General features: G+C 44.7%; 107 protein-coding genes and 1 tRNA gene. 60 read left to right on the forward strand and 48 right to left on the reverse strand.

Going from position 1 to position 110,695, the window contains the following annotated elements; all coding sequences use genetic code 11:
* The 5 genes from Q0230_RS17210 to Q0230_RS17225 all read left to right on the forward strand — a co-directional run.
* A partial coding sequence (locus Q0230_RS17210; RefSeq protein WP_298612128.1) for a cytochrome c occupies window positions 1-472 on the forward strand: 472 nt, incomplete at its 5' end.
* Window positions 472-1,191, forward strand: a complete 720-nt coding sequence (locus Q0230_RS17215; protein ID WP_298612131.1) for a hypothetical protein — start codon at window positions 472-474, stop codon at window positions 1,189-1,191. The genes Q0230_RS17210 and Q0230_RS17215, both read left to right, overlap by 1 nt.
* 60 nt (window positions 1,192-1,251) lie before the next feature.
* Window positions 1,252-1,329, forward strand: a complete 78-nt coding sequence (gene pqqA, locus Q0230_RS19700) for a pyrroloquinoline quinone precursor peptide PqqA (protein ID WP_366936788.1) — start codon at window positions 1,252-1,254, stop codon at window positions 1,327-1,329.
* A gap of 57 nt (window positions 1,330-1,386) precedes the next feature.
* Complete coding sequence (locus Q0230_RS17220) at window positions 1,387-2,322, forward strand: DUF2380 domain-containing protein (RefSeq protein WP_298612134.1); 936 nt, start codon at window positions 1,387-1,389, stop codon at window positions 2,320-2,322.
* 36 nt (window positions 2,323-2,358) lie between these two features.
* On the forward strand, window positions 2,359-2,772 hold the full coding sequence (locus Q0230_RS17225; RefSeq protein WP_298612136.1) for a hypothetical protein: 414 nt from the start codon (window positions 2,359-2,361) through the stop codon (window positions 2,770-2,772).
* A gap of 70 nt (window positions 2,773-2,842) precedes the next feature.
* On the opposite strand, the gene Q0230_RS17230 is transcribed toward Q0230_RS17225, so the two are convergent.
* The 4 genes from Q0230_RS17230 to Q0230_RS17245 form a co-directional block, all read right to left on the reverse strand.
* Window positions 2,843-4,318, reverse strand: coding sequence for an amino acid permease (locus Q0230_RS17230; protein ID WP_298612139.1), 1,476 nt, complete (start codon window positions 4,316-4,318; stop codon window positions 2,843-2,845).
* Between the two features lie 150 nt (window positions 4,319-4,468).
* Window positions 4,469-5,179, reverse strand: a complete 711-nt coding sequence (mtgA, locus tag Q0230_RS17235; RefSeq protein ID WP_298612143.1) for a monofunctional biosynthetic peptidoglycan transglycosylase — start codon at window positions 5,177-5,179, stop codon at window positions 4,469-4,471.
* Window positions 5,180-5,268: 89 nt separating this feature from the next.
* Window positions 5,269-6,471 carry a type II toxin-antitoxin system HipA family toxin gene (locus Q0230_RS17240; protein ID WP_298612146.1) on the reverse strand — a complete coding sequence of 401 codons (1,203 nt, stop codon included), beginning with the start codon at window positions 6,469-6,471 and terminating at the stop codon, window positions 5,269-5,271.
* Complete coding sequence (locus tag Q0230_RS17245) at window positions 6,458-6,703, reverse strand: helix-turn-helix domain-containing protein (protein ID WP_298612149.1); 246 nt, start codon at window positions 6,701-6,703, stop codon at window positions 6,458-6,460. Before Q0230_RS17245 ends, Q0230_RS17240 begins: the two co-directional genes overlap by 14 nt.
* Window positions 6,704-7,515: 812 nt before the next feature.
* Between Q0230_RS17245 and Q0230_RS17250 the strand changes: the two genes are divergently transcribed.
* Window positions 7,516-7,893, forward strand: a complete 378-nt coding sequence (locus Q0230_RS17250) for a hypothetical protein (protein WP_298612152.1) — start codon at window positions 7,516-7,518, stop codon at window positions 7,891-7,893.
* A gap of 160 nt (window positions 7,894-8,053) precedes the next feature.
* Here Q0230_RS17250 and Q0230_RS17255 read toward each other — a convergent pair whose 3' ends face one another.
* Window positions 8,054-8,371: a hypothetical protein gene (locus Q0230_RS17255; RefSeq protein ID WP_298612155.1), complete on the reverse strand. Its 318-nt coding sequence runs from the start codon at window positions 8,369-8,371 to the stop codon at window positions 8,054-8,056.
* An 85-nt stretch (window positions 8,372-8,456) separates the two neighbouring features.
* Here Q0230_RS17255 and Q0230_RS17260 point away from each other — a divergent pair, with 85 nt between their 5' ends.
* From Q0230_RS17260 to Q0230_RS17280, 5 genes are read left to right on the forward strand one after another with little or no spacing between them, the layout of a single operon-like run.
* Window positions 8,457-9,380 carry an ABC transporter ATP-binding protein gene (locus Q0230_RS17260; RefSeq protein ID WP_298612158.1) on the forward strand — a complete coding sequence of 308 codons (924 nt, stop codon included), beginning with the start codon at window positions 8,457-8,459 and terminating at the stop codon, window positions 9,378-9,380.
* Complete coding sequence (locus Q0230_RS17265) at window positions 9,377-10,150, forward strand: ABC transporter permease (protein ID WP_298612161.1); 774 nt, start codon at window positions 9,377-9,379, stop codon at window positions 10,148-10,150. Before Q0230_RS17260 ends, Q0230_RS17265 begins: the two co-directional genes overlap by 4 nt.
* A gap of 51 nt (window positions 10,151-10,201) precedes the next feature.
* Window positions 10,202-10,783: an HlyD family secretion protein gene (locus Q0230_RS17270; RefSeq protein WP_298612164.1), complete on the forward strand. Its 582-nt coding sequence runs from the start codon at window positions 10,202-10,204 to the stop codon at window positions 10,781-10,783.
* A 2-nt stretch (window positions 10,784-10,785) separates the two neighbouring features.
* The gene (locus tag Q0230_RS17275) at window positions 10,786-11,736 is read left to right on the forward strand and encodes an ABC transporter ATP-binding protein (RefSeq protein WP_298612167.1); all 951 of its coding nucleotides are present in this window, start codon (window positions 10,786-10,788) and stop codon (window positions 11,734-11,736) included.
* The gene (locus Q0230_RS17280; RefSeq protein WP_298612170.1) at window positions 11,733-12,857 is read left to right on the forward strand and encodes an ABC transporter permease; all 1,125 of its coding nucleotides are present in this window, start codon (window positions 11,733-11,735) and stop codon (window positions 12,855-12,857) included. The genes Q0230_RS17275 and Q0230_RS17280 overlap by 4 nt, the downstream gene beginning before the upstream one ends.
* A gap of 270 nt (window positions 12,858-13,127) precedes the next feature.
* Here Q0230_RS17280 and kdsB read toward each other — a convergent pair whose 3' ends face one another.
* The 7 genes from kdsB to hemB all read right to left on the reverse strand — a co-directional run bounded on the left by kdsB (window position 13,128) and on the right by hemB (window position 19,082).
* Window positions 13,128-13,880: a 3-deoxy-manno-octulosonate cytidylyltransferase gene (gene kdsB, locus Q0230_RS17285; protein WP_298612172.1), complete on the reverse strand. Its 753-nt coding sequence runs from the start codon at window positions 13,878-13,880 to the stop codon at window positions 13,128-13,130.
* Window positions 13,877-14,068: a Trm112 family protein gene (locus tag Q0230_RS17290; RefSeq protein WP_298612175.1), complete on the reverse strand. Its 192-nt coding sequence runs from the start codon at window positions 14,066-14,068 to the stop codon at window positions 13,877-13,879. The genes kdsB and Q0230_RS17290 overlap by 4 nt, the downstream gene beginning before the upstream one ends.
* A complete protein-coding gene (gene lpxK, locus Q0230_RS17295; protein WP_298612178.1) occupies window positions 14,061-15,005 on the reverse strand; it encodes a tetraacyldisaccharide 4'-kinase in 945 nt (314 codons plus the stop codon). Before lpxK ends, Q0230_RS17290 begins: the two co-directional genes overlap by 8 nt.
* A 59-nt stretch (window positions 15,006-15,064) precedes the next feature.
* Window positions 15,065-16,825 carry a lipid A export permease/ATP-binding protein MsbA gene (gene msbA / locus Q0230_RS17300; protein ID WP_298612181.1) on the reverse strand — a complete coding sequence of 587 codons (1,761 nt, stop codon included), beginning with the start codon at window positions 16,823-16,825 and terminating at the stop codon, window positions 15,065-15,067.
* 5 nt (window positions 16,826-16,830) lie between these two features.
* Window positions 16,831-17,259: a biopolymer transporter ExbD gene (locus Q0230_RS17305; protein ID WP_298612184.1), complete on the reverse strand. Its 429-nt coding sequence runs from the start codon at window positions 17,257-17,259 to the stop codon at window positions 16,831-16,833.
* 2 nt (window positions 17,260-17,261) lie between these two features.
* Complete coding sequence (locus Q0230_RS17310) at window positions 17,262-17,969, reverse strand: MotA/TolQ/ExbB proton channel family protein (RefSeq protein ID WP_298612187.1); 708 nt, start codon at window positions 17,967-17,969, stop codon at window positions 17,262-17,264.
* A 93-nt stretch (window positions 17,970-18,062) separates the two neighbouring features.
* A complete protein-coding gene (hemB, locus tag Q0230_RS17315; protein WP_298612191.1) occupies window positions 18,063-19,082 on the reverse strand; it encodes a porphobilinogen synthase in 1,020 nt (339 codons plus the stop codon).
* A 264-nt stretch (window positions 19,083-19,346) separates the two neighbouring features.
* Between hemB and Q0230_RS17320 the strand changes: the two genes are divergently transcribed.
* The 7 genes from Q0230_RS17320 to Q0230_RS17350 all read left to right on the forward strand — a co-directional run bounded on the left by Q0230_RS17320 (window position 19,347) and on the right by Q0230_RS17350 (window position 25,925).
* Window positions 19,347-19,961, forward strand: a complete 615-nt coding sequence (locus tag Q0230_RS17320) for a hypothetical protein (protein ID WP_298612195.1) — start codon at window positions 19,347-19,349, stop codon at window positions 19,959-19,961.
* A 179-nt stretch (window positions 19,962-20,140) separates the two neighbouring features.
* Window positions 20,141-20,863 (forward strand): hypothetical protein, encoded by a 723-nt coding sequence (locus tag Q0230_RS17325; protein WP_298612198.1) that lies wholly within the window; start codon window positions 20,141-20,143, stop codon window positions 20,861-20,863.
* Between the two features lie 13 nt (window positions 20,864-20,876).
* Window positions 20,877-21,434, forward strand: a complete 558-nt coding sequence (locus tag Q0230_RS17330; RefSeq protein ID WP_298612202.1) for a hypothetical protein — start codon at window positions 20,877-20,879, stop codon at window positions 21,432-21,434.
* Between the two features lie 133 nt (window positions 21,435-21,567).
* A complete protein-coding gene (locus Q0230_RS17335; protein ID WP_298612206.1) occupies window positions 21,568-23,043 on the forward strand; it encodes an FAD-linked oxidase C-terminal domain-containing protein in 1,476 nt (491 codons plus the stop codon).
* Window positions 23,043-24,122, forward strand: a complete 1,080-nt coding sequence (gene glcE / locus Q0230_RS17340) for a glycolate oxidase subunit GlcE (protein ID WP_298612209.1) — start codon at window positions 23,043-23,045, stop codon at window positions 24,120-24,122. The genes Q0230_RS17335 and glcE overlap by 1 nt, the downstream gene beginning before the upstream one ends.
* An 11-nt stretch (window positions 24,123-24,133) precedes the next feature.
* The gene (glcF, locus tag Q0230_RS17345) at window positions 24,134-25,369 is read left to right on the forward strand and encodes a glycolate oxidase subunit GlcF (RefSeq protein WP_298612212.1); all 1,236 of its coding nucleotides are present in this window, start codon (window positions 24,134-24,136) and stop codon (window positions 25,367-25,369) included.
* 91 nt (window positions 25,370-25,460) lie between these two features.
* Window positions 25,461-25,925, forward strand: coding sequence for a DUF4112 domain-containing protein (locus Q0230_RS17350; protein ID WP_298612215.1), 465 nt, complete (start codon window positions 25,461-25,463; stop codon window positions 25,923-25,925).
* 63 nt (window positions 25,926-25,988) lie between these two features.
* Here the strand turns inward: Q0230_RS17350 and Q0230_RS17355 are convergent, their stop codons facing one another.
* Window positions 25,989-27,419, reverse strand: coding sequence for a PLP-dependent aminotransferase family protein (locus Q0230_RS17355; protein ID WP_298612218.1), 1,431 nt, complete (start codon window positions 27,417-27,419; stop codon window positions 25,989-25,991).
* 89 nt (window positions 27,420-27,508) lie between these two features.
* On the opposite strand from Q0230_RS17355, the gene Q0230_RS17360 reads away from it, so the two are divergent.
* Window positions 27,509-28,171 (forward strand): pyridoxamine 5'-phosphate oxidase family protein, encoded by a 663-nt coding sequence (locus Q0230_RS17360; protein ID WP_298612222.1) that lies wholly within the window; start codon window positions 27,509-27,511, stop codon window positions 28,169-28,171.
* Window positions 28,172-28,202: 31 nt separating this feature from the next.
* On the opposite strand, the gene Q0230_RS17365 is transcribed toward Q0230_RS17360, so the two are convergent.
* The 6 genes from Q0230_RS17365 to Q0230_RS17390 all read right to left on the reverse strand — a co-directional run bounded on the left by Q0230_RS17365 (window position 28,203) and on the right by Q0230_RS17390 (window position 34,896).
* Entirely contained in the window at window positions 28,203-28,685 is a 483-nt protein-coding gene (locus tag Q0230_RS17365; RefSeq protein ID WP_298612225.1) for a cupin domain-containing protein, read from the reverse strand.
* Window positions 28,678-29,259, reverse strand: a complete 582-nt coding sequence (locus Q0230_RS17370) for a sigma-70 family RNA polymerase sigma factor (RefSeq protein ID WP_298612227.1) — start codon at window positions 29,257-29,259, stop codon at window positions 28,678-28,680. Before Q0230_RS17370 ends, Q0230_RS17365 begins: the two co-directional genes overlap by 8 nt.
* 95 nt (window positions 29,260-29,354) lie before the next feature.
* Entirely contained in the window at window positions 29,355-30,482 is a 1,128-nt protein-coding gene (locus tag Q0230_RS17375; protein WP_298612230.1) for a HupE/UreJ family protein, read from the reverse strand.
* On the reverse strand, window positions 30,479-31,693 hold the full coding sequence (locus Q0230_RS17380) for a tetratricopeptide repeat protein (protein WP_298612233.1): 1,215 nt from the start codon (window positions 31,691-31,693) through the stop codon (window positions 30,479-30,481). Before Q0230_RS17380 ends, Q0230_RS17375 begins: the two co-directional genes overlap by 4 nt.
* A gap of 43 nt (window positions 31,694-31,736) precedes the next feature.
* On the reverse strand, window positions 31,737-33,206 hold the full coding sequence (locus Q0230_RS17385; protein WP_298612236.1) for a DUF4331 domain-containing protein: 1,470 nt from the start codon (window positions 33,204-33,206) through the stop codon (window positions 31,737-31,739).
* Between the two features lie 184 nt (window positions 33,207-33,390).
* Entirely contained in the window at window positions 33,391-34,896 is a 1,506-nt protein-coding gene (locus Q0230_RS17390) for a SpoVR family protein (RefSeq protein ID WP_298612239.1), read from the reverse strand.
* Between the two features lie 264 nt (window positions 34,897-35,160).
* On the opposite strand from Q0230_RS17390, the gene Q0230_RS17395 reads away from it, so the two are divergent.
* A complete protein-coding gene (locus tag Q0230_RS17395; RefSeq protein ID WP_298612242.1) occupies window positions 35,161-36,960 on the forward strand; it encodes a M4 family metallopeptidase in 1,800 nt (599 codons plus the stop codon).
* A gap of 74 nt (window positions 36,961-37,034) precedes the next feature.
* Here Q0230_RS17395 and Q0230_RS17400 read toward each other — a convergent pair whose 3' ends face one another.
* The 4 genes from Q0230_RS17400 to Q0230_RS17415 form a co-directional block, all read right to left on the reverse strand.
* The gene (locus Q0230_RS17400; RefSeq protein WP_298612245.1) at window positions 37,035-37,859 is read right to left on the reverse strand and encodes a class I SAM-dependent methyltransferase; all 825 of its coding nucleotides are present in this window, start codon (window positions 37,857-37,859) and stop codon (window positions 37,035-37,037) included.
* Window positions 37,860-38,015: 156 nt separating this feature from the next.
* Complete coding sequence (locus Q0230_RS17405) at window positions 38,016-39,296, reverse strand: YeaH/YhbH family protein (protein WP_298612248.1); 1,281 nt, start codon at window positions 39,294-39,296, stop codon at window positions 38,016-38,018.
* A 24-nt stretch (window positions 39,297-39,320) separates the two neighbouring features.
* Window positions 39,321-41,243: a PrkA family serine protein kinase gene (locus Q0230_RS17410; protein WP_298612250.1), complete on the reverse strand. Its 1,923-nt coding sequence runs from the start codon at window positions 41,241-41,243 to the stop codon at window positions 39,321-39,323.
* Between the two features lie 375 nt (window positions 41,244-41,618).
* Entirely contained in the window at window positions 41,619-43,997 is a 2,379-nt protein-coding gene (locus Q0230_RS17415; RefSeq protein WP_298612253.1) for a DNA internalization-related competence protein ComEC/Rec2, read from the reverse strand.
* A 52-nt stretch (window positions 43,998-44,049) separates the two neighbouring features.
* Here Q0230_RS17415 and Q0230_RS17420 point away from each other — a divergent pair, with 52 nt between their 5' ends.
* Window positions 44,050-44,652 carry a DUF2062 domain-containing protein gene (locus tag Q0230_RS17420; RefSeq protein ID WP_298612256.1) on the forward strand — a complete coding sequence of 201 codons (603 nt, stop codon included), beginning with the start codon at window positions 44,050-44,052 and terminating at the stop codon, window positions 44,650-44,652.
* A 23-nt stretch (window positions 44,653-44,675) separates the two neighbouring features.
* Here Q0230_RS17420 and lolD read toward each other — a convergent pair whose 3' ends face one another.
* Genes lolD through Q0230_RS17435 form a run of 3 tightly spaced genes read right to left on the reverse strand, consistent with a single transcriptional unit; the run spans window position 44,676 to window position 47,878 of the window.
* Window positions 44,676-45,371 (reverse strand): lipoprotein-releasing ABC transporter ATP-binding protein LolD, encoded by a 696-nt coding sequence (gene lolD, locus Q0230_RS17425; RefSeq protein WP_298612259.1) that lies wholly within the window; start codon window positions 45,369-45,371, stop codon window positions 44,676-44,678.
* Complete coding sequence (locus Q0230_RS17430; protein ID WP_298612262.1) at window positions 45,364-46,638, reverse strand: lipoprotein-releasing ABC transporter permease subunit; 1,275 nt, start codon at window positions 46,636-46,638, stop codon at window positions 45,364-45,366. The genes lolD and Q0230_RS17430 overlap by 8 nt, the downstream gene beginning before the upstream one ends.
* A complete protein-coding gene (locus tag Q0230_RS17435) occupies window positions 46,631-47,878 on the reverse strand; it encodes a lipoprotein-releasing ABC transporter permease subunit (protein ID WP_298612266.1) in 1,248 nt (415 codons plus the stop codon). The genes Q0230_RS17430 and Q0230_RS17435 overlap by 8 nt, the downstream gene beginning before the upstream one ends.
* An 83-nt stretch (window positions 47,879-47,961) precedes the next feature.
* Here Q0230_RS17435 and Q0230_RS17440 point away from each other — a divergent pair, with 83 nt between their 5' ends.
* Window positions 47,962-48,276: a hypothetical protein gene (locus Q0230_RS17440; RefSeq protein ID WP_298612269.1), complete on the forward strand. Its 315-nt coding sequence runs from the start codon at window positions 47,962-47,964 to the stop codon at window positions 48,274-48,276.
* A gap of 70 nt (window positions 48,277-48,346) precedes the next feature.
* On the opposite strand, the gene Q0230_RS17445 is transcribed toward Q0230_RS17440, so the two are convergent.
* Window positions 48,347-51,010 carry an SdrD B-like domain-containing protein gene (locus Q0230_RS17445; protein ID WP_298612272.1) on the reverse strand — a complete coding sequence of 888 codons (2,664 nt, stop codon included), beginning with the start codon at window positions 51,008-51,010 and terminating at the stop codon, window positions 48,347-48,349.
* 344 nt (window positions 51,011-51,354) lie between these two features.
* On the opposite strand from Q0230_RS17445, the gene Q0230_RS17450 reads away from it, so the two are divergent.
* Entirely contained in the window at window positions 51,355-52,971 is a 1,617-nt protein-coding gene (locus tag Q0230_RS17450) for a hypothetical protein (RefSeq protein ID WP_298612275.1), read from the forward strand.
* 26 nt (window positions 52,972-52,997) lie between these two features.
* Here Q0230_RS17450 and Q0230_RS17455 read toward each other — a convergent pair whose 3' ends face one another.
* Window positions 52,998-53,954, reverse strand: a complete 957-nt coding sequence (locus tag Q0230_RS17455; RefSeq protein ID WP_298612278.1) for an acetylxylan esterase — start codon at window positions 53,952-53,954, stop codon at window positions 52,998-53,000.
* 176 nt (window positions 53,955-54,130) lie between these two features.
* A complete protein-coding gene (locus Q0230_RS17460; protein WP_298612281.1) occupies window positions 54,131-54,622 on the reverse strand; it encodes an Rrf2 family transcriptional regulator in 492 nt (163 codons plus the stop codon).
* A 130-nt stretch (window positions 54,623-54,752) separates the two neighbouring features.
* On the opposite strand from Q0230_RS17460, the gene nhaR reads away from it, so the two are divergent.
* Both nhaR and Q0230_RS17470 read left to right on the forward strand, forming a co-directional pair.
* Window positions 54,753-55,643 (forward strand): transcriptional activator NhaR, encoded by an 891-nt coding sequence (gene nhaR / locus Q0230_RS17465; RefSeq protein WP_298612284.1) that lies wholly within the window; start codon window positions 54,753-54,755, stop codon window positions 55,641-55,643.
* A 12-nt stretch (window positions 55,644-55,655) separates the two neighbouring features.
* The gene (locus Q0230_RS17470; RefSeq protein ID WP_298612287.1) at window positions 55,656-56,021 is read left to right on the forward strand and encodes a YkgJ family cysteine cluster protein; all 366 of its coding nucleotides are present in this window, start codon (window positions 55,656-55,658) and stop codon (window positions 56,019-56,021) included.
* Window positions 56,022-56,485: 464 nt separating this feature from the next.
* Here Q0230_RS17470 and Q0230_RS17475 read toward each other — a convergent pair whose 3' ends face one another.
* A complete protein-coding gene (locus tag Q0230_RS17475) occupies window positions 56,486-57,298 on the reverse strand; it encodes a peptidoglycan DD-metalloendopeptidase family protein (RefSeq protein ID WP_298612290.1) in 813 nt (270 codons plus the stop codon).
* 34 nt (window positions 57,299-57,332) lie between these two features.
* Between Q0230_RS17475 and Q0230_RS17480 the strand changes: the two genes are divergently transcribed.
* Window positions 57,333-58,502 (forward strand): pyridoxal phosphate-dependent aminotransferase, encoded by a 1,170-nt coding sequence (locus tag Q0230_RS17480; protein ID WP_298612293.1) that lies wholly within the window; start codon window positions 57,333-57,335, stop codon window positions 58,500-58,502.
* On the opposite strand, the gene Q0230_RS17485 is transcribed toward Q0230_RS17480, so the two are convergent.
* The gene (locus Q0230_RS17485) at window positions 58,499-59,815 is read right to left on the reverse strand and encodes a hypothetical protein (protein ID WP_298612296.1); all 1,317 of its coding nucleotides are present in this window, start codon (window positions 59,813-59,815) and stop codon (window positions 58,499-58,501) included. The genes Q0230_RS17480 and Q0230_RS17485 overlap by 4 nt on opposite strands.
* A 379-nt stretch (window positions 59,816-60,194) precedes the next feature.
* On the opposite strand from Q0230_RS17485, the gene Q0230_RS17490 reads away from it, so the two are divergent.
* The 9 genes from Q0230_RS17490 (at window position 60,195) to purN (ending at window position 68,950) form a co-directional block, all read left to right on the forward strand.
* Window positions 60,195-60,536, forward strand: a complete 342-nt coding sequence (locus Q0230_RS17490; protein WP_298612299.1) for a hypothetical protein — start codon at window positions 60,195-60,197, stop codon at window positions 60,534-60,536.
* Between the two features lie 169 nt (window positions 60,537-60,705).
* Window positions 60,706-62,823, forward strand: a complete 2,118-nt coding sequence (locus Q0230_RS17495) for a TonB-dependent hemoglobin/transferrin/lactoferrin family receptor (RefSeq protein WP_298612302.1) — start codon at window positions 60,706-60,708, stop codon at window positions 62,821-62,823.
* A 19-nt stretch (window positions 62,824-62,842) separates the two neighbouring features.
* Window positions 62,843-63,397, forward strand: coding sequence for a HugZ family protein (locus Q0230_RS17500; protein WP_298612305.1), 555 nt, complete (start codon window positions 62,843-62,845; stop codon window positions 63,395-63,397).
* A 31-nt stretch (window positions 63,398-63,428) separates the two neighbouring features.
* Window positions 63,429-64,289: a hemin ABC transporter substrate-binding protein gene (locus Q0230_RS17505; RefSeq protein ID WP_298612308.1), complete on the forward strand. Its 861-nt coding sequence runs from the start codon at window positions 63,429-63,431 to the stop codon at window positions 64,287-64,289.
* A 6-nt stretch (window positions 64,290-64,295) separates the two neighbouring features.
* Window positions 64,296-65,339: an iron ABC transporter permease gene (locus Q0230_RS17510; RefSeq protein WP_298612311.1), complete on the forward strand. Its 1,044-nt coding sequence runs from the start codon at window positions 64,296-64,298 to the stop codon at window positions 65,337-65,339.
* On the forward strand, window positions 65,339-66,160 hold the full coding sequence (locus Q0230_RS17515) for a heme ABC transporter ATP-binding protein (protein ID WP_298612313.1): 822 nt from the start codon (window positions 65,339-65,341) through the stop codon (window positions 66,158-66,160). The genes Q0230_RS17510 and Q0230_RS17515 overlap by 1 nt, the downstream gene beginning before the upstream one ends.
* 8 nt (window positions 66,161-66,168) lie before the next feature.
* Complete coding sequence (locus tag Q0230_RS17520) at window positions 66,169-67,191, forward strand: ChuX/HutX family heme-like substrate-binding protein (protein ID WP_298612316.1); 1,023 nt, start codon at window positions 66,169-66,171, stop codon at window positions 67,189-67,191.
* Between the two features lie 75 nt (window positions 67,192-67,266).
* Entirely contained in the window at window positions 67,267-68,307 is a 1,041-nt protein-coding gene (gene purM / locus Q0230_RS17525) for a phosphoribosylformylglycinamidine cyclo-ligase (RefSeq protein ID WP_298612319.1), read from the forward strand.
* Window positions 68,297-68,950: a phosphoribosylglycinamide formyltransferase gene (gene purN / locus Q0230_RS17530; RefSeq protein WP_298612322.1), complete on the forward strand. Its 654-nt coding sequence runs from the start codon at window positions 68,297-68,299 to the stop codon at window positions 68,948-68,950. The genes purM and purN overlap by 11 nt, the downstream gene beginning before the upstream one ends.
* A gap of 14 nt (window positions 68,951-68,964) precedes the next feature.
* On the opposite strand, the gene Q0230_RS17535 is transcribed toward purN, so the two are convergent.
* Window positions 68,965-69,432: a MarR family transcriptional regulator gene (locus Q0230_RS17535; protein ID WP_298612325.1), complete on the reverse strand. Its 468-nt coding sequence runs from the start codon at window positions 69,430-69,432 to the stop codon at window positions 68,965-68,967.
* Window positions 69,433-69,537: 105 nt separating this feature from the next.
* Between Q0230_RS17535 and Q0230_RS17540 the strand changes: the two genes are divergently transcribed.
* From Q0230_RS17540 to Q0230_RS17560, 5 genes are all read left to right on the forward strand, one after another.
* Entirely contained in the window at window positions 69,538-70,500 is a 963-nt protein-coding gene (locus Q0230_RS17540) for an MBL fold metallo-hydrolase (protein WP_298612328.1), read from the forward strand.
* 75 nt (window positions 70,501-70,575) lie between these two features.
* Window positions 70,576-72,243 carry an FAD-dependent oxidoreductase gene (locus Q0230_RS17545; protein ID WP_298612331.1) on the forward strand — a complete coding sequence of 556 codons (1,668 nt, stop codon included), beginning with the start codon at window positions 70,576-70,578 and terminating at the stop codon, window positions 72,241-72,243.
* Window positions 72,240-72,446, forward strand: a complete 207-nt coding sequence (locus Q0230_RS17550) for a DUF2783 domain-containing protein (RefSeq protein WP_298612334.1) — start codon at window positions 72,240-72,242, stop codon at window positions 72,444-72,446. The genes Q0230_RS17545 and Q0230_RS17550 overlap by 4 nt, the downstream gene beginning before the upstream one ends.
* Complete coding sequence (gene hmgA / locus Q0230_RS17555; RefSeq protein WP_298612337.1) at window positions 72,439-73,749, forward strand: homogentisate 1,2-dioxygenase; 1,311 nt, start codon at window positions 72,439-72,441, stop codon at window positions 73,747-73,749. Before Q0230_RS17550 ends, hmgA begins: the two co-directional genes overlap by 8 nt.
* A complete protein-coding gene (locus Q0230_RS17560) occupies window positions 73,746-74,759 on the forward strand; it encodes a fumarylacetoacetate hydrolase family protein (protein WP_298612340.1) in 1,014 nt (337 codons plus the stop codon). The genes hmgA and Q0230_RS17560 overlap by 4 nt, the downstream gene beginning before the upstream one ends.
* A 37-nt stretch (window positions 74,760-74,796) precedes the next feature.
* On the opposite strand, the gene Q0230_RS17565 is transcribed toward Q0230_RS17560, so the two are convergent.
* Window positions 74,797-75,771: a PaaX family transcriptional regulator C-terminal domain-containing protein gene (locus Q0230_RS17565; protein WP_298612343.1), complete on the reverse strand. Its 975-nt coding sequence runs from the start codon at window positions 75,769-75,771 to the stop codon at window positions 74,797-74,799.
* Window positions 75,772-75,774: 3 nt separating this feature from the next.
* Window positions 75,775-76,386: a phenylacetic acid degradation protein PaaY gene (locus Q0230_RS17570; protein ID WP_298612346.1), complete on the reverse strand. Its 612-nt coding sequence runs from the start codon at window positions 76,384-76,386 to the stop codon at window positions 75,775-75,777.
* Between the two features lie 168 nt (window positions 76,387-76,554).
* Between Q0230_RS17570 and paaZ the strand changes: the two genes are divergently transcribed.
* Genes paaZ through paaK form a run of 12 tightly spaced genes read left to right on the forward strand, consistent with a single transcriptional unit; the run spans window position 76,555 to window position 87,805 of the window.
* On the forward strand, window positions 76,555-78,597 hold the full coding sequence (paaZ, locus tag Q0230_RS17575; protein ID WP_298612349.1) for a phenylacetic acid degradation bifunctional protein PaaZ: 2,043 nt from the start codon (window positions 76,555-76,557) through the stop codon (window positions 78,595-78,597).
* Window positions 78,594-79,541, forward strand: a complete 948-nt coding sequence (gene paaA, locus Q0230_RS17580; RefSeq protein ID WP_367274149.1) for a 1,2-phenylacetyl-CoA epoxidase subunit PaaA — start codon at window positions 78,594-78,596, stop codon at window positions 79,539-79,541. Before paaZ ends, paaA begins: the two co-directional genes overlap by 4 nt.
* A gap of 12 nt (window positions 79,542-79,553) precedes the next feature.
* A complete protein-coding gene (paaB, locus tag Q0230_RS17585; RefSeq protein ID WP_298612353.1) occupies window positions 79,554-79,841 on the forward strand; it encodes a 1,2-phenylacetyl-CoA epoxidase subunit PaaB in 288 nt (95 codons plus the stop codon).
* Between the two features lie 7 nt (window positions 79,842-79,848).
* Window positions 79,849-80,616, forward strand: coding sequence for a 1,2-phenylacetyl-CoA epoxidase subunit PaaC (paaC, locus tag Q0230_RS17590; RefSeq protein WP_298612356.1), 768 nt, complete (start codon window positions 79,849-79,851; stop codon window positions 80,614-80,616).
* A 2-nt stretch (window positions 80,617-80,618) separates the two neighbouring features.
* Window positions 80,619-81,167, forward strand: coding sequence for a 1,2-phenylacetyl-CoA epoxidase subunit PaaD (gene paaD, locus Q0230_RS17595; RefSeq protein WP_298612359.1), 549 nt, complete (start codon window positions 80,619-80,621; stop codon window positions 81,165-81,167).
* Between the two features lie 11 nt (window positions 81,168-81,178).
* Entirely contained in the window at window positions 81,179-82,276 is a 1,098-nt protein-coding gene (paaE, locus tag Q0230_RS17600; protein ID WP_298612362.1) for a 1,2-phenylacetyl-CoA epoxidase subunit PaaE, read from the forward strand.
* A gap of 48 nt (window positions 82,277-82,324) precedes the next feature.
* On the forward strand, window positions 82,325-83,350 hold the full coding sequence (locus Q0230_RS17605; RefSeq protein ID WP_298612365.1) for a TRAP transporter substrate-binding protein: 1,026 nt from the start codon (window positions 82,325-82,327) through the stop codon (window positions 83,348-83,350).
* Window position 83,351: 1 nt separating this feature from the next.
* Window positions 83,352-83,894, forward strand: a complete 543-nt coding sequence (locus tag Q0230_RS17610; RefSeq protein ID WP_298612368.1) for a TRAP transporter small permease — start codon at window positions 83,352-83,354, stop codon at window positions 83,892-83,894.
* Window positions 83,895-83,898: 4 nt separating this feature from the next.
* Window positions 83,899-85,200 (forward strand): TRAP transporter large permease, encoded by a 1,302-nt coding sequence (locus Q0230_RS17615; RefSeq protein ID WP_298612371.1) that lies wholly within the window; start codon window positions 83,899-83,901, stop codon window positions 85,198-85,200.
* 51 nt (window positions 85,201-85,251) lie between these two features.
* Window positions 85,252-86,028 (forward strand): 2-(1,2-epoxy-1,2-dihydrophenyl)acetyl-CoA isomerase PaaG, encoded by a 777-nt coding sequence (gene paaG / locus Q0230_RS17620; RefSeq protein ID WP_298612374.1) that lies wholly within the window; start codon window positions 85,252-85,254, stop codon window positions 86,026-86,028.
* A 1-nt stretch (window position 86,029) separates the two neighbouring features.
* Window positions 86,030-86,461: a hydroxyphenylacetyl-CoA thioesterase PaaI gene (paaI, locus tag Q0230_RS17625; RefSeq protein ID WP_298612377.1), complete on the forward strand. Its 432-nt coding sequence runs from the start codon at window positions 86,030-86,032 to the stop codon at window positions 86,459-86,461.
* A gap of 30 nt (window positions 86,462-86,491) precedes the next feature.
* Window positions 86,492-87,805, forward strand: a complete 1,314-nt coding sequence (paaK, locus tag Q0230_RS17630) for a phenylacetate--CoA ligase PaaK (RefSeq protein WP_298612380.1) — start codon at window positions 86,492-86,494, stop codon at window positions 87,803-87,805.
* 59 nt (window positions 87,806-87,864) lie between these two features.
* On the opposite strand, the gene Q0230_RS17635 is transcribed toward paaK, so the two are convergent.
* The 5 genes from Q0230_RS17635 to Q0230_RS17655 form a co-directional block, all read right to left on the reverse strand.
* The gene (locus Q0230_RS17635; protein WP_298612383.1) at window positions 87,865-88,461 is read right to left on the reverse strand and encodes a hypothetical protein; all 597 of its coding nucleotides are present in this window, start codon (window positions 88,459-88,461) and stop codon (window positions 87,865-87,867) included.
* A gap of 216 nt (window positions 88,462-88,677) precedes the next feature.
* Complete coding sequence (locus Q0230_RS17640) at window positions 88,678-88,848, reverse strand: hypothetical protein (RefSeq protein ID WP_298612386.1); 171 nt, start codon at window positions 88,846-88,848, stop codon at window positions 88,678-88,680.
* A 150-nt stretch (window positions 88,849-88,998) separates the two neighbouring features.
* Window positions 88,999-89,838, reverse strand: a complete 840-nt coding sequence (locus Q0230_RS17645) for a 2OG-Fe(II) oxygenase family protein (protein ID WP_298612389.1) — start codon at window positions 89,836-89,838, stop codon at window positions 88,999-89,001.
* The gene (locus tag Q0230_RS17650; RefSeq protein ID WP_298612392.1) at window positions 89,835-90,806 is read right to left on the reverse strand and encodes a nucleoside hydrolase; all 972 of its coding nucleotides are present in this window, start codon (window positions 90,804-90,806) and stop codon (window positions 89,835-89,837) included. Before Q0230_RS17650 ends, Q0230_RS17645 begins: the two co-directional genes overlap by 4 nt.
* 15 nt (window positions 90,807-90,821) lie before the next feature.
* Entirely contained in the window at window positions 90,822-91,715 is an 894-nt protein-coding gene (locus tag Q0230_RS17655) for a ribokinase (RefSeq protein WP_298612395.1), read from the reverse strand.
* Window positions 91,716-91,809: 94 nt separating this feature from the next.
* On the opposite strand from Q0230_RS17655, the gene Q0230_RS17660 reads away from it, so the two are divergent.
* The 4 genes from Q0230_RS17660 (at window position 91,810) to Q0230_RS17675 (ending at window position 95,020) form a co-directional block, all read left to right on the forward strand.
* A complete protein-coding gene (locus Q0230_RS17660) occupies window positions 91,810-92,307 on the forward strand; it encodes a hypothetical protein (RefSeq protein WP_298612398.1) in 498 nt (165 codons plus the stop codon).
* A gap of 108 nt (window positions 92,308-92,415) precedes the next feature.
* Window positions 92,416-92,913 (forward strand): DUF4405 domain-containing protein, encoded by a 498-nt coding sequence (locus Q0230_RS17665; protein ID WP_298612445.1) that lies wholly within the window; start codon window positions 92,416-92,418, stop codon window positions 92,911-92,913.
* Window positions 92,914-92,924: 11 nt separating this feature from the next.
* The gene (locus tag Q0230_RS17670; protein ID WP_298612401.1) at window positions 92,925-93,611 is read left to right on the forward strand and encodes a response regulator transcription factor; all 687 of its coding nucleotides are present in this window, start codon (window positions 92,925-92,927) and stop codon (window positions 93,609-93,611) included.
* A gap of 5 nt (window positions 93,612-93,616) precedes the next feature.
* Window positions 93,617-95,020: an ATP-binding protein gene (locus Q0230_RS17675; RefSeq protein WP_298612404.1), complete on the forward strand. Its 1,404-nt coding sequence runs from the start codon at window positions 93,617-93,619 to the stop codon at window positions 95,018-95,020.
* Here Q0230_RS17675 and ilvY read toward each other — a convergent pair.
* On the reverse strand, window positions 95,017-95,922 hold the full coding sequence (ilvY, locus tag Q0230_RS17680) for an HTH-type transcriptional activator IlvY (protein WP_298612407.1): 906 nt from the start codon (window positions 95,920-95,922) through the stop codon (window positions 95,017-95,019). The two genes, Q0230_RS17675 and ilvY, sit on opposite strands and share 4 nt — an antisense overlap.
* 121 nt (window positions 95,923-96,043) lie before the next feature.
* On the opposite strand from ilvY, the gene ilvC reads away from it, so the two are divergent.
* Window positions 96,044-97,522 (forward strand): ketol-acid reductoisomerase, encoded by a 1,479-nt coding sequence (ilvC, locus tag Q0230_RS17685; RefSeq protein ID WP_298612411.1) that lies wholly within the window; start codon window positions 96,044-96,046, stop codon window positions 97,520-97,522.
* A gap of 65 nt (window positions 97,523-97,587) precedes the next feature.
* Here ilvC and Q0230_RS17690 read toward each other — a convergent pair whose 3' ends face one another.
* From Q0230_RS17690 to ampD, 6 genes are all read right to left on the reverse strand, one after another.
* Entirely contained in the window at window positions 97,588-98,247 is a 660-nt protein-coding gene (locus Q0230_RS17690; RefSeq protein WP_298612415.1) for a riboflavin synthase, read from the reverse strand.
* 10 nt (window positions 98,248-98,257) lie between these two features.
* Entirely contained in the window at window positions 98,258-99,364 is a 1,107-nt protein-coding gene (gene ribD / locus Q0230_RS17695) for a bifunctional diaminohydroxyphosphoribosylaminopyrimidine deaminase/5-amino-6-(5-phosphoribosylamino)uracil reductase RibD (RefSeq protein WP_298612418.1), read from the reverse strand.
* 8 nt (window positions 99,365-99,372) lie between these two features.
* A complete protein-coding gene (gene nrdR / locus Q0230_RS17700; protein WP_298612421.1) occupies window positions 99,373-99,864 on the reverse strand; it encodes a transcriptional regulator NrdR in 492 nt (163 codons plus the stop codon).
* 1 nt (window position 99,865) lies between these two features.
* Window positions 99,866-101,119 carry a serine hydroxymethyltransferase gene (gene glyA, locus Q0230_RS17705; protein WP_298612424.1) on the reverse strand — a complete coding sequence of 418 codons (1,254 nt, stop codon included), beginning with the start codon at window positions 101,117-101,119 and terminating at the stop codon, window positions 99,866-99,868.
* Window positions 101,120-101,267: 148 nt separating this feature from the next.
* Complete coding sequence (locus Q0230_RS17710) at window positions 101,268-101,825, reverse strand: META domain-containing protein (protein WP_298612427.1); 558 nt, start codon at window positions 101,823-101,825, stop codon at window positions 101,268-101,270.
* A 150-nt stretch (window positions 101,826-101,975) separates the two neighbouring features.
* Window positions 101,976-102,554 (reverse strand): 1,6-anhydro-N-acetylmuramyl-L-alanine amidase AmpD, encoded by a 579-nt coding sequence (gene ampD, locus Q0230_RS17715; RefSeq protein ID WP_298612429.1) that lies wholly within the window; start codon window positions 102,552-102,554, stop codon window positions 101,976-101,978.
* 366 nt (window positions 102,555-102,920) lie between these two features.
* Between ampD and Q0230_RS17720 the strand changes: the two genes are divergently transcribed.
* From Q0230_RS17720 to Q0230_RS17730, 3 genes are all read left to right on the forward strand, one after another.
* Window positions 102,921-103,106, forward strand: coding sequence for a hypothetical protein (locus Q0230_RS17720; RefSeq protein WP_298612431.1), 186 nt, complete (start codon window positions 102,921-102,923; stop codon window positions 103,104-103,106).
* A 186-nt stretch (window positions 103,107-103,292) separates the two neighbouring features.
* Window positions 103,293-103,985, forward strand: a complete 693-nt coding sequence (locus tag Q0230_RS17725) for a response regulator transcription factor (protein ID WP_298612433.1) — start codon at window positions 103,293-103,295, stop codon at window positions 103,983-103,985.
* Window positions 103,985-105,457, forward strand: coding sequence for an ATP-binding protein (locus tag Q0230_RS17730; RefSeq protein ID WP_298612437.1), 1,473 nt, complete (start codon window positions 103,985-103,987; stop codon window positions 105,455-105,457). The genes Q0230_RS17725 and Q0230_RS17730 overlap by 1 nt, the downstream gene beginning before the upstream one ends.
* Window positions 105,458-105,522: 65 nt before the next feature.
* On the opposite strand, the gene Q0230_RS17735 is transcribed toward Q0230_RS17730, so the two are convergent.
* Together Q0230_RS17735 and Q0230_RS17740 are read right to left on the reverse strand one after the other, a co-directional pair.
* Window positions 105,523-110,373: an alpha-2-macroglobulin gene (locus tag Q0230_RS17735; RefSeq protein ID WP_298612442.1), complete on the reverse strand. Its 4,851-nt coding sequence runs from the start codon at window positions 110,371-110,373 to the stop codon at window positions 105,523-105,525.
* A 161-nt stretch (window positions 110,374-110,534) separates the two neighbouring features.
* Window positions 110,535-110,610, reverse strand: a tRNA-Glu gene (locus tag Q0230_RS17740).
* Window positions 110,611-110,695: the final 85 nt, after the last annotated feature.

Below are 110,695 nucleotides of genomic sequence, written 5' to 3' on the forward strand. Positions count from 1 at the left end.
ACCTGCACCTGCACCTGCACCTGCACCTGCACCTGCACCTGCACCTGCACCTGCAGCGCAGACTACAACGGCTCCAGCTGCTATACCAGCTCCAACTGTAGCAGCCCCTACCCAAGTAGTAGTTACAGCTGCAGACGGCAAGCCTTATGAGGGGCATATCAAATGTGAAGGGAGTAATTGTAAGATTGATGCCTTCTTAACTAAAGGTTTCCGTACCTTCGGCCAATGCCAAGTCTGTCATGGGATTGATGGCGGCGGCAGTACCATCGCTCCTAGCTTACTTCTCAGACTACAGCAACTTGATCATGCTACTTTTATAAATCGCGTTACCAATGGCTATAAAGGCCAAATTGGAGTGATGCCTACTTGGAAAGATAATCCGAATATTATGAATAATATTGAGAACCTCTATGCCTATCTGAAAGCACGTTCAGACAATGTTATTCCAGCAGGTAATCTGGAGCGGTTCTAATGAAATTAGCTTACCACGCTAGGAAATCATTTAAATTTAAGACCGTGGGTTTACAACTGTTTGCCTGTGCTGCATTGGTATTGTCTTCGCCTCTCCAAGCTGACAATACCAATGCCAGCACAGATTCTGGTAGGTTTTCGCCTGCTAATACTTTGCTCTTTGCCACTAATCACATGCAAACCGTAAAGCCAGAGCAAACCCTTGTTTATGATGTCCAACAATCTGGCAGCATGGTAGAAGCGCTTAAAGATACCGTGACTATGAAATTAGCCACTAAAGATGCGACTCATAAAGAAACTGCCATCGAGTTTATGACTGGTGAGCATAACCGTTGGGTGCCTCCCTTTACTAACCCCGAAGGAAATCCGGTTTTAATGCTATTTTTGCAAAATGATATTCACGATATGGAACGCATTAATGGTGGGCAATGGCGGCATTTTCAGAAATACATCAAGTTTGCACTCGAAAATTCTGATGTGAGCGAGACTAGTTTTAGTTATGCAGGTAAAACCCTACAAGGTAAAAAAGTCAGTATTCAGCCTTATCTAAATGACCCAGAGAAAGGCAAATTTAATAATCAAGCTTTTGCGAACAAGCAATATGAATTCATTGTCTCTGCCGAAGTACCAGGAGGAATTTATAAGATCGTTACCGATGTGCCCAGCTCTAGCGAAGATCAACCGATCGCGCATAAAGAATTGTTGCTGCGTGCACCCTAAGAAGCAGCGATAAACTGGCCTAACTAGGTCGTACTTGAAACTTAACGAGGAGTTATTCGTATGAAGAAGTGGACTAAACCCAGCTATAAAGACATGCGCTATGGCTTTGAAATTAATCTATATATTCTAAATCGTTGATCTAAGTCGCCTCCCCTGTACATTGACCGTTTACAGGGGAGTTCAAAGGAGGCCAGCATGCTTACCCCTTTAGGCCTAAAAAACTGGCTATTTTATTTCTTGTGTGTCTTTTATTTTTTTCAGGCCGCAAATCTCCAAGCGAATCCAACAAACCCAGCTAAACTTTTAGTTCTCGATTTTGAGCTACATGATTTTACCCAGCTACCAGCCCCCGCTGCAGAACTAACACGCACTCAAACCGCTCAAGGCATTTTAGCTGCGGCCTTACAAACTGCTGGTTATGCTTTAGTAGCTATAGATAAGAATCTACAAAATCAGGCTAATCAAGGTTTTGGTTATTTAGTCAGCCACCCAGATAAAGCCGCCGAACTTGGTAAAACTCTACAAGCCGATTATGTCTTAGTCGGGCGTGTACAAAAACCTAGCTATTTATTTGCTTATTTGATGGTGCAAGTAGTTGAAGTTAAAACTGGTAAACAACTCGCTGAATTCAGCCGCGAAGCCAAAGGCGAAGCAATAGAAGCAACCCGCCGTGCTTTACTCCAAATCGCCGCTGACATTCCCACAGCTTTGCCCACTGCTAAGGCCAGTACTAGTCCAAGTGAGGCTTTAAGCTTTAGTGCTCCAATTTATCAGAAAAATACCTCCAAAGATTTTGATACAGTTATTGATGATTTATTGTTTGCTATTAGCCAACACAATTTCCGTTTAACCGAACAATCCACTATTGGGCAAGCGATTGCTGAGCGTGAAACAAAAAGCTTTCCTAAAATAACGGTACTGCATTTTTGTAATCTCACTTATGCGCAAGCTTTACTGGAGAAAAATATTGCCTCTCCTTTACATATGCCATGTCGAATTAGTGTGCGCCAAGTGAATAATCAAGTGGTGATTGAAACCCTACTACTACCGAATAACGCTGCGGAACAAGCTTTTATAGATGAAATTAATCAAATCTTGCAGGAAATTGTAAATACTGGAGCAGCAGCCTAGTTCTTTTCCTGCCTCATCCCAACAAGGAGTAAGCTAATGCCATTCAGTGCTCACAAAATCCAAACAATTACTAGCCGCTTATTGGGTGCTTTAGTGTTAACTTATTGTGCAGTCGGCAATTCACTCGCCGATACCACACCGCCACCAAATGATTATCCAACCCAAGCACGGGTAGAATATGTATTTGGCTGTATGAATAAATATGGGGGTGAGAATTATGATCATATGTACGGCTGTGTCTGTGCTATCGACAAAATCGCTGAGAAAATCCCTTATGCTAATTTTGTCGCTACCAGCACTTTGGCTGTGATGAGTAAAACCTCCGGAGAACGTGCTGCTGCCTTTCGGGATGCGGGGGGTGGACGTGCTGCGATTAAAGCTTTTGAGACTTTTCTTGCGGATAGTGAAGCAAATTGTGGCTTGAAGAAGAAAAAGAAGGTGGCTAGTTAAGGAAGATTATCTAAACGGGTTTAATAAGCAATTAGGGCAGAACAATCTGCCCCAATTCACTTCGTCCTTGTTAGCGCATCGTCTTGTTTAAGCTAGGTGGCCCTTGGAAGCTATTACGCACACCTAAGCCCCACCATAAAGCTAATAAAACCAACCCCAAGGCCACAATCAGATACAACACTTTATCATTCGGCGGTTGTACACCCACCCAAACCAAGACTAAGCCACCCAGCGTAGCAAGCACGGCAATCACTTTAGATAAAGCCCCTAAATTGAACGGGCCTTTATGTGTCCAAGTGCGACCCTCTGCCCATATCCCTGCTGCGGTTGGCATAATGTAGGATATATATAACAACACCGCACAACCTGTGGCTAAGACTAAGAAAGCATCGCCATACAAAGTAGCAATAATCGCCGCAACTGCTGCTGTCCAGATAGCATTCACTGGAGTTTTATGTGTGTCATGTACTTGCTTTAAACTATTGGAGAACGGCAAGCCACCGTCACGGGCAAAGGCATACGTCATCCGCGAAGCTGAGGTTACACAAGCTAGACCACATAAATAATTACAGACTAAAATGCCCGTTGCCAAGACTAGTTTCAACCAAGGTGGAACTGAACCTAATAAGGCATCAAGGAAGCCTAAACCTTGCTTTACTCCGTCGGTAAGATTAGGCATCACTAAGATAAAAGTACAAACCATGATATAGCCAAATAAAGCTGACCAGAACACAGCATTCATAATACCTTTAGGTACATTAGCGGCAGCATTTTTCGTTTCTTCGGCAGTATGCGCGGAAGCATCAAAACCAGTAATTGTGTAAATGGTCAATAGCAAACCCAATAAAAAGACCACGATCACTGAATCATGCTGCGGCCATGCACTGCCTTCCATGCCTGTAAAATTAGTTAAGGTAAATAAGCGACCAAAATCCAAAGGAACCGGAGAGAAAATTAATAAACTGATAATCAAAGAGATGGCTACCACAAAGATTAAATAACCTGATAAATCCGTCAAACGTGTGGTTAAGCGAATGCCTAAATGATTGAGTAAAGCTTGAGACAGCGTCACTCCAGCGATAAATAAAGTCTGATGCCAAAACCCAAAGCTACTGGTATCTACTCCAAGCGCAGGTAGGAACAAGGATTTAAAGAAAGGATCATAGACACCGAAATTGACCGAAGCTGTAACAAAGACCAGGCCCAGTAAGTTAAACCAAGCAGCTGTCCAACCAAAGCCTTTACCGCCTAGAATTGAACCCCAGTGATATAAGCCACCTGCAGTCGGATAAGCTGAGGCAATTTGCGCCATCCCTGCAGCAACTAAGCCTGCAAAACAAGCACCCACTAGCCAACCCAGACCGATACTTGCACCTCCACCTGCACCTAAAGCTGAAGGAAAGGCACTAATACCGCCCGCTAAAATACAGATAATTGAAAATGAAATCGCGAAATTTGAGAACGCACTCATGCGCCGAGACAGCTCTTGCTTATAACCAATACTGGCTAACAGCTTGGCATCATCATCCAACCTTTCCTCACTCATACGGATCTCCTAAGCTACTGTGGCAGTTTCATTCTAGACTCATCGCACCGATAAATCCGCAAATAAACTGGGCAAATTCCTAAATAAACTTAGTAAAAGTATGAAAAATTTGGTTTATTTGCAGCTGAGCTTTAGATCGAAGGAGGCAGTTTACAGACGCTCTAAATACGCCACCCCACCCAATTGACGCATTTGCCGTAAGATAAAACGTTGGCGCTTTTGAATATAACGTGAAGGCTTAACCACGCTATACACTTCAGGAAGTGGTAAGACGGCCGCTAATAAGGCTGCATCTGACTCTGAGAGCTTCGCTACAGGCTTTTTGAATAAGAAATCGCTGGCGGCACCCACGCCATAATCCGCATCACTGAACTGAGCAATATTTAAATACACTTCGAGAATGCGTTCTTTACTCCAGAGGGTTTCGATTAAGATCGCTAAGCCCCATTCCATTCCTTTACGTACATAGCTACGTCCACCCCAGAGAAATAGATTTTTCGCTACCTGTTGAGTAATCGTGCTACCACCACCGCTGGATTCACCTTCTAAAGCAGCTTGAATCGCCCGCTCAGTTGCACCTCGGTCAATTCCCCAATGTTCAGGAAAACGTTGATCTTCTGCCGCCACCGCAGCGAGCGCCACTTGGGGCGGAATGTCATCCATACTCACCCAGTGATGATGAACTGTCGGAATAGAATCGTCGAACCAAGAGGCTAGCGATTGTTGCAACATAAAGGATGAAGTCGGCACAGGTACGACGCGAAAAATTAGCAGCAGCAAGACCACTAGCAGAAACAATAAAAGTGGAATCCGCCAAAGCCAATGCAGATAAGTTAATTTAAAGCGTGGTAATGCCAACAAAGCCGAGGTTTATCCTAGAAAAATGGACACTCTAACCAATTCACTGTGTGGGGACAATAGGCGCTTTTACCAAATGCTGTGTCACCACACTACAACAAAGGTGTCTTCAATAATAAAGCCATTTGCTCAGCGAAGGGAGCAAAACCCTGATGCTGAGTAGTAAAGTTTGATAATAAGCCGAATTGAGTTTCAATCGCTGACTCTACTTCTGAGTCGATTTGCTCAATCATTTTTAGACTCAAGCCACAATGTTGGCGACCAAACTGGTGCAATATTTTACGCTTAGGCCAGCGCTTAGAACCTGATAATAACAGAGCCATAGAATCTTTTGGTAAGTAAGGCACTGTACTAACAATATCAAATATTGGTGCCAACTTACGTTCGGCTTGAGGCAAAGTTCCAGTCTGATAATCGGCTAGTGAAGAATACAAAACTCCATAATTTTTTAAATGTGCATCGCCATTGCGTACTCGTACATTCAAATAGGTGAGCTTATAAAAATCAGCTAAGGCTTGAGCGTGTTGATGAGGAGAAATGAACTGGCGAATAGTATGGGTACACGCTTCTAAAGAGCTATCATATTTGGCTCGGGTAGGTTTGCCCTGTAACACACAAAAATCTTCAAACCCTAATGCCATACCTTCAGACGTTAAATCAAATCGCTCCGTTATCAGCAGTTGGGCATTATCACTCAAGTAGAAATTAGAGACCTCCAAACCTGCTGCACGTGCAATGCTTAAGCAGACATATTCATTGCAAGCTAAATGGGGATAATCCTCTGCCCAGGTTTTCACAATATAATGTCTCAAAGGCAGAGTGAAATGCTGTTGCAAGGGCATGAGTACTTTAGGTTGTACCCCAGCAACCCCTGAATGAGTCGCATAACGCACGAGTAATTGCGCAAATAAATCTTCGTCCGTGCTGCTCACTAATTGATTTAAGGTGAGCGGCTGGTCCGTTAGAAAAGCCAAGGACTGACCCGCCACACTATAAGCTAAACGTCCAATTTGGTGACGGCCTAATAAAGCCAATAAACTTAAATCATCACTACCATAGTGCTTCGCCGTCATTTGCTCCAAAGCCCAACGCAAAGCGCCTTCGGGTAAATTCATTTGAAAAATGGGATGTAACTCAGGGTATTGATAACTGGCTACCCGCAAAGGCATGGTGAGTGATAGTGCATCGTTTGTGCGAGCCTGATAACTAAATGTATGCTGGTTAGCTTCTTTTTGTAACTGGCCGATAAATGCGGGCGTATCAGTGTGCTCTAAATAGACATCAATATCCGCCATACACACCTCGCAACTCATCCAAGGTTGGCAAACTTTTATCCCGACAACATAACTCTTTACCTAATACATTAAGCACCATTTCTACCTTACGAATGCCTAAGTCGGAGTAGTCATTACGCTCTAAAGCTCCAATGGTGGTACGGTCTAAACCACATAAGTCGGCTAACTGCTGCTGAGTTAAACCTTGAGTACGGCGAGCTTGGCGAATAGTTTGGCTTAGTGCTGCTAACATGACGAATATAGCTATCAAAATTTAGATTTTTAGTGAAATTGATGAATATATACATCATTGTCGCTCTTTGCAAATACGCCAAAGCATATCATTCAGCCTAGATAGATGTTCAAGCAACACAACATTTACAATAGCGGTTGCCTCAAGAGACTAGAGCTTCACACCTCGCTACTCTATATCTAGGTGCTTAAATTATTTTCTCATTGAATCGATTAACGACTATTTTTTATTTTAAACTCAACGCTGCTTCAAATAACCGTTGGTCGGCTGTATAATCTTGACTAAACCCTAAGCATCGACGAAAAATCACATGAAATGTAGCACCTTATCCTACAACACTAATTCCGTAGCTTTCCTATACAGAATTTTCCTGTATAACTCGTTCTACATAGTTTCTATCTAATAAACTGTTAGAGTAAAATTGCTCCTCAAACTACAATCTATTGGATTAAAGATATATGAGACTAAATCAATCTTTTATAGAAGACATAAATAATACACTTGAGGATTCAATATTCACATTAAATGATTTCAAGTTATCTTATCCAGGTAGCGGGCCAAATTATATCAAGATACTATTTGCACATATTCCATAATATGAACTTTATTTATACGAAACAACAGAGAAATGAGAGCGTACAGTATCAGAAACTTTTAATTTTGGTAACAAAGTAACTCATCATGAAAAGATAGAAAAATCATGTATAAGAATGACTCCAGGTCGCTACAAATTAATAGACACAATAGAAATAAATGAATTCGACGAATTATTACCACATATTAAAAATTGATGTCATTTTATAAAAAACGACTTGCGGGCAAAATCTCCAAAATATGATCCATTAGAAGAATTAAGGAAAAAATTTGAAGAAGAAATAGAAAATATCATAAATGACCCAAATGGATATTTCAATAATGATGAGATACTGAAAATAAATGAAAAATTTGAAGCCTTATATAACAAGATAGAAGAACTAAAAGAAGAATACTCCCTTACCAAAGAACAATTAAAACAAGTTAGAGAAGAGCTTGCGGAATTTAAAGAGAGTGCAAAATCTTACCCCAAAGGAATGTGGGCTAAAATCACAAACAATAAATTAACCAGTACTCTAGGTACTCTATTAAATTCAAAAGAAGGTCGAGAGTTATTATTTGATCAAGTTAAAAAACTACTAGAACAATTAACTTAAGCAACATTTAATTCTAACGAGTATTCGTTCGACGACGGACGCAGTGACAGCCCATGTCTTCGTCCAACCTACTCCCTACCGCGCTCGTCATGTTGGACGTTCAGGCTGTAGAACAACCTCTGTACCCTTTTTTCTAATTTGAAAATTTACTTAAATCCACTCACTGCCCCGGCACAACCCGCGTCTCCACCCGACAATTCCCCGCAATTGCACAAGCCTGTGTTGCCGAAAAGGTTTGTAAGTGCTGATCAACTTGATTGGCATGATTCTGAACTATCTGCATGGTTTGCATTTGTATTTGCTGCTGTAACTGCAACTGCTGCAAAGTCAAGGCTTGCTGCATTTGCTGCTCAAGTTGAGCTTGTTGCGCCGAACTTAGCGTGTTTGCAGAGGTAGCCACCTGTTTTTTCAGCTCACAAGCCTGTAACCCCCAGCACATGACTACTACTAATAATAAGGTTTTTAGATAAGAATACATGCCTTAACTCCTTAGCTTTGCTGAAGATTTCTCAGCCGTGTGGGGATCATGCTAATATCCGCGCTCTCGCAACTGGGGAAAGTCCATGACAGCGGCTCTAGCGATCACTGATTTACGTAAAACTTATGATAATGGCTTTACAGCGCTCAAAGGGATTAACTTGAGCGTACAACAAGGCGACTTCTATGCACTCTTAGGCGCGAATGGCGCAGGCAAATCCACGACAATTGGTATTATCAGCTCCTTAGTCAATAAAACTTCAGGCAGCGTGAGGATCTTTGGTTATGACCTCGATACGCAGCGCGAACTGGCTAAATCCCAAATTGGCTTAGTCCCACAAGAATTCAATTTCAATGTGTTTGAACCAGTCGGGGAAATTCTGATTAATCAAGGCGGCTATTATGGAATTGAACGTGCTATTGCTGCTGAACGTGCCGAAAAACTCTTAAAGCAGCTTGGCCTTTGGGAAAAGCGTAAAGAGCAAGCGCGGACTTTATCTGGTGGGATGAAGCGCCGCCTGATGATCGCCCGTGCTTTAGTCCATGAGCCACGCTTACTCATTTTAGACGAACCCACCGCAGGCGTAGATATTGAAATTCGCCGCTCCATGTGGGAATTCCTCACCGACCTGAATGAGTCAGGAATTACCATTATTCTCACCACTCACTATCTAGAAGAAGCCGAAAGCTTATGTCGAAATATTGGCATTATTGACCAAGGCCAATTAATCGAAAACACTAGTATGAAAACCTTGTTGAGCCGCTTAGATACGGAAACTTATGTCTTCGATTTAGTCGAACCTATCGAACAGATTGAAGATAAAGGAGCTTGTCATTTTGAATTACGCGACCCAACCACACTCGAAGTGTCTTACCACAAAGAAGATTTTTCTTTGAATCAAATTTTTGCCTTCCTCAATCAGAAAGGCTTACAAGTCTTAAGTATGCGCAATAAAACCAATCGCCTCGAACAACTATTCATTGATTTAGTCGAGGGGAATAAAGCATGAATGCTCAACAAAAATGGACAGCTTATTACACGATTCTAATCCGTGAAGTCTTACGCTTTTCACGGATTTGGATACAGACCATTCTGCCGCCAGTGATCACCACCGCTTTATACTTCATTATCTTCGGTAACTTAATTGGCCCCGCGATTGGTGAAATGCACGGCTTCACTTATATGGAGTTTATTGTCCCCGGTCTGATTATGATGGCGGTGATTACCAACTCGTATGCGAATGTGGTGTCCTCTTTTTATGGGAGTAAATTCCAAGGCAATATTGCAGAAATGCTAGTGTCGCCGGTGCCGAATTGGATTATTTTAGCGGGCTTTGTCAGCGGTGGGATTGCCCGTGGGATGGCTGTGGGTGCTGCAGTGACAATGGTGTCTTTAATCTTTAGTAAGCTGTATATCGAACATCTATTTGTAATGTTCACCATTGGCTTATTGACCTCCACCCTATTCTCCCTAGCGGGTTTAATTAATGGGGTTTACGCGAAAAGTTTCGATGATATTTCTATCGTGCCAACTTTCGTGCTCACGCCTTTAACTTATCTCGGTGGTGTTTTCTATTCGATCACGATGCTACCGGAGATTTGGCAAAAGATTTCCCTGCTCAATCCTGTGCTATATATGGTCAATGGCTTCCGGTATGGCGTGTTAGGTATTGCGGATATTCCGATTTGGATTAGCTATTTGATTATTTTAGGTTTTATTGCGCTATTAGCTAGCTTCAGTATGTATCTACTCAATCGCGGAATTGGGATTAGAACTTAAGCATCTTTAGGTGCAGCATGAATAGTTTCGAGCAGTCATGAGGGGTCAACGATGTGGGATAGTATCTGCTCTTTACTTCTAAGCCTCAGTGTTCAACTCTCCGCCTGCCAAGCCGATACCCCCCCAAGCTTAAATGGCTATATTGAAACTGAAGTTTTACGCATAGCTGCCACCACTAGCGGGCGTATTGATCAAATGTATGTGAATACGGGGGATCAAGTCGCTAAAGATCAGCCCTTATTTGCCTTGGACTCTGAAGCAATTCGTTCCCCCAAAGCAGCTCAGGTAGAAAATCGTTATTATCAAGCGGAAGAGTGGGTGAATGCAGGCACGCCTGTCTTAAGTTTAGTCGCTGCCGATCAATATAAAATTCGCTTTTTCCTACCCGAAACAGCACTCGGTAGCATAAAAGTAGGTGATCCTCTCCGCTATCAATGCGATGGCTGCTCTAGTACACAGCAAGCCACGATTCGCTTTATAGCCAACTCAGCGGAATACACGCCCCCTGTGCTGTATACCAAAGAACAGCGCGCTAAATTGGTTTATCTAGTCGAAGCAAGTCCCATAGACCCCAGCCATTTGCATGCGGGACAGCCTGTGAGTATTTGGCTCAATCCTCCAACGACTCAGTAGCCATGAGCAGCTCCAGCGAATACGCGATTGAAGTTGCAAACCTCACCAAGCGCTTTGGGGATAAAGTGGTGGTTGATCAATTATCTATGCAGGTGCGCAAGGGTGAAATTTATGGCTTTCTAGGGCCGAATGGTTCTGGCAAAACCACCTCGATTCGCATGATGTGCGGACTATTAACCCCGGATGGCGGAATGGGGCAAACTTTAGGTTTGGATATTTTCTCGCAAGCTGCGCAAATTAAACGCGAAGTGGGTTATATGACTCAACGCTTTGGTTTATATAGCGATTTAACTATCCGTGAGAATTTGGATTTTGTGGCGCGTGTTTATGCCATGAACCAACGCAAGCAGCGCGTGAATACTGCTTTAGAGCGCTTAGGTTTGGTTGCAAGGCAAAAGCAATTAGCGGGTAGTTTATCGGGAGGTTGGAAACAACGCCTAGCTTTGGCAGCCGCACTTTTACATCAACCCCAATTACTCTTATTAGACGAGCCTACTGCCGGGGTTGACCCGCAAGCACGCCGAGATTTCTGGGAACAAATTCATCAATTAGCGGCTGATGGCATTACTATTCTAGTCTCCACCCACTATATGGACGAGGCGGAGCGTTGCCATCGCTTAAGTTATATTGCTTATGGGCGCTTACTGGCAACTGGCACCCCACAAGAATTAATCGAGCAGAGTGGCTTACATACTTGGACCGTATCAGGGGCTGCTATGGCTGAGTTAAGTAAGCAATTAGTCGCACTAGCTGCAGTCGATATGCATACTCAATTTGGCAATACGCTGCATATTAGCGGTAAAGATCCGTTGGCTTTAGCTCAAGCCTTACAGCCCTTTCAGATTGCCAACCCAAGTTATCAATGGTCAGAAAGTCAGCCTACGTTAGAAGATGTGTTTATTTACCTTATGCAACAAGCCACTGATAATTTTCAGCCAGCAGGTAAAACATGAGTTGGCGGCGCTTATGGGCGATGATGCTAAAGGAGTTCATTCAATTAAGCCGCGACCGTCTGACTTTCGCCATGATGGTCGGAATTCCCATCATGCAATTACTCATGTTTGGCTATGCAATTAATACGGATCCCAAGCACCTCACTACAGTTTTAGTCGTTTATGATCAAGGCAGTTTAACGCGTAGTCTGGTGCAAGCCCTACAAAACTCCGGCTATTTTCAAGTAGTCAATAATGACGCAAATGCGCAAGTCGCCACTGACATGCTCGCTCAAGGCGAGGCGCAATTTGTTTTGACCATTCCAGCGAATTTTGAACGGGATCTCATTCGCGGCAATTACCCAAGCTTACTGTTAGAAGCGGATGCGGCTGACCCTGCTGCGACCGGCAATGCGATTGCTAGCCTCCAACAACTAGCTGAGTCGGCTTTACGCCATGATTTAACCGGAGCTTTAAGCTATTTAGCGCCCCCAGCGAATAGCTTTGAATTAAGGATTCATCGCTTATACAACCCCGAAGGGATTACTCAATACAATATTGTGCCGGGCTTGATGGGCGTGATTCTTACTATGACCATGATTATGATGACTGCTTTAGGCATTACGCGCGAAGTCGAGCAAGGTACGATGGAAAATCTCCTAGCCACTCCGATCAAACCGCTAGAAGTAATGATCGGTAAAATCGCGCCCTATATTTTGATCGGCTATGTACAAGTTGCCGTAATTTTACTGATGGCACGGATTTTATTTAATGTGCCTTTTGTGGGTAGCCTAAGCTTGCTTCTATTTAGCGTGATGGTGTTTATTTTCGCCAATTTAACTATCGGCATTACCATTTCAAGCACGGTACGCAATCAAACCCAAGCAATGCAAATGAGCTTCTTCTTTTTGCTACCATCCATTTTACTCTCTGGCTTTATGTTCCCCTTTCGAGGGATGCCGCGCTGGGCGCAAATCATTGGCGAGATGTTGCCAAATACGCATTTTCTGCGTTTAGTGCGTGGCATTATGCTCAAAGGCAACGGTTGGCATGAGGCATGGCCACATTTACTGCCGCTAAGTATTTTTATCTTCGTCGTGATGTTGATCGGGATAAAAAAATTTAGACGAACTTTAGACTAAGCGACTAACCAAATAAGACCTGCCATGATCACTAGGACAGCTAGAATCAGAATATAAACTAGCATCCGGGCGCTAGCTAAGGGTTCGAAAACGGATTCTGGATATTTGTGCATGATAGCCTCCTCTCGCTTGCTGGCTATACTGAATTTTTTTAGTTCTTATTGAGGAGAGGTTTTACCCTAATGCTCCTTCTCCTTGTTAACCAGTATAGACCTAAGCCAATTAGAATCTCTAAATGGCTGATAAGAGGCTAATCAGCTGGCTTTTCGATCACAGCAATGATTCCACTAAGCGTAAATCCGCCTCCGTATCCACCCCAGGCCCCGGAATCTTTTCCGCTAAATCCACATGAATTCGATAGCCATAATATAAAGCGCGGAGTTGCTCTAATTTCTCTAATTGCTCTAATGAGCAAGGCTCTAAACCTGCAAAGGCTTTCAAGAATTCAGCTCGATACGCATACATTCCGACATGACGCAGTGCATATTGCGAGACTGAATAACTCCCAGCTTTCGCGGCATCACGCTGAAAAGGAATTTGTGCACGACTAAAATAAAGTGCTAAGCCATTCATATCTTTGACCACTTTGACAATATTCGTGTCTGCTAATTCATGCTCGGTTTGCAAGGGTGTGGCTAAAGTAGCCATCATCGCTTCCGGGTGGGTTTGCAGATTATTCGCTAGCTGATAAAGATTTTCGACTGGTGTCAAAGGCTCATCGCCTTGTAAATTCACCACCACTTGATCATCCGCCCAGCCATAGATTTGCACAACCTCCGCTAAGCGATCACTGCCGGTTTCATGCGCGGTTGAAGTCATGCATACCGTTGCACCGAAGCTCTCACAGACCTCTTGAATACGTTGATCATCCGTCGCCACTACAATAGTCGCGAAGGCTGCTTGCGCTTGAATAGCGCGCTCATACACATGCTGAACCAGCGGCTTACCTTTCAATAAGCGTAAGGCTTTCGCTGGCAAGCGGGTTGAACCATAACGCGTAGGGATGACTAAAACCGGCTTCATTCGGCTAAGCTCTCTACTTCTTCTTGAGTCAGTTCGCGTGCTTCTTCTTCGAGCATCACCGGCGTACCATTTTTGATCGGATAAGCTAAACGCGCTGCCTTAGAAATCAACTCTTGCGCATCCTTATCATAAATCAATTTACCCTTAGTCACTGGGCAAACCAGAATATCTAACAATTTCCTATCCACGATGTGTTAACTCCTTAAGGCGTTGTACTAAGCGTTCGGCAAATACTGCCTCTAACTCCGCTGCAATCGGCAAATACCAAGCGTTCTTAATAGTTTCTGCTGGAAAATTTCGACATTTTACCGCATCTTTCTCTGTCATCAGTATTGGTAAATCATCCCGAAACTTAAGGTCTTCAGCAGTAAAAGCATGATGATCAGGAAAAACATGCTCGATTAAATTTAAACCCGCTGATTTTAAATGACTAAAGAACCGTGCTGGATTACCAATCCCTGTAACTGCATTTACACTTTGCCCTTGAAATAAACTCAAAGCGCATTGTTCTTCTCCCACTAAAGACTGTAAGTTTTCACCACGGATATGCATGGAATATTCGCCCTGTTCTGCTATTCCATTGGTAACTACAAAATCACAGTCTTGTAAGCGTTCTGGTTTCTCGCGTAGTGGGCCTGCAGGCAGGCAATAACCATTACCAAAGCGCCGTGCTCCATCGATCACAGCAATCTCTAGGTCACGTTTCATACGATAATGCTGCAAGCCATCGTCAGAAATCACTAGATTGCAATTAGTGCGCGTGAGTAAGTGCACAATCGCTGCATTACGATCTCGCCCAATCACTACAGGGACTGCAGTACGTTGAGCAATTAATAAAGGCTCATCGCCTACTTCACTCGCAGTCTTTTTCACATGCACAAATTTGACACCCACCTGCTTGCCACCAAAGCCACGACTCACTACCCCTGGCCGATAGCCTGCTGCACGCAATTGCTCAACTAGCCAAATCACTAGCGGAGTTTTACCCGTACCGCCTACCGTAATATTTCCAACCACAATAATAGGTACGGAAAAAGGCTGTTGCTCCAAGCTCAATTTAGTGCGGCGCTGCTTAGCGAGATAGCAGAATAGATAACTCAAGGGGCTTAAAATTGTGCGAGCCATAGGTCGGTTCTCATACCAAACCGACTCAAACCAAGCACTTACATGCTGCTTAGCAGCCCTCATATCGATGCTGGCTCAGAAAACTGCATCGCATGTAAGCGTGCATATTGCCCATTTAAAGCGAGTAATTGTGTATGCGTGCCAGATTCAATAATTTCGCCCTCATGCATGACTAAAATGCAATCGGCATTTTCAATCGTAGATAAGCGATGCGCAATCATGAAAGTGGTGCGGCCTTGCAAAAGATGCTCTAAACCGGCTTTGATATGCCGTTCAGATTCTGTGTCTAAGGCAGAGGTGGCTTCATCTAAAATCAAAATGGGAGCTTCGGATAAAATCGCCCGAGCAATGGCTAAGCGCTGGCGTTGCCCGCCGGAAAGCAAGACGCCATTATCGCCAATGACTGTATCCAAGCCCTGCGGCAATTGCTCAATAAACTCTAAAGCATGTGCGGCTTCTGCGGCTGCCCGAATCTTTGCTAAGGGCGCTGCTTGCATTTCACCATAAGCAATATTGTTTCGGATCGTGTCATTGAAAAGCACAATATCCTGCCCAACATAAGCGATTTGCCGCCGTAAATCTTGTAACCGCAGGTCTGGCAAAGGAATACCATCTAATTCAATTTGTCCAGTTTGATAATCGTAAAAGCGTACTAATAAATTCACTAGCGTCGTTTTACCACTACCTGAGCGCCCTACTAAAGCAATTTTTTGCCCCGGATTAACCGTGAATGAGATATTTTTTAAGACAGTTTTAGTTGTATTGGGATAAATAAAGCCAACATTTTTAAATTCAACTTTACCCTCGCAGCGCGCTAAACTCCGTGTACCTGTATCTACTTCTGCTGGTTCATCTAACAGCTGGAAAATACTTTCCCCAGCTGCAATTCCCCGCTGCAATTGTCCATTTAATTGAGTGAGATTACGTAAAGGGGTCAATAGCATAATCATCGCCAAAATAAAGGACATGAAAATACCGGGCGATAAAGTTTCTAGGGTAGATTCACGGGTAGCAATATAGACAATCGCCGCTAAAGCCACTGCGACTAGAAATTGCACTAAAGGCGTTGATAATAACTCGGTCAATAAACGCTTCATTTCAAGCTGCATATTATGTTCATTCGCTTGTTTAAAGCGCTGCGATTCATACTGCTCGCCATTGAAAATCCGTACGACTTTATAGCCCTGTACTAACTCATTACTAATTTGAGTGACCTCACCCATTGAATTTTGTACCTGCTGACTTAAACGCCGTAAGCGTTTAGTGGCATATAAAATTACGAGAGTAATCACTGGCAAAATAATCAATAAACCTAAACTCAGTTGCCAACTGCGATAAAACATCAAGGCTAATAGGCCAATAATGGTCGCTGTTTCTTGAATTAATACCGTAATCCCACGGGTTGCTGCTGTGGTGAGTTGATCGGTATAAAAGGTCAAATGAGAAAGTAAACTGCCAGCACTATGCCGCTGAAAATAAGGTACTGGCAGGCGTAATAGATGATTAAATACATCGCCGCGAATCTGTTGCACTACACTGCGCCCGACTAGCCCCATGAAATACCCTGAGACAAACATCGCCACACCGCGTAAGAGGAAAATCCCCATAATCCCTAACGGTAGCCAAGCAATCACGTCAGGATCACGTTGCAAGATCGCTTTATCTAACAAAGGCCCCATGATGGAGGCAAATAGGGGTTGAGTGATGGCACTAATCAGTAAGCCAAGAATCGCAAAAGAAAGATAAGGCCAGTAGCGTAGGGAATAGTTGGCCAAGCGTCGATAGACGTGTAAACCAGCAATTCGTGGGATTGATGACATGCGGGCTACTTCTGCCGCTCAGCTTGGGTAGTCGCCATCGAGAAATTAGTTAAACCTAAGCGCCCAGCGATATCCATCGCGGTGACAACAGCCTGATAATTGGCATTTGCATCCGCAGAAATTACTAAAGCAGGTGTGCCTTGCGCAGTATTTAAGACTTCAGTCATCGCTTGGAATAAGGTTTCAGGTTGGGTATTCAACACTTCCCGCCCATTTACATAATAGCGCCCCTGACTGTCAATCAATAACTCGATTTTATTCTGCAGATTTTGTGTTTCGGGATTTTTGCTTGCTGTAGGTAAGGCAATTTTTAAAGCAGAATTATGATTAAACGTCGTTGTCACCATAAAGAAAATCAGCAACAAAAACACCACATCGACCATTGAGGTCAAGTCAATATCTACATTACTGGTTTCACGTGTGCGAAACTTCATAGTTACCCTCCACTTGCCATACGCTGGCGGGCAGCTGCAATCGCTGCAGCAGCTTTTTCATTGGCCGTTGGTTGATTACTCGCAACAGTCGCGGTTGGGCGACGGTTATTCGTTTGATTGACAATTTCAATCAGCTTAACTGCCTCTTGCTCCATACTGATCACATAATTATCGACTTTAGCTTTCAAAAGGCGGTGAAAAATCACTGCAGTTAACGCTACCATTAAACCGGCTGCCGTTGTAATTAAGGCCACTGAAATCCCCTCTGCAACCGCAGCTGGATTGCCTGCACCTGCTTTAGAAATTTGGCTAAAGGAACTGATCATCCCAAACACTGTGCCTAATAAACCCATTAATGGCGAGATCGACCCAATGGTAGCCAGTGCGGGTAAATAACGCTCCAAACGATGCACCGCATGCCGCCCGGCTTCTTCAACATTTTCTTTCATCAAATGGCGCGGCAGACTACTGCTAGCTAAGCCAGTCGCCAACACACTCCCGACCACTGAGCTTGAACTTAAATTATTAATGGCATTCGAAGATACTTGCCCAGTTTCGGCTAATTTACGCGCCATTTCGACATCAGCAACGGGCATTACTTTACTGCGGCGTAAGGCCCAAAAACGTTCAAAGATAATAGCCAGCGCTACAATAGAAGCGAGAATGATCGGAATCATCATCACACCGCCAGCTATAATTATTTCTAACATGGGTTAAGCCTCGTTTACTTTTTATCAATTAGCCTAAGCATTTTACTTGCCCATTTTCCCGACAAACGGTGAAACCTTCGCTGAATACTTGATTTAGCGATTTAAGGCAGCGTCCTGCAGCCACTGCGCCACATCTTTGGCAAAGTAGCTAAGGATACCATCCGCCCCCGCGCGCTTCATCCCCAATAAAGCCTCTAATACGCAGGCTTTTTCATCAATCCAGCCATTCATGCCTGCTGCTTTGAGCATCGCATATTCACCACTAACCTGATAAACATAAGTTGGTGCTTTGAATTGATCCTTTATGCGGCGCACAATATCTAAATAAGGCATACCCGGCTTGACCATCACCATATCTGCACCCTCTTGCAGATCAAGGGCAATTTCCCATAAAGCCTCATCGCTATTCGCGGGGTCCATTTGGTAGCTGTATTTATTGCCTTTTCCCAAATTGCCCGCAGAGCCCACCGCATCCCGAAAAGGACCATAGAAACTGGACGCATATTTCGCCGAATACGCCATAATGCGCGTATGAATATGCCCTTCGCGCTCTAAAGCTTGGCGCATTACCCCAATCCGCCCATCCATCATATCGGAAGGCGCAACAATATCCGCACCCGCTGCGGCATGGGATAAAGCTTGCTTGACCAAGACCTCGACCGTTTCATCATTGACGATATAGCCTTCGGCATTCATTAAGCCATCTTGACCATGCGAAGTGAACGGATCTAAAGCGACATCGGTCATTACACCCAACTCCGGCACGGCTTCTTTCAAAGCACGTACTGCACGTTGCGCTAAACCATTGGGGTTATAAGCTTCTTCTGCTTTTTCCGATTTGGCTTCTTGCGGTGTAACCGGAAACAAGGCCATTAAAGGAATACCTAATTTGGCAACTTGCTCCGCTTCTTGCACCAGCAAATCAATACTCTTGCGCTCCACCCCCGGCATCGAAGCCACGCTCTCCCGCCGATTACGGCCCTCCAACACAAACACTGGGTAAATCAGATCATCCGTCGTCAACCGATGCTCACGCATTAAACGCCGTGAAAACTCCGCCCGACGCATGCGGCGCATACGGGTTAAAGGAAACATACCGGGGAAATCAGCCATGAGTCAGCCCTGAACTAAGAAAAGATGGAGGCTTATTTTGCCTAAAACTATGCAAGCTGACTAGGACTTGCTTGTAGCTAAGATCGCAACCGGTTTAGTCTGACTCAATAGTCAGTAAAAAAATAAACTCTTGCATACTTTCAAATTAATAATTTTATATTCTATTTTTCACCATGCACTATTTACCGCCCATCCTCGATAATTGCCCTGCTTAATCGCAAAAATTACTATAAAAACTCAACCAACAATAAACAGGCTCTCAATATGACTCCATTTGATGATGATTTTAATAATCAAGATTACAATCTAGGAAATAATAATTTTGAAAATCATATATTTAGCCACCAAGACATTGACACTCTATCTGAGTCTATTGAAACCGAACCACAAGTTGCTGAAGCCACTGATCCACTAGTAAGACGTGTCACTAACTCCTATCAAATTTTAGCAGCAGCGGTGATTCGCGCTAATCAATGCAAAACAGACTTAGAAGCAAGAATTAATCAAGCACAACAGCAAATCGATCAATATCAACAGCAACTAACTCAAATTTCTGAACAACTCATTGAGGATCAAGTAGAAACTCTGCCTCAAAATGAACAATTGGTCGTACAACAACTTGATACTATGAATGGCTGCATCCGTGGAAAACATTATAATAATTTAATGAATCGCCTCAATGAGCTTCCAAGAGCTGATTATTCAAATCTACCAACGATTATTGACTCGATGCGTGCCGAGCTTGACTTAATTGAAATTCGTGCTCAAAAAATCAAGATTTTGGAAGGTTTAAGAGAAGCTTATAGGAATCATCAGTATTTTCAAAATTACTATCAACAAGCTGATGCAGAGTTTAGAAGGCTGTTTAATCAATACTAGCACTCTATCAAGCACAACTTTTATTAACCTAATATAGTTAGCTAATCGCTAATCTTTAAAAGTTACTAAAAAAGTCCCTTGAACTTTTAAGCATAGCCTTAGAAGTTCTCTAAACCAATAACTACAGAGCTAGAACCCCAAGCCTTTATGTCTAGCTAACTAGGTCATTGAGTGTGAATATGATGCAGTACCAAACACATGCCGACTTCATGCCTTCATTACGGAATTTTTATCTTAAAAATGGCAATTATCGTAAAGCGGCTAATAAAGTTTTAGCCGCTTGGGCAAAAAGTCAAAATCAAGAATTTTTCTCAGAAACACAGGTATTCCAAGGCTTTAACATGACTCATCATGGTGAGAACAGACTACCACATTGTTTTAAATATGACTTACATGATGCTAGTCGTTTAGTCACTCAACAATATAACAATTGCTGTACCTTTTTGTTTGTGGGAACCCATGAGGAAACTGAAGAGTGGCTAAATAAAAATAATGGCCTGATAGAGGCACTACATACATCGACGGCTCAACCCGTCCTAAGACCTATTATCGCCTCATCTACCCAGTATACAAAAACCCATTTACAGCAACTTAGAATGAATATTAGTAACTTTAAAGTGGATATAGCTCAGTATGAAGCTTATTTTAAAGATACCGATATAAACCTTAGGAACTATGACGATACCGCTAGAAAAATGCTGGTTAGTCAATTCCATACCAACAATACCATTGCTTTTAAAAACCAATTAAATTCGATTAAACAGCTTACCAAAGGCAAAAACACGCAGAAAGCTATTGAGCAAGCAGAAAGTTTGGAGTTGTTTACTGACTTCATAAAAGTAAAGCTCAGATACATTGCTACTTTACAAGAATACTTAGAAGTTTCCAAAAACTTACACTAACTAAGGAATCCCTATGGCTAACACCAACGCTATTCAACTAGCTATTGAAAAACTACTTAAAGACTCAGCAGCTAATAGAGAAAATATCGAAAGAGGCAAAACTACTAGCTCCAATTTGCGTAATGAAATTCAAATCGCAAGCCTCGAACTTGAACGGGATACCTTCAGTTTACATGCTAGCGAATCTGAAAATCTTACCCGGAGTAGAACAACCGTCAGTGAGGATGATTGTAATTTTTTAAAAGCCTCCATTGATAAGATTGGCAAATACGTTAAAGATAATCAAACTGACCAAGCTCTAGCCCTCAGTGAACAACTTGAGCAGAATGTCACGTTGTTACGTAAGCGCCTCCAGTATATTGCTGAACTAGAACAGCTTTTAAAGGAATATGAGCAAGAAAAACAAATTCGCAGCAAATTAAAAGCCGTGGCTGAGGCTTTAGGTTTATCTGTACAGGCAGAAGAACCAGCGAGTGAAAATCCATCCCCTCAAGAAAGTCAGCCATTAATTGCTTCTGTCTTAGATACCTACCCCCCCGATGAGCCTGCTTTTAATCCGACCTTTCACTAAGGTATCAGTATAGCTTGCTCTTAGCTCTCAAGCGGGCAGTGATTAGCTATTCAAGCTAATCACTGTCTGAGAACTTTGCCTCCACCCCAATCCACGCTAAAGTAAGCAGCCACCATCTCTACTAGAGAGCACTATGTCAGCATCCCATTTCAATCCAGACCGCGAACAGCTGATTGCTGCCCTACAAGCCATTCGCCCTCAGCCTCTCATCTTGACCAAACCCGAAGAGCTTAAGCCCTACGAATGCGATGGCTTAAGTGCCTATCGACAAGTACCCCTCGTGGTAGTTTTGCCAGACAAGGTTGAGCAAGTGCAAGCGATTCTGAAAATTTGTCATGCGCAAAAAGTGCCGGTGGTAGCGCGGGGTGCAGGTACGGGTTTATCTGGTGGAGCTTTGCCGCATGAACAAGGCGTTTTATTGAGTTTGGCGAAATTCACTCAGATTCTGGAGATTAATCCTGAACGTCGCAGCGCCACCGTGCAACCCGGAGTACGTAATCTAGCGATTACTCAAGCGGTGGATCATTTAGGGCTTTACTATGCGCCCGATCCTTCCTCACAAATCGCTTGCACGATTGGCGGGAATGTGGCGGAAAATTCTGGGGGCGTACACTGCTTAAAATACGGCTTAACGGTGCACAATATTCTGCAAATTAAACTGGTCACGATTGAAGGTGAGCTGCTCACGATAGGTAGTCACAGCCTCGATTCGCCCGGTTATGATCTATTAGCCTTACTGACTGGCTCGGAAGGTATGCTTGGCGTGATTGTTGAAGTCACGGTTAAATTGCTGCCTAAGCCTGAGCGTGTGCAAGTCTTGCTAGCGGCTTTTGATGATGTGATTAAAGCGGGGGCTGCGGTCGGGGCAATTATTTCTGCAGGGATTATTCCAGCCGGTTTAGAAATGATGGATGGCCCTGCAATTCAAGCCGCTGAGGATTTTGCGCATGCAGGTTATCCAACTGATGCAGCCGCGATTCTGCTCTGTGAACTGGATGGAACGAATGCCGAAGTCTCTGAGCAACTTATGCGTGTCCACGATATTTTGCTCCAAAGTGCTGCGACTGAAGTGCGCACGGCCAAAGATGCTGAAGAACGCGCTACTTTGTGGAAAGGGCGCAAATCGGCTTTCCCCGCTGTGGGGCGCATTTCGCCGGATTATTACTGCATGGATGGCACAATTCCCCGCAAACATTTGCCGCAAGTGCTGCAGTCCATTAATCAATTTTCCGAAGAGTTTGGTTTGGCGGTAGCGAATGTCTTCCATGCGGGTGATGGCAATTTGCATCCTTTGATTCTGTTTGACGCGAATCAGCCGGGAGAACTCGAACGCGCTGAAGCCTTTGGTGGTAAAATTTTAGAGCTGTGTGTTCAAGTAGGTGGCACGATCACGGGCGAGCATGGTGTCGGGATGGAAAAGATTAATCAAATGTGTGCACAGTTTAATAGCTTAGAACTCAGCCAATTTCATGCGGTAAAAGCCGCGTTTGATCCTGCAGGTTTACTCAACCCCTGCAAAGCCGTACCGACTTTGCAGCGTTGTGCTGAATTTGGTGCAATGCATGTGCATCAGGGACAACTTCCCCACGCTGATTTAGAGCGTTTCTGATGAATACGAGAGATCTTAGCCAAACCCTACAAGCACAAGTCCTAGCAGCCTATGCACAAGGCACCGCTTTACAGATTCACGGTGGCAATAGCAAAGCTTGGTATGGTAATTCTACACAAGGCGAAATCTTATCAGTGGCCGAACATAGCGGGATTTTAAATTACGAACCGAGCGAATTAGTCATTACTGCACGTGCAGGCACTCCCTTAAGTGAATTAGAAGCTACTTTAGCGGCTGAAAACCAGTGTTTAGCCTTTGAGCCACCGCATTTTGCTGCAACCGCTACCCTCGGCGGAACAATCGCTTGCAACTTTTCTGGTTCGGCTCGACCCTATTTGGGCGCTGCACGCGATTTTGTTTTAGGCTGCAAGCTCATTAATGGCAAAGGTGAAATTCTTAAGTTTGGCGGCCAAGTCATGAAAAATGTTGCGGGCTATGATGTCTCACGCTTAATGGCCGGTGCTTTGGGAACTTTGGGGGTGCTATTGGAAATTTCTGTGCGGGTATTACCCAAGCCTGAAACAACACTCAGTTTAGTCAAAACCTTAAGTGCCAAAGATATGTTACAACAAGCCAATGCTTATGCACGCTTACCTTTACCGCTAAGTGCTTGTGCTTATATAGACGGACAAGCTTATCTACGCTTAGCAGGGAGCGAAGGTTCAGTCAAACAAGCTGCGAAACTAATGGGCGGTGAACCTTTGCCGGAACATGAAAACTTCTGGTTCAAGTTGCGTGAACAGCAATTCGCTTTTTTCCAAACCGAGAAGACTCTCTGGCGTTTATCCTTACCGGCAGATACCGATGTGTTAGCAGAACTAGAGGGTGAGCCAATTTATGACTGGGGAGGCTCTCTACGTTGGCTAGTCAGTGATTTAGACGCAACATTGATTCGTGAAGCAGTGACTAAAGCTGGGGGACATGCGACTTTATTTCGGCGTTCTGCTAAACAAACACAAACGACTGTTACCAGTTTCCAGGCATTAAGCCCTGAGCTAATGCATTATCATCGCCAGCTTAAACAAGCCTTTGACCCGAAAGGTATTTTCAATCCGAATCGCTTGTATATTGGGCTTTAAAAGGGACTACGATGCAAACTAAGTTAAGCGAGCACTATAAGCATAGTGCGCAAGGCCAAGAAGCCGAAGCGATTTTACGGGCTTGTGTGCATTGTGGCTTTTGTACAGCGACTTGCCCGACGTATCAGCTTCTAGGGGATGAATTAGATGGACCACGCGGGCGGATTTATCAGATTAAACAAGTCCTTGAAGGTGCTGCAGCGACATCGACTATTCGCACCCATTTAGATCGTTGTTTAACTTGTCGGTCTTGTGAAACCACCTGCCCTTCGGGCGTGCGTTATGGACGTTTAGTAGACATTGGGCGGGAACTTGTCGAGGAACAGACTGAGCGCCCTTGGTTAGAACAAATTCAACGCAAAGCTTTACGCAGCATCCTCCCTTACCCACAACGCTTTCGTTTATTGCTCGCCTTAGGTTATTTAGTTAAACCGGTGCTACCCACCAATTTAGCGAAGAAACTCCCTGCTCAACAAGGTAAACGTTATCAATGGTCAGCGAAAACTCAGCCGCGTAAAGTGCTCGCTTTTGATGGTTGCGTGCAAACGGTGCTTACACCCTCCACTCATGCCGCCGCCGCCCGTGTTTTGGAAAAGCTAGGCATTGAATTAGTCAGGGTACCGCAAGCGGGTTGTTGTGGTGCAGTCAGCCAACATTTAGCCGCACCGGAAGAAGCCTTGAACTTTATGCGTCGCAATATTGATGCGTGGTGGCCTGCGATTGAAGCCGGTGCTGAAGCGATTATGTTTAGCGCCAGTGGTTGTGGCGTAATGCTGAAAGACTATGTACAGCTACTCAAGCACGATACGGCCTATGCCGCTAAAGCTGAGCGTGTTTCTGCTTTGGCAAAGGATTTAAGCGAACTACTTGTTGAGGCTGAGTTTGGCTCGACGCAGATTCCAGCACATTTAAAAAAGATAGCTTTTCACAGTCCTTGTACTTTGCAGCATGGCTTGAAACTCAATGGCGTGGTTGAAAGTATTTTGCAAAAAGCAGGGTTTGAACTAACACCTGTTGCCAATGCGCATTTATGTTGTGGCTCAGCAGGCACTTACTCAATTTTACAGCCAGAGCTTTCCCAGCAATTATTAGCGAATAAACTGGATCATTTACAGGCTCATCAACCCCAAATCATTGCTACTGCCAATATTGGTTGCCAAATGCATTTAGCGAGTGAGGCTAAGATTCCTGTTGTGCATTGGATTGAACTCCTCGACCAAGCCTTGGCTGATCCTATCTTTAACTAAAACTGCACTAAAATTAGGCCGAGGTCTTTTTTTTCTAAACAACCGCCCTTATCTTCTCCCTCAAGACAGACTGGCTTAGAAGGAAATTTGCATGAGTAATACTAATGAGCTGCTCAGTAAAAAGTTGGATAAATTAGCTTGGCTACTCGACAACTCGATTAAAATTCCGGGAACTTCTTGGAAAATCGGCTTGGATGGCCTATTAGGTTTGATTCCAGGTATAGGTGATTTAGCTGCTGGCAGCTTATCGACTTATATTCTTTATCAAGCTGTTAAACTGAAAGTGCCTAAAGCCATTCTTGCCCGTATGACTTTGAATATTCTGCTTGAAAGTGTGATTGGCGTCATTCCAGTACTGGGTGACTTATTCGACTTTATATTCAAAGCCAACCAACGTAATGTCGACTTAATGCGCCAATATGTGCTTAACCCTAAAGAGACCACTCAGCGCAGTACCTTAGCTGTAGTGGGGGTAATAGTAGCCTTATTCTTAGTAATGGGCTTGATGGTCTGGGGAATGTTTGCGCTGGTCGCTGCGGTTATTCATGCGCTTTAATAAGCTCTGCTTGAACTAAGAAAGACCTGCTTTAGTAGGTCTTTCGGCTAGTCAATTTCATTCTTAGCGATTAGAGCTAATCACTGTGACGAGCTTATTTAAACAAAACTCGAGTTCAGCTTCAGGTACAAAAGCATGCCCCAAGACTAGTTTAGCTTTGCAATGAGTTTTGTCTAACTTAAAACTACTGTAGACAGCACCGCCTAATCCAGCTGCTTTCAATTTACGCTGCAATTCAGTTGTATTTATTTCTTTTCGCAATTCTACTAATAAATTCATACCACTTTGCGAGGGCATAATCTCCAACAAGTCTTGTGCATATTGCTGTAAATACTCAGTACATCGTTTGCGCCGCTCATTATAAATTGCCCGAGTCCGCGCTAAATGTTGCCCTAGGTAGCCATATTGGATAAATAAAGCGAGTTGCTGCTGAATACTATAAGTGGGCTGTAAACCTAAAGTATTAATAGCAGCACAAATGTCCACCCCAATAGCCTTAGGCACGACCATCCAACCTAAGCGTAGATCGGGCAACATCAATTTGCTCATCGTACCAATGTGGATGACTTGCTCCGCATGTGGGTGCGTGAGTAACGAAGGTGTGGGATGTTGTTGATAGCTGTATTCAGCAGCATAATCATCTTCAATCAACCAAGTATGCTGGCGCTGACTATATTGCAACCAAGCCTCGCGGCGCTGCATACTCATAACAGAACCTGTGGGGTATTGCGCGTTTGGCGTCAACACTGCTAGTTTCGCTTTAAGACCCTCAGGCACTAAAGCCCCTTCGGCATCTAAACTTGTGTAATGCAATTTTAAACCTGCTTGACGTAAAGCTCCCTCTGCCCCTGCCCAACCTGGCTGCTCGACTATGCCAAGATCACCTGTTTCAGTGAGTAAGCTGGCTAATAAGCTTAAAGCCCCTTGAGAACCTGTGGTGATGAGTAAGCAATTCAAATCATCAAGTTGAATACCACGATATTGAGCAAGAAAATTCCGCAAACTGAGCTTTAGCGCTTTTAGGCCACCTGCACGTTGATAAATCCCTTGGGTTTGCTGCCAAGCCTCGCGACTCAAACTTAGCCATTGTTGATGCGGAAAAAGACTTAAATCAGGTAAGCCTGGGGTTAAAGGCAAAGCTGGCTCTTGAATAATATACTGGCGCGCTTGAGCGATGGTTTGACCACGAGTGGATAAAGACAGGGCACGTTTGCTAGTTTTCACTAAACTGGGTGCTACTTGCTGATAGCAGACCTGAGTTCCTCCCTTGCCAAAACCTGCCACTAAGCCATCAATGCGTAACATTTCATAAGCCTCTACAATCACTCCACGCGATAGTTTTAAGTTGTCAGCTAATTCACGGCTAGCCGGTAAACGCTCACCGTAAGCTATTTCACCGCGTATAATTTGCTGATGTAATTGCCCATACAGTTGGCGGGCTAAAGGTACGGACTGTTCACGATCAAGACAGAGCTGAGCAATTTTAAGTGGCATTTATGGTCTATTGAGAGCTGATTTATGGCTCTTTTCATTAAACCATAAAGTCATCTAGGCTAGCTGGAAATTTTCATTTGGAGCAAGATATGGCAAGAACTCGCGATCAAGCGCCCAGTAAACGCGCAACCGTCAAACAGACAGCAGCTAGAGCAGATTATGAAGCAGCGACTTTATACAAGATTATTGATGAAGCTTTAGTGGGCACTGTTTCTATTGCAGTTGATGGCCAACCCTTTGCTTTGCCCATGATGGTCGCACGCATTGATAATCATATTTATCTACATGGCTCACGCACTTCACGCATTATCAAACATCTGACGGCCGGCCATGAAGCTTGTGTCGCTTTCACTTTAATTGATGGCATTGTGGTGGCTCGCTCGGGGATGAATTGCTCGGCAAATTATCGTTCGGCAGTAGTGCACGGCAAAGGTGAAGCGGTCGAGGGTGCTGAAAAAGCTGCACTTTTGCATCAGATCACCTATACGCTTATTCCGGGGTCAAAAGGAGATTATCGCGAGCATTTGCCAGAAGAGTTAAAAGCAACTTCCTTAATTCGCATTCCCTTAAATGAAGCGGCCTGTAAAGTGCGTACTGGCGGCCCCAAAGATGATCAAGACGATGTGAATCTGCCTCATTGGGCTGGAATAATTCCTTTGACACATGTCTATGGTGAACCCATACCTGCGGCTGATTTACCATCAGGGATTGAAACACCGGATTATGCTTTGAAATTTCCACTGCGAGACTAAAAGGGAAGCTGAGCAAGCTTTACAAGCTTGCTCAAATCGGCGGCAACGCACCTTTTAATAAGACTAAAGCACCCGTTTCAGTGCGTAAGCGTCCATGATACAAACCCTTCTCCGCAAAATGATAATCACCCACTCCGAGCTTTAAATCACCCAGCCACAAATCACCTTCTAGCATCAAGCATTCTTCAGGATAAGGATGTGGGTGACCTGGCATTTCAAAGCCGGGGGCTAAGCGCGCCAGATAAGTGAGTAAATCAGAGTTACCTTCTTGATGCAGAATTTTGATTTTCGCACCGGGTAAAGGCTCAAGCCATTCGCCTTCATGCGCACGAATCGTCTTGAAACCGGGTTGAATAGCCGCCTCTTCAGCATGAACTTGGTCAAGAAGCTTAAGGCGCATCCGTGCTTGTAAACCCATTGGCAACGGATAAGCTGCTTGATTTTCAGCTAATAATTCAAAAACGTCTTGCTCTAGCCCAGTGTTCATAGTTAATGGTTCGTTACTGCTATTCATAAATACCCCCAGTCGGGTATACGCTCGTCAATGCGGTACGCAACACGGCTTGTGCACGGCGCAAGACTGTTTTCACGGTTCCCAGTGGCTCTCCTGTATAATCTGCAATTTCTTGATGGCTCATCCCCCGATAAAAGGCCAAATTAATCCAATGACGCTGTTGAATATCTAAAAGCTTGAAAGCAGTCTCTAAACGCTCAGCCTGTTCGATATGAACAAGCTGCTCCCAGGGACTTAAACCCTGTTCATCGACTGCATCAAAATCCTCAGCCATCGGTAATTGCTGCTTAGTAACCGTGGCTTCTCTACGCATCGCATCAACCGCACGGCTATGCGTCATCATCATTAACCAAGCTAAAGGTGTGGCCTGTGCTGATTGATAGCTGGCGCGATTGCGCCAAGCCTGTAGATAAACATCATTCACAATTTCTTCCGCTAAGGCTTGATTGGAAGTGATACGCATCGCCAAACCAAAAACATAGCTCACGGTCAAATCATAGAAGCGACCTAAGGCCTCTTGCTGACTATGTTGCATACGCTCAACGAGCGCATAAAGTTCGGTCTGATTATTCACTACTAATCACTACGCAGGGCAATGAAACTTAGTTTAACATAGACCATTATAGGCATTCTAATAAGCGTAGTGGGTCACAACCGAGATTGCGTGTCTTAGGCAAACAAAACTGTATCAAAAGCACGCTCAACCAACCAAACACTGGCTAAAATCAGTGTGAAAGCGGCAGTTCCATAGAGAATCGGCACTTGATACAGCTTGCTGGCACGCAACACATAAGCCAGCGGAAACAGTAATAAAACCAGAATCAATTGCCCTAGCTCTACCCCCAAATTAAACCCTAGCAGTGCTTGAAGCAGTGCTGATGGCGGCATTTCCAACTCCATCAACACACTCGCAAAACCGAAGCCATGTAATAAGCCAAAGCTAAAAGCTAGCCACCATTGGTCATGCTTTACAATCGGGTAAAAGATATTCAAAGCCAACACAATAATAGAGAGCGCAATCGCCGACTCGACTAAACGCGACGGCAAACTGACCAGATTCAGTGTCGCGAGCGAGAGCGTAATTGAATGCGCCACAGTAAACGCAGTAATCACTTTCAGCAAATTCCACAACGCAGGCCGAAAGCTAGTAACCTCTTCCCAAGTATGATTTTTCACACGTAATACAGCGGGCAAAATCAGCATACTAATAAACAGTAAATGATCTAAACCAATCCAAATGTGATAAACACCTTCGCCGATATAATTCACAAACGTCGACCAAGCACTAAGCTGCTCAGGTGAAATACTTAAGCTAGGCTGCTCTTTCGAGAAAATCATCGAGCTAGTATGGATACCTTCACGCTGATCCAGCAGAACGCCGCGATGGGTCGGGTCAAGATCAAACAGCAACTGATAATTAAACTGCAGCTTAGTATTTGCTGCTAAAGAGCACGTCGGCATCAGCATTAAGACTGCATAAGCACCATCGGTATGCTCATCAATCTGCATGGCTTGCAAGCCCAAGCTACAAGTGTTTTCATCTTGACTTAACTTCAAACGGCTCAAGGCATAAGCACTAATTTTTGTTTCCTGCTGTGTAAGCTCCCCCCAAGTGAGTTGCCCATCTTGATTGCTATCTAAGCCCAAGGCTTGCTCTAAATCACGTAAGGCAATATCCCAACGCACTAAGCCATCTTTTTGTAAAAACAGATAACTATCGCTAGGTTTATGGGCTAGCGCAGGCGTGGTTAAGGAAAAACAACACAATAACAGGAAGCCTTTGAGCCAAATTTTCATAATGTTTGCTCTACTGGAATTTGCACTAAGAGTGCTTGTAGACGTGCATCTTGCTGTTCAGTTTGTGCAAGCCAAACCTGTACTTTTCGTGCTGTGACCCAATCCTGATTGGCTAAAGCGGCGCGCAATAACAAAGTGGTATCTTCTGCTTCTTTTTGCTCGGCCCAATTGGCTTGTGCTAAGGCTAAAGCCTGTTTGGAGTCCCCTGCAAAACTCAATAAATAGAGTGCCTCATCACGGCGATGTAAACTCGATTGGCGTAACCGTGCCGCCTCATAGCGCGCTTCTAATTGGTGGCGATAAGCTTGAGTTTGCTTAGTTTGTTGAGCTTGTTGACTTGCAAGTGCTAAACGTAAAAGTAAAGCATCATCGCTGCCTTTATCTTTTAGTAGGGTTAGGACTTCTTGTGGGCGTTGCTCACTTAAGAGAAAGTCGCTGTAGACGCGCAATAAATAATTATCTCGACGCTTGATAGCTAAAGCTTGTTGAAAATGCTCCTCAGCCAATGACAGCTTACCCAGGCGCCAAGCTATTTCAGCAAGATTAGTCGTTACCCATTGTTGTAACTCTAGTGAGTTTTGGTTAAAGCTAGGAAGCAAACTGGCCTGTAATGCATAAGCACGTTCAGCGTCTCCGGTAAAACTTAAAACTTGACTAAAGCACAGTGAACCGTACCAAGTAGAAGCTTGGGTCAAGAGTGCATTGCAAGTTTTACGCGCTGCTGAATAATCCCCTTGTACCCATTGCACCACTGCCAGGGTGAGCCAGCCTTGACTGGAATTAGGTTGAAGCCGCACTAACTGCTTTAAATCTTGTAAGGCCGCTGCATAGTCATGTTGATGCTGGCGCAAAGTAGCCCGCAACAATAAGACCTCAGGCGGTGGAGTTGCCTCTGTCCACCACGGCTGTAGCACCGTTTCAGCATAACCGTAATAGCGTGGATCAGCCTCACTACGACCTAATTCAATATAGAGACGCGCTAGACCCACATTTGCTTCCAGTGAATAAGGGTCTTGCTCTAAAACACGTTTAAAACTACGAATAGCCTCTGAATTAGCTTGCAAATAATTCGGTAAAACGGCCACCACAGTTTGTTCAGAAGCAGGTATATAGGCAGCAGCTTGCAAACTAGTACTTAAAGTTAAGCTGCAAAACCAAGAGCCAGCCAGACTCCAGTAGGAAAGGGAGGTTTTAGTAAAGCGTGGTTTCATCTGACTGACTCCTAGTTTGCAGCTTGAACTTAAGCGGTAAAAATTAGTTCGGAGAACCTGCTAGCGGTGTCATCAAATAAGGGAAACTATCACTAAACTGCTCGGCACTCTGCAACACACCATCGGTATAAGGCAGATTGCCACTAGTGGCTTGATCCGGTGTGCAGAGATTTAAACCTAAATGGCAGAGTAACCCCATAGCGACGCGAATTTCTGCATCCACCACATCATCACCTGGGCGCCGACCATTTGGGAAACCAGCCGCATCACCGGCCGCTACCCCTAAATTCTTTTGCTCTGCCTTGGCAGTAGGCGCGATATTCATGTTCAACCGCAGCATCTCACCCACCGAGCCATTTTCATTCACCCCCTTTAAGCCAGTCAGAAAAGCAGCGACTAAATCAGGCCTACCACTTACCGTTGGTGCTTGCACGCCAAATAAAACATTCAACAAAACAGGCAGTGTCGGCTTAGTCACATAATCAAGGAATTGCCCATCATCTTTTGGTTGGCTGGCATTGAAACGATTCTTATCCGGTAAACCAATCACCACTTCATTCACTAAAGGCATGCCTAAGCGAGAGACTTGTATCCAAGGGCCAGACGAGCGTTTGGCGCGGAGATTTTTCGGCTCTTCTAATAAGGAACTCGTTTGGGGCAAACTCGCTGTTGTCCAGAGACCAATAATGCCAGTCCCTCTACCTTTCAAGCAGGCAATCGGTACTTCTAAAGCAAGCGTAGTGACGTTTTTATCATTCAAGGCATCAACTTCACCATCGGTCGCTCCTACCGGATCGGTATTCACTAAATCAAAGATTTCACCCAAATTCACTGCAAATGAATCTTTACGTTGCCCCACAAAGACTCTGCCCATCTGTGCTTGGCTAGGGCAGCCATTCAAACGCACGGAGTGAACAAATGTGTTTGCATACTGCTCATAGCTTTGGGTACTAAACGTTTTAGCGCCGATATTATCCAAAGGTTTAGCGAAGATAGGATGATCGGTGGCAGCATTCATAGCCTGCATTGAATCCCCTGTACGCCGATCCCCTTTAATTACATTTAGGGTATAAAACTCACGGAAGTTAACCGCTGCTTGATCTTGTTTGGTCACTGGCCCGACATTAACTAAAGGCACTGGAATATTTTTACCATCAATCGGTAAAGCAATCCCCTTACCTTCATTCCCTAAACGCTGATTAAAATCGAATTGGAAGGTTAAATCTTCTTTAGCATCGCCATTATTATCAACATGAATTTCGTAAATCGCATCGGGCGACATACTGAAATAATTTGGCCCACCATAAGCATCTTGCAAGGGATTATAATTAGCGATCAACGTCACAAAACCTGCACGCCCCGCCTCGTAACTGCGAAAGGCATAAAAATCCGTTGCGTCCACTTTCGGGTTTTCAGTAATAAAGGGGGCTTCGCGATGACTAGATGCTTGTACTGCACTGGTAATAGCTAATGCCAAACAAGTCATTGGCAGCATCATTAATTTTAGTTTCATAGCAGTTTCCTCGACTTAGAATAATGAAGGTTTAAGTGTTTAGTGAGTCACTTAAAACTCATTACGCAGTGAGTTAGAAACTGGATTTAACTACAAGCTAGCGATTTGAAAATCATGCAGGGCATTGAGAAAAACTCACTCAGCCGTGCTAGCAAAACGAGCGCGGCTGAACCTTTTGAATCTGTTACTCACGTCCTTCTTGCAGATGATAACTACGCACCCGTCGACCGTCGGTTTCAACCGAATGCAGATGCACATCATAGCCCCACAAACGATGCACATGGCGCAGCATTTCGTAACAGTCATTACTCAAAGGTCGCCGATTATGCATATGATGATAGAGCGTCAATGACCGATCTCCACGAATATTCACGCTTTCGACTTGAATATCCGGCTCTTGAGAGCTGAGATTATATTGCTGAGATAAAGTCTCACGCAGCAAGCGATAGCCTTCATCATTATGGATCGCGGTGACATCAATCACATTACGCCGATCATCATCTTGCAAGGCGAAGAAGTGGAAATCACGCATGATTTTTGGTGACATAAATTGCAAAATGAAACTCTCGTCGCGATAGTTGCGCATTACATGATCGAGGGTGCTAATCCAATCAGAACCGGCAATATCCGGGAACCAGCGTTTATCTTCATCAGTAGGGTTTTCACAAATGCGCCGAATATCCTTCATCATCGCAAAGCCTAATGCATAAGGATTGATGCCAGAATAATAACGGCTATCGAAATCGGGTTGCATGACGACATTGGTATGTGAAGTCAGAAACTCCATCATAAAGCCTTCATTGACTAAGCCTTCATCATACAACTCATGCAAAATCGTATAATGCCAGAAAGTTGCCCAACCTTCGTTCATCACTTGAGTTTGGCGCTGTGGATAAAAATATTGTGCCACTTTACGTACAATCCGCACAATTTCCCGCTGCCAACCTTCTAAAAGCGGCGCATTCTTTTCAATGAAGTACAAAATATTTTCTTGGGATTCAGCCGGAAATTTCTGAATCTCAATAGTTTCGTCCACCTGTGCCTTACGTGGCAAAGTCCGCCATAAGTCATTGATATGCTGTTGAATATATTGCTCACGCTCTTGCTGGCGTAAAGCTTCTTTGGCCGCTGAGATGGGTACAGGTCGTTTATAACGATCTACACCATAATTCATTAATGCATGACAAGAATCGAGCAGCAATTCTACATTGTGCACACCATAGCGCTCTTCACATTGGGTGATATAGTTTTTAGCAAATAAGAGATAATCAACGATAGCTTCCGCATCGGTCCAACTGCGGAACAAATAGTTGCCTTTGAAGAAAGAGTTATGTCCATAACAAGCATGTGCAATCACCAAAGCTTGCATAGTCAGCGTATTCTCTTCCATCAGATAAGCAATACAGGGATTGGAGTTAATCACAATCTCATAAGCCAGCCCCATACGCCCACGTGAGTAGTTCTGCTCTACATTGACGAAATGCTTACCATACGACCAGTGATTATAAAAAACGGGCATTCCAATCGAAGCATAAGCATCCATCATTTGATCAGAACGAATGATTTCAATTTGATTAGGGTAAGTATCTAAACGGAATTTATCATGCGCAATCCGCGCAATTTCACGGTCATAGGCCTCGATGGTTTCGAAGGTCCATTCCGAGCTAGTCGAGAGATAATTTTTATTCATCTTTTAGTCCTACAAGGTAGGGAAATTGCTGCGTCTCTACCGCTAACGCAGGCTAGTTATCACTACTCTAGCAAAGGATACAGGTCGAGAGTAGTGAAATATCAACAGGCTTAGGCTTCTTGCAATACTGCTAGCTAAGTGCTTCTTTCAGCTTATTTTTAAGCAGATGAACCTACTCTGACTATGCATTATTACTTGTAAATAAATTAAGGCTAATGCTACTTTGTTTGTTTTTACTACTATCTAGCGCAATGGAGGCTGCTTATGCTACGAAGTACATCAATTCAATTGCCACGTTTAATTCCTTTATTATCAGCAAGCATTTTTTATACTGTTTCGCCTAATCTGTTAGCAGATGTTAATACCGAACTGGCTAAGCTACTCAATAAAGATCCAAACCTACAAGTCACATGGAATGAAACCCACACCCAGCCTGTTTATCTCAATGGGCAACTCAGTGTAGGTCAATACCGTAGTGCACAACAATTAGTGGATACATTTCTCCAACAACATCGTAGCCTACTTGGCTTAGCACAAAACTCTAACCTCGTAGTCACGCAAAGCCAAATGACTGCTGCGGGTGAAATGCTTAGCTACAAGCAAATGCACCAAGGTTTAGAGGTAGTTGGAGCTAAGTTAGTAGCTAGAGTTTCTCAAGGAAAATTAAACACTTTAGCTAACCATCTAGTCGCTGACCTAACTATTGATGCTAAACCGAGCATTACACAGACTAGTGCTCTCAGTTTAGCGACTCAAGAGGTGGGCGATTCAAGCTTAACTGCTGAAAAGGTTGATTTAGTCTATTTGCAATGGGAAGGAGTTACCCATCTCACTTGGCGGATTCTATTTCCTCAGCAACAACTGCCCTTAGCTCGCTATCAAGTTTGGGTAGATGCCCACAGCGGTGAAATTCTTATTACTGAAAATCGTATTGAAAGTTTTTCCCGCCCACAGGCAAATAGTAGTAAAACTTTAGCTAAGGTTTTTGTTCCTAAAAACTTACCCAAATTGTTTAGTTTAAATGCCTTATGGTCTGATGCTTCACGATCTAGCCCCGCAACTGGCGAAGGTAAAGGCTTAGATGGTGAATTAAAAACCTTTCAGACGACTCAGCAGGATAATGGAACCTACCTTCTTTATAGTCGCCAAGGTAGCAAGCCGACTTTAAGTTACTCCACTTCTAATTATAACTACAACACGGGTGAAATCGGCCTTTTCCAAGATGAAGACAATCTTTGGGAGGATCCTAGTGCGGTGGATGCTTACACTAAATCCATCATTACTATGGATTTCTATCGAGAACTAGGTGCTCTCAATACTTGGTACCCTAACAGTGGATTTACTGCGGGTATTAACTCAGTAGTACATATACGTAACTTTGATACTGGGTTAGATAATGCCTTCTGGGATGGCCAAATTATGGGGTACGGCGATGGGGATGTGTTCTTTCGCCCTTTAGCAGGCTCTTTAGATGTAGTGTCCCATGAACTAACTCATGGTATGACAGAGGCGACTACTAACCTCATTTACTGTAATGAGCCAGGCGCTCTCAATGAATCATGGTCAGATGTGATGGCCATGCTCTTAAGCCTAAAACGTGGGGATACTAAACCTTACCTCTTGGCTGAAAGCATCATGAAAATTAAAAAAACAAACCAGGCTTATTATGCTCTACGTCGTATGGACGATCCCGCTTTTCGCTCTGATAGTTACCCTGAGAATGACTATTCTTTAAAACGTTTACAAAAAGGTAACAGAGTTTGGGGACAACCAGCTCATGTTCATGAGCAATATCAGGTTAGACGTTGTACTCTTGATAATGACCTAGGGGGAGTACACATCAACTCAGGCATTGTCAATCGAGCAGCTTATTTGATCAGTAAAAGTTTAGGTGATAAAAAAACTAGCCGTATCTACTATCAGGCTCTGTTCTATTTATCCTCTACCGCAAGCTTTAAGGATGCACGTGCCGCCCTTAAGCAAGCAGCTACCGATCTATATGGTGCAGATAGCGAGGCAGTTGAGCAAATCGAATTAGCTTACGATACCGTTGGAATTAAATAGCCTGAGAATGCAAGGGTAGATTTTAATTAAACCCTACCCTTTTAGTGTGGCGTGGTTAATCAAAGACTAGTCTACTATAAAATTACACTAGGCTTTTGAGCAAATAATTCGACCCCTGGAGCAATTTGCTGCCATAAATCAAAGTTTGCCTCCTTCCTAATTAACTGATTTTGCACTAGCGGAATTAATTGAGAGGCTTTGTTTAAATGTACTTTTAACTCCTGAGCTGTTTGATTTGCAGGCAAAGCATCCGTCATTCGCCCTAAGTCATCCATAATATGGCCAATCTGGGTTAATGGGCAATGAGGACTAGGAATACACTTAATAATGTCAAAATCTTTAAAGATCTCTCTTAGACCCATGGTTGTCATGTTAAAATAATGATGCGGGTAACCATGCATATGTTGCATAAAAGCAGTTAAAATATACACTCTCCCCCCTGGCTTTAAAACACGAAATATTTCTTTGGCTGCTACCCACGGAGCATATAAATGCTCAAAAACAGCTAGAGAAAATACAAAATCAAAGGTATTGTCTTCAAAAGGTAATTGATGTGCGTCAACTACATAGTCTAGATGGGTTGAGTAGATAAAAGCATCTGTTTTGATCAAATTCGGTGCATCACAGACATCGACACCAGCACCTAACTCCAGCATTAAGTCATTTCTAGCAAATGCATTATTGATTCGTGGTATTCCGACATTCTTACTATTAATCCGATTAAGTAGTTTTTGCCCTGAATAATAATCTAACCGCTCATCAGCCTCAGTGACTCTAAGAATCGGAATACCTTCAATAGCCTTTCCTTGAAAGCCACAAGCGCATTGCAATCCAACATAAAATTTTGGCCAAACGGACTGGCAAACAGGACATCTTAAAACTACTGCAGAACTGCTCAAACTTAAAACTCCTTGAGTTTGTTTAGGTTTAGCTTCCTAAAAATCAAATGATCTCAAACGGAGTCACATTAAACAAGCAATCTGAACGAACCATTGTTTTTCTGCAAAGAAAGGCGTGAGCGCTAGATACTAGCGCTGCTGCCTAAACCAACCAAACTAATCACCTGTCATCGTTTTCTTAAACAACTCACGGAACACTGGATAAATCTCTGCATTATCCCGAACCCGTTGAATCGCAAAGCGATCAGCGTAATCGCTTTCTAGATGCTGATATAAATGCCATAAACCTTGCGGGTCACGGTCACCAATTTCGATATAAGTGAAATATTGGACATTTGGCAAAATGCCATCGACTAAAGCCTTGTGGCAGCGCTGATTATCTTCCTGCCAGTTATCTCCATCTGAAGCTTGTGCGCCATAAATATTCCACTCATTCGGTGAATAGCGTTCGTTGATGATGTCAGACATTAAATTCAAGGCACTCGATACTACCGTGCCGCCCGTTTCACGTGAATAGAAGAAGGTCTCTTCATCCACTTCTTGGGCTTGGGTGTGATGACGAATAAAGACGACTTCAATCTTCTCGTAATTCTTTTGCAAGAATAGGTACAGCAAAAAGAAGAAGCGCTTAGCTGTCTCTTTAATATCCTGCGTCATTGACCCTGACACATCCATCACACAAAACATGACTGCCTTAGGTGATGGCTTAGGCACACGAATATGCAGATTATATTTCAGGTCAAAATCATCAAGGAAAGGCACGGTATTCAAGCGGAAGTTAAGGCGGCTTAGCTCTTCTTCTAAGGCCAAACGTTCCTCTTCAGTTTTTGGTTCTTCTTGCTCCTCCAACTCTGACAGTTCAGCCAGCACCTCACGTCGCCGCCGCCGTGCTTTGCCACTTAAAGCAATACGCCGGGCTTGGGCACTGCGCATAGTACGCACAATATTGATCTGATTCGGGCTACCGACTTCGCTAAAACCCGCCCGTTGGGTTTCAAACGAGTCACTACCGACTAATTGGCGTTTAACCATATTCGGTAAAGCTAAATCTTCAAATAGGTACTCTAGGAATTCACTTTGGGAGATTTGGAAAACGAAATCATCGACACCTTCGCCTGAATCAGAGGCATCCCCTGAGCCAGAACCACCACCTCCGCCCGAAGGTGGTCGCTGAATGCGGTCACCTTGAACGAACTCTTTATTGCCAGGGTGAACAATATCACGCTGCCCACCTTGACCATGCCGAAATACTGGCTCAGAAATATCGCGTTTAGGGATAGTGATACTATCCCCACGCTGCATATCTGTAATATTACGCCGACTCACAGCATCCGAAACCGCTTCGCGGATTTGCTCGTGATAGCGCTTTAAAAAGCGTTGTCGGTTGACAAGGCTTTTATTCTTGCTATTTAAACGACGGTCAACAACATAGGCCATTACGGCGCTCCTTTGGACAGTCCATTATTGTGACTTACGTACCCGCAAATACCATTCAGCCAGCAAGCGCACTTGCTTCTCGGTGTAGCCGCGCTTCATCATCCGATCGACGAAATTATCATGTTTACGTTGCTCTTCCGCTGAAGATTTCGCGCCATAAGAAATCACTGGCAACAAGTCTTCAGTGCTCGAGAACATCTTCATCTCAATCACGCGACGCAATTTTTCATAGCTCGTCCAAGCTGGATTTTTGCCATTATTATTCGCACGTGCACGTAAGACGAAGTTGACGATTTCATTGCGAAAATCTTTCGGATTACTAATCCCTGCTGGCTTTTCAATTTTCTCTAAATCGGCATTTAAGGCAGAACGATCAAGGAAATCACCGGTTTCAGGATCACGATACTCTTGGTCTTGAATCCAGAAGTCTGCGTAAGTCACATAACGATCAAATAAGTTTTGGCCGTATTCAGAATAAGACTCTAAGTAAGCCGTCTGAATTTCCTTGCCAATAAAATCGACATAGCGTGGCGACAAGTATTCTTTAATGAAGCTGATATAACGCGCTTGGATTTCTGCTGGGAACTGTTCTTTCTCCACTTGACGTTCCAGCACATACATTAAATGCACCGGATCGGCAGCCACTTCGACAGCATCAAAGTTAAAGACCTTAGACAGAATCTTGAAAGCAAAGCGCGTTGATAAGCCAGACATGCCTTCATCTACACCCGCAGCATCTTGATACTCTTGGATGGTTTTAGCCTTAGGATCAATGTCCTTTAAGTTTTCACCATCGTAAACGCGCATTTTAGAGTAGCGGTTGGAGTTTTCTGGCTCTTTCAAACGCGACAAAATCACAAATTGCGCGAGCATTTTTAAAGTATCTGGCGCACAAGCAGACTGGGCTAGTGAACTATTAACCAGCAACTTTTCGTAGATTTTGATCTCTTCAGTCACCCGTAAGCAGTAAGGCACTTTGACGATTGAGACGCGATCAATGAAAGCTTCATTATTGCGATTGTTTTTAAAAGTTTGCCATTCTGACTCATTCGAGTGCGCTAGGATCACCCCCGAGAATGGAATAGCACCAATGCTTTCTGTACCGTTGTAGTTGCCTTCTTGAGTTGCTGTCAGGAGTGGGTGTAGCACTTTAATCGGTGCTTTGAACATCTCCACGAACTCCATCAAACCTTGATTGGACAAGCACAAACCACCGGAATAGCTGTAAGCGTCCGCATCATTTTGTGGGAAATCTTCCAGCTTACGAATATCAACCTTACCGACTAAAGCGGAAATATCTTGGTTGTTTTCATCACCGGGTTCGGTTTTAGACAAGGCAATTTGATTTAAGCGAGAAGGATAGCGCTTCACTACTTTGAATTTAGTAATATCGCCACCAAACTCTTTCAAGCGCTTCACCGCCCAAGGCGACATAATGGTGCGTAAATAACGGCGTGGAATACCATAATCTTCTTCTAAAATCGCCCCATCTTCTTCAGGATTGAATAAACCTAACGGTGATTCATTCACTGGTGAGCCTTTGATGCAATAAATCGGAGCTTTTTCCATAAGCGCTTTTAAGCGTTCGGCTAAAGACGATTTACCACCACCCACTGGCCCCAATAGATACAGAACCTGTTTACTTTCTTCTAAGCCCTGCGCAGAGTGCCGCAGGAAGGAAACGATCTGCTCAATCGCATCTTCCATTCCATAAAACTCAGAAAATGCCGGATAACGCCGAATCACCTTGTTTGAAAAAATCCGGCTCATACGTGGATCACGCGAAGTGTCTACCAGCTCAGGCTCACCAATCGCCCATAACAAACGCTCAGCCCCTGTGGCATAAGTCATTGGCTCTTTTTTGCAGAGTTCAAGGTATTCTTGCAGAGTGTATTCTTCTTCTTTTAAGGACTCATACCGTGACTGGTAATGACTGAAAATACTCATTTTTAACCCCTTCTCAGCTTAGCTGATCCGCTCACCTAGCCAGCTGACTTGATTGAAATGCGATAACAACAACTTGATGAATTTAGACATGGGTACAAGGATTACTTTTGCATTTTTCATACCGAAAACCCAATGACCACAAAACATATGTAACGAAATCGTTAAGGAAATAACAAAGACACAATCATGTTCTAAATATTAGACTACCTAAACTGCAAAAGAGTTTTATTCCGAGAGGAAATGCCTGCTATGCACCCTTGTCATATTTATTTTATTTATTGTTGACAGCGGTTGAGGCTGATCGTGGGATCAAGCTGCTGATCACAATCTACCCACAAGACTATGCTCTAAGAGCTAAACATGACATGAATAAAATCATTTATCTAGAGTCGTTTCTACCATAGGTAAGGCTAGCCGATTCCAAAAGCGTGCAGCTTGCCTTCTATAAGAAAAAATTATCAAATCGTCTTGTATTGAGTTTGGAAAATCGACACGAATAGCCCCAGCTTCTACTGTGTTTAATAAATTAATACCTAAAGCTTGATAGCGTTCGAGTACTTGAGGGTGTGGATGATGAAAGCGATTGAGATAACCTGCACTGATTAAAGCAAGTTTGGGGGTAACGGCTTGTAAAAATTGAGCAGAGGATGAGGTCTTACTCCCGTGATGAGGCATTAGCACCACATCAGCCTGTAAATTTACTTCCCTCTTAAGCAGGGCTTGTTCGGTTGGCTTTTCAATATCTGATGGTAATAATAAGGCATGCTGAGCATTACTCACTTTTAGCACACAAGCTTGATTATTAGTTTTGGCGTAACTGACCTTAGGGTCAGGGCTTAAGACTTCAAACCTCACCTCATCCCAAACCCAAGACTGTCCAACCTGACACAAGTTTAAGGTTGAATTTATTGGTTTTGAAAAATTCTCTAGCTGATTAGTCGCTACTTGATGGATTGAAAATTTTTCTAACAGATAATCGGCTCCGCCCCGATGATCATTATCGCCATGTGAAACCATCAGAGTATCAATGTGCCGGATTTGTTGCGAACCTAGCCAAGGTGCTACTACCACCTCGCCCATATCAAAACCATAAGGCGATTTAGCACCTGTATCGAAAACTAAAACATGTGTAGCCGTTTGCACAACGGTAGCTAAACCTTGTCCCACATCTAATACAGTCAAACGAAATTCACCCAGCTTAGGTTTGCTAGGCTGCCAGATGACTAAAGGTACTAAGCAGACCAATCCTAACCAACGACTAGGCACACCACGCGGCAACAGTATTAACACCACGCCCAATAAAGCTAAGGCTAAGTAATACCAAGGTAAATCTGGAAAATAGAGTAGCGCATTAGGGAGTTGGGCTAAATAATCTAAAACCCAAGTTAACATATCCAAAGCTTTAGCGGCCAACTGCCACAAGTTACTGGCGAGATCAAAAGACAAAGGCAGGCACAAAATACCTATTAATATGAGCGGTACAACTAACAAAGTTACCCAAGGAATGGCTAATAAGTTCGCAAGCGGGGAGTAGACCGGCAGACTTGCAAAAAAGGCTATGTTCATTGGAATTAAGAATACCGATAGCCCTAGTTGTAAGGTAAACACGGTTACCCAAACGGTTTTCGCTTGATGTTGGCTCAGCAAAGCTAATAAAGCCACTGAACCAAAGGATAGCCAAAAGCCAATTGATAAAGAGGCCAAAGGGTCGAGAACTAACACGACTAATAAAGCTAAAGCAAAGCTTTTACTAAAGGCTAAATGCCGTTTGAGTAATAACCCCAGCATTAGCATAAGTATCATCGCTAAAGACCGCTGCGTTGGAATATTGAACCCAGCTAACAGTGCATAGCCGATTGCAAACGCGCCCCCCAACACGCTTCCAGCTAAACGTACTGGTAGATATAAGTAGAGTTGCGGAAACACCCACCAAATGAGTAGCATCGGCAATACACCAAAACTCGCGACCATTGCAATATGTAAACCAGAAATGGATAGCAAGTGCGCCGTACCAGTCGCTTGCAAAATTTGCCATTGCTTTTTACTAATGCCTGCAGTGGCAGACACGGCTAAACCTTGAATTAAGCTCGTACTGGGTTGATCACCTAAGGCTTGGTGGATAGCCTCACTAATACGCTCACGAAGCGGGTCAATCGCTAAAGTTGGCGCTGTACTCAAACGTAAGGCGGGATCCTGTGCACGCACATAGCCAGTAGCTAGAATCCGCTCAGCGAATAGCCAACGTTCATAATCAAAGCCACCCGGATTACTTAAACCATTGGGACGTTTAGCCCGTAGTACTAATTGCCAACGCTCGCCTGCTTTTAGCGCAGGTAAAACCGTTCCTTGTTGTGCATACCAAGTTAAGCGCACTAAACCAGTGAATTGAGTAGCTAAGTTAGCCTGACCATCTACCGCTAACACGTGATCTATATGGAAGAAAAAACTGTAACCTGTCGTTAGCCGTTCAGGTAGATCGTGTACACTACCGATAACTTGTAGATCCTTTCCCTCTAAAGCTGGTGGTAATTGAGCTTGCAAGACAGAGGTGGCAGTCCAACAAGCATAAGAAAAGCTTAGAAAAAAACAGATTGTGTAGAGTAAGTACTTGCGCCCCAAGGGCACTAGACTTAATAATCCTGAGATTAAAATAGAGATACTCACAATGAGGAGGCACCCGCTCTGTTCGGGTAGCTTGGTGAACCAAACTAATGCACAAATGCCTAAGAAGCTGCTTATTGCCAGTCCGCGCATGCTGTCACAATCAGGGAAGGCCCTTTTATTCTTATTGGTTAGTTATTAAATAATGCCAAAGCGTTTATTTAAAAAGTTTTCGCCGCACCCAGATACCATTACGCAAAATAAATATATGCGTTATTTGGGCAATTCTTTGTTTTTGCCTGCTCTTTGGCATTTCAATCGCCACAGTGTCGCTAAAGCTTTTGCGATTGGTTTAGCCTGTATGTGGATTCCGTTTCCAGGTCAGTCTATTTTCGCGGCTGCTTTAGCAATTCTATTTCGTGCCAATATTCCCATGTCAGTGGCTTTGGTCTTTGTAACTAATCCAGTCACTGGCCCACCCATGTTTTATGGCGCTTATGTTATTGGTGCGCATTTGCTGGATCAGCCACAAATTCCGCATTTTGAAATGAATATTGAATGGCTAGAACAGACGCTTGGGCAAATCTGGGAGCCTATGGTAGTTGGTTGCCTAGTGGTAGCGTTAATTTCTGCGCTGATTGGCTATTATGGCATTCAAGTTTTCTGGCGCTTTCATGTCAATCAAAGACTTAAAGAACGACGGGGTCGCCAAGCAAGCCGCAGTTTGAAAGCACAGCCATTTAGTACGCCACCTCTAAGCCCAGACAATAGCGCAGTGGTGGCGAAACTGGAGGATGAACAGCGCTAAAGCTAAGGCGCTGTTGCAAGAATTTAGGCTGCTTGCAAGCGGCCTTCCACTAAGCGATACACGGAATCCATCCGTCGAGCTAAGCTCAAATCATGGGTCACAATCACAAAGGCCGTTTGGAGCGCTTCATTCAGATTTTGCATCTGTTCAAATACCTGTTCAGCAGTATTCTGATCTAAATTTCCAGTCGGCTCATCGGCTAATACCGCATGGGGACGGGTGACCAAAGCGCGCGCAATCGCTGCCCGTTGACGCTCACCCCCAGATAATTGCCCTGGCTTGTGACCTAAACGCTTCCCTAAACCTACTTTACTTAGCATATCTTCCGCTTGGTCAGTGGCCTCTTTAACTTTAACTCCACGAATCAACAGGGGCATCGCTACGTTTTCTAAGGCAGTAAACTCAGGCAGTAAATGATGGAATTGATAAATGAAGCCTAGGGACTGATTCCGCAGCAGGCCACGATCCTTATCGGAAAGCTGCTCCATGCGTTTACCCATCACTTCAACATGCCCAGAACTAGGTAAATCTAAACCACCTAATAAATGCAAGAGTGTGCTTTTACCACTGCCTGAGCTACCTACGATTGCAATTCGATCACCAGCACGGACTGTTAAATTGATACCACTAAGCACTGAAACATCCAACTGCCCTTCTTGGAAACGTTTACTTAAATCTTGGCAGTTAATAACTGTGGTCGGAGTAGTAGAGTTATTCATAACGTAAAGCCTCAGCTGGCTGCACTTTAGAAGCACGCCAAGCTGGATAAAGCGTGGCAACAATCGCCATTAATAAGGAAGAAATCGCAATCACAACCACATCAGCCGGATTTACTTTGGATTGCAACTCACTAATCTGATAAGCCTCAGCAGAGATAAAATGTGTGTCTAATAAACGCTCTAACCAAGGCACAATCGTCTCTAAATTACTCGCCAGCAACACGCCAAGCACGATACCTAAGAGTGTTCCGATGACACCAATTAAACTGCCTTGCACCATGAATACACCCATAATACGTGCAGGTGACAGGCCTAGAGTACGCAAGATAGCGATATTCGCTTCTTTATCAGTAACAACCATGACTAAAGTTGAGACTAAATTAAAGGCAGCTACTGCAATAATCAGCATAAGGATAATAAACATCACACTTTTCTGAATCTGCAGTGCTTTAAAGAAATTGCTTTGCTGATGCGTCCAATCGCCTACCCATAGATTCGGGTATTCCGGTAGCAAGCGATTATAAATATCATCTGCGACTTTAGGGGCACGCCATGCATCGCCCAAGCGTAAACGCAAGCCAGTGATATTGTCGCCCATCCCTAACGCTTGTTGGGCGTCTTTTAAATTTACATAGGCAAAACCAGTATCGTAGTTTTGCATATCGACGCGGAAAATGGCTTTAATGGTAAAACGCTGTAAAACCGGCAGTTCACTGGTATCTAAAATATCTTCAGTCGGACTAATTAAGGTCAAGGCATCGCCCACATCGACCTTTAACTCTTTCGCTAGCCCAGCGCCAATCGCAATCCCATTGCTGCCCGGCACTAAAGCTTGCATATCGCCTTTTTCCACATGCTTAAACACATCGGCCACTTGGCTTTCTTGTTCCGGCTCAATGGCTTGCAACAAGACGCCACGCGCCTCATCGCCTTGATTGAGCATAACTGGTTTCTCAATAAAAGCGGAAATGGCTTTTACATAAGGATAGGTTTGAAGAGTTGAGCGTAGCGCGGGTGCTTCGGTACTATCTAATTGCGCATCATCTTGAGAGGAGATCGTCACATGCGCCAACATCCCCAACATACGATCGCGTAAAGTCACCTCAAAACCATTCATCACTGACAAGACAGTAATTAAAACCAGTACGCCAATCGCAATGCCAAGCATTGAAGCTAGCGAAATAAAAGAAACGAAATGATTTTGGCGACGCGCGCGTGTATAACGTAGGCCAATAAATAGCTCTAGCGGCAAAAACGGCTTACTCATAACGTAAGGACTCCGCAGGCTGCACCGCTGCAGCACGACGCGCTGGATAAATCGTGGCTAATACCGCAAAGACTAAAGCCGCTGCCGCAATCCACCACACATCGCTCCAATGCAAATCGGAGGGCACTTCACTGATATAGAAAATGTCCGCTGGGAAGACTTTAAAACCAAAGGTGTTTTCAAGTGCAGGCACAATTGTTTCAATATTCAAAGACAATAAAACGCCTAAAACCACGCCCACCAAAGTCCCGAAAACTCCAATAATGCTGCCCTGAATCATAAAGATGCGCATCACCCGATTGGGTTCCATCCCAAAAGTACGCAAGATGGCAATATCGGCTTGCTTATCATTCACCGCCATGACTAAAGAAGCGACGAGATTAAATAAAGCGACAGCGACTACTAAAAATAAAATTAAAGTCATGGCGATTTTTTCGGTTTTAACCGCTCGGAAGAAATTGCCGTGCTCTTTGCTCCAGTCCGCGACTTCATATTGATTGCCAAGCTTAGCTTGCAATTCGCGAGCGAGTGGCTGTGCTGCAAATAAATCATCAACTTTTAGACGAATCCCACTCACCTGCCCTGGCATTTTGAATAGACGCTCGGCATCCTCTAGATGCACAAAGGCGGTCATCTTATCGAATTCCTGCATGCCGAATTGATGGATACCAATCACCGTAAAGCGCCGCAAACGTGGTAATACTCCCGCGGGAGTAACTTGCACTTGTGGTACCACTACGGTGACTTTATCACCTGGTACGACTTGTAACGCATTCGCAAGTCCCGCTCCCAGAATAATCCCATAAGAACGCGGTTTTAAATCCTTGAAACTACCCTCAAGCAAAGAGAAGCCTTGTTCATTCACCTTGTCCTGATAATCTGGATGAATGCCTTGTAAAATCGTCCCACGTAAGAGATTGCCATTGGCAATCATCACTTGTTTTTGCACATAGGGTGCTGCGCCGACCACATGAGGCTCTTTGACCAATTTTTCATAATTCTGCATCCAGTCGGAAAGCTTGCCATCTGTCCCTGAAACCGTGACATGCGCAACCACCCCCAGTATTCTGCTCCTGAGTTCTTTCTCAAATCCGTTCATAATGGACAGAATAGTGATCAGCACCATCACCCCAAGCATGATGCCGAGCATGGACGCAAAGGAAATGAATGAAATAAAACGGTTACGCCGCCGTGAGTGTGTATAGCGCTGCCCGATGAATAATTCTAATGGTCTAAACATGGGTGGCGATTGTACCTTTTGAACAACAAAATCACAGCTTAATTTGCTGTAATAAAACAAGTATTGACGCTCTGGAGCACGCTATGAAAACCCCAACATGGCTCTTATCGTTTGCGCTCTGTTTACCACTTGCCCTTAGTAGTTCCTTACCTCAAGTGGCCCATGCAGAACGAGGCGCTGAGCCTGCTGCCTTACAACACAGTTTTTATACACGCACTGCTTATCCACGCCGAGGTGCAAGTATGCAACAAGTGCGTAAGCGCTTTGGCAAACCACAATCAGTAAAAGTCTCTCAAGGAAAAGTGAAGCGGAAATGGCCCAAAATTACTGTTTGGAATTATGGTAGTTATACAGTCTATTTTGAACGCAGTCGTGTTTTGCACACAGTGATTCATTAATAAGTTTAACATCTCGTAGGCAGGCTTACTTTGTGTTAACAATAAGCCCGCCTACAAGAGTCAGAAGGTTTTACTTGACACGAACTACCATATTCAAGGTTTTACTTGCACCTTTAGCCAATGCCCCAATAGTCCAATCGCCACTACTTGGTAGATAAGTTCCTGCACTATCGTCACTCACCCACTCTAATGAAGCAGGCAAAAGATCTTGAACCTGAGTATTTGTCGCATCAATATTGCCTTCATTAGTCACCGTTAGCGTAAAGGTTACCGTACTTCCCCGAACAGTTTGGCTCGGACTAACCTTTTTATCTAACTTTAAATCGGCTTGTGCAAGGCTATAACCGACATCGAATGAATGATTATTAGCCCCTGCCATTGGAATATCCGCAGCAGCTATGGTCACATCTCCGTTAGGAGACGCATTAGAGTCCAGCTGTCTATTACTACCGTTAGCGGCTGAGGTTAACCCATAAGTATTCCCCCCCACAGTGACTGTGTTCGGAAATTTAACTGTATAGGTTTTATCGGCTTGTAAATCAGTAAGACCCATAATCTTACTCGCAGTTGAAGTACCTGCAACACTGGTAAAATAATAAGAACCATCTGCAGCAGTAGTTGCAGTAGCTAAGACGGTTAATCCCGACACTAGTTGAACTGGAACATCAGGAATGCCTTTTTCATTAGGATCTTGGATGCCATTTTGATTGGTATCCAACCAGACCCGATTACCGATCTCAATCGGAGCCGGTGGGCAAAGCAACTCTATTTCACCTAAGCCGGCACCTTTACCAAACTTCCCACTTTGGTATTGATCTTGAACCCTAAAATAATCGACACGATTTCCCTGTTTAGCATCAAGCCACTGAATGCCTTGAGTAAAGTAAGAAGGCGCATAATTCCACTCATTTAAGGGAAATGGATCTACAAAACTTGCTCCCATCTTATTAGTACCATGTAAGTAGACAATGCTTCCAAGGGTATTTTCTGAATGAAGATCGCCTCCTACATCATCATAGTATTCACCATTATTATTAGGCCCCCTTGAAGGGTCTTCGGAACCAGAATTTACTGGACATTGAGCACCGCTCCCTTCAAGGTGAAAACTACCTGTACTATCTCTACAAAAATGTACTAGCTCGCCGGACGATCTTCCATCTAGCGCCTGAGCGCTATTCCCTCCAGTTATAGGACGACTTTGTACAGAACCAATTTGATGAGCAAACCTATCCATGAGTGCAATGGTCATACTACCGTCATCACTAAAAGCAATATCGGATAGAATAGGCACTGCATTATAAACGACCCAACTATCGTTTTTAATACCGTAGTCAGCCCAATTATCTCGCCATGAATGCCATTGTCCATACTGCCAACTGGGAGGAGATAAAGCTCTATCTTCCCTATCACCTCCACGATTATAATTTAATGGAAAACTGACTACTGTATTAAAGCCGCTATCCATATTATTGGGATCAAAAGCTAAAACATAAGCTACTAGATCCTTATAAATATCTAGATAAGCCTTTAGGTCTGGATAAGCGTTAGGGTCATACAATGCTGGTAGAATCCCTGATGCATCACATACCCCACCTAAATAACCTTTATCCCGATAAAAACTTAGCGCAAATGGACGAAAAACCCCATTACTACAAGTAGGCACGCCAGTTGCGCTATCTAACAAATACTGCTGAACCGTACCCGGGTAAGCAGTACTAGCCAAACTAGCATCCATGCGAATGAGTGAGCGTTGCTTGTCATTAAGGTTAACAGCCCATAACTGCTTGCCATCCGGTGTAATCTCCAAACCACCTAAACCTGCCTTACCTACTTTAGCAAAAGTATCCAAATCAATATGTCGCTGATCAGGATTACCTGGAATTTCGTAGTCTTCAGCATTGCCAGTATAGCCAGTGGCAGACGCACAGGTTGCATCCCGACACACAGAACCAAAATCAATAGCGGTTCCTAAATTAGCCGCTGTTATCCCTTGTAGACTAAAACTATTGCTGTATGTAATAGCCGTCGATGTTTCCGTACCAATAAAAATAGTACCTAGATCAGCTTTTAAACCTGCATGTCGCTTTAAAAAGGTTGCTTGGAAAATACGTTTATTTAGTTTGTCGTAAGCTAAACCCCACGTACTACCGATCTCTTGTTGTGTTAAGTCCTTCCGATTATTAGCTGAGAAATTACCGCTAGTTGAAGCAGGAAAACTTCTTAAAGCACCATCTAAAGCATTATAAGGCGCCCATGTACCATCGCCGAGGGTGAATCCCTTACCATTACCAGCTAGTTGTACAGCCACAGCCAAACGCGGATCTGCTTCACAATACTCGGCTGGATAAGTGACGCCTAAGTTGATATTGCTTTGCGGCGCATTGACAAATTGAACGCTGGTATTGTTATCCGCACCAGTAACTGAAGCAAAGTCGCCCGCTAATGACCAATTGAACTCAACTCGAGACTCTCCAATACACCCCGTTAAGGTATAAGCGCCTAAGGTAGCAGCATCGGTAGAACTGGTTGTAGAACCCGTACCACCGGCACTATCAGTACAAGTAATACTAACCCCCCCAACTCCAGACTCATTGAAAGAACTCGTATTGTCTTTCACTCCATTACTGTTGTAGTCCCTGAAGACATTACCTGAAATGTCAGCCTGCACGACTGATGAGAGCAACAACCAAGCCCCTCCGACTAAGCTGATGTGCAAAGAAGATTTTTGAGTCATAACGCCTCTAAAGAGATTAGCCATTATTTTTATAGATATGCAGCCCTAAGACCTACACCTTAACTTAGCAAATCGATCCTAACTTTAATCTGAATAAGCTGTTTAAACCATCAAGCACTTAGAACTTCATACGCCTAAGCTTGCTAAGCTTCTCAAAGGTAGCTTCAAGACTCTCTAACTCACCCCCATAAAACACTGAATCCTCAACTAGATAGAAAAATATAAGCTTGGAATCCTTAGCTATTACATTTAAACCGCTTCACTCACTACGTTAGCCCACAAAATTAAGTTGATCAGCACTATACTCAAGCAATACTAACAAACTGAAGCTAAGGACTTAGCCAATGGATAGAGAAGCCGAGATCAACGCACGCCTAGAAGCCTTTAATCGCAATCCGGTGGCTTTCATGAATGAGAAGCCAACTAAATATGACGCTAATGGCAATCCTGTAGCGGGAGTAAGCTTGTTTAGTGCTAGCACGATTGCGAATCGCCGCTTTGTGGAAGCCCGTGATATTGCCCGTCAACGAGCGTTAGCTGCCAGCTCACAGGGTACCGCCCGTGCGGCGGCAGCTTCGAATGATAATGCTGCTAATTTAGTTGATGCTTTGCGCTATAACAAATTACAAGATATGGAAAACGCAAGGCTAAAACAGGCTAAGCTAGCAGAGTCCCCTTGGTCGGATGATTATTGGGGCTTATATAAAGGTGAGTTAGGAGCGCGTTACGCCGATCCTAATTTCCCAAGCAGCGACAATTGGCAACAAAACTGGAATTACATCGCTGCAAACCCTGCCCCTGCGATTGTAAACAGCCGGAGCGCTTCAAGGATTAATCGCCTATCGCCTTCAGAAAAATACGATGCAATTCTAGGGGACACGAATAGCACTTTGACTAAACGGATGTGGGCTGATGGTAAAAGCTTTTATGATGCAACAGGCTCAGTGGAAACTTGGATGGGAATTTGTCATGGCTGGTCACCTGCCGCCTATATGCTAGCGCGCCCACGGCGCTCAGTGACCGTGGTTACACCTGATAATATCCCGATTAAATTTTTCCCCTCCGATATTAAAGCACTCTCTTCTTTATTGTGGGCAAATATGCCAGCGCGCCAGCGCTTTATTGGTGGACGCTGTAATGACAAAAATCCCGCAATGGATCAGGCTACAGGGCGGGTTATTTCTGCCCAGTGTTTCGATACCAACCCTGGCACTTGGCATTTAGCTGTGGTAAATCAGATTGGCGCTGCAAAACGCAGTATGGTCTTTGATGTTACCTTTGATTATGAAGTGTGGAATCAACCAGTGTATGGCTATAGCTACACATACTTCAATCCACAGACCCGCAAAGCCACGAATACGCTCGCTCAAGCCAAAGTCGCCACGAGTGCTTATACTAATGACAAATTTAAACGCTTCCGTAGTCCGATTGCACGCTCAGTTGTCGGTGTCTCCATGCTGGTCTCTTATGTGGTAGAAACCAGCCCAAGTCAGCGTGAAGATGATAGCCCTTCTTATGATTCAATTCAGCAAGTGGCTTATGAGTATGATTTAGAGCTAGATGCTAATGATGTAATTATTGGTGGTGAATGGTATCGCAATGAGCATCCCGACTTTTTATGGACACCCGCCAAAGGCACTCCAGCTCAAACCCGCTACGAATCAGTAGCGACTGGTACTTGGGATGATATTCGTCGGGCTATGCCTGTTAGTTGGCGCACTGCAGGGATTCAAGCAGCTACTAATGATTACGCACCTTTAGCGAAAGTGGTGGAACGCTTAATTGCCTTTTCGAATGGAAGTACACGAGCAACCACTGGAGTAGCATCTACCCCTAGCCCTGCTGTACCTAGTACACCGTCAATGCCCAGCACGCCAAGCGCTACACCAAGTACACCAGCTAGTTCAACTAGCCCAGGCTCACGGATTGGTGAGTGGTTCAATCGGATTTTGGGGCGCTAACTCAGGCTAATAGTGCTGTAAGTTAGTTACAGCGCTGCAAAAAAACTGTCTAATTCAGCATATAAGGCCATTTCTTGTGCAGCCTGTTGCGGATAATTAAAATGCCCTGCTTCGAGCACAAATAATTTTTTAGGTTCAGGCAAAGCATTATAAATGGCAAACTGCCCTGGTGGTGCCACCGCAGGATCAAACAAAGCAGCAGCCACATGCATGGGTTGCTGAATCAAGCGTGCAGCGGTAGCAGCATCATAATACTTTAAAGTTTCTAACACTTCTGGATGAAGTGTTTGATAATGGCGCACTGCCTCCCCACTCCCTACGGTTGCACACTGTAAACGTAATGGTTGATTACCAAAGGTAGGGACATTTAAGTGAGCACGCTTAATCCGTGCTTCCCAAGGTAAAGCCAAAGCGCCAATACCCCCACCAAAACTAATCCCCGCATAGCCAATATGCTTACGTACTTGGGGGAAAAGCTTTTCTAGTACGGATACACTTACCCAGAGATCTTCGACACAGCCACCGAGAATATAACTATCAGGCTGTCCAATCCCATAAAGCACATGTTCAGAAGGATTAGTCGAAACCGTTGGCAAAGCACTGGCCGATAAACCACGCAAACAAGGAAAAAGCAAAGCAGTGCTTTTTGGTTGCAAGCGAAAATCAGGCCCCGCACAACCGCCATACCCATGCCCAAATAGCAGTGCACGTGTGACTAGGCTTTCAATGGGCACTGCGAGCCAAGCTGTTAATAGCACTGATTGAGTTGATGGATACTTCAGTTCATAAATGCTATAGCCTGCTTCTTGCCTTAAAAATTGAACTTGAACTTTGGGTCGAAGCTTACGCGCTTGTTGATAGCGCCGCTGCCAGAAGTTTATAAAATCACTGGGCGCTTCTGGGGCTGGAACTTGTAAGAGTGTATTTAAGGTATAGCCGTAGCTAGGATCAAAAGGAAAGGGATGAGTAAAGGTACTAGTCATTATGCAGGACAAAATGCTTTAAAGTGCGTGGTTATAAGCGAAAGCTAGCTAGGAAGACAAATCTTTTTCATGCTAAAAAGCGGGGTTGATGTTTGCGACAACCCCGCTCGACATAAGCTGCCAGTAGCGATTGAAGGAGGAGTCAGGCAGCTGAGAGTGAACTTATTCTATTCAGCCTAAGCACCGGCTGGTTGAGGCATAAAACCGCCTCGAGCTGGGAACATACGGGCAATCAAGCTTGCGGTCGTACCAGGGCGATAAGCAGTTTCTTGCTTTTTATGCTTATAGGTTAAGCTTTCTAAGGTAATCCCTTCTAAAAACTCAGCCACACGCTCATCTAAACCCACTAACATAGCATCAATATTTGCTTGGTTTGAGCAAGCAGCTACATCTCGATCCTCTAGATCACCATGGGTTTCAATCGCCCGCACAATATCGGCAATCGAAATCCGCCCGGCTGGGCGACCTAAACGATAGCCACCACCTGGGCCACGAATACCCTCTACGAGGCCTGCGTGCCGTAAGCTATAAAAGAGCTGTTCCATATAAGACAAGGAAATACCTTGTTCTTTCGCAAGATTGCTTAAACGTAGTACCTTGCGATCGTTATGTAATGCCAACGCCAGCATCGCCATCACTGCACGTTGGCTTTGTGTTGTCAATTTCATCTGCCGTCTCCTATATAACGGTTTACTTAAGGTATGGAGAGAGTATATAAAAGAACGACTCTAAGAAAAATTCGAATTTTTAACATACTTGTTTCGCAAAAAACGAAGTATTTAAAGGAACTTTAAGCTCATGCTCAACTACAAACATCTCTATTACATGCGTGAAGTGGCTACGGCTGGCAGCCTCACACGCGCTAGTGAACGCTTACATTTAACGCCACAAACCTTAAGCGGCCAGATTAGTTTGTTGGAAGAGTCCTTAGGCACTGAACTATTTAAACGCCAAGGCCGTAACCTCGAATTAACCGAAGCTGGGCAAGTCGCTTTGCAGTATGCAAATGAAATCTTTCAATTAGGTGAAGCTTTAGAGCAAATCCTGCAACACCTGCCTAAAGGCCGTGCTCAATTATTTAGAGTCGGTGTTTCTGATTTAGTGCCCAAATCGATTGCCTATCGTTTATTACAGCCAGCCATGTTAATGAATAAAAAGATTCGCATTGTCTGTACTGAAGGTAAGCTGTCGGATTTACTGGCAGAATTGGCGGTGCATCGCATGGAATTAGTGATCGCTGATAGTCCAATGCCTAGTTACATGAATGTGAAAGGTTTTAGTCACAAATTAGGTTCGAGTGGAATTAGTTTTTTTGCCAGTCCTGAATTAAAAGCTTCCCTCGTTGGTGATTTTCCGGCTTGTTTAGATGGAGCTGCTTTATTAATGCTGAGTGAAGGTGCGGCAGTTCGTTCGAAATTGCTGGGCTGGTTTCATAGTCAACAAGTCAAACCCATGATTGTGGGTGAATTTGATGATAGCGCTTTAATGCAGGCTTTTGGTTTTGCTGGGACTGGCGTATTTATCGCCCCGACTGCACTAGAGGAAACTTTAGAACAAGAAGGCAGAGTTGAAGTCATTGGGCGTAGCTGTGAGATTTATGAAAACTTCTATGCGATCTCGATTGAGCGTAAAATCACCCACTCCGCCATCAAAGCAATCACTGAACATGCTCAAGGTTGGTTACATTAATAAGGCAAAATAATGGTTGAACAACAAACTTCAGAAAATCCTTGTTTAAGCTGCGGTGCTTGCTGCGCTTGCTTTCGAGTGTCTTTTTATTGGGGCGAATCGGATGCGGCTCCGGACGGCTATGTACCCACTGAATTAACTCAGCCTATTTCCCCTTATCGAGCAGCGATGCGTGGAACTGATCAACCTGAGCCACGCTGTGTAGCTTTAGAGGGACAAGTGGGTTCAGCAGTTTTTTGTACAATCCATCCTAAGCGCCCTTCGCCGTGTAGGGAATTCAACGCTTCTTGGGAAAAGAATATTTTTAATGAAGCCTGTGACCGTGCACGCCAGAAGTATCAGCTCGCGCCTTTGCAATCGGGTTGGGATTTAACTTAGAGAAATGTTCTAGACCTTTGCTATTCAGGCCTTGTTTATTTAATAAAAATTTTCTATAATCATTTTAAATAAAAAAGCGGATCAAAAAAAAGCCTGATCCGCTTGCTTTGTGAAGGTGACTCAAGAACTCCAAAGATCTAGTCTTTGGAAATCAAGGATAGCGTTAAACACAGCACATCCCTGATTAAGCTCTCAACCTACCCAACAACCAGCTCCCCAATGAATGGCCGGTTGAAAGGGTTAATCGAGAACAGCAACCTCAGCTCGCGTCATTCTGAAACCTCTAAGCCATTGAGTGTCAGAACGGCGGAAACATTATTTTTTTATTACAGCATCGTCGTGACGACAGAATCACTACCACAAACCCCAATTTTCGTGATTCCTGCTGAAGTTGAAGCTTATTCTAGGGACATAGCACTGAATCAAACCTGAATGCTTGGACGGTTTTTTGATCAATTGTGTTTTTAAAGGAATAAAGCTGGATTAATCGCTGTGCCATTTAGATACACAGACCAGTGAAGATGCGGCCCAGTGGCTCTGCCAGTGCTGCCAACAGCCCCTAAATAGTCACCCTGCTCCAAAAACTCACCATTTCGCACATTAATTTGACTCAAATGGGCGTACATACTAATTAATCCACCCCCATGATCTACATAAACTACATTGCCGCTAAAAAATAAATTTCCTGTATAAATTACGCGGCCTGGAGCTACAACTTTAACCGGTGTGCCAACAGTAGCCGCAATATCCATCCCGCTATGTGGCTGACGCTGTTGGCCGTTCAGAATACGGCGCAGGCCAAACCGACCACTATCCCGCCCCTGAATGGGGCGAATAAACTCAGTGCTTAATACCTCACCAATATAGTGTTGAGTCAACCGTTTCTGCAAAGCCATTTCTTGGACGATTCGCTCAGATGAATCTTCATCAGGCTCCACTTTATTTTTATCTTTAATTCGTAAATGCTGTGTACGGTAATGCTTGGGCTGAACCTCAAAATTAACGGCTTGCTGTACTCCCCCTAGGTTTACCTCAAGTTGCTGCAAACCTGACTCAGTGTCCAAAGGAATACCAACCAGAGCAACCCAGTTACTGTCCTGTGGAACGACTGTCACTCTTGCCCCTGCATAATATGCAGTCGGCATACGCTCTTCTTGACTAGCTAAAGGTAAAATAACTAAACCACCGGGAACTGCTTGCTGAGTCGGAAATGCTTGCGTTGCACAGGTAGAAGCGAGTAGCGTTAAACCTGCAACGAACTTGATTGCCCTGAACATTTTTATGCCCTATTTTTTTAAGTGATTAATTAGTATGTCCGAGCATAACATATTGGCCGAACGGATGAAGTCCATCCAACCCTTTCATGTCATGGATATTCTGGCACGCGCCCGTCAGTTAGCTAGCCAAGGACGCTCTATTATACACATGGAAGTGGGCGAACCCGATTTCACCACGCCTGTGCCAATTATTGAAGCAGGTCTGCAGGCTTTAAAAGCTGGGCAAACTAAATACACGCCAGCTTGTGGTATCCCAGAATTACGTGAACGCATCGCTGCTTGGTATTGGCAGAGGTTTCGAGTCAAAGTTGCCCCCGAACGCGTCATTGTCACACCTGGGGCTTCTGGAGCTTTGCAACTAGCTTTAGGCGTATTAGTCAATCCACAAGATGAAATTTTATTAACTGATCCTGGCTATCCTTGCAATCGACATTTTGTACGCTTATTCGAAGGTCAACCTATTTCTCTACCCGTTACAGCCACGCAAAATTATCAGCCCAGTTTAGAGCAAATCCAGCAGGCTTGGAGCGAGCGGACTCGTGCAGTTTTGCTAGCCTCACCGGCTAATCCAACCGGTACTTTATTAAGCACTCCACTGACTCAACAGCTTTACCACTATATTGCAAAGCAACAGCGCATATTTATCGTGGATGAAATTTATCAAGGCTTAACCTATGGGCAAGAGCCTCAAACGGCTTTAAGCATTGCTGACGATATTTGGATCGTGAATAGTTTCTCCAAATACTTCGGGATGACTGGCTGGCGCTTAGGCTGGTTGATTGCACCGGAGTATGCTTTAGACTCCTTGAATCGTTTGGCGCAGAATTTATTCCTTTCTCCACCCACTGTAGCGCAATATGCAGCTTTGGCTGCTTTTGAGCAAAATACCTTAGAGATTACTGAAGAACGCCGCTTAGAATTTGCGAAGCGCCGCGATTTCCTCTTACCTGCTTTGCAAAATCTAGGTTTCGAAATCCAAACGATACCGCAAGGCGCTTTTTATATTTATGCCAATGCGGCGCGCTTTAGTGATGACAGCCATGCACTGAGTTTAAGCTTATTGGAAACCGCTGGAGTTGCTTTTACACCAGGTATTGATTTCGGCGATTACTTAGCTAAGACGCATGTGCGTTTTGCTTACACTACTAATTTGCTTGAGTTAGAACAGGCGGTCGAGCGTCTAGCTAAGCATCTGCCGCGTTAAGAGTTAGGTGTATCGCAGGCTGCACCCACCAAAGGAATATTATGATTAATTAGGGGTGGTGCATCGGCTTGAATCACAAAGGAACTATACCAAAGGGGTAACTGTTGTGGGTTAAAACCTGCCAATTGCCCCTCATGACTAATATCCTCACTCCAACCCAAACTCACCAAAGCCCCATTTGCACTGGTTACATACAATTGACCTTTTTCTAACTCAGTGACGGTATGCAAACCTTTAGGTAAAACAAATTGCAAGGTATAAGTACCTGGCTTGAGTGGATACCAACGATAGCGACCGTTTTTTGCATCAGCTTGTACTACAACATCTGCGCTTGGTGTGACCTTAAAGTTTTTAACTCCACCCACTAGGCGTCCCGTGGTCGCACAATAGAAATAACCACTTTCATCAATATCTAAGTAATTCACCCGCCCATCGCCATCCCGATCTGCTTCGCCCTCGACCACAGTCAACACATTGTCACCATCATCGTCTTCGTCGAGAAAATCAAAAATACCATCACCATCGGTATCAACCGGATGTTTAGGATCAAGGCCAATTTCTAATTCATCTGGCAAATGATCACCGTCAGTATCAGGCTTTTTGATTAATTTAGCTTTACCTTCAGTCGCTAATGCAGGTGGGTTAATCAGCATACTCAGTTTAGCCGTCTCTGAAACCTCAACTTCTAAAACTTGATTGGCTTGAGCCAATGTTTCTGTTGGACTTCTTAGCTCGCTTGGCAAATTGGAAAGGGCTTTAGATTTCAAATCACTAGCTACTGTTTGATTAAATTTAGTGACTGCTGCCGCCAACACACTAGCATCATCAACCCCATCACCATTTTGATCTTTGCCCTGAGTGAGATCGGCATCAAATACATCATCAATGCCATCTTGATCACTATCTAAACCAGCTAGTCCTGCTTCTTGAGTGTCAGCTTGACCATCATTATCACTATCTGTATCTAAATAATCCGCTAAACCATCTTGATCAGTATCCTGTTTGGACTCAAGAGCTGTCGGTATCTGATCACCATCATCATCCCAATCTAGAGCATCAATAATTGAATTCTGATCACTATCATGCGGCTGTTGTGGATTAGATCCCACCTCAAGCCCATCGCTTAAACCATCGCCATCCGTATCGGCTAAAGCAGGATCAGTTTTAAGCTTAGCCTCCAAGCTATCGACCAAACCATCTTGATCGAAGTCTGTTGGTGAAGCATGAGTTGATGGCAATTCGGCGGCTGATAGCCAAGGAGTCAAGCTTAAACTGCCCAAGATTAAGCCTAAGAGAATCGTTCTAGCCTGCATATTTTGTACTATTTGTTGTTAGCTTGCCCAGAACAGCAACTCAAACTTTTATCAGCTTTATTCGCCAGCTTGAGGCTGAAAACTTTCTATAAATTCTGATTATACTAACAAAAAATCATTAACAATACTAGATAATTCTTTGAAAAATCATGGATATGCATTCAAAACCGCACCAAGCCTAGCTTTCCCAAGCTCAAGTAGCTGATCAAGCTTAATCAGCTTGACAATATTAATGAGAATTATTATCATTTAAAAATCGCAAGCCAAGCTAACTCGATAACCCATTCCTCTCCTGTTAGTGCTTTAGCCAGCGTCTTCTGTATTTCGACTGAATGTTGCGTTAACTGAAGAAGAACACCAACTTAAAGAGGACTTAGGCATGACAACCAAGCAAACTCCTGAATTGCATACTTTATTAGCTGCTACTAGCTATTTACTGACCCGCTATGCGATCCAACAAACTCAGGGGTTATTAACTTGCCGAACTTTCTCCTTAGCACAAGCTATTCATCAGCATTTAACGATGGTGCTCCAACATCCTGAGCTGACTAACGCTTCTGAAGCGGAACGAGCTTATCAAGGCTTATACCAACAATGGCAAGCGATTTTGTTTGAGCATCAGCAACAGGCTCACTGCATTTGTGAGCGCTCAACACAAGTACCTACTTTAGAAAACTTTGCGACTAAGACAACCGCTCCAAGCAACCACACTTTGCATTAATAACAAGAGGATCAACCTCATAGGAGGATGATTTACTTAAGTTTACCTTCGCTTGGCACTTAAGTAATGACAATCTGAGCCGACTAGCCATCCAGAACTCACTCCCTCAACACATTAATCTGGTAGCCAACTGCTCTTTTTTATCGACAGTATAAAGAAGGGAAATCCTATGCCTAAACGACAGTATTCACAGCTTGCAGCTGCTATTAGTGCTGCACTCTTACCTATCAGCACTTGGGCACACGCTGACCCAAATGATATTTACTCCTTTGATGCAGTAGTAGTTACTGCATCAAAAAGTGCCCAAAAATTGGGTGAAGTCGATGGCAGTATGACACTGATCCAAGCTGATACGATTGCTCAACAGTTGGCTAATTCGGTAGATGATTTATTTGAATTTACGCCAGGGATTAGCGTTAGTGGCGCGGGCAATCGCGGTAATTCACCGATTAATATTCGTGGTATCACGGGTAATCGTGTCTTAGTAAACGTCGATGGGGTACGCCAGCCAAAAAATTTGAACTTTGGTTTTTTAAGCTCCAGTCGTCACTTCATTGATGTTAATACTTTAAAACAAGTAGAAGTCATTCCTGGGCCTGCATCTTCTTTATACGGCAGTGACGCTTTGGGTGGAGTAGTTTCTTATACCACTAAAGAAGCTGCCGACTTACTACCGGATGATGCAGATGGTTTGGCTGGGAATGCCAAACTGGGTTATGACAGTTCGAATAAAAGCTGGAGCGAATCAGCTACTCTCGCTACACGCAAAGGCCAAGTAGAATCATTGGCGGTCATTACCCATCGCCAAGGCCATGAAATTAAAAATAAAGGCAGCCAAGGGGGTACAGGCTCAAGTCGCGAACAAGCCGACCCAAAAGATACTAAAGACTTAAGCCTACTTGGCAAAGTGAAGATTAAACTTGATGCAGAACAAGCACTTAAATTCACGGCCGAACAGGTAAATAACGACGAAGATATTGATGCCAAAAGCAATACTCTCGCTAATACGGTTTATCAGGATGAAAAGAGCCGTACTCGTGTCAGTGCTGAATACAATAATACTAAACCAACGGCTGCATTTGACAGTCTGAGTACACGCCTTGATTGGCAGAAAGCAAAAACGAATCAGCTAGCCACGTATTTGTCTAGCGAGCGCCCAGCCAGCTATGACTCCGACTATGATGAGAATACCGTTGCTCTCAATTTAGATTTAAAAAAGCAGCTAAAAAGCACTCATTTTGAGCATCAACTAAGCTATGGTGCCGCAGCAGAAAGGACTCAATTTACCCAATGGCGCAATAGTAGTAGCACTGGGATTGCGCGTGGCATGCCGCGTTCCACTAGCCAATCCGTAGCTTTGTATGCTCAAGACCAAATCAGCTTCGGTGAAACCGGTTTAAGCCTTACGCCTGGCCTGCGCTACGATCAATACACTATCACACCTAAACCGGATGCGGACTACTTGGCGGGTAATCCGTATGACCGTGCACCCGCTAAAAACCAAGGCAACCAAGCCTCTTTCAAACTCGGTAGCACTTACAAAATGGATGCGGTAAATAGCTTATTCGGGCAATTTACCCAAGGTTATAAAGCACCGGATATGAATCAATTGTATGAAAACTTTGATCGTCCAGGTGCCTATGCAGGCAAGTCTAATCCTCATTTAAAACCTGAAAGTGTGGATAGCCTAGAAGCGGGTTATCGTTTCCAAGGCGAACGTGCTAATGTCGAAATCACTGCTTTCCACAGTCAATATGATGATTTTATTGAAAACATTAACCTTGGTGCGGACACAACTCATCCGATGGGTATCTTTCAAAATCAAAATATCACGGGCGTAAAAATTAAAGGCTTGGAAGCAAAAGGCAGTGTTGATGTCACTGAACAGCTTCAACTGCGAGGCGCGCTCGCTTATGCCAAAGGTACTTCAAAGAAAGAGGGTAAAACCCAAGCTCTTGACTCTGTTGCTCCCTTACATGGCACCGTAGCACTAGCTTATAACGCTCCTAGCAAACAATGGGGTAGTGAACTCTCCATACGTGCTGCTGTAGGGAAAAAGCCTGTGGATGTGAGTAAAGCTACCCCTTTCTTACCAGCCGGCTATGGTGTCCTTGATGCCACCACCTATTACAAACTCGGCAAAAATCTCCGCCTTGATGCAGGCATTTTCAATATCACTGACAAGCACTATTGGGAATGGGAAACCGCACGCAACTTGACCGCCGCCGAACGACGCAACTCTGAAGCAGCCCGCCATGTAAAGCTCGGTCTAACCTACGACTTTTAAGCCTTGAAGGAAACTAATCATGACGACCCATGCACCTGATTTATCTGAAGTATTAGCTGCCTATCGCAGCTTTGATCTTGAGTTTCAAACCTTGCTGATGGCGACCTGTAATAGCTATGGCGAACCCGATGCTAGCTATGCCCCTTATTTAAAACACATGGATTATTACTATGTGTATGTCAGCGAATTGTCTACCCACACCGAAAATCTAAGCACAACCAAACGCTGTAGCGTGCTATTCATTGAAGAAGAAGCAACAGCTAAACATCTATTTGCGCGCCGCCGCGTAACCTTGCAATGCCAAGCTGAAGAAATTAAGCGTGAAAGTAGTGAGTTTGAGCAGATTTTAGATTTGTTTGTCGAGCGCTTTGGCAAATTCATGGGCATGATGCGTAACCTCAAAGACTTCCATTTATTTCGGCTCAGCCCGGAAAAAGGCGCCTATGTAGCCGGTTTTGCCCAAGCTTATACCTTACAGGGTGAAGGCTTGAGTGTGATCAAACATCGTACTGAAAAAGGCCATCGCAGTGCGGATAAAACCACTGAGCAACAACTGACTCAACTCAGCTCTTAAGCCTGTTAACCTTTAAAATAGAAGTTTATCTATGCGTTTTTTACCTTTATTGCTAGGCGCATTCTTTAGCCTAATACTCAGCCTTAGCGTGCAAGCTGAGGAACATAAACCCTTACGGGTTGTCTCTGTCGGTGGCGCTCTAACTGAAATCGTTTATGCACTCCAAGCTGATGCGTACTTAGTCGGCGTTGATACCACTAGCCTCTATCCAGAAGCAGCGACTAAGCTTCCACAAGTGGGTTATCAACGCCAACTCTCAGCAGAAGGTGTTTTATCCTTAAAGCCTGACTTGGTATTAGTCACTGAAGAAGCGGGACCTCCAGCAGTGCTTGAGCAAATTCAAGCCGCTGGCATCCAACTGGTCAAATTGCCGAGTGAATATTCAGCAGAAGGTGTGATGATGAAAATCCAAGGCGTAGCGGATGCTTTGCATAAACCTGCTGAAGGGAAACAATTAAGTGATGCTTTTATGGCCGATTTGGCTGCTGTCCAAGCTCGACTAGCTCATACTGAGCAACCTAAAGTAGTCTTTCTATTAAGTATGGGCAAAGGCTCACCAATGGCTGCGGGGCGTGCGACGGCTGCACATGCCATGATTGGTTTGGCAGGCGGTCAGAATGCTTTTGCAGATACACATACTGGCTATAAACCGGTTAGTACCGAAGCGATGATTGCTGCTAATCCCGACTTACTGTTAGTCAGCAAAGACACACTAACTAGTTTAGGTGGGATTGATAAAGCGTTGAATGCTATCCCTGGTTTAAAGCTCACTAAGGCGGGTAAGCATCGTCGTATCGTTACGATGGAAGGCTTGCACTTATTGGGCTTTGGCCCACGCTTACCACAAGCGGCCGCTGAATTAGCGACGCTGTTTCATACTCAGTCCAACTAGGTACTCATGAATAAGCGTTCACAAGGCTTGTTGATAAGCTTAGTCTTGCTATTGCTAGTAATGACGATACTAGCTTTAGGGATAGGCGCAGTTGAAATTCCAGCCGCACAAGTGCTACGGATTCTAGCTCAGCAGCTGGGTTGGCCGATGGCTAATCCACCAGATGCTGGTCAGATCACGGTGTTAGTGGAGATTCGCGCCCCAAGAGTTGCTTTGGGTATTTTAGTAGGTGCGGGTTTAGCTATTACGGGCGCTACTATCCAAGGCTTATTCCGCAATCCCTTGGCTGATCCGGGCTTGATCGGAATCTCTAGTGGGGCAGCTTTAGCCGCAGTCAGTGTGATTGTATTAGGTGCAACTGTGTTTCAAGGTTTAAGTAGTGCATTAGGTGCTTACACCTTACCGCTCGCTGCTTTTATCGGGAGTTTGTTAGTCACTGGCTTAGTCTATCGCTTAGCCAAGCTCGAAGGTCGCACCGATATTGCTACGATGCTACTGGCGGGGATTGCGATTAATGCCTTATTGGGAGCAGCAACGGGTTTATTAACCTATGCCGCAAACGATACCCAATTACGCACCCTGACCTTCTGGCTGATGGGCAGTTTAGGGAGTGCTACATGGACACAAGTCCTCACTACCCTACCCCTGATTTTATTACCCGTGCTGGTGTTGCCGTGGTTCGCGCCCGCTTTGAATGCAGTGTTATTAGGCGAAGCAGAAGCAGGTCATTTGGGGTTCAACCTTGAGCGCATTAAACAAGTTTTAATTGTCTTGGTCGCCTTAATTGTAGGTACCGCTGTTGCCTTAACTGGAGTCATTGGTTTCGTCGGTTTAGTGGTTCCGCATTTATTACGCCTTGCCTTCGGCCCTGATCATCGCTTGCTGTTGCCAGCCTCTGCTTTATTAGGTGCGAGCCTGTTGTTGGTAGCAGATTTAATTGCCCGCACTGTGGTTAACCCAGCGGAACTGCCGATTGGAATTATTACTGCGCTGATTGGTGGCCCCTTCTTTTTATGGCTGCTGAATCGCTATCGCCACCGGAGTTTCTAATGCTAAGTACTGAGCATGTCAGCCTTACTATTCGCGACAAAACTTTGCTAAAAGACCTGTCGCTTACGATTAAACCTGGTGAAGTTTTAGCAGTTTTAGGCCCAAATGGGGCTGGCAAAAGCACCTTATTAAAACTATTAAGTGCCGAACTCAAACCTAGCCAAGGCCAAATTACGCTAAATGCTAAACCGCTTACGGCTTGGACAAAGGCTGAACAAGCCCGCTTACGGGCTGTCTTACCGCAGAGTTCGCGGCTGAGCTTTCCGTTTTCTGCCGAGGAGGTTGTAATGATGGGGAGGATTCCGTATCGCCACTCGCATACACATAACCAAAATCGGCAAGCAGTACACGCGGCGCTACAAATTGCGCATGTTGAGCATTTAGCGCAGCGCTTATTTACTAGCTTATCGGGGGGCGAACAACAGCGTGTGCAATTAGCACGCGTCTTAGCCCAATTATGGCAGGTAGACAGTGAACAAGCGCGCTACCTACTGTTAGATGAGCCAACTTCCGCTTTAGATTTAGCACATCAGCATCATGTTCTAGGTTTAGCTCAGCATTTGGCTAAAACTTGGAATTTAGGGGTGCTCACCGTTTTGCATGATTTGAATTTAGCAGCACTCTATGCGGATCAAATCGCCATTCTTAAAGAAGGTCAGTTGCAAACTTACGGCGAACCACAAACTAGTTTAGCTCCTAGCCACATTCAACAAGCCTTTGCAGTCGAAGTGGAGGTGATGCCTTATCCGCTCCAAGTGAATCGCCCTTTGGTGATTACTCAAAGACCGAACTTTAATCAATTCACCACGTTAACTCTTTAGGAATTGACATGTATACCCCGAATCTTCTCGCCCAACGTTGGGCAGAGCTCCGTCAAACTAATTCTCAGCTTAGAATTCGTGATGCCGCCAAACAATTAAAAGTAAGCGAAGTTGAACTAGTGGCCTTAGGCTTGGGCACAACTACTACCCGGTTAAGTTCAGACTTCAAAACTCTACTCAAACGCCTCCCGGAATTAGGCTCAGTGATGGCTTTAACCCGCAGTGATGCTGCAGTGCATGAGATCACAGGCTATTTCTCTGAATTAAGTTTACACGGCGATACAGCCCTTTTCTTCCGTCCCGGGTTAGACACACGATATTTTTTAAACGATTGGCATTATGGGTTTGCAGTGAATGAAAACGGGCGTTTAAGCCTGCAATTTTTTGATCATCTGGGGCAGGCAGTACATAAAATTTATCTGAATGAACATAGCAATCAAGCCGCTTATGAGCAATTAATCGTTGAATTTAAGGCGAGTGAGCAAACTCCTTTAAGCTTATTCAATGCTGTACATACTGCCACTACACCTGAGCCTGACATTGATTTAATAGAACTGCGTCAAGCTTGGAGTCAGATTCAAGATGTGCATGAAGGTAATCGAATAATCAAACGTTATGGTCACCAACGCCCAGCTGTCTATCGCGCTTTAGGTAGTGAGTATGCCGAAGCGCTCGATACCAGCTGTATTGAATGGCTGCTAACAGCATTAAGTAGTGAACAACTGCCGCTGATGCTATTTGCCATGAATGAAGCGGCTGTCCAATCTTATAGCGGTAAAATCGAAAAACTGCTCAGAACCGGGCCTTGGTTTAACATTCTCGATCCACAATTCAATTTACATTTACGCACTCAAGAGATTGGCGAAGTTTGGCGAGTACGCAAACCATCGGCGGATGGTTGGGTGACTAGTTTAGATGTCTTCGATTGGCATGGGCAGGAAATCCTAGTTTTCACTGACCAGCGTGAGCGGGGGCAACAAGAGTCCAGTCGTTGGACAGAGTTATTGATGAGTTATCCAAGTCTAATTTAAACCCACTGAAAAGCAGGCAGTGCCCCAAAAGACATGGTAAAATCCGGCACTTCCTGACTCTGGAACAGAATGGTAATGGCTGAAGGTGTTTCTCTAAGCTACCGCGATGCGGGAGTTGATATTGACGCAGGTGAAGAATTAGTTCGCCGGATTAAACCACATGCACACAAAACCCGCCGCCCAGAAATGATCTCGGGTATTGGGGGTTTTGGCGCTTTATTAGCAATCCCACCCCATTACAAGCAACCGATTTTAGTCTCGGGTACGGATGGGGTCGGTACTAAACTGAAGCTCGCGCTGGATACTGGCATTTACGACACCATCGGTATTGATCTTGTGGCGATGTGCGTGAATGACATTATTGTCAGTGGGGCTGAACCTTTATTCTTCCTCGACTATTATGCGACCGGCAAACTTGATGTTGAAGTCGCTGAGCAAGTGATTAAAGGCATTGCCGAAGGCTGCTTACAAGCCGGGGCTGCTTTAGCCGGTGGCGAAACTGCTGAAATGCCGGGCATGTATCATGGCAATGATTTTGATTTGGCCGGCTTCTGTGTAGGCGTAGTCGAGCGCGATAAAATTATTGATCAATCTAAAGTGCATCGTGGCGATGTCCTGATCGGCATTGGCTCTAGTGGTCCACACTCTAATGGCTATTCTCTAATTCGCAAAATTATTGAAGTCAGTCAAGCATCCCTAGACGAGCCATTTGGCAACTCCACTTTAGGCCGTACTCTCTTAGAACCAACCAAGATTTACACTAAATTAGTACTGAATCTGCTGAAGCGCCATGATATTCACGGGATTGCACATATTACGGGCGGTGGTATCACCGATAATTTGCCACGTGTGCTCCCTGACGGTATTCAAGCAAGGGTCAAACGTAATAGTTGGGAACGCCCTGCGATTTTTGATTGGCTGCAACACAACGGCAATGTGACTGAAGAAGAAATGCTGCGTACTTTCAATTGTGGGATTGGCTTGATACTAGTCGTAGCTGCGCAAGATAAAGACGATATTCTCACCACTTGTCGTTTAGATCATGTACCTGCTTGGGTGATTGGTGAGATTGCTAGCACGGATGCTACTGAACCCCATGTGACTTATGTCGACTAAGCGCATTGTCGTTTTAATTTCCGGCAGCGGCAGCAATCTACAAGCTATTATCAATGCTTGTGCTGCCAATGAAGTTCATGGCTCGATTGTTGCAGTCATCAGCAATCGACCTGAAGTCTATGGCTTAGAACGCGCACGCTTAGCAGGGATTGAAACCCAAACCCTCAATCATAAAAACTTTGCAGATCGCCTGAGCTTTGATCAGGCTTTGATGGAATTAATTGATAGCTACCGACCTGACTTAGTGGTGCTTGCAGGCTTTATGCGCATTTTAACTGCAGAGTTTGTTGAGCATTACTCAGGGCGGATGTTGAATATTCATCCATCCCTACTGCCCGCTTATAAAGGGGTACATACTCATCAGCGCGCTTTAGATGATGGCGCTAAGCAGCATGGGGCGAGTGTGCATTTTGTGACGGCTGAATTAGATGCAGGTGCAGTGATTTTGCAAGCCACTGTGCCGGTGTTAACGGATGATACTGCAGAGACTTTGGCGGCTCGTGTATTGATGGAAGAGCATAAAATCTATCCGCAGGTAGTGAACTGGTTTTGTGCAGAACGTTTAAGCTGCAAAGATGGAGCCGCATGGCTCGATGGACAACGTTTAGCAGAACCCTTACAGCTTAAAGCCGAAGGGTTATAGATTTTGGCAGCGCCTTAAAACTCTTCCTCAGTTTCATTGGGTGTATAGCCTTGAGCTTTACACCAAGTCTCCACTGTTTTTAAAGCTTGGAGCAGGCTATCATGCTGCTGATCAGGCATTTCACGCGCTAACCGCTCATTCCAAGCCATGACTTCAGGCTCAATGCGCACGAATAACTCTTTGCCAGTATCAGTTAGGCAAATATGCGCTACCCGTTTATCACGTTGATCGACTTGCCGACTAATTAAAGCCTTTTTGTCCATCAGAATGAGCGCACGACTGATGCGCGCTTTATCCATGCTGGTCGCTATGCCGAGCTGGCTAGGCGTTAAGGAGCCATGATGGTTAAGATGCACCATCACCCGCCATTCCGGAATGGTTACACCAAAACCCGCATAGACTTTAGATAAGGCACGACTCACCATTTCAGAAGTCACTGAAAGATGGTAAGGCAGGAAGTTATCAAGCTCTAATTTGTTCATTGCAACATTTTAATTATATTAATTTTTCTTGCAAATGCTTTTATTCGAAATTATATTTAGTTTCGATCAAAACTAATTTCCACACCACGAGGAGTCTACCAAATTATGGGTAAACAATTTGCATCTGTAGCTGATTTAGATCAAAAGCAAGTCACTTTTTCGAAATTAGCCGAGGGTGTGTATGCCTATACGGCTGAAGGCGACCCTAATACCGGTATTATTATCGGCGATGATTCAGTGATGGTGATCGATACTCAAGCTACGCCAACGATGGCGCAGGATGTTATCCGCCGTATTCGTGAGGTCTCTGACTTACCGATAAAACATGTGGTGATGTCGCATTATCATGCAGTACGTGTATTGGGTGCTTCGGCTTATCAGCCAGAAAATATTTATGCAAGTCGCAATACTTATGACCTGATCATTGAACGTGGTCAGCAAGACTTTGAATCTGAATTAGGTCGCTTCCCACGCCTGTTCGCTGATGCTAGCTCCATTCCCGGTTTAACTTGGCCAAATATTGTCTTTGAGCGTGAATTGACCGTGTTCATGGGTAATCGAGAAGTAAAAATCATGCATTTAGGCAAAGGCCACACTAAAGGCGATACTGTTGTGTGGTTACCGAAAGAAAAGATTTTATTTTCTGGTGATCAGGTTGAATACGGTGCGACCCCTTACACTGGGGATGCGTATCACGAAGAATGGCCCCATACTTTAGAGAAAATTGCAGCCCTGCAACCTGAAAAATTAGTCCCTGGTCGTGGTGAAGCTTTAGTCACTGCTGAACAATGCTTGGAGGCAATCAATGGGACTCGCGACTTCTTAGGGCAAATGTATGGCAATGTGAAAAAATGTCGTGCCGCAGGCATGGATTTAGCCGCTACTTACGCAGATACCTATAAATTGCTGCAGCCTCAATTTGGTCATTGGGTCATTTTCGAACACTGTTTACCCTTCGATATTACTCGCTGTTATGACGAGGCAGGCGAATATCCTGATCCACGTATTTGGACAGCGGAGCGCGATAATCAAATGTGGCATTCACTGCAAGCAGTAGTCAGCAAGTAAGCCCTGTTCAACTCCATTAAGCCTTACAAACGTTAAGGCTTAAATGCTTCAACGTTCACTGGAGGAGTGAATATTGTGGTTTCAACTTATGTAAATCCGGTTTATGCCTTCAAACCGAGTCATGATCAAACCGCCAATCCGCCCACCCATTATCCTGTTTTGATTGTAGGTGGAGGTCCTACTGGTTTGTATTGCGCTTTAGACCTAGCCAAGCAAGGCATTCCTAGTGTGGTTTTGGATGAAGATAATACGGTGAGCTATGGCTCGCGTGCTTTATGTTTCTCTAAGCGTACTTTGGAAATCCTAGACCGTGTGGGTTGTGGTCAAGCGATGGTGGATAAAGGGGTTACTTGGCAGCTTGGCAAAGTATTTTTCCATGAACGGCAAGTTTACGAGTTTAATCTCTTACCTGAAGATGGACATCAGCGCCCTGCTTTCATCAATATCCAACAATATTATCCTGAAGAATTTCTAGTCAATCGGATTCAGGACTTTCCTGAAATTGATTTGCGCTGGCAAAGCAAAGTTACTCAAGTAAAAAAAATTGGCGAGCTAGTCGAAGTCAGCGTGACTACGCCGACTGGCGACTATCGGATGACTTGTGACTATGTCTTAGTGGCTGATGGAGCAAACAGTCCGATTCGTGAAAGCTTAGGTTTGCACTCAAGTGGGCAAATTTTTAATGATACCTTCTTGATTGCTGACATTCTGATGAAGGCAGATTTCCCGACCGAGCGCTGGTTCTGGTTTGATCCCCCCTTCCATCCGGGGCAATCGGTACTTTTACATAAACAACCCGACGGCTGTTGGCGGATTGATTTCCAACTCGGGCCGAATGCTGACCGACAAGCTTGGCGTGATCCTGAAAAAGTTCGCCCGCTAGTTAAAGCCATGCTGGGTGATGATATTGAATTCGAATTTGAATGGCTAAGTGTGTATAGCTTCCGCTGTCGACGGATGGATTCGTTCATTCATGAAGATCGGATTTTATTTGTCGGCGACTCAGCCCATCAGGTTTCACCTTTCGGGGCACGCGGTGCGAATGGTGCTTTGCAATCGGCTGAGAACTTGATTTGGAAATTAGCACGCGTTTTAAAACAGCAAGCACCTGCAGCTTTACTCAACACCTATGATCAAGAACGCAGTCAGGGTGCAGATGAAAATATTCTGAATTCGACACGGGCAACTGATTTTATTACCCCTAAAAATCGCGTGACTCGTTTATTCCGCGATACGGTTTTGGAATTAGCCGAGCAATATCCATTTGCGCGCCCCTTAGTGAATAGTGGGCGTTTGTCTTTGCCTTGTACTTATGAAAATTCAACATTAAGCACAGCGGATGCAGTGACTGATAAATTTCCGAAAACACTGCGCCCCGGTTCTAGTGGTAAAGATGCACCGATCAAAGCTTTGAATACAGCCCATAGTGCTGAACCTTGGCTCTTACCCCAGTTGGGTGATCGTTTTGTCCTGTTAGTGGATGGCCGAGCTTTACCCACTGAGGCTTTAGCCCAGCTTGAACAGGTCACTGATTTAGAAATTGTCGTAATTGCTGAGCAAATCACTACGAACTACACCACTTTAAAAGACAGTGCAGGCTTAGTAGCTGAACGTTATGACCTGCAACCCGGCACTGCTTATTTAATTCGTCCTGATCAGCATGTAGCAGCCCGTTGGCGCCAGATACACGTCGATAAAGTGTTAGCTGCTATGCAGCGTGCCTTAGGTAAGGAGTTGGTATGAGCCAGTTAAATCTTCAAGCTAACTTTTCAGATGCTGATGCCTTTTTTGCAGCCCTCGCTGATCTCCATCGTGAAGGCGATGAGCGTAAAAGCGAGCGTATCAATGCGCGCTTGATTTTACTTCTCGCCAATCATATTGGGGATCAAGCAGTGCTGATTGAAGCCATGCATATCGCTGCCCAAGTAACTACCACTGATGAATAAAATGATGAGTGAATTAAACTATTTACACGGCTTCGGCAATGAATTTGAGTCCGAAGCTTTAGCCGGTGCTTTGCCGATTGGCCGCTTTAATCCACAGCGCGTCAACCACGGTTTATATGCTGAGCAATTCAACAGCACTGCCTTTACTGCACCGCGTGCCGACAATCGTCGCACTTGGTTTTATCGCATTCGCCCTTCAGTTGTGCAAGGCCGTTATCGCCCAATCGAGAATGGCTTAACCCGTAGTGCACCTTTAACCGAAGCCGCCACGCCACCGGATATGCTGCGCTGGTCGCCCTTAGCCATTCCGAGTGCACCGACTGATTTCGTCCAAGGTTTAACCACGATGGCTGTGAATGGCAGCGTGTCAGGGCAAGCAGGCATTGGCATTCATATTTATGTTGCCAACCAATCCATGCAGGAACGTTTTTACTTGAATGCAGACGGTGAAATGCTCCTAGTGCCCCAACAAGGCGGCCTGCGCTTACATACCGAATGTGGGATTTTGGAAGTCGTTCCGGGTGAAATTGCCGTAATACCGCGTGGGATGAAATGGCGTGTGGTACTTTTAGATACAAGCGCACGCGGTTATGTCTGTGAAAATTACGGTCACCCACTGATTCTCCCAGAGCGTGGCCCGGTGGGTGCGAATGGCTATGCAAATGACCGCGATTTCCAAACCCCTGTCGCTGCTTTCGAAGATCGTGAAGGCCAGTTTGAGCTAGTCACTAAATTCATGGGGCAAAATTATGCCTGTGCCTTGACCCATTCACCGCTGGATGTGGTTGCTTGGACAGGTAACTCAGTGCCTTACAAATATGATCTAGCGCGCTTCAATGTGATGAATACCGTGAGCTACGATCATCCTGATCCGTCGATTTTCACGGTGTTGACTTCGCCCTCAGGCCAAGCGGGAGTGGCGAATGTCGATTTCGTGATCTTCCCACCGCGCTGGATGGTCGCTGAAGATACTTTCCGCCCACCTTGGTATCATCGCAATTTTATGAGTGAATTCATGGGTTTGGTACTTGGCGTGTATGATGCCAAAGACAGCGGTGGTTTTGACCCAGGTGGCTCAAGCTTACATAATAGTTTTTCACCGCATGGCCCTGAAGCAGCCGTATTTGAAAAAGCCAGTGCTGCCGAACTCAAGCCCCAGCGTTATGAAAACACTCTGGCCTTTATGTTCGAATCGCGCTATGTGATTCAACCCACGCGCTTTGCTTTAGAGACCCCTGCGCTCCAAGCCGATTATGTGAATTGCTGGGATGGTTTAACTAAACATTTTGGAGGAGCTGCATGAAACTCGCCTCATTAAAACACGGTCGCGACGGTGAACTGATAGTAGTCTCCCGCGATTTAACCCAAGCAGTGAAAGCCACTGGTATTGCCTCGACTCTCCAAGCTGCTTTAGACGATTGGGCAATCCTTGCCCCACGCTTACAAACTCTGTCTGATGACTTGAATGCGGGTAAAGTCAGCAATAGCTTTGTATTTGATGAAGCCGCTTGCACCTCCCCGTTGCCACGAGCTTATCAATGGGCGGATGGTAGCGCGTATGTGAACCATGTTGAATTGGTGCGTAAGGCGCGTAATGCTGAAATGCCGGAAAGCTTTTGGCATGATCCTCTCATGTATCAAGGTGGCTCGGATAGCTTCATAGCCCCTCACGATCCAATCCCTTTAGCTAGCGAAGCTTGGGGCATTGATTTTGAAGCAGAAGTCGCCGTCATCACTGACGATGTCCCAATGGGCGCTAGCCCTGCAGTCTGTGCTGATAAAATTCGCTTACTGATGCTGGTGAATGATGTGTCCTTACGCGGCTTGATTCCGGCAGAATTGGCTAAAGGCTTTGGCTTTTTCCAATCCAAACCTTCGAGTGTGTTCTCACCGGTTGCGGTTACGCCCGATGAATTAGGTGATACTTGGCAGGATGGGCGGGTACATTTGCCGCTCTTGGTCACTTACAACCAACAGCTCTTTGGTAAAGCCAATGCTGGCGAAGATATGACCTTTAACTTCCCACAGATTATCGCCCATGCCGCTAAAACACGTCCTCTAGGTGCGGGTGCAATTATTGGTTCGGGTACGGTATCGAATAAGCAAGATACTGAATATGGTTCAGCCGTGTCGGAAGGTGGAGTGGGCTATTCCTGCATTGCGGAAGTACGCATGATTGAAACGATTAACACCGGCAAACCACAAACTTCATTTATGAAATTCGGTGATAGCATTCGGATTGAAATGCTGGATGCGAAGGGACAGAGCGTGTTTGGGGCGATTGAGCAGAGGATTGTGGAGTATAAGGGTTAAACCTAATTTATCTCTACTCAATAACAAGCAGTAGATTTCAACTCTCTACTGCTTGCTTAAAGCGTTTGTAATAAGCCCGAGGTGGCTCTGCAAACTCTCCCCTTTCACAAACACTCACCTGCTTAAAATACTGATCCGCAAACGGTGCAATCACTCCATACAATTGCGCTGTAATCCTTCGGGCTTGTTGGCTCGCTGAATCAGTTTCCACTAACTCTTTAGGCAACTCAGGTTCGCGTAATAAAATCCGCCGGTATTTATGAATCAGCAGAATTTTAATTAAAAAGCATAACTCAGGATCAAGTTGATGCGTGGTTAAAGCAGCTGCTAGTACAGGTGCAAACTGTTGATTAAACTCTGTGTATTCTTCATCTAAGGCATCAGTATTAAAGCATTGGCGAATTAAACGATTCGCCACCGGCACATTCTCTGGCTCAGGCGTAGTCGCTTGTAGAATCGCCACATGCTCTTCAATTTGCAGCTCTTTAATAAGCGCACTGACTTCCGCTAAATCAGCCGTCGGATGAGCAAAGATGCCAGTGGTGATATGCGTGAAGCCGAGCCAGAATAGCTCTTTGCGGAGCTGCTCACGCTGTTCAGGGGCTAATTCGCCCAAAAGGGTAATGACTAAGCGCCATTGCCCGTCCCAACTGGCTAAATCGGGTGCATAAATTCGGCTTGCTGCACTAGAAAACTGCCTCAAACCTTTTTCTGTTAAGGAGTAAAAGCTACGCCGCCCGATTTGCTGCGATCTAAGTAGATTCTTTTCAGAAAGACGAAACACACAAGTACGCACTAAGCGCTCATTCACTCCAAGCGGCTTGACCAGTTTGATCAAACTCCCCAGCCAAATCGAGCCACCATGCGGGCAAACGGTGTCACCATACACAGTAACAATCAGCGAATTCGCATGAATCGACGAGGTTTGCACAAACTGATCGATCAGGGCTTGTGCAGCTTGATTAAACGCATTCTCTGTGCGTATTTTGGGTTGTCGAGCCGGATTAGTCACGTTTCAACTAGGTTCCTGTTGTTTAACTTGATAAAGAGGGGCAAGGCCATCGGCATCAATGCGGGGGCGATTAGCTTCCATTTCAGTTAAAGGCGTAGTTTCGACCAAAGTTTGCATACTGCGCACCGCCAACTTTTGATACGAACGTGTACCCTCTTCTTTCCAGCCAATTTCCGTATCACTTAATTCGCGAATCACTCGTGCCGGAGTGCCTGCTACTAAACTGCGTGCTGGCACTTGCATATTCGCTTTCACAAAACTCATTGCCGCCACAATCGCTGAATGCCCAATCACTGCCCCATCCATAATGACACTATTCATGCCTACTAGTGCATTTTCGCCGACTTCACAGCCATGTAAAACAGCACCATGACCAATATGCCCATTTTTGCGCACGACTGTATCGGTACCGGGGAAACCATGCATCACGCAAGTATCCTGTAAATTAGAACCTTCTTCTAATACTAACCGCCCAAAATCACCGCGTAGCACGGCATTTGGCCCCACATAGCAGCCCGCAGCGACAATGACATCGCCAATTAATACCGCAGTGGGGTGAATATAACTCTCCGGATGCACCACAGGGCGAATTCCATTGATGGCATAGTAAGGCATGGATAACTCCTCCAAAATTTTAGGTTTAAGCTTAGTCTTTCTAAGTGTTTTTCGTCTACTCCTCAGCTCTTAGTAAAGCACAAAGTGATACAACAAAAAATACTTTGACTATAATTCTGTATCAGATTACTATCCGCAACATCAGATAACCAAGTGGAGAGGTTGGGTATGAAGCTGCAAAGTTATGCTCAAGGGGAATGGTACGCATCCTCGAAAGCAGGCGCTCTCATTAAGCATGCAATTACGGGCGAAGACTTCGCGGAAATCAGTAGTGATGGTCTCGATTTCCAAGCCATGCTTGACTATGCGCGTCAAGTCGGTGGTCCCAACTTACGTAAATATACGTTTCATCAACGTGCTTTGATGCTCAAAGCCCTCGGCAAATATTTAATTGAGCGCAAAGAACAACTGTATACCTGCTCAAAAGCCACAGGTGCCACCCGCACCGATTCATGGATTGATATTGAAGGTGGCATTAGCACCATGTTGGTATTTGCCAGCAAAGGCCGCCGCGAACTGCCAAATAGCAATATCTATCTTGATGGTGTGCAAGAGCAAATCTCACGCAATGGGACTTTCACTGCGCAACATATCTACACTCCGATCCAAGGGGTAGCTGTACAAATCAATGCCTTCAACTTCCCTTGCTGGGGAATGTTGGAAAAGTTAGCACCGACCCTTTTAGCAGGTGTCCCCAGCATCGTTAAACCCGCCAGCCAAACCGCTTATGTGACTGAGCTGGTGGTGAAAATGATCATTGAATCGAAGATTTTACCGGAAGGTGCTTTGCAGCTCGTTTGCGGTAGCACGGGTAATTTATTGGATCACTTAAGCTGCCAAGATGCCGTGAGCTTCACAGGCTCTGCGTGGACAGGTCAAAAGCTTAAACAGAATCAAACTATTGTCGCTAACTCCGTGCGCTTTTATATGGAAGCGGATTCCTTAAACTGCTCAATTCTAGGTAGTGACGTGCAGCCGGGTACACCGACTTTTGATTTATATATTAAAGAAGTCGTGCGCGAAATGACGGTGAAAGCAGGACAGAAATGTACGGCGATTCGCCGCTCAATTGTGCCAGCGGATCGTTTAGAAGCAGTTGCAGCAGCCTTAAAAGAGCGCTTAAGCAAGATTCAAGTGGGTGATCCTGATCAAGAAGGCATCAAAATGGGCGCGCTAGCAGGTTTAGACCAACGCTCTGATGTGCGTGAACGTATTGCTGAATTAGCCAAGCAAAACGAGATTTTATTCGGTGATATGAACAATGTGAATGTGCTGGGTGCTAGCAATGACACCGGCGCTTTCCTCTCACCAATGGTCTTGGCTTGCAAAGATGCACGTACTACTAATGCGCATGATGTGGAAGCTTTCGGCCCTGTGACTACCTTGATTCCTTATAGTAGGGATGAAGAAGCGATTGAATTAGCGGCTTTAGGTAAAGGTAGTTTAGTTGCCTCAGTAGCGACCGCTAGCAAAGAGGTAGCGCGTAAGCTTGTAGTGGGGATTGCTCCTTATCATGGTCGGGTTTTAGTGCTCGATGAGAAATGCGCGAAAGAATCCACTGGACATGGCTCGCCTTTAGCCCATCTGATTCATGGTGGCCCTGGCCGTGCGGGTGGTAGCGAAGAAATGGGTGGTGTACGTGGCGTGAAGCATTATATGCAGCGTACTGCGGTTCAAGGCTCACCGGATATGCTTACTGCTGTTACCGGTGTCTGGATGCAGGGAGCGGAGCGCAATACAGATGGTATTCATCCTTTCCGCAAAACTTTTAATGAATTAGAAGTCGGTGATGCAGTAATCACTGCGAAGCGCACGATTAGTCTTGCGGATATTGAAGCCTTTGCCGAACTGAGTGGTGATAAATTCTATGCACACATGGATCAAGCCGCTGCACAACGTAATCCCTTCTTTGAAGATCGGGTCGCGCATGGCTATTTCTTAGTGTCGTTAGCAGCAGGCTTATTCGTTGAACCCAATGAAGGCCCGGTGCTGGCTAATTATGGTTTAGATGATTTGCGCTTCTCTGCACCTGTGTATGCCGGTGACACCCTGCAAGTGCAATTTACCTGTAAGCAAAAAACCAATCGTGAAACCGAGAACTACGGTGAAGTGCGTTGGGATACTGCTATCGTAAATCAAGAGGGAGCGCTGGTCGCTCATTATGATGTATTGACTTTGGTCGCCAAGCAACAAGGAGGCGAAACAAAATGATGACTCCCGAACAAAATTTCATGCGCAAAATTGAGGCCGAAGAAAAGATTGAGCCGAAAGATTGGATGCCTGAAGCCTATCGGCAAAACCTGATTCGCCAAATTTCCCAGCATGCTCACTCTGAAGTGATTGGTATGCAACCGGAAGGCAACTGGATTACGCGTGCGCCCTCATTGCGCCGTAAAGCGGTGTTGCTGTCTAAAGTACAAGATGAAGGTGGCCACGGTTTATATCTGTATAGCGCGACCGAAACCCTAGGCGTGAAGCGGGCTGATCTCATCGCTGCGATGCAGTCCGGCGAAGCAAAATATGCCTCCATCTTCAATTACCCCACCCAAACTTGGGCGGATATTGGCGCGATTGGCTGGCTGGTGGATGGTGCAGCGATTGTGAATCAAGTGTCTTTGCAACGTACCTCATATGGCCCTTATTCCCGCGCCATGATTCGAATTTGTAAGGAAGAAAGCTTTCATCAACGGCAAGGCTATGAATTGATGATTGCGCTTGCGCATGGCAGCCCTGCCCAAAAAGCGATGGCGCAAGATGCCTTGAATCGCTTCTATTGGCCTGCATTGATGATGTTTGGCCCGCATGATGCGGAATCTGCGCACTCGGCGAAGTCGATGACTTGGAAAATCAAGCGTGAAACTAATGATGATTTGCGCCAAAAGTTCATTGATCAAACCGTGCCACAAATTGAGTTCCTTGGTTTAGAACATCCCGATAAAGACCTGAAATGGAATGCAGAGCGTGGTCATTATGACTCCGGCGAGATCGACTGGCAGGAATTCTATAACGTCATCAATGGTAATGGTCACTGCAATCGCCAGCGGGTGGAGCACCATATTCGTGCCCATGAAGAAGGCGCTTGGGTACGTGATGCCATGACCGCTTATAACGCTAAGCAACAAGCCAAAACCACTGAACAACGCCAAGCTGCTTAAGGAGAGATCGCAATGGCTACTGACAATCTTGAATTATACGAAGTGTTTGTGCGGGCGCGACGTGGCTTAGATCATAAGCATGTTGGCAGTTTACATGCACAAGATGCCGAGCAAGCTTTGGAATATGCCCGGGATTGCTATACCCGTCGCAGTGAAGGCGTAAGTATTTGGGTGGTGCGTTCACGCGATATTTGCGCTTCCCAAGAAGACGATAGCGAAAGCTTCTATGATCCGTCCGATGATAAACCTTATCGGCATGCGACTTACTATCAGCTTCCTGAAGCTGTAAACAATATGTGAGGTCATAATGAGCGACTTCGATCTCAAAGCAGCTACCCAAGAATATGCAACCCGCTTAGGTGATGACTCGGTTGTCTTAGGCCACCGCCTTTCTGAATGGACTAGCAATGGCCCTTTCTTAGAAGAAGACATTGCTCTTAGTAATGTGGCGCTTGACTATATTGGCCGTGCGCGTATGTATTACACCTATGCAGCAGAGTTGGCAGGCAATGGCAAAACTGAAGATGATTTTGCCTATACCCGTGATATGCGTGAATTCCGTAATCTGTTGATTCATGAACTACCACGCGGTGATTTTGCTTATACGATGGTGCGGCAATTGTTTGTGGATGTATTCAACACACATTACTTGCCTGAGCTTGCAAAATCTACTGATAGCACCCTGGCTGGTATTGCTCAGAAAGCGATTAAAGAAACCCGCTATCACTTACGTCGTAGCCACGAATGGGCTTTACGCTTAGGCGATGGTACTGAAGCAAGCCATCAGCGGATGCAACGTGCCATTGAATCACTGTGGGGTTATACCCACGAGCTATTCGATGCTGACCCACTGGAAGCGCAATTAGCTGATGCAGGTATCGGTGTGCATAACGCTGCCTTGCGTCCGGCTTGGTTAGAGCAAGTTTCAGCGATTTTGACTGAAGCGACACTAACTGTCCCAAAAGATGATTGGGCGGTACGTGGTGGACGTGTCGGTTATCACACTGAAAACCTCGGGCATATGCTCAATGATATGCAGTTTTTACATCGCGCCTATCCGGGCTGTCAGTGGTAACGATGATGGCTAAATCTATCCCAGTGATTCCGTTTGCTTGGTATGAACGCGCTCAACGGCGCAAGCAATCGGCTTTAACACAAATTTGGGAGGTACTGGATCAAGTTAAAGATCCAGAAATTCCCGTGTTAAGTATCTGGGATTTGGGTGTGCTTTGTGATGTACAAGCAGTTGAAGGTAAGTATGTAGTGAGCATCACCCCAACTTATTCTGGCTGCCCCGCGATGGAAACGATTAAAGCAGACATTGCCGCTGCCTTAGATGCAGCCAAGCTTCAACCCTATGAGATTGTGACACGCATCAGTCCCGCTTGGACGACCGATTGGTTATCGCCACAAGGTCGAGAGCAATTGCAAGCTTATGGCATTGCTCCGCCGGCGGGCGGTGGCTGTGCCCAAGCACAAGGCTTAACCCCAGATAGTGGAATTGAATGTCCGCACTGTAGCTCTAGCAATACACGCAGAATTAGTGAGTTTGGTTCAACAGCTTGTAAGGCCTTATTTCAATGCCAAGACTGTCATGAACCGTTTGATTACTTTAAGCATCTTTGAGGGTGACCCCGATGGCTGATACCCGTTTTTATCCTCTGACCATTAGCGAGATTAAACCAGAGACTGATACCGCAGTTTGTGTCTCGTTTAAGGTTCCACCAGAATTAACTGATACTTTTAAATTCGTGCAAGGCCAATTTCTCACCCTCAAAGCCGATATTGAGGGCGAAGATGTGCGACGTTCTTATTCGATCTGCTCCGGCGTGCATGATGGCAGCTTGCGGGTTGGGATTAAGCGCGTGCGTGGTGGCAAGTTCTCTAACTACGCGAATGATCAATTCAAAGTCGGTGATACGGTTGAAGTGATGCCGCCGCAAGGCAGCTTCAATTCACCTTTAAATGCTACTAATGCCAAAAGCTATATGTGCTTAGCGGGTGGTAGCGGGATTACGCCCATTTTGTCGATTATGAAAACCATTTTAGTCGAAGAGCCCAACAGTCAAGTGACCTTAATTTATGGGAATCGGCGTAGTAATTCAGTGATGTTTAAGGACGAATTGAGCTTCCTGAAAAACAAATACCTGAACCGTTTCCAATGGATCAATATCATGAGCCAAGAAGATCAAGGCGCTGATCTTCTCAATGGGCAAATTGATAATCAAAAAGGTTCTGCCTTACATAGAAGTCGCTTGATTAATATTAAAACTACCGACGAAGTGTTCATCTGTGGTCCTGAAGCGATGATGTCTGAAGTTTCACGGGGGTTTCGTGCGTCTGGTTTGAGTGATGAACAAATTCATTATGAATTGTTTGCTAACTCCTCAGCTGATGCAGCCACCTTATTGGAAAAAGCTCAGCAGCGGATTGAAACCTATGGCGAAGAAAAAACCAGTAAAGTCACCGTGATTGCGGATGGACGTTCGTTACAGTTTGATCTCGCTACCGTTGGGCAAAATATTTTAGATGCAGGAATTCATAATGGCCTAGACCTGCCCTATGCTTGCAAAGCGGGCGTTTGTTCGACTTGTAAAGCTAAATTGGTCAAAGGCCAAGTGGATATGGATATTCATCATGGTTTGGAAGCGCATGAAATTGCTGCAGGCTATATTTTAACCTGCCAAGCACATCCGGTTTCTGATGAAGTCGTAGTCGATTTTGATCAACGTTAGCAGCTTTTAACTAACATTTTCGCTTAAAACATCTGGAGGAGAGGATTCATGAAAAACTTGAAAAAGTTAATGCTAAGCTTTGCCATTGCATCAGCGGCAATGGCAGCTTCCGCACCAACTTGGGCAGAAACCACGATTCGTGTCGGTTCTTGGTTGCCACCCGCGCACACCATGAATGCTGATGTTCTACCGACTTGGGGCAAGTGGATTGAGGAAGCCACTGAAGGTCGCGTCAAATTGAAAATTGAATACCCCGGCGGTGATCCCAAAGCCTTACTTGACCAAGTACAAGACGGTGCTTATGAAGCCGCTTGGACTTTCCACGGTTACTATCCTGGGCGCTTTAAACTGACCAAAATGGTGGAATTACCCGGTATCGAAGGTGGTGCGAAAGGTGCATCGATTGCTCATTGGCGCATCAATGAGAAATACCTATCTAAAGCTAATGAACATGAAGGCGTGGTCTTAGCAGGATTATTTACGCATGGCCCTGGTCAAATCCACTTGGCTAAACCCATTGAAAAACTCGCTGAGATGAAAGGTAAAAAGATTCGTATCGGTGGTGGGGTGCAAGCAGATATTGGTAAAGCCATGGGCGTCGAAGGTGTGGCAGCTCCAGGTTCTAAAGTTTATGAAATTCTCGCACAAGGTGTTGCCGATGGCGCTTTCATGCCAATGGGTGAGAAGAAAACCCTACGTTTAAAAGAAGTAGCACCCTTCACTATTAAATTCCCACACGGTATGTACTTAGGCAGTTTCATGATTATTCTGAATAAGGACTTCATGGAGAAACTAGACCCTAAAGATCGTGACGCGATTATGAAGGTATCGGGTGAAAAGCTCTCTGCTTTAGCGGGTGAAAAATGGGGTCAGGAAGCTGAAGAAGGCGAGAAAGATGCAATTGCTGCTGGCAATACAATCAAAGAGGCCACTCCAGAAATGCTTGCTGAGTTTGCAGAAATGACCAAAGACTTTGACAAAAACTTCTTAGAAAGCGTCAAAGACAGTGGTGTAGATGCAGCCGCTGCCTTGAAAGAATTGCGTGAAATCGCCAAAGCCGAAGGATCAAAATGAGATGACGAGTGCTGAACAAATCACCCAGCACTCTGAGCAGGGGCTAGCCAGATGGCTAGCTCTTACTCTCAACCTGATCGCAGGCAGTGCTTTAATGTTGATGATGATCATCACATGCCTAGATGTGATTGGTCGTTATTTTTTTAATAAACCTTTAGTGGGTGGCGTTGAACTCATTGAGGTTTTATTAGGAATAATGATCTTCATGGCTTTGCCAGTAATTTCTTGGCGCAATGAAGATGTAGTTGTGGATATTTTGGATTCCTACGTCCCACCGCGTATGACTCTATTCCGTCATATTGTATTTAACGTCATCACTGCTATTGCTTTAGTTGTGATTGGTCAACGTATTTGGGATTTGGGTGTACGTGCTAGTTCACATAGCGAAGTCACCGAATACTTGCATCTTCCGGTTGGTGCAATCGTGAGTTTCTTTGGAGTGATGTGCTGGTTCACAGCCCTAGTACTAGTCACACTTGGTATTTACCGTGCCCTTGTACAATATCGTTTGACACAAACCTTAACTACTCAAAACCTGGAGTAAAACCATGTTAGTGTCCTTAGTGGGTTTTGCAGTTTTACTCTTCCTGATTATGGTGCGCATGCCCATTGGCATTGCGATGGGTTTGGTCGGTTTCTTTGGCTTTGCTTGGCTGAATGATTGGAACTGGACAGCCGCGTTGTCCATGTCCGCCCGCCGGATCATTGATACTTCGCGTGATTATAGCCTCACAGTCATTCCTCTCTTCATTTTAATGGGGAACTTTGTAACCAAATCTGGTTTATCTAATGAGTTGTACCGCGCTTCTTATGCCTTTATGGGGCATTTGCGGGGTGGTTTAGCGATGGCCACCGTAGTGGCTTGTGGTGGTTTTTCAGCAATCTGTGGTTCAAGCTTAGCGACCGCTGCTACTATGTCTAAAGTCTCTATGCCGCCAATGCGTAAATACGGTTATAGCGATAGCTTAGCCACTGCTTCGATTGCAGCGGGGGGCACACTGGGTATCTTAATCCCACCTAGCGTTATTCTGTTGATTTACGGCATTATGACCGAGCAAAGTATCCGTGAATTATTCGCAGCCGGTTTCTTGCCCGGTATGTTAGGTATTGCACTCTATGTTTGTGCTGTTGCATGGACAGTGTGGCGTAATCCTAAAGCAGGCCCTCCTGGGGAACGCTCAACAGGTAAAGAACGTTTAGAGGCCATGAAAGGGGTTTGGGGTACTTTACTCCTCTTCGTGCTTGTCATCGGCGGGATGTATATCGGTGCTTTCACTGCAACTGAAGCCGCTGGGATTGGTGCTGCGGGTGCTTTTATGATTGCATTGTCACGCAAATCTATTTCTTGGCGCACCCTGTATGAAGTATTGACTGAAACTGCACATACTTCAGCCTCGCTATTCTTCGTCGTCATCGGCGCCCTGATTTTCTCCAATTTTATTACTCGTGCTGAATTTCCTGATTACTTATTGCAGTTCGTACAAAGCTACAATTTAAGCCCCATGATGGTCATTTTCATGATTTTAGTGATCTATATTCTGCTGGGCTGTATTTTAGAAAGCTTGTCGATGATGTTACTGACCGTACCGATTTTCTATCCCTTGGTACAAAGCCTTGGTTTTGACTTGGTATGGTTTGGGATCTTAGTTGTAGTTGTCACTGAAATCAGCTTGCTGACTCCCCCAGTGGGTTTGAATGTCTTCGTCTTAAGCGGTGTGCTGAAAGATGTCAAAACCAGTACGATTTTTAAAGGTGTCACACCTTTCTGGGTAGCAGACATTATCCGCTTAACTTTATTGACCTTAATTCCAGCCATTTCCCTATTTTTACCGGAAATTTTATATCGCTGACCTAGCGATTAGCTGAATTAACACACGGGATTAATACACAGAATGACAGGCATGAGCTTTAAAACTATTGAGTTAGCCATTGCAGATGGCGTGGCAACCTTAACCTTTAATCGCCCCGATAAGCTAAATAGCTTTAATACCGAAATGCATGCAGAAGTGCGTGAAGCGTTAAAAGCTGTGCAAGCTGATACTAGCGTGCGCTGCTTATTAATCACTGGGAAGGGGCGTGGCTTTTGTGCAGGCCAAGATCTCGCTGATGAGGTTGCAGCGGCGGATATTGGTGCGACTGTAGAGCGTGAGTACAACCCCTTAGTACGCACGCTCACCACTCTTCCCATGCCAGTGATTTGTGCAGTGAATGGCACAGCCGCGGGCGCGGGTGCGAATATCGCCTTAGCTTGCGATATTGTATTAGCCGCCCGCTCGGCATCTTTCATTCAAGCCTTCTGTAAAATCGGTTTAGTGCCCGACTCAGGTGGTACTTGGACTTTGCCGCGAGTAGTTGGGCATGCGCGTGCGATGGCTTTAACTGTATTAGGTGACAAGATTAGTGCTGAAAAAGCGGAAAGTTGGGGAATGATTTGGAAATGCGTGGACGACGCAGATTTGATGACAGAAGCCTCGAAACTAGCTAAGCATTTAGCGACTCAACCTACTAAAGGTTTAGCCATGACCAAACAAGCCATTCATGCAGCAGGCACGAATACCTTAGATCAGCAGCTTGATTTAGAGCGTGATTTGCAAGCAGCGGCGGCCGCCAGTGATGACTTTAAAGAGGGTGTCAATGCTTTCTTAGAGAAACGCGCCCCGGTATTTAAAGGAGCTTAAGATGACTGAGAAAGATCCTTTTGCACGCGCTTGTAGTGATGCAATGCATGCGAATGATCGCACTGCGCATATGATGGGTATCAACATTGTGGACACCGTGGCAGGCCACGCGGTGCTGACTATGAAAGTCCGCACTGACATGCTCAACGGGCATGATGTTTGCCACGGCGGTATGCTGTTTACACTGGCTGATACCGCTTTCGCTCATGCTTGTAATAACACGAATAAAGTTACCCTTGCTTCAGGCTGCACAATTGATTTCCTCGCGCCAGCTTACGAAGGTGAACTCTTGACCGCAACCGCAGTAGAGCGCTCGCGTAGTGGACGTACCGGCGTTTATGATGTGGAAATTCATAATCCTGATGGCAAATTAGTAGCGACTTTTCGAGGTCGCTCCTATCAACTCAAAGGTAGCGTGCTACCCGAAAGCTAAGCCTAAATAGCACCAAGGAGGAGGAGAAAAATGAGTACAGGTTTTCCAAATGAGACACTGACTTTAGAGAATTTTACTAAAGCCAGTCAAGACGAAATCCAAGCTTTGCAATTGAAACGTCTGCAATGGACGGTGAAACATGCCTATCAAAATGTGCCCATGTATCGAGCTAAATTCGATGCGGCTGGGGTACATCCTGATGATTTAAAACAGCTTAGTGATATTCAAAAATTTCCTTACACGACTAAACACGACTTACGCGATAACTATCCGTTTGGTATGTTTGCGGTACCAATGGAACAAGTTTCGCGGATTCATGCTTCTAGTGGTACGACGGGCAAACCTACAGTCGTCGGTTATACCAAGGGTGATATTGAACGCTGGTCGGAGGCGGTCGCCCGCGCCATTCTGGCAGCCGGTGGTAAACCGGGTAATAAAGTCCATGTTGCTTATGGCTACGGTTTATTTACGGGTGGCTTGGGTGCGCACTATGGAGCGGAGCGTTTAGGCTGTACGGTCATTCCGATGTCGGGTGGTCAGACTGAAAAACAAGTACAACTGATTCAGGATTTTAAGCCTGACATTATTATGGTGACCCCATCCTATTGTTTAAATATCGCTGATGAGTTTGAACGACAAGGTTTAGACCCACGAGCTTGTTCACTGCGGGTCGGTATTTTCGGGGCTGAGCCGTGGACACCTGCGATGCGTTTAGAGATTGAGCAACGTATGGGTTTGGATGCGGTGGATATTTATGGCTTATCTGAAGTCATGGGACCAGGTGTTGCGCAAGAATTTGTGCAAACTAAAGACGGCCCTACCATTTGGGAAGATATGTTCTACCCAGAAACGATTCATCCTGAAACCCTGCAAACGGTGGCTGATGGGCAAGAAGGTGAATTAGTCTTCACTTCCTTAGTGAAAGAAGCGATGCCGGTGATTCGTTATCGCACCCGTGATCTCACGACCCTACTTCCCGGCAGCGCCTGTAATATGCGGCGCATGGCAAAAATTACTGGGCGCAGCGACGACATGATGATTATTCGTGGCGTGAATGTATTCCCGACTCAGATTGAAGAAATTCTGCTGAAGATTGAAAAGCTTTCCCCTCATTATCAAATTGAAATCACGCGTGATGGTAATTTAGATAACCTCACTGTGCATGTTGAAGCGCGTAGTAATCAAGTCAGTGAAGCTGAGCGCGCTGCTGCTGCTAAAGAACTGCAACATCGGATTAAAGTTTTGGTGGGTGTCAGCACCAAAATCAATGTGAAATCTGAAGGCGAAATTGCACGTTCCCAAGGTAAAGCCCAGCGGGTTGTGGATAATAGGCCAAAAGTTTAAGCATTAATAGTGCGCATCACTCAATGCGCACTTCCATTAAAGTGAAGCCCCCAAGCCTATTACTCAGTATTCTTATAGGCAGGATGCATATACTCAATCTTAAGAATATTTCTTATATTTATTAGTGTAGATGACTTGTTTGCATTCCAAACCACAATGACATTTTGTGGCTCAGGTATTTTTGAAAGATGGCTATAACGCACTGAAATATATTGCCCTAAATTCTGCTGCTTACTAATTGTTATGGAAGCTAATAAATCATAAGCAGGCATAGAAAGAGACTTAGTATAAATTTCAATAATACGGTTCTGAGCACTAATTTCGTTTGGCTGCTCAAGCAGGCTAACATTAATAAAGGTTAGCATCGGATCATAGGCAACTAACTGGATCTCGCCCTGTTCGAAACTCAAACTATAAATTACATTAGGCGTATTAGCATTTTGCAAACTACAGCTAATAGACTTTGGACTTACATATTCATAGCTAGACTGAAAAATAGCCTGTGCTGCTTGTTCTCTTTTTAGCTCAGGCATCTTCTGAATAGAGATGCTTGTGTTGTTATTATCACCCCCTCCCCCTGTACAGAACAGCTCCGAAGCTTTTACTAAGCTAGAAAATAGCAAGTTAAACACGAGTATTAAGGCTAGATTTTTCATATTAATCTATCTGATTTAATAGTTTATTTATGACTCTAGGTACTGGTTTTTGTGGATTAGCTTTTAGATCATTAGAGTCTACGGGAAAAGCAGTCGCTCTTGACTGTGGCAACGGAGGGGAAAACTTGGTATCTAGCTCTGTCCGTTGACCAATACATACCGGCTGTTGCCAGTTTGGTAGACTAGTGGATTTTGTGCCTATATCAAAAAAATCTTTCAACAAAATTGCTTTTTTATTTTCAGCACTCCAAAGATCCCTATCTTTTTCAAAACCAAATTTAAGACTGCAATCATAATAACAATGCTTTGCTTTTCACCGCTTATATAAGTTGGTGCTTTATTTAAATTTGCAGTACAACTCCCTAAAAAACCAATTTTATCACTCATAAAAAATCCTTTTATTTATGAAATAATTAAATACTAAGAATATGCATAAATTATAATTAGGGCATTTTTACGAAAAAAATCCTCGAAAACGATCAACGGTATTTTTTTAATGATGTTTATTATTTTTGAAGATTGTTATAGCTATTAAGCCTATTTAAACCCCAGCTCCCTTAGCCGTTCCTGCAAATAACTATCAGCGGTATAACGCTCCGATAGTACTACTTCAGGACGAGGGTGCAAAAACAGAGGCAAGGAAATCCGTGAGACATTCGCAGCACTCGGGGGTGGATTGATGACTCGATGCGTAGTGGAAGGGAAATAACCACCCGACACTTCTTGTAACATATCACCAATATTTACAATCAGATAACCGAAGTCACATGGCACATCTAACCACTCCCCTGCTTTTGTCAAGACTTGCAAACCGGGTTCATTCGCCGCGGGCAAAATGGTTAGCAGATTAATATCCTCATGCGCTGCTGCGCGTAAAGCTTGTGAAGGTTCTGAGCCTTTAAAGGGCGGATAATGCAAAACACGCAATAGTGTCTGATCGCTACCGCGAATCATCGTAGAAAGCGGTTCATGGTAACGGTTAGCCACTTCAGGCGGAGAATAAGCTTCAATCCACCCCAATAACTCCTCAGCTAGAGCATTAGCTTGTTGACGATAAGCAATCAGCTCAGGGCGCAAAGCGTCGGGGCAAATCCCCCACGGATGATAAAAATGGAAATACTCTTTAAGATCACGGACTGCGCAACCCTTAGCGGTTTCTGAAACTTCTGGTGGAAAGTAACCATCAAAAGTCGAGCGGAAGCGGTATTCGTATTTCTCAGTGCTTTGAAAAAACTTGAGCCAATGTTGATAAATCGACTGCACAGACTCTTGGCGAATCGGATGGTTTTTTAAAACACCAAAACCAAATTCACGCAAAGACTCAACAAAAATGGCTGCCGCATTGGGCGCTAAATAATCAACAGCTTGTAAATTCATTTTGACCTCGCTTGCCAATAGCTATTGGTCAAGGTGTCGCGGAAAAAATCAATCACGCCTTGGGCATTCACCTTCATACAAGCTTTATGGATAGGGCGCTCATCCCAAGCACGCACAAAATAAGCATCACCTTTAATCCGCTTCATGATAGTCTGCCCAGCCGCAATCCCATCGGGAACAACACAAATACCACCTTCAACCGTTTCAAATAATTCGGGCTTAAGCACATAAGTGAGAGCTGAAATATCATGCCCATAGCAGCCTGGAGCTTTGTATTCATGCTGGTAAAAGTCGATATAAAAATCAGCGGCACGATGCAACATAGGGCCAACTTTGCGATTATGGGCAGCGATATAACTAAACAGTTTACGATCAAATAGCACTGTATAAGTCACATCTAAACCAACCATCACGAGTGGCCAATCAGCGGCCATTACAATATCAGCAGCATGCGGATCAGCAAAAATATTTGCTTCAGCTACAGGTGACACATTCCCCACATGCTCAATCGTGCCCCCCATAATCACGACTTGTTTAACTAACTTAGGAATTTCAGGGTCAAGTTCAAGCACATGCGCTAAATTACCCAAAGGCCCCACCGCAACTAAAGTGACTTCACCGGGATATTTACGAACTTGCTCAATAATGAAAGGGGCGGCAAATTGATCATGTTGGCGGCGATGTGGGGGAGGTAAAAACTGATCCCCTAAACCATCCATACCATGCACAAAATCGGGGAAAGGCATAGGGTCACAATGCATTGGCCAAGACTCACCGATACACACCGGTACATCGGCTCCAGACATTTCAACCAATGTCAGTGCATTCATACAAGCCTGCGCTACACTCACATTGCCAAAGGTTGTAGTTAGACCAAGTAACTCAATCTCAGGGTGTGCAATCGCGGCGAAAATCGCCATTGCATCATCAATACCAGGGTCAGTATCTAGAATAATCTTATGCGTCATTCCTCAACCTTACTGTTAAAAAGCATCTACTTCGGCAGCAGTAGGAATACTTGAAGAAGCTCCCACCCGTTGCACACATAAAGCCGATGCCTTACCCGCACGCTCTAAAGCCGCACGCAAGGACTGGCCTTGCATCCGAGCATGCAAAAAATATCCAATGAAGGTATCACCCGCCCCTGTCGTATCTACCGCTTTTACTGGTAAGGCAGGCACAAATTCGAGTTGCCCTTGCTGAACACTAGCCGCCCCTTTTGAACCAAGCGTAATGACCACTAGCGTATTCGGCCAACGGGCTTGTAATAAAGCTGCTAACTCCTCTAAAGTTGGTAGAGGCTCAACAGGCAAACCAAGTAGCTGACAAACCTCTACTTGATTTACAAATAGCAGACTGAGTTTTTCTAAGGGCAAATCTTTCACTGCTGCATTCATCGGTGCTGGATTGAATGCAATCTTTAAACCTCGTGCCGAAGCCAAGTCGATCATTTCTTGAGTGCAACTGCATTCGTTTTGCAGCAACAGCCAATCGCCTGCTTGGGCAGCTTGGAGACTAGTTGCTAAATCAGTAGCAGTGAACGAATGATTGGCACCCGCATAGAGAATAATCGAGTTTTCGGCCTGATCATCGACTTGAATAATCGCATGCCCACTCGGCTCATTGACTGTTTCTAAATGCTGCGCAGAGACACCCGCATCAATAAGGGTTTGCACTAAAGCCTGATCGACAGCGTTATAGCGGCCAATATGCAAGACCTCACTACCAGCGCGAGCTAAAGCAATCGACTGATTTGCACCTTTCCCCCCTAACACTTGCTGATAATGATAGCTGCTTAAGGTTTCGCCAGGCAGCACCAAATGCGGGACTCGGTAGACATGATCGATATTGATAGAGCCATAATTATAGATAGGCATAAGGATGGTTTGGGTAACTCGCGATGCCTGCATTATAACCCTAGACACCCCTTGAAAAGATAGAGCTAATACGGCGTTTTTGCTGGTATATTTATTGCAGCGCAATAAGCCACAGTTGAACTTGGCGGAAATTGCACGCATGGCTAACCACTCTATTCTTTACCCCCTCGCTGCAGTCTTGCATCAGCTCAGTGCTACCCTGAATAGTCAACAGTCTGGTACTTTTCTCATTGCCACTGAGCAGAACACCTCCTGCCGCTTTGCTATTGAGCATGGGCGCATCACTCATTGCACACATAGCCGTGATAAAGGTGCTGCTGCAGTCCAGAGCCTCTTGCAAGCTAAGCAAGCTTCTTGTGCTTTTTCAGAAAACCTAATGCTCCCTTTTAGAGCGGAAGCTGCGGTAACGCACGAATTTTGCTTAAAAACTTTAGGCTTGCAACTTGCCAAACTTGAAGATCAATCTAAATTAGCTAACGAAACTCCAGTTGACCCAAGCCCCCAACCCGCCCTAGATAACTCCAATACTAATCGGCGTAATCGGTTTTATCGTGGTGGTTATGCTTTAGGCGACAATGACGCTGCTGTGTAAAGCAAGATCAAGATCATGTAAAAAAATGTAAAGCTGCTGTTCGCTCACTGCTTTGTCCGTAATCATAAGCCTCATATAAACAACAGACCTTAAAACGGATAAATGATGATGGATGTGAATAAACTACGCCCGTGGGCTACCCCTTTAACCATTGGTGCCTTTATTTTAATGGCAATCACTGGTTTATTAATGTATTTCCATGTACAGCTAGGCTTAGCAAAAGCCGCGCATGAATGGTTGAGTATCGTCATGGTCGGGGCAGTAGGTTTGCATTTAGTGGTAAACTGGAAAGTCTTTAAGCGCTATTTTAGCCAAAAATTAGGCTTAGCCATTATTAGTCTATTCGCAATTCTCACCATTACCGCACTCGTAATACCGCAACCAGGCGGCTCCCGTGGGGGTCGTCCAGATCAACAAGCAGCGAATCTGTTATTGAACTTACCGATTACTAGTTTAGCCAGCGTTACGAATAAAACGGTGGAAAATATTCAAGCGACGCTTAGCCAACAAGGTTTCACCATCACTGATCCAAATAGCACGCTGAAACAAGTCGCTGAGGCTAGCAAGCGCAATCCAATGGAAGCTTTGGGCAAAGCATTACAGTAACGAGAGAGCACATGAGCAAACTACTGCTGGTCGATGACGATCTAGAGCTAAATAAACTTCTCAGCACGTATTTAACCCAAGAAGGCTTTGAAGTCACTGCAGTTATGGATGGTGCATCAGCAGTAAAAGAAGCCAGCCTACACGAGTATGCTTTGATAGTGCTAGATGTGATGATGCCGGGCATGAATGGCATTGAGGCACTGAGCCGAATTCGCATGAATAGCTCAGTGCCGGTGTTAATGCTCACGGCACGCGGCGATGATATTGATCGGATCATGGGCTTAGAAATGGGTGCAGATGATTATGTGCCTAAACCCTGCTTGCCGCGTGAACTCGTTGCCCGTATCCGGGCTATTTTGCGCCGAACTGCTCCCGCTGGAAATACCGCTAGTAATGAACCCTTGCATGTGGGCGAATTGAGCCTGTGGCCTGAAAAGCGTTTAGCGACTTGGCAAAACCAAGCGTTAGAACTCACTAGTACTGAATTTAGTTTGCTGTTAGTGCTCGCTCAGCAAGCGGGCAAAGTGGTTAGCAAAAATGATCTATCTGAAATTGGCATAGGCCGTCCCCTCACCCGCTATGACCGCAGCATTGATGTACATATGAGCAGCATTCGGCACAAACTTGGCAATTTGCCAGATGGGCGCTCCTGTATTCAAACCGTGCGTGGCGTTGGTTATCAACTGATTCGAGACTAACTACTATGGGGCGATTATTCTGGAAAATCCTGCTGACTTTTTGGCTGACTTTAGTCGTAGCAGGGGGGACTGCAGCCTTAGCGGTATGGTGGCATCATCGCGCTCTACAGTCTGTGTCCGAAGATGTGGTAATTCGTCCAAGCTCGATTCTTTCTGTGCAAGCAGCGGCGAATACTTTCCGTTTTGGCGGTGAAGATGCCGTTTACAATATGCTGCTAGAACAAAGCCAAGAAGCGCCGGAAAACTTACAAGTTTATGCAGTCGATGCCAACAATAAAGAGCTATTGGGTCGTGCAGTGCCTGCGGCTACTTTAGAGCGGATTCGCAATAGCGTGAAGTTGAAGGTTGATCCGCCGATTGCACGCAGTGCAAAATCGCAAGAACACGAATTGATTTTCTTCGCGCCCCTTTCTGGGCAATTTCCCGAATTTAAACAACCGAATCGCTTACCACCCCGCTATCGTGATCTCACTTGGCCGTGGTATTTGTCGGGTTTAATCGTGAGTTTCATTTCCAGTTTCTTGCTTGCTTGGCATTTTTCTAAGCCAGTGCGCTTATTACGAAAGGCCTTTAAATCGATTGCACAAGGCGATTTAAACACACGTATTTCTCCAGAAATTGGCTGGCGGCGGGATGAAATTGCTGATTTAGGGAATGACTTCGATCACATGGCGAGCCAACTACAAAACCTGATGACCTCACAGCGGCGCTTATTACATGATGTTTCCCACGAATTACGCTCCCCGTTAGCACGTTTACAAGTAAGCATTGGCCTTGCCCGCCAACAACCGGAGCAAACCCTGCAAAATCAACACACTTTAGATCGGATTGAGCATGAAGCTGAACGCTTAGATAAATTAGTGGGTGAAGTTCTGACTTTATCGCGCTTAGAAGCGGGTGTCGCGCCCTCGACTGATGAATATGTGGATGTGTTGGAGCTATTAGACACGGTAGTGGATGATGCACGTTTTGAGGCGAGTGCTTTGAATCGTTCAGTCGTGTTGCATAGTAGTGATGATGATAGCTTGATTATCCCTGCACATGGCGAGCTACTCTATCGTGCTTTAGAAAATGTGGTACGTAATGCCATCCATCACACCCCACCGGAAACTACAGTCACGGTTACGGCTTATCAAAATAAACTCAGTAATACTCTACATGTAACCGTTGATGATCAGGGGAGTGGTGTGCCACCTGAAGAAATTGATTTGATTTTTGAACCCTTTCAGCGTAGTAGCAAAGGTGGTAATGAGCGTCAAGGCTATGGCTTAGGGTTAGCGATAGCACGGCGGGCGATTGATAGTCATAACGGGAGTATTCGCGCGAGTAATCGGCCTGAAGGTGGTTTGCGGATTAGTATTGAATTGCCGTTGTTAGCTAAGCAAACCGAAATGAATCACGCGGCTTAGTCAGCAAACGCCACCTGCGCACTGCTCCAAAATGCCTGTAATAGCGGATCAGCCAAGCGCTCTTGACGGGCACATAGGCCAATCCTAAACGGCTCTAAATCATCCAGCCAAGGTAAAATCCGTATCGTCTCTTGCCGAGGGCTATGTTTGATCACCAACTCAGGCACAACTGCTACGCCAAAACCTAAACTCACCATCGCCACTACGGCTTCGTGCCCAGCCACTTGTGCATAAATCGGTGGATGCGCATTCACTTGCTTGAGCCGATTTAAAAAGCGCTCACGGGCTAAACCATGCTCCGCCAAAATCACAGGTAAGCTTGACCAAGCTAATTGAGTTTCATCCACTAAATACTCATCAATACGTTGGCTCAAGGCACAATTCATAGTGGGCGCAATTAAATACAAAGGCGATTGTTGCAGTGCTAAAAAAGCTAAAGCCTGCGGTAACACAGCAGGTTGGGCAGCAATCGCACAGTCTTCTTGATTAGTTAAGACCCGTTCTAGGCCATCGGCTTGATCACCTGTGCGTAGTTTTAGCTCCACACCCGGATACCTAGCGCGTAGTACTGGCAGGATTTCACTTAATAAACTGAAACTTGCAGTCACTGAACCATAAACGCTCAACTCACCGCTCACTGTTTGTGGATCATCGCTAAGATCACGCCGCAATTGCTGCCAAGCCTGAACAGTTTGATAGGCGTATTCGAGAAAATGCCGTCCTGCTGGTGTTAGACGCACTTCACGGTTATCACGCTCGACCAACCTCTTGCCGATTTCAGTTTCTAAACGCTGCAACTGCCGACTAATTGCCGAGGGGCTTAAATGACAGGCATTCGCTGCTTTGCCAAAATGTTGGCTAGTGGCTAGCTCGATAAACATCTGACAGTCACGGATTTCCATAACACTCACTCATTGCTTAAAACGCAACATCACATCGCTAATTGATCATTTTACGCAATGCTGAAAATGCCTTACAGTAGCAACCCTAAAATTCCCTTCCTAAGTTTGTTTGGAGTCCATCATGGGTCAAAATTATTTCAATACGCTGCCATTGCGTGTTCAACTTGAAGAACTTGGTAAATGCCGCTTCATGGATCAGTCTGAATTCGCTGAGGGTGTGAATTACATTCGTGATAAGAAGATCGTCATTATCGGCTGTGGCGCACAAGGTTTAAACCAAGGCTTGAACATGCGTGATAGTGGCTTGAATGTGAGCTACGCTTTACGTGCTGAGGCGATTGCTGAAAAACGCAAATCTTGGAAAAACGCGACTGAAAATGGCTTCAAAGTAGGCACTTATGAAGAGCTGATTCCAAGCGCTGACATCGTGATGAATCTAACGCCCGATAAACAACATACTTCTGTGATCAATGCAATCATGCCATTGATGAAGCAAGGTGCGTGCTTAGACTATGCCCACGGCTTCAACTTAGTTGAAGAAGGCATGCAAATTCGCAAAGACTTAACCGTCGTTCTGATGTGCCCGAAATGCCCCGGCTCTGAAGTACGGGCTGAATATGTGCGTGGTTTTGGCGTTCCAACCTTAATCGCGGTACACCGTGAAAATGATCCAAATGGCGATGGCTTAAAAATCGCTAAAGCTTTAGCTTCAGCGACCGGTGGTGATCGTGCGGGCGTATTGGAGTCCTCACCGATTGCAGAAGTTAAATCGGATTTGATGGGCGAGCAAACCATTCTCTGCGGTATGCTGCAAACTGGCGCTATCCTTTGCTACGATAAAATGGTTGAAGAAGGTTTAGAGCCAGCCTGGGCAGCTAAATTTATGCAATTTGGTTGGGAAACCGTGACTGAAGCCCTCAAGCACGGCGGCATCACCAATATGATGGATCGCTTGAGCAATCCAGCGAAAATCCGCGCCTTTGAATTGTCCGAAGAATTGAAAGAAATCTTGCGTCCGCTGTTCCAAAAGCACCAAGACGATATTATGTCTGGCAAATTCTCTAGCACCATGATGGCGGACTGGGCGAATGACGATAAGGACTTACATCGTTGGCGCGCTGCAACCGCAGAAACTGCATTTGAAAAGCAAGCGATCACCGATCAAGCTATTAGCGAGCAAGAATACTTTGATAAAGGTATTTTGTTAGTGGCTATGGTGCGTGCCGGTGTTGAATTGGCTTATGAAACCATGGTGGAAGCTGGCATTATTGAAGAGTCTGCTTACTACGAATCACTGCATGAAACACCGCTGATTGCGAATACGATTGCCCGTAAAAAGCTGTACGAAATGAATGTGGTTATTTCGGATACCGCTGAATACGGCTGCTATTTATTCGACCAAGCTGCACGCCCCTTATTACTTGAGAAATTCATGCCGAAGATTAAATCTGATGTGATTGGTCGCGGTTTGAATCTAAAAGATAATGGCGTGGATAATCGTCAGTTAGTACATATTAATGCTGAAATTCGTAATCACTCGGTTGAGATTGTCGGTGAGGAATTGCGTTCTTATATGACGGCTATGAAGAAGATTGTTTAAGCTGGTTTAGCTGAACTTACAAAGCCTCATCGCTTGATGAGGCTTTTAAACTTGAGGGCAGAGTGCTAACACAAAAACCCATGCTCCGCCAAAAACGCCTCGGTAATCCCACCCGAACTCATTTCAGATGCTTTATCCCCCAATAACAAGCGCTCTAAATAGCGTGCTACTACATCCACTTCTAGATTCACTTTAGAACCAGCGCGATAACCCGACATAATCGTTTCTTGTAAAGTATGCGGGACAATATTCAACTCAAAAAAAGCGCCTTCCACTTTATTCACCGTTAGACTTGTCCCATCGACACAAATCGAGCCTTTGGCTGCAATATATTTAGCTAAACTATCCGGGGCTTTTAAACGAAAACGCACGGAACGCGCATCATCATAGCGGCTCACGACTTCGCCCAAGCCATCCACATGCCCACTGACCAAATGCCCACCTAAGCGCGTGCTTAAAGTTAAGGCTTTTTCTAAATTGACATTTGAGCCAAGGTTTAGCTGGCCAATACTAGTGAGGGATAAAGTTTCCCGAGACACATCCGCGCTAAAACTAGAACCGTTTAAGACTACCGCAGTTAAGCAAACACCATTCACCGCAATGCTATCGCCTAATTGCACATCACCCATATCGAGTTTGCCAGTCGCAATGGTTAAGCGCATGTCGCCACCGATGGCTTGCATAGTTCGAATTGTACCAATCGCTTGAATAATGCCGGTGAACATCGCTCTACTCCTAGTTAAAATCAGCCAAAATTCGCCAGTCCTGCCCGACTGCACGCATATCTCGAATCGTTAACGCATAGCGCTCGGCCATTTGCGCCAGTGGCAAATTAAATAAAGGCCGCGCCGCTGAACCCATTAAATGCGGAGCCATATACAAAACTAGCTCATCCGCTAAACCTTGTTCAATCAACTGACCACTTAAAGTCGCACCCGCTTCTACATGTACCTCATTAATACCCTCTGTGACTAGAGCACGGAGTACTTCAGTTAAATCTAAGCGCTTACCTGCAAATTGCCGCACTTGTAGACCCAAATTTTGTAGCAGTGCGATTTTTTCCTCATCAACGCTACAGGTATAAATCAATACCTTGCCAGTCGTTTTTAATAAAGCGGCGTCCAAGGGAAAACGTAATTTAGAATCTAATACGACTCGCACCGGTTGGCGTACTTCACCGCTAATACCTAGCTCTTGTGCAGTCAAGCGTACATTGAGCTGAGGATTATCCATTAAAACGGTATCAATACCTGTCAACACCGCTCCTGCTTGCGCCCTCCAGAATTGCACATCCCGCCGCGCCGCTTCACCTGTAATCCAGACACTTTCACCCGAGGCCATTGCCGTGCGTCCATCGAGGCTCATCGCCATTTTAATCCGCACAAAGGGACGTTGCCGCTCCATCATACTAATAAAGCCAGGATTTAAAGCGCGTGCTTCAACTGCTAATAAACCTGCAGCGGTTTCAATACCGGCTGCTTGTAAACGTTGCAACCCTTGACCGGCTACTAAAGGATTGGGGTCAACCATTGCTGCAATTACTTTAGCAACTTTGGCCTCTACTAAAGCTTCAGCGCAGGGTGGTGTGCGTCCATAGTGAGAACAAGGTTCTAAACTAACATAAGCGGTTGCACCTGGTGCTCGCGCTCCTGCTGCATGTAACGCAAATACCTCTGCATGTGGCTGGCCTGCTCGTTCATGCCAGCCCTCGCCGACTATTTGCCCAGCTTGTACTAGCACACAACCTACTCGTGGATTGGGATGCGTGGTATACAGGCCATAACGTGCTAATTGCAGAGCACGCGCCATATAGACGTGATCTTCAGCGGTAAATTCAGACATGAAATGGATTAATCTAAGTGATCAGTTGAGGGCTTGTGTTCATCAGGATGCTCGCGCTCCATCCGATCAATCATGTTGCGGAACTCAGCCATACTGCTAAAACGCTGATAGACCGAAGCGAAGCGAATATACGCGACCTCATCCAAATGCTTTAATTCCGCCAGCACCAATTCACCAATCAGAGCAGAGGAGACTTCGCGCTCCCCGCTCATTAGCACCTTTTTGCGGATACGGCTAAGCGCAGCTTCGGCTTGATCAATCGTCACTGGACGCTTTTCTAAAGCACGCATAATGCCTGCACGAAGCTTTTCATCATGAAAAGGCTCACGTGCAGCATTTGATTTAATCACTCGCGGCATCGTTAATTCAGCAAGTTCATAGGTGGTAAAGCGTTCTTCACAAGCTGAACACTTGCGCCGCCGCCTCACTTGCTCGCCTTCACTGGCTAGCCTCGAATCAATCACACGCGTATCTTCCGCGCCGCAAAACGGGCAACGCATTTCAGTCAGCGTACACAGGAAAACGTTTGCAGATGGCTAGTACTTCATTTTTCACGCGCTCAGTCGTAGCCGGATCGTTGATATTATCTAGGACATCCGCAATCCAATTAGCCAATTGCTCCACTTCAGCTTCTTTAAAGCCACGGGTAGTAATTGCTGGCGTACCCACACGAATCCCACTCGTGACGAAAGGCGATTGCGGATCATTGGGCACGGAATTTTTATTCACTGTGATATTCGCTGCACCTAACGCAGCATCAGCCGCTTTACCGGTCAAGCCTTTCGCGATTAAGTCGACTAACATTAAGTGATTATCCGTACCACCAGAAACAATATTGTAACCCCGGCTAATCAGAGTGGATGCCATCACTTTGGCATTTTTCACGACTTGCTGCTGATAAGCGGTAAACTCAGGCTCTAAGGCTTCTTTAAAGGCAACCGCTTTGGCCGCAATCACATGCATCAAAGGGCCACCTTGAATCCCTGGGAAGACTAAAGAATTGAATTTCTTTTCCAGATCAGGATTAGCTTTTGCTAAAATAATCCCGCCGCGAGGGCCACGTAAAGTCTTGTGCGTTGTGGAAGTAGTTACATCAGCGATTTGTACAGGACTTGGATAGACACCTGCCGCGACTAAACCAGCGACATGTGCCATATCGACCATTAAATAAGCGCCGACTTTATCTGCAATTTCACGGAATTTTTGCCAATCAATTACACGTGAGTAAGCTGAGAAGCCCGCCACGATCATTTTTGGTTGATGTTCAACAGCTAAACGCTCAACTTCAGCATAATCAATATAACCTTCAGCGGTAATCCCGTATTGCACGGCATTATAGATCCGACCAGAAAAGTTCACTTTCGCGCCATGCGTTAAGTGACCACCATGTGCCAAACTCATGCCCAGCACCGTATCACCCGGATTTAACAAAGCCATATACACAGCCGCATTAGCTTGGGAGCCTGAGTGGGGTTGCACATTCGCGTAGTCAGCGCCGAATAGTTGTTTCACACGATCAATAGCTAGTTGCTCAGCCACATCTACATATTCGCAGCCGCCGTAATAGCGTTTTTCGGGATAGCCTTCAGCATATTTGTTGGTTAATACTGAGCCTTGTGCTTCTAATACGCGTGGGCTGGCATAGTTCTCAGAAGCGATTAGTTCGATGTGCTCTTCTTGACGTTGGGTTTCAGCGGCCATCGCTTGTGCTAGTTCTTGGTCATAGCTGGCAATGGTCATAGATTTAGTAAACATGCTGATTAGGTCTCCTGCATATTATTGAGTGGTGATAGCGGCGTATCATAACAACAATTAACAACTTGACCTATGCTGTTCAGCGTAGATTTACTAAATCCTTAAGGTGAAAGCAGGCTTTTAGACCTAAGCCTGCTTGATAAGAGTTTTAAGCCGCCGGAGTTGGTGTCCGTGAGCCGTAAATCTTACCGAATACCAGCGAAGGCTTACCATTGAAATCATAAAACTGCAAAGTGGAGCCTAACTGTTGGACACTACCGGCGCGTCTTAAGACCCGCAAATACTTACCCTCCCAACTACCAACATCGACTGTTGGTTTACCTGGTTCAGGACGCAGTACTTCACACGCATTTTCAGTGCGGCTGATTTCTTGAACTTTAAACCCTCGATTACCTACTTGCACAAAATTAGCCGTGTAATTATTGCAGCCTGCCATCCCGACCATCGCAGTCTGTTCAACTAGCATTTTCATGCGTAATGGCTTAGGAACAGGATTATTGTAAATGGACATCACAAACCAGTTGGTACCCAACAAGGAAGGGCCTCCACTATTTAAAGGGCAAGCACCGGGAGGTAAACTTGGATGTGGGGTTGGTGTAGCAGTATCTGCAGCTAATAACTGATCAGCTAACAGCGCTAATGGTAGGATTAAAAAAGTTCTACGAGTTAATTGTACATCGTTCATCCGAGTGACCTCGCTAAGCATAATTCCCTCTCCTAGACTATTTTATGAGTTGTATGCTGTTCGTCTATGTCTTAACAGCCATATTTAAAGTATAGGTAGGAAAACCACATTTCACCGAAGTTTTGATCGAAATGTAAGCAATTGTGGGTGTTTTAACCACAAAACAATACACTATCGAGCTTCTGCATCCGCTGGTAAATGAACGCCTAAATCTTGACCTAAACGTAACCAGTCAAAAAATGGCCCCGGATCAGTTTTACGTTCAGGCGCAATATGCTGGTGTCCAGTAATTTGCTCTAGCGACAGGCTTGGATAACTTAAACACAAAGCTTGGATAACCTTGGTAAGTTGCTGATATTGTTCTTCAGTAAACGGAGTAAAATCAGTCCCCTCTAATTCAATTCCAATCGAAAAATCATTACAACGGCTGCGTCCACGATATATCGATAAGCCCGCATGAAAAGCACGTAGATGAAAAGGTACATATTGAATAATTTGCCCATCACGCCGAATTAATAAATGGCTGGCAACTTTTAAGTGGCAAATTTCAGCAAAAAAAGGATGTGCATCTTTATTTAAAGTATTTGTGAACAACTGATTAATATAATCCCCACCGAACTCGCCGGGAGGCAAGGTAATATTATGAACTACAATTAGCTCAGGCAAACAGCCATCTGGACGCTCATCATGGTTCGGTGAGGGACATTGTTGAGCCTCAACTAATAAGCTAGTTATGTGATCAATTACCATTGTTACAAAAACATCCTCGACAAAATTTAACCATACCTATTATTATCTATTTCATCGAAATAAATAAGAATCCTTCATAATATTTTAATATATAAAGATAAGGTTTTTTTATTACTAGTAAGTATCTTGCTAATATAATCAACAAACTCATTCATTAATTTATTGTTAATAAAGTAGCATTTATAATTCGCCTATAGTAATCCAGACCCCATGGGCATGGTGTCTGCACAAGCTTTTTAAACAGGGGAAACTTAAATGCACGTAAAGAGCAACATACGTTGGTGTGCAACTCTTTTGGCTTTGGCTACAACATCTTTAGTAACAACTACTGTTTTTGCGGAAACTCATGTTCCTTACAAAATTCAGATGAGCCGAACCAAACCAGATCAGCCACTGCGCAAATCTACTATTATGGGTAGAGTCAAGGATCAGTTTGCTGGACGTATTTTATCCATTGAACCACAAACTGATCGTGGCCAGGATTGTCATGTAGTTAAGCTAATGGGTGATGACGGTGAGTTTCGCATTATTCATGTAGCTTGCAACGACTAAGCTTTTATTAACAATTGTTACTTATTTGCAAGCCTAGCTACCCGCTGGGCTTTTTTTATCTGAACAGATATTGATAGTTTTTTATTCTGAAGCTTCAGTGTATGATGGCTTAACAAAAGACGGTACAGGGCTCCGTCTATCTAGATAGACTACATTACATAAACATACTAAATAGTCGAAAAATCTATGCGTGTACTTGTTGTTGAAGATAAAGCACCCATCCGTGAACAAATCGCCAGTGATCTCAAAAAAAACGGTTTTACCGTCGATGTAGCCAGTGATGGTGCACAAGGGCTGTATATTGCCACTGAATACCCAATTGACATTGCAGTGATTGACTTAGGCCTGCCCCATGTAACAGGCTTAGAAATTATTCGTAGCGTGCGCGCCAAAGGTTTAGAGTACCCCATCGTCACGCTTACTGTGCGTGATCGTTGGGAAACTAAGGTTGAAGTGTTAGAAGCAGGGGCTGATGATTACCTTGTCAAACCCATTCACGCTGAAGAATTAGCTGCACGTTTACGCGCTCTATTACGCCGTACCAAAGGCTGGACACAAGCTGAGCTAAGCTGCCCACCCATTCGTTTAAACCTATCTGAACAACGGGTTTATGTGAACGAAGATGAAATCACTTTGACCGCTTATGAATATCGTGTGCTAGAACATTTAATGTTGCATGCGGGTCAAGTTATTTCTAAAACACATTTGACCGATAGCTTGTATGAAGAAGATGCAGATCGCGACAGTAATGTCATTGAAGTCTTCATTCGTCGTTTACGTCAGAAGCTCGATCCAGATGAAACCCTAAAACCTATTGAGACTTTGCGTGGGCGTGGTTATCGTTTTACTTTAGACTGTCATCGACCAAATAATCAGTAATGATGGGTTCTTTACGCAGCCGCCAATTGGTTAGCGGCTTTACTATCATTGTGATTGGGATCTTAATCCTAGGTATACTCTTAAGCTTAAGTATCTACCAACGCAAAACTGAAGCCATTCGTTTAGAATTAGAACGAACTGCTTCTGATTTACTCGGCTTTATTGAGTATGAACGTGGCAGCTTCTTGATTCCTGAACGTAATAAGCAAGCTGCTGAACAATTTATTTCTCGCAATCAATTAGTCCAAGATCGTAAACGTCGCTTTGCTTATATCTGGGATCGCCAACAAAATCGGATTATTTGGAGTTCTATTGACAATGAAGGGGTCGACTTAAATCGGGTCGATTTATTCTTTGCCTATTTCCCGTTTGAAGAATTATTTAACGACCCCAAAGTACAAAACTTTACTCCTTTTGCGCGTCGGATGAGTTCTACTCGCCCTCCTAATGGCAAAGTAGACGAAAAATTTCATCCAGAAGAATACATGCTGGCGGTACAACACTTTTCCTTCCGCGAAAATGCAGAGCAAGGTATTAGCACAAATAAACATTATTTGTTCATCGTTGCCGAGTCGATGGCAAATGTAGATCGAGAAATCGATGATTTAGTCATGGTGTTCTCCATCCTGTTTTTTGCCTCAGTCATTCTAATTTTAATTGCACAGTTAGCCTCCAGTTTCTGGGTGGTAGCCCCAATTCGTGAATTTGAAGAGGAAGTGCGTGCGATTGAGGCCGGAAATAAAGAGACTATCCAAGATGAATATCCCGATGAGCTAGTACCAATCAAAAACACCATTAATGCGTTGATTGGACATGAAAAAGGCCAAAAACAACGCTACAAAGATTCGTTAGATGACCTAGCTCATAGTTTGAAAACCCCCTTAGCAGCTATTCAATCCCATCTAGAAGGTAGTAGTTTTCAAGATATTCCTCAGGCGCATCCGGGTTTAGCAGGAATTGCAGCTGAAATTGAACATATGCAGGAAATCATTTCGCGGCAATTACGCAAAGCGATGGTGACTAGCGAAAATGCGATTATTATGTCGCAGCCGATTCGCCCCATCTTAACGCGTTTAGCCAGCACTATGCATAAAGTCCATCGCGGCAAAGATTTTGAGATTCGGGTGAATGTCGATGAATACGCTAAATGCCGCCTAGACTCAGAAGATTTAATGGAGTTATTTGGTAATCTGATTAACAATGCTTGCCGCTTCTGCGATCGTTTAGTAGAGATTTCTGCTTTCCGCGATAACGATATGTTAGTCATTGATATTGATGATGATGGTATGGGTTTCCCCAGTGAAAACCCCTCCAAACTGCTCAAACGTGGGATTCGTGAAGACAGTAAAACTGAAGGTCAAGGGATAGGCTTAGCGGTCAGTACTGAAATTGTCTCTGCAGTCGGTGGCAAAATTGAATTGCTCGTTTCACCCTATGTCGGGGCACGTGTCCGCTTGCATTTACCCACTTAAATCTAAACCTATGCGCTACTCAATTTTATAGGTTGAAGTAGCGCATCATGTTGTATCTTGCCAAGTTATCGCTCTGTGTTCAAACGCTCAGCCCCTGCACTTAAACCCTGAATAAAGGGCCGATCTAAATCAATCACATAAGCTTGAGGTGTGGTCACTTGACCAGCTTGGGCTACTCTCACTAAATAAAATAAAGTACGTGAATTTTTAGCTTTTAAGCTTAGATTTGCCACATAACGATCCTGCCAAAAACGCTCATGCACAGCTGCTGAATAAGCCATGGTCTCGGCAACTGAAACAGCCATGTCGTCCAACTTCAAGCCTTGTAACACTTCATTAGCTTGTAAAGCGCCTAGTTCTAACTCAAAACCAGAAGGCAGTAAATCCACCACTAAAGCATGAGGAATAGGCTCACTACTTTCGATATTAAGGCGAGTCAGCACTAAATCACCCACTTTTAAATCAGTTGGGTTCAAGGCTTGCCCTGCTAAGTTATACCATTTGCGCTGAATACGTATGGGTTTCTCAGTAGAGGCTAACGGTTGTTGGGGATAAGCATGGGTGAGTAGATTAAAATAAACAGCCTCATCATTCTTAGTGATAATCTTACTATTAGTCTTAAACTCTGGAATACAACGAGTAAAGCTACCCGTTTGAGCCAACTCCAAGACTTCTCCGTTTAACACCAACTGGGCTTGCCAAGGGTCTTTAGCCTGTTGTTCGATGAGCTGTCCGAGTAAAAATATATACACTTGCTCTTGAGTGCTAAGGTAGGTATTCGTTGTTAGATCACGCAATATATAACCTAGATGCATACTTAAAGCTGGGACAGACTGTTTAGCTAACAGTAAATGATACAGTAGCATCGCCCTATCACGCATAGGACTACCATAATCTCCTAAGTAAACCTCAGGATCACGACTCAAACCCAAACCATGTTGGATATATTCATCACCGCGGGTAGCATCTCCTTGCAAACTTAAAGCCAAGCCTAAATTCACTAGACTTAAGCCGAACTCCATTTGTGCCCCATTTTTATCAGCAAAAGCTTTGAGCTCATTTAAAGTTAATTTACGTTCACGCGCTAAGACATAAGCGGTATAAGCCCGCACAGCTAAATCCATTTGCACTACATTTTCCGCAAGGGGATAACGATCTTCTAACTGAGGCGTTTCTTGTTTCCAAGCCTGTTGTAAATTATTTAAAGCTGCATCCAGCATAGTATGGGACACAACAAAGCCTTTTTGGCGCGCATCCAATAGAAAATTAGTTACATAAATATTCAACCAATACTCTTCAGACCCCATCCTAGACCATGCACTAAACCCACCATTCGGTAATTGCATACTACGTAAGCGAATCAGTGCTTTTTGTACTTCTTGAGTGCGCTGTGCTAAGGACAAAGCAGGTAAATCCCATTTTTTTAATGCAGCTTCATCTAAGAATAAATAGGGATAAGTACTACTGACTGTTTGCTCTAAAGAACTATAAGGCTGATGTAGCAGGCTACGCAAAACAGCTGCAACTGGTAAACTCGGCGTATTTGAGATAGTTAAACAAGTCTCAGCGGTATTCAACAAAGCATCTTTAGCTACAGCAGACGTTAAATCAAAACTTTTCCCTGTGCCTAACAACTCCTGTTGTTGATAAGAGGCCGTCGGCATATAAGCAGGACGTATAGGCATTTTCAGCTCACGCTTAAACTTAAAATCTTTCCCTGCTAGCTCCAGAATGATCTCGCCTAAGCCCATTGAGCCGAGCGTACTAATGGGTAATTGCACCTGCTCAACTTGCCCTTTGCTTAAACTTAACTCCTTTTCGAACGCTGCGCCTTCAAGCAAATCATTACTCTTTAGCTTGAGAGAAATGATCTGATCTTTATCGTCCAAATTTTTTACTGAAAAATTTAGCAAAGCTTGATCACCAGCCGCCAAAAAAGCAGGGGCTGCTATATTAAGCTGAACAGGTGTATCTACTTGAATCGTCTTGCTAATATTGCCTAATTGCTCAGTACCGATCACCGTCGCTGTGAGTTGTAAATCACCCGTGAATGCGGGTAGATTAAGCAGAAATTCAGCCTTCCCATCAGCATCAAACTTTAAAGGCTCAGGTTCTACTATCATCAAGCGCCGTGGTAGCTTAGACGCTACAACAGGGGTGTCGTCATTAGCCACTATTGCCTTGGCAGGCGGATTAACATTTACTTCTTTGTCTGTGATGATCTGCTCATAGGCATCATACAAGCGTGTTTCATAAGCATGCGGGCTAAAGTAAAAATCAAACGGGTTTCGATTATTTAATGGTCTCTGCTGCAGGGTCTGTGCATCAACTGCAGATAAAGTGACTAAGGTATCTGGAGACTTTAAATTCTTAGCTCTAACTATGACTTTAATCGCTTGCTCAGCCATCACTAGTTCAGGTACTTCTACGCTAAGTTCTAACTGCCGTTCACTACGATCTAAAACTAAGGGCACTATACCTAATAGACGCTCTGGTTTGTTTATCTGATTAGCACTATTAGTTTGCAAGGCTTGTACAGTTAGATATAAATCATGTTGCTGCCAAGCAGTATCAATCGGTATTTCTAAAAATGAAGTGCCTGCAGGTAAACTCATTTGCTCGCTCCATAAGAGTTTCCCACCTTCAACCGTAAGTAAGACTTCACTAGCAACTGGCAAATCGACGGTAAGTTGTGCAGTTTCACCAGATTTATAGGTAGCTTTATCTAACTTTAACTCTAATTTTTTGGGCTGCCCCTTAGTGCCCAATACCGTTTCCCAGCCTGCTGTAAACACATAAGCTGTCTTTAACTTAGTATCTGCGTCTTCTAGCTCAAGCCGATATTGCCCAGAACTTACCGCTAAAGAAACTTGGCCTTTTTGCCCTGCTGGAATCTCGATCTGCTGCTGGGAGACCGGATACTGATTACGAATGCCACGCTGCTGCCAGCCTTTTTCCTGATCATATTCCCAATAATAATCATACGACTCGCTAAATAAGGTAGCTGTCAAATGCTGTGCAGTCACTAAAGCGCCTGTAGGATCAACCCGCACTAATTCAAAATGAGCTTCCGAATTAGCAGCTACACTAGCATTGGCAAATAAAGGTTTAATCCCCACTAGGTGTTGAGCAGGCCAATACACTTGCTGTAGTTCAGCACGGATAGGATGGCTACCTAGCTCTAATAAACTTGCCATTACCCGTGTTTTTAGCGGGGATTGAATCGCAGGATCAATCGCTGGAAACTCTAAAAAACCATTCCCCTGTTCATCTAAACTAGTTTCTGGCAGTTGTGTTGAAGCTAAGCCTTGCGCATCTTCTGGCACACCAAAGCTATAGTCCTTAAAAGCAGCACCTAAAGGTTGTAAATCCAATTCTAAATAACGGTTTGCAGCAATTTTTTGTTTAGCCGCAGGTGCTCCATAAGCATAAGTGCCTTGCATAGAAACTACTTGCTTATCATCGCGTGTTAATAAAGCTTTGCCCCCACTCAGATTTAAATTTAAATAATCAGGCTTATACTGCTCAACTTTAAACTCAAACACACTGACTAGTTTGGGATCATCATCCAAACGTAACTCTGCTCGCCAAATGCCCTCGGGAGCATCCTCCTCTAGCGTAAACTGCTGCAAGTAATAGCCTAATTCAACATCTGTAGGTGTTAGTGCTTGTTCCCAGATAATTTTAGTATCTGGGCGCACAAGACTAAGTTTCAGATCATGTGTGGTCACTAAGCCATCTTGGTCACGTTGCAAAATACTCAGACTCAGGGTATCACCGGGACGATACAAAGCATGCGAGGCATAGATATAAGGATCAATCGGCTTTTCGGGTAAGCCTTGAATCGGAAAACTATTTAAATCCAATGGATTGGAACGCAAATCCAGAAAGGCAAACTGATTATCAACACTAGCCGCAGTAACGAAAAAATCTTTATCGGGGCGCTTTGCAAAACTAGCACGTCCATTTTCGTCAGTGACGATTTCTATTGTATTCAGATTATCCTTTACCGCTATTTTGACACCATGTAAAGGCTTGCCTGAATCTAAAGCATGGGCAAAGACGTCTAAGGTTTTAGTATAAACTCGAGCTTGTAAACCAAGATTACTCACAATAAAGTGCTTGATTCGATAGGCTTTGTCAGTAAAGCGTCCGGGCTGGCGAATCACTGCAAAATACAAACCAGGCTGTTTTAAAGCTTCAATTTGATTGATGGGAAGGTTAAAGGTCTCACGCGCATTTGGCTTGGCATTGGTGGGATAACGCATCGTGTAGACACTCGTGGTGAGCTGATGAATTTCCTCTAGCTCCCAAGATTGCAAACTACCATCTAGACGAATGGCTTTAAACACCTCACCTAATTTCTCGGGTTGCACACGTAAAAATTCAACATCCAGTTCCGGTACATTGACAACACGAATCGGCAAGCTATTAGCCAATTGTTGAGGGATTAAACTACCTTTGCTGGCGAAATCGAAAGCAGGCTGAATGAGGCGAGTTTTAATTTCAAAATCAACTGGCTTTAAAAGCTTTAAACCATTTTTGGCAGGGATACCAGGACGAATTTGGATGCGATAGCTGGTATTAGCTTGAATTTGAGAAAAGTACAAACGGCGTGGATTATTAATCATCGCCCATTTGCCTTCCACAGCTTTGCCACTTTGCGTAATCGTAAAAAATTCAGTTGGATCCTGATTCACATCCAAATCTTGTGAAAACGTCACGACTAAAGCAGGCGCTTTGTCTAAAGTCTGCTCAGAAGCATCTATTACCAACATTTCAGACAAAAGCTGCTGATTAGTATAAGTGACAGGTTTAAGCGTAGATACGTCTTCAGCTACTAAATAAGAGGAGCTGAATAGAAGCCAAAAACTAATCAGTGCCGACTGCCAAATACTTAGCTGGCGCAAGCCCATTGCTAAACTCCATTGTTCTTTATCTTGTTTAAATGATAACTTCGGGAACAAGCAAGTTCAGAATTAGAAAAGACAACACTTCCTACCCAAAGAAATAATTTATGTTTTAGCTTATTTTGCGGGAAAAAAGGAGGAGTGAAAAGAGAGAAAAATGTTTAAATTGGCGTCCCCACGGGGATTCGAACCCCGGTTACTGCCGTGAAAGGGCGGTGTCCTAGGCCTCTAGACGATGGGGACGCTATATAAACGTCGAAACTCAATTGTAAGATTGGCGTCCCCACGGGGATTCGAACCCCGGTTACTGCCGTGAAAGGGCGGTGTC

Origin of the sequence: uncultured Thiothrix sp. (genome assembly GCF_937876535.1) — a bacterium.
Taxonomy (GTDB): domain Bacteria; phylum Pseudomonadota; class Gammaproteobacteria; order Thiotrichales; family Thiotrichaceae; genus Thiolinea.

What these genes read in the sequence shown, in the direction of transcription:
- Q0230_RS17215 (WP_298612131.1), top strand. Translation starts at nt 472, where the DNA reads ATGAAATTAGCTTACCACGCTAGGAAATCATTTAAATTTAAGACCGTG.
- pqqA (WP_366936788.1), top strand. Translation starts at nt 1,252, where the DNA reads ATGAAGAAGTGGACTAAACCCAGCTATAAAGACATGCGCTATGGCTTT.
- Q0230_RS17220 (WP_298612134.1), top strand. Translation starts at nt 1,387, where the DNA reads ATGCTTACCCCTTTAGGCCTAAAAAACTGGCTATTTTATTTCTTGTGT.
- Q0230_RS17225 (WP_298612136.1), top strand. Translation starts at nt 2,359, where the DNA reads ATGCCATTCAGTGCTCACAAAATCCAAACAATTACTAGCCGCTTATTG.
- Q0230_RS17230 (WP_298612139.1), bottom strand. Translation starts at nt 4,318, where the DNA reads ATGAGTGAGGAAAGGTTGGATGATGATGCCAAGCTGTTAGCCAGTATT.
- Q0230_RS17240 (WP_298612146.1), bottom strand. Translation starts at nt 6,471, where the DNA reads ATGGCGGATATTGATGTCTATTTAGAGCACACTGATACGCCCGCATTT.
- Q0230_RS17245 (WP_298612149.1), bottom strand. Translation starts at nt 6,703, where the DNA reads ATGTTAGCAGCACTAAGCCAAACTATTCGCCAAGCTCGCCGTACTCAA.
- Q0230_RS17255 (WP_298612155.1), bottom strand. Translation starts at nt 8,371, where the DNA reads ATGTATTCTTATCTAAAAACCTTATTATTAGTAGTAGTCATGTGCTGG.
- Q0230_RS17260 (WP_298612158.1), top strand. Translation starts at nt 8,457, where the DNA reads ATGACAGCGGCTCTAGCGATCACTGATTTACGTAAAACTTATGATAAT.
- Q0230_RS17265 (WP_298612161.1), top strand. Translation starts at nt 9,377, where the DNA reads ATGAATGCTCAACAAAAATGGACAGCTTATTACACGATTCTAATCCGT.
- Q0230_RS17270 (WP_298612164.1), top strand. Translation starts at nt 10,202, where the DNA reads ATGTGGGATAGTATCTGCTCTTTACTTCTAAGCCTCAGTGTTCAACTC.
- Q0230_RS17275 (WP_298612167.1), top strand. Translation starts at nt 10,786, where the DNA reads ATGAGCAGCTCCAGCGAATACGCGATTGAAGTTGCAAACCTCACCAAG.
- Q0230_RS17280 (WP_298612170.1), top strand. Translation starts at nt 11,733, where the DNA reads ATGAGTTGGCGGCGCTTATGGGCGATGATGCTAAAGGAGTTCATTCAA.
- kdsB (WP_298612172.1), bottom strand. Translation starts at nt 13,880, where the DNA reads ATGAAGCCGGTTTTAGTCATCCCTACGCGTTATGGTTCAACCCGCTTG.
- lpxK (WP_298612178.1), bottom strand. Translation starts at nt 15,005, where the DNA reads ATGGCTCGCACAATTTTAAGCCCCTTGAGTTATCTATTCTGCTATCTC.
- msbA (WP_298612181.1), bottom strand. Translation starts at nt 16,825, where the DNA reads ATGTCATCAATCCCACGAATTGCTGGTTTACACGTCTATCGACGCTTG.
- Q0230_RS17305 (WP_298612184.1), bottom strand. Translation starts at nt 17,259, where the DNA reads ATGAAGTTTCGCACACGTGAAACCAGTAATGTAGATATTGACTTGACC.
- Q0230_RS17310 (WP_298612187.1), bottom strand. Translation starts at nt 17,969, where the DNA reads ATGTTAGAAATAATTATAGCTGGCGGTGTGATGATGATTCCGATCATT.
- hemB (WP_298612191.1), bottom strand. Translation starts at nt 19,082, where the DNA reads ATGGCTGATTTCCCCGGTATGTTTCCTTTAACCCGTATGCGCCGCATG.
- Q0230_RS17320 (WP_298612195.1), top strand. Translation starts at nt 19,347, where the DNA reads ATGACTCCATTTGATGATGATTTTAATAATCAAGATTACAATCTAGGA.
- Q0230_RS17325 (WP_298612198.1), top strand. Translation starts at nt 20,141, where the DNA reads ATGATGCAGTACCAAACACATGCCGACTTCATGCCTTCATTACGGAAT.
- Q0230_RS17330 (WP_298612202.1), top strand. Translation starts at nt 20,877, where the DNA reads ATGGCTAACACCAACGCTATTCAACTAGCTATTGAAAAACTACTTAAA.
- Q0230_RS17335 (WP_298612206.1), top strand. Translation starts at nt 21,568, where the DNA reads ATGTCAGCATCCCATTTCAATCCAGACCGCGAACAGCTGATTGCTGCC.
- glcE (WP_298612209.1), top strand. Translation starts at nt 23,043, where the DNA reads ATGAATACGAGAGATCTTAGCCAAACCCTACAAGCACAAGTCCTAGCA.
- glcF (WP_298612212.1), top strand. Translation starts at nt 24,134, where the DNA reads ATGCAAACTAAGTTAAGCGAGCACTATAAGCATAGTGCGCAAGGCCAA.
- Q0230_RS17350 (WP_298612215.1), top strand. Translation starts at nt 25,461, where the DNA reads ATGAGTAATACTAATGAGCTGCTCAGTAAAAAGTTGGATAAATTAGCT.
- Q0230_RS17355 (WP_298612218.1), bottom strand. Translation starts at nt 27,419, where the DNA reads ATGCCACTTAAAATTGCTCAGCTCTGTCTTGATCGTGAACAGTCCGTA.
- Q0230_RS17360 (WP_298612222.1), top strand. Translation starts at nt 27,509, where the DNA reads ATGGCAAGAACTCGCGATCAAGCGCCCAGTAAACGCGCAACCGTCAAA.
- Q0230_RS17365 (WP_298612225.1), bottom strand. Translation starts at nt 28,685, where the DNA reads ATGAATAGCAGTAACGAACCATTAACTATGAACACTGGGCTAGAGCAA.
- Q0230_RS17375 (WP_298612230.1), bottom strand. Translation starts at nt 30,482, where the DNA reads ATGAAAATTTGGCTCAAAGGCTTCCTGTTATTGTGTTGTTTTTCCTTA.
- Q0230_RS17380 (WP_298612233.1), bottom strand. Translation starts at nt 31,693, where the DNA reads ATGAAACCACGCTTTACTAAAACCTCCCTTTCCTACTGGAGTCTGGCT.
- Q0230_RS17385 (WP_298612236.1), bottom strand. Translation starts at nt 33,206, where the DNA reads ATGAAACTAAAATTAATGATGCTGCCAATGACTTGTTTGGCATTAGCT.
- Q0230_RS17390 (WP_298612239.1), bottom strand. Translation starts at nt 34,896, where the DNA reads ATGAATAAAAATTATCTCTCGACTAGCTCGGAATGGACCTTCGAAACC.
- Q0230_RS17395 (WP_298612242.1), top strand. Translation starts at nt 35,161, where the DNA reads ATGCTACGAAGTACATCAATTCAATTGCCACGTTTAATTCCTTTATTA.
- Q0230_RS17405 (WP_298612248.1), bottom strand. Translation starts at nt 39,296, where the DNA reads ATGGCCTATGTTGTTGACCGTCGTTTAAATAGCAAGAATAAAAGCCTT.
- Q0230_RS17410 (WP_298612250.1), bottom strand. Translation starts at nt 41,243, where the DNA reads ATGAGTATTTTCAGTCATTACCAGTCACGGTATGAGTCCTTAAAAGAA.
- Q0230_RS17415 (WP_298612253.1), bottom strand. Translation starts at nt 43,997, where the DNA reads ATGCGCGGACTGGCAATAAGCAGCTTCTTAGGCATTTGTGCATTAGTT.
- Q0230_RS17420 (WP_298612256.1), top strand. Translation starts at nt 44,050, where the DNA reads ATGCCAAAGCGTTTATTTAAAAAGTTTTCGCCGCACCCAGATACCATT.
- lolD (WP_298612259.1), bottom strand. Translation starts at nt 45,371, where the DNA reads ATGAATAACTCTACTACTCCGACCACAGTTATTAACTGCCAAGATTTA.
- Q0230_RS17430 (WP_298612262.1), bottom strand. Translation starts at nt 46,638, where the DNA reads ATGAGTAAGCCGTTTTTGCCGCTAGAGCTATTTATTGGCCTACGTTAT.
- Q0230_RS17435 (WP_298612266.1), bottom strand. Translation starts at nt 47,878, where the DNA reads ATGTTTAGACCATTAGAATTATTCATCGGGCAGCGCTATACACACTCA.
- Q0230_RS17440 (WP_298612269.1), top strand. Translation starts at nt 47,962, where the DNA reads ATGAAAACCCCAACATGGCTCTTATCGTTTGCGCTCTGTTTACCACTT.
- Q0230_RS17445 (WP_298612272.1), bottom strand. Translation starts at nt 51,010, where the DNA reads ATGACTCAAAAATCTTCTTTGCACATCAGCTTAGTCGGAGGGGCTTGG.
- Q0230_RS17450 (WP_298612275.1), top strand. Translation starts at nt 51,355, where the DNA reads ATGGATAGAGAAGCCGAGATCAACGCACGCCTAGAAGCCTTTAATCGC.
- Q0230_RS17455 (WP_298612278.1), bottom strand. Translation starts at nt 53,954, where the DNA reads ATGACTAGTACCTTTACTCATCCCTTTCCTTTTGATCCTAGCTACGGC.
- Q0230_RS17460 (WP_298612281.1), bottom strand. Translation starts at nt 54,622, where the DNA reads ATGAAATTGACAACACAAAGCCAACGTGCAGTGATGGCGATGCTGGCG.
- nhaR (WP_298612284.1), top strand. Translation starts at nt 54,753, where the DNA reads ATGCTCAACTACAAACATCTCTATTACATGCGTGAAGTGGCTACGGCT.
- Q0230_RS17470 (WP_298612287.1), top strand. Translation starts at nt 55,656, where the DNA reads ATGGTTGAACAACAAACTTCAGAAAATCCTTGTTTAAGCTGCGGTGCT.
- Q0230_RS17475 (WP_298612290.1), bottom strand. Translation starts at nt 57,298, where the DNA reads ATGTTCAGGGCAATCAAGTTCGTTGCAGGTTTAACGCTACTCGCTTCT.
- Q0230_RS17480 (WP_298612293.1), top strand. Translation starts at nt 57,333, where the DNA reads ATGTCCGAGCATAACATATTGGCCGAACGGATGAAGTCCATCCAACCC.
- Q0230_RS17485 (WP_298612296.1), bottom strand. Translation starts at nt 59,815, where the DNA reads ATGCAGGCTAGAACGATTCTCTTAGGCTTAATCTTGGGCAGTTTAAGC.
- Q0230_RS17490 (WP_298612299.1), top strand. Translation starts at nt 60,195, where the DNA reads ATGACAACCAAGCAAACTCCTGAATTGCATACTTTATTAGCTGCTACT.
- Q0230_RS17495 (WP_298612302.1), top strand. Translation starts at nt 60,706, where the DNA reads ATGCCTAAACGACAGTATTCACAGCTTGCAGCTGCTATTAGTGCTGCA.
- Q0230_RS17500 (WP_298612305.1), top strand. Translation starts at nt 62,843, where the DNA reads ATGACGACCCATGCACCTGATTTATCTGAAGTATTAGCTGCCTATCGC.
- Q0230_RS17505 (WP_298612308.1), top strand. Translation starts at nt 63,429, where the DNA reads ATGCGTTTTTTACCTTTATTGCTAGGCGCATTCTTTAGCCTAATACTC.
- Q0230_RS17510 (WP_298612311.1), top strand. Translation starts at nt 64,296, where the DNA reads ATGAATAAGCGTTCACAAGGCTTGTTGATAAGCTTAGTCTTGCTATTG.
- Q0230_RS17515 (WP_298612313.1), top strand. Translation starts at nt 65,339, where the DNA reads ATGCTAAGTACTGAGCATGTCAGCCTTACTATTCGCGACAAAACTTTG.
- Q0230_RS17520 (WP_298612316.1), top strand. Translation starts at nt 66,169, where the DNA reads ATGTATACCCCGAATCTTCTCGCCCAACGTTGGGCAGAGCTCCGTCAA.
- purM (WP_298612319.1), top strand. Translation starts at nt 67,267, where the DNA reads ATGGCTGAAGGTGTTTCTCTAAGCTACCGCGATGCGGGAGTTGATATT.
- purN (WP_298612322.1), top strand. Translation starts at nt 68,297, where the DNA reads ATGTCGACTAAGCGCATTGTCGTTTTAATTTCCGGCAGCGGCAGCAAT.
- Q0230_RS17535 (WP_298612325.1), bottom strand. Translation starts at nt 69,432, where the DNA reads ATGAACAAATTAGAGCTTGATAACTTCCTGCCTTACCATCTTTCAGTG.
- Q0230_RS17540 (WP_298612328.1), top strand. Translation starts at nt 69,538, where the DNA reads ATGGGTAAACAATTTGCATCTGTAGCTGATTTAGATCAAAAGCAAGTC.
- Q0230_RS17550 (WP_298612334.1), top strand. Translation starts at nt 72,240, where the DNA reads ATGAGCCAGTTAAATCTTCAAGCTAACTTTTCAGATGCTGATGCCTTT.
- hmgA (WP_298612337.1), top strand. Translation starts at nt 72,439, where the DNA reads ATGAATAAAATGATGAGTGAATTAAACTATTTACACGGCTTCGGCAAT.
- Q0230_RS17560 (WP_298612340.1), top strand. Translation starts at nt 73,746, where the DNA reads ATGAAACTCGCCTCATTAAAACACGGTCGCGACGGTGAACTGATAGTA.
- Q0230_RS17570 (WP_298612346.1), bottom strand. Translation starts at nt 76,386, where the DNA reads ATGCCTTACTATGCCATCAATGGAATTCGCCCTGTGGTGCATCCGGAG.
- paaZ (WP_298612349.1), top strand. Translation starts at nt 76,555, where the DNA reads ATGAAGCTGCAAAGTTATGCTCAAGGGGAATGGTACGCATCCTCGAAA.
- paaA (WP_367274149.1), top strand. Translation starts at nt 78,594, where the DNA reads ATGATGACTCCCGAACAAAATTTCATGCGCAAAATTGAGGCCGAAGAA.
- paaB (WP_298612353.1), top strand. Translation starts at nt 79,554, where the DNA reads ATGGCTACTGACAATCTTGAATTATACGAAGTGTTTGTGCGGGCGCGA.
- paaC (WP_298612356.1), top strand. Translation starts at nt 79,849, where the DNA reads ATGAGCGACTTCGATCTCAAAGCAGCTACCCAAGAATATGCAACCCGC.
- paaD (WP_298612359.1), top strand. Translation starts at nt 80,619, where the DNA reads ATGATGGCTAAATCTATCCCAGTGATTCCGTTTGCTTGGTATGAACGC.
- paaE (WP_298612362.1), top strand. Translation starts at nt 81,179, where the DNA reads ATGGCTGATACCCGTTTTTATCCTCTGACCATTAGCGAGATTAAACCA.
- Q0230_RS17605 (WP_298612365.1), top strand. Translation starts at nt 82,325, where the DNA reads ATGAAAAACTTGAAAAAGTTAATGCTAAGCTTTGCCATTGCATCAGCG.
- Q0230_RS17610 (WP_298612368.1), top strand. Translation starts at nt 83,352, where the DNA reads ATGACGAGTGCTGAACAAATCACCCAGCACTCTGAGCAGGGGCTAGCC.
- Q0230_RS17615 (WP_298612371.1), top strand. Translation starts at nt 83,899, where the DNA reads ATGTTAGTGTCCTTAGTGGGTTTTGCAGTTTTACTCTTCCTGATTATG.
- paaG (WP_298612374.1), top strand. Translation starts at nt 85,252, where the DNA reads ATGAGCTTTAAAACTATTGAGTTAGCCATTGCAGATGGCGTGGCAACC.
- paaI (WP_298612377.1), top strand. Translation starts at nt 86,030, where the DNA reads ATGACTGAGAAAGATCCTTTTGCACGCGCTTGTAGTGATGCAATGCAT.
- paaK (WP_298612380.1), top strand. Translation starts at nt 86,492, where the DNA reads ATGAGTACAGGTTTTCCAAATGAGACACTGACTTTAGAGAATTTTACT.
- Q0230_RS17635 (WP_298612383.1), bottom strand. Translation starts at nt 88,461, where the DNA reads ATGAAAAATCTAGCCTTAATACTCGTGTTTAACTTGCTATTTTCTAGC.
- Q0230_RS17640 (WP_298612386.1), bottom strand. Translation starts at nt 88,848, where the DNA reads ATGAGTGATAAAATTGGTTTTTTAGGGAGTTGTACTGCAAATTTAAAT.
- Q0230_RS17645 (WP_298612389.1), bottom strand. Translation starts at nt 89,838, where the DNA reads ATGAATTTACAAGCTGTTGATTATTTAGCGCCCAATGCGGCAGCCATT.
- Q0230_RS17650 (WP_298612392.1), bottom strand. Translation starts at nt 90,806, where the DNA reads ATGACGCATAAGATTATTCTAGATACTGACCCTGGTATTGATGATGCA.
- Q0230_RS17655 (WP_298612395.1), bottom strand. Translation starts at nt 91,715, where the DNA reads ATGCCTATCTATAATTATGGCTCTATCAATATCGATCATGTCTACCGA.
- Q0230_RS17665 (WP_298612445.1), top strand. Translation starts at nt 92,416, where the DNA reads ATGGATGTGAATAAACTACGCCCGTGGGCTACCCCTTTAACCATTGGT.
- Q0230_RS17670 (WP_298612401.1), top strand. Translation starts at nt 92,925, where the DNA reads ATGAGCAAACTACTGCTGGTCGATGACGATCTAGAGCTAAATAAACTT.
- Q0230_RS17675 (WP_298612404.1), top strand. Translation starts at nt 93,617, where the DNA reads ATGGGGCGATTATTCTGGAAAATCCTGCTGACTTTTTGGCTGACTTTA.
- ilvY (WP_298612407.1), bottom strand. Translation starts at nt 95,922, where the DNA reads ATGGAAATCCGTGACTGTCAGATGTTTATCGAGCTAGCCACTAGCCAA.
- ilvC (WP_298612411.1), top strand. Translation starts at nt 96,044, where the DNA reads ATGGGTCAAAATTATTTCAATACGCTGCCATTGCGTGTTCAACTTGAA.
- Q0230_RS17690 (WP_298612415.1), bottom strand. Translation starts at nt 98,247, where the DNA reads ATGTTCACCGGCATTATTCAAGCGATTGGTACAATTCGAACTATGCAA.
- ribD (WP_298612418.1), bottom strand. Translation starts at nt 99,364, where the DNA reads ATGTCTGAATTTACCGCTGAAGATCACGTCTATATGGCGCGTGCTCTG.
- nrdR (WP_298612421.1), bottom strand. Translation starts at nt 99,864, where the DNA reads ATGCGTTGCCCGTTTTGCGGCGCGGAAGATACGCGTGTGATTGATTCG.
- glyA (WP_298612424.1), bottom strand. Translation starts at nt 101,119, where the DNA reads ATGTTTACTAAATCTATGACCATTGCCAGCTATGACCAAGAACTAGCA.
- Q0230_RS17710 (WP_298612427.1), bottom strand. Translation starts at nt 101,825, where the DNA reads ATGCTTAGCGAGGTCACTCGGATGAACGATGTACAATTAACTCGTAGA.
- ampD (WP_298612429.1), bottom strand. Translation starts at nt 102,554, where the DNA reads ATGGTAATTGATCACATAACTAGCTTATTAGTTGAGGCTCAACAATGT.
- Q0230_RS17720 (WP_298612431.1), top strand. Translation starts at nt 102,921, where the DNA reads ATGAGCCGAACCAAACCAGATCAGCCACTGCGCAAATCTACTATTATG.
- Q0230_RS17725 (WP_298612433.1), top strand. Translation starts at nt 103,293, where the DNA reads ATGCGTGTACTTGTTGTTGAAGATAAAGCACCCATCCGTGAACAAATC.
- Q0230_RS17730 (WP_298612437.1), top strand. Translation starts at nt 103,985, where the DNA reads ATGATGGGTTCTTTACGCAGCCGCCAATTGGTTAGCGGCTTTACTATC.
- Q0230_RS17735 (WP_298612442.1), bottom strand. Translation starts at nt 110,373, where the DNA reads ATGGGCTTGCGCCAGCTAAGTATTTGGCAGTCGGCACTGATTAGTTTT.